The 113,510-nt window shown below is 70.6% G+C and carries 105 protein-coding genes (1 of these 105 only partly in view); 45 read left to right on the top strand and 60 right to left on the bottom strand.

Annotated features, from left to right (window positions below):
- The 5 genes from ACWIHY_RS19620 to ACWIHY_RS19600 all read left to right on the top strand — a co-directional run.
- Positions 1-173 carry the end of a GNAT family N-acetyltransferase gene (locus ACWIHY_RS19620; RefSeq protein ID WP_454376900.1) on the top strand. 301 nt of this gene lie to the left of the window's left edge, so 173 of the gene's 474 nt are visible here — the last part of the coding sequence; its start codon lies off the left edge, out of view; it ends in the stop codon at positions 171-173.
- A gap of 79 nt (positions 174-252) precedes the next feature.
- Positions 253-1,317, top strand: a complete 1,065-nt coding sequence (locus ACWIHY_RS19615; protein ID WP_454376899.1) for a hypothetical protein — start codon at positions 253-255, stop codon at positions 1,315-1,317.
- Positions 1,314-2,558 carry a sensor histidine kinase gene (locus tag ACWIHY_RS19610; RefSeq protein ID WP_454376898.1) on the top strand — a complete coding sequence of 415 codons (1,245 nt, stop codon included), beginning with the start codon at positions 1,314-1,316 and terminating at the stop codon, positions 2,556-2,558. Before ACWIHY_RS19615 ends, ACWIHY_RS19610 begins: the two co-directional genes overlap by 4 nt.
- The gene (locus ACWIHY_RS19605) at positions 2,555-3,214 is read left to right on the top strand and encodes a response regulator (protein WP_454376897.1); all 660 of its coding nucleotides are present in this window, start codon (positions 2,555-2,557) and stop codon (positions 3,212-3,214) included. Before ACWIHY_RS19610 ends, ACWIHY_RS19605 begins: the two co-directional genes overlap by 4 nt.
- A gap of 80 nt (positions 3,215-3,294) precedes the next feature.
- The gene (locus tag ACWIHY_RS19600; protein ID WP_454376896.1) at positions 3,295-4,746 is read left to right on the top strand and encodes a penicillin-binding transpeptidase domain-containing protein; all 1,452 of its coding nucleotides are present in this window, start codon (positions 3,295-3,297) and stop codon (positions 4,744-4,746) included.
- 159 nt (positions 4,747-4,905) lie between these two features.
- On the opposite strand, the gene ACWIHY_RS19595 is transcribed toward ACWIHY_RS19600, so the two are convergent.
- Positions 4,906-6,234 (bottom strand): S28 family serine protease, encoded by a 1,329-nt coding sequence (locus ACWIHY_RS19595; protein ID WP_454376895.1) that lies wholly within the window; start codon positions 6,232-6,234, stop codon positions 4,906-4,908.
- Positions 6,235-6,399: 165 nt separating this feature from the next.
- Here ACWIHY_RS19595 and ACWIHY_RS19590 point away from each other — a divergent pair, with 165 nt between their 5' ends.
- Entirely contained in the window at positions 6,400-6,897 is a 498-nt protein-coding gene (locus tag ACWIHY_RS19590; protein ID WP_454376997.1) for a SigE family RNA polymerase sigma factor, read from the top strand.
- Positions 6,898-7,497: 600 nt separating this feature from the next.
- Positions 7,498-8,772 (top strand): mannosyltransferase family protein, encoded by a 1,275-nt coding sequence (locus ACWIHY_RS19585; RefSeq protein ID WP_454376894.1) that lies wholly within the window; start codon positions 7,498-7,500, stop codon positions 8,770-8,772.
- A gap of 30 nt (positions 8,773-8,802) precedes the next feature.
- Here ACWIHY_RS19585 and ACWIHY_RS19580 read toward each other — a convergent pair whose 3' ends face one another.
- The 5 genes from ACWIHY_RS19580 to ACWIHY_RS19560 all read right to left on the bottom strand — a co-directional run bounded on the left by ACWIHY_RS19580 (position 8,803) and on the right by ACWIHY_RS19560 (position 14,565).
- Positions 8,803-9,402, bottom strand: coding sequence for a TIGR03086 family metal-binding protein (locus ACWIHY_RS19580; RefSeq protein WP_454376893.1), 600 nt, complete (start codon positions 9,400-9,402; stop codon positions 8,803-8,805).
- A gap of 129 nt (positions 9,403-9,531) precedes the next feature.
- Complete coding sequence (locus ACWIHY_RS19575) at positions 9,532-10,146, bottom strand: GNAT family N-acetyltransferase (protein ID WP_454376892.1); 615 nt, start codon at positions 10,144-10,146, stop codon at positions 9,532-9,534.
- Positions 10,143-12,206: a penicillin acylase family protein gene (locus ACWIHY_RS19570; protein ID WP_454376891.1), complete on the bottom strand. Its 2,064-nt coding sequence runs from the start codon at positions 12,204-12,206 to the stop codon at positions 10,143-10,145. The genes ACWIHY_RS19575 and ACWIHY_RS19570 overlap by 4 nt, the downstream gene beginning before the upstream one ends.
- A 209-nt stretch (positions 12,207-12,415) precedes the next feature.
- Positions 12,416-13,585 carry a hypothetical protein gene (locus ACWIHY_RS19565; protein WP_454376890.1) on the bottom strand — a complete coding sequence of 390 codons (1,170 nt, stop codon included), beginning with the start codon at positions 13,583-13,585 and terminating at the stop codon, positions 12,416-12,418.
- Complete coding sequence (locus ACWIHY_RS19560; RefSeq protein ID WP_454376889.1) at positions 13,582-14,565, bottom strand: 5-dehydro-4-deoxyglucarate dehydratase; 984 nt, start codon at positions 14,563-14,565, stop codon at positions 13,582-13,584. The genes ACWIHY_RS19565 and ACWIHY_RS19560 overlap by 4 nt, the downstream gene beginning before the upstream one ends.
- Before the next feature lie 272 nt (positions 14,566-14,837).
- Here ACWIHY_RS19560 and ACWIHY_RS19555 point away from each other — a divergent pair, with 272 nt between their 5' ends.
- Genes ACWIHY_RS19555 through ACWIHY_RS19545 form a run of 3 tightly spaced genes read left to right on the top strand, consistent with a single transcriptional unit; the run spans position 14,838 to position 17,183 of the window.
- Positions 14,838-15,647, top strand: coding sequence for an NAD-dependent epimerase/dehydratase family protein (locus tag ACWIHY_RS19555; protein ID WP_454376888.1), 810 nt, complete (start codon positions 14,838-14,840; stop codon positions 15,645-15,647).
- A 43-nt stretch (positions 15,648-15,690) separates the two neighbouring features.
- The gene (locus tag ACWIHY_RS19550; protein ID WP_454376887.1) at positions 15,691-15,909 is read left to right on the top strand and encodes a hypothetical protein; all 219 of its coding nucleotides are present in this window, start codon (positions 15,691-15,693) and stop codon (positions 15,907-15,909) included.
- A 56-nt stretch (positions 15,910-15,965) separates the two neighbouring features.
- Entirely contained in the window at positions 15,966-17,183 is a 1,218-nt protein-coding gene (locus tag ACWIHY_RS19545) for a TerD family protein (RefSeq protein WP_454376886.1), read from the top strand.
- A gap of 21 nt (positions 17,184-17,204) precedes the next feature.
- Here the strand turns inward: ACWIHY_RS19545 and ACWIHY_RS19540 are convergent, their stop codons facing one another.
- Positions 17,205-17,432 carry a hypothetical protein gene (locus ACWIHY_RS19540; protein ID WP_454376885.1) on the bottom strand — a complete coding sequence of 76 codons (228 nt, stop codon included), beginning with the start codon at positions 17,430-17,432 and terminating at the stop codon, positions 17,205-17,207.
- Positions 17,433-17,482: 50 nt separating this feature from the next.
- The gene (locus tag ACWIHY_RS19535; RefSeq protein ID WP_454376884.1) at positions 17,483-19,087 is read right to left on the bottom strand and encodes a TROVE domain-containing protein; all 1,605 of its coding nucleotides are present in this window, start codon (positions 19,085-19,087) and stop codon (positions 17,483-17,485) included.
- Positions 19,088-19,560: 473 nt separating this feature from the next.
- Here ACWIHY_RS19535 and ACWIHY_RS19530 point away from each other — a divergent pair, with 473 nt between their 5' ends.
- Complete coding sequence (locus ACWIHY_RS19530; protein ID WP_454376883.1) at positions 19,561-20,448, top strand: protein kinase domain-containing protein; 888 nt, start codon at positions 19,561-19,563, stop codon at positions 20,446-20,448.
- On the opposite strand, the gene ACWIHY_RS19525 is transcribed toward ACWIHY_RS19530, so the two are convergent.
- Positions 20,414-21,856: an alkaline phosphatase PhoX gene (locus ACWIHY_RS19525; protein WP_454376882.1), complete on the bottom strand. Its 1,443-nt coding sequence runs from the start codon at positions 21,854-21,856 to the stop codon at positions 20,414-20,416. The two genes, ACWIHY_RS19530 and ACWIHY_RS19525, sit on opposite strands and share 35 nt — an antisense overlap.
- A gap of 104 nt (positions 21,857-21,960) precedes the next feature.
- On the opposite strand from ACWIHY_RS19525, the gene ACWIHY_RS19520 reads away from it, so the two are divergent.
- Entirely contained in the window at positions 21,961-22,773 is an 813-nt protein-coding gene (locus tag ACWIHY_RS19520; RefSeq protein ID WP_454376881.1) for an SDR family NAD(P)-dependent oxidoreductase, read from the top strand.
- A 219-nt stretch (positions 22,774-22,992) separates the two neighbouring features.
- On the opposite strand, the gene ACWIHY_RS19515 is transcribed toward ACWIHY_RS19520, so the two are convergent.
- Positions 22,993-24,453, bottom strand: coding sequence for a hypothetical protein (locus ACWIHY_RS19515; protein WP_454376880.1), 1,461 nt, complete (start codon positions 24,451-24,453; stop codon positions 22,993-22,995).
- A 191-nt stretch (positions 24,454-24,644) separates the two neighbouring features.
- Between ACWIHY_RS19515 and ACWIHY_RS19510 the strand changes: the two genes are divergently transcribed.
- Positions 24,645-26,501 carry an endonuclease/exonuclease/phosphatase family protein gene (locus tag ACWIHY_RS19510; RefSeq protein ID WP_454376879.1) on the top strand — a complete coding sequence of 619 codons (1,857 nt, stop codon included), beginning with the start codon at positions 24,645-24,647 and terminating at the stop codon, positions 26,499-26,501.
- A 14-nt stretch (positions 26,502-26,515) separates the two neighbouring features.
- Here ACWIHY_RS19510 and ACWIHY_RS19505 read toward each other — a convergent pair whose 3' ends face one another.
- Positions 26,516-26,782 (bottom strand): hypothetical protein, encoded by a 267-nt coding sequence (locus tag ACWIHY_RS19505; RefSeq protein ID WP_454376878.1) that lies wholly within the window; start codon positions 26,780-26,782, stop codon positions 26,516-26,518.
- Between ACWIHY_RS19505 and ACWIHY_RS19500 the strand changes: the two genes are divergently transcribed.
- Together ACWIHY_RS19500 and ACWIHY_RS19495 are read left to right on the top strand one after the other, a co-directional pair.
- Entirely contained in the window at positions 26,775-27,197 is a 423-nt protein-coding gene (locus tag ACWIHY_RS19500) for a hypothetical protein (protein WP_454376877.1), read from the top strand. The two genes, ACWIHY_RS19505 and ACWIHY_RS19500, sit on opposite strands and share 8 nt — an antisense overlap.
- On the top strand, positions 27,194-27,643 hold the full coding sequence (locus ACWIHY_RS19495) for an N-acetyltransferase family protein (RefSeq protein ID WP_454376876.1): 450 nt from the start codon (positions 27,194-27,196) through the stop codon (positions 27,641-27,643). Before ACWIHY_RS19500 ends, ACWIHY_RS19495 begins: the two co-directional genes overlap by 4 nt.
- A 31-nt stretch (positions 27,644-27,674) precedes the next feature.
- Here ACWIHY_RS19495 and ACWIHY_RS19490 read toward each other — a convergent pair whose 3' ends face one another.
- Together ACWIHY_RS19490 and ACWIHY_RS19485 are read right to left on the bottom strand one after the other, a co-directional pair.
- Positions 27,675-28,112 carry a DUF4232 domain-containing protein gene (locus ACWIHY_RS19490; RefSeq protein ID WP_454376996.1) on the bottom strand — a complete coding sequence of 146 codons (438 nt, stop codon included), beginning with the start codon at positions 28,110-28,112 and terminating at the stop codon, positions 27,675-27,677.
- 203 nt (positions 28,113-28,315) lie between these two features.
- Positions 28,316-29,059, bottom strand: a complete 744-nt coding sequence (locus ACWIHY_RS19485; protein WP_454376875.1) for an SDR family NAD(P)-dependent oxidoreductase — start codon at positions 29,057-29,059, stop codon at positions 28,316-28,318.
- Between the two features lie 151 nt (positions 29,060-29,210).
- Between ACWIHY_RS19485 and dapA the strand changes: the two genes are divergently transcribed.
- On the top strand, positions 29,211-30,122 hold the full coding sequence (gene dapA, locus ACWIHY_RS19480; RefSeq protein ID WP_454376874.1) for a 4-hydroxy-tetrahydrodipicolinate synthase: 912 nt from the start codon (positions 29,211-29,213) through the stop codon (positions 30,120-30,122).
- On the opposite strand, the gene ACWIHY_RS19475 is transcribed toward dapA, so the two are convergent.
- From ACWIHY_RS19475 to ACWIHY_RS19465, 3 genes are all read right to left on the bottom strand, one after another.
- A complete protein-coding gene (locus tag ACWIHY_RS19475; protein ID WP_454376873.1) occupies positions 30,119-30,343 on the bottom strand; it encodes a hypothetical protein in 225 nt (74 codons plus the stop codon). The two genes, dapA and ACWIHY_RS19475, sit on opposite strands and share 4 nt — an antisense overlap.
- A gap of 282 nt (positions 30,344-30,625) precedes the next feature.
- Entirely contained in the window at positions 30,626-31,615 is a 990-nt protein-coding gene (dapD, locus tag ACWIHY_RS19470) for a 2,3,4,5-tetrahydropyridine-2,6-dicarboxylate N-succinyltransferase (protein ID WP_138898376.1), read from the bottom strand.
- A 138-nt stretch (positions 31,616-31,753) separates the two neighbouring features.
- Positions 31,754-33,046 (bottom strand): MFS transporter, encoded by a 1,293-nt coding sequence (locus ACWIHY_RS19465; protein WP_454376872.1) that lies wholly within the window; start codon positions 33,044-33,046, stop codon positions 31,754-31,756.
- 68 nt (positions 33,047-33,114) lie between these two features.
- Between ACWIHY_RS19465 and ACWIHY_RS19460 the strand changes: the two genes are divergently transcribed.
- A complete protein-coding gene (locus tag ACWIHY_RS19460) occupies positions 33,115-33,993 on the top strand; it encodes a winged helix-turn-helix transcriptional regulator (RefSeq protein ID WP_454376871.1) in 879 nt (292 codons plus the stop codon).
- Here ACWIHY_RS19460 and ACWIHY_RS19455 read toward each other — a convergent pair.
- On the bottom strand, positions 33,974-34,519 hold the full coding sequence (locus ACWIHY_RS19455; protein WP_454376870.1) for a TetR/AcrR family transcriptional regulator: 546 nt from the start codon (positions 34,517-34,519) through the stop codon (positions 33,974-33,976). The genes ACWIHY_RS19460 and ACWIHY_RS19455 overlap by 20 nt on opposite strands.
- Complete coding sequence (locus tag ACWIHY_RS19450) at positions 34,519-34,839, bottom strand: DMT family transporter (protein ID WP_454376995.1); 321 nt, start codon at positions 34,837-34,839, stop codon at positions 34,519-34,521. Before ACWIHY_RS19450 ends, ACWIHY_RS19455 begins: the two co-directional genes overlap by 1 nt.
- A gap of 134 nt (positions 34,840-34,973) precedes the next feature.
- Here ACWIHY_RS19450 and ACWIHY_RS19445 point away from each other — a divergent pair, with 134 nt between their 5' ends.
- A complete protein-coding gene (locus ACWIHY_RS19445) occupies positions 34,974-36,083 on the top strand; it encodes a DUF7847 domain-containing protein (protein ID WP_454376869.1) in 1,110 nt (369 codons plus the stop codon).
- A 99-nt stretch (positions 36,084-36,182) separates the two neighbouring features.
- On the opposite strand, the gene ACWIHY_RS19440 is transcribed toward ACWIHY_RS19445, so the two are convergent.
- The 8 genes from ACWIHY_RS19440 to ACWIHY_RS19405 all read right to left on the bottom strand — a co-directional run bounded on the left by ACWIHY_RS19440 (position 36,183) and on the right by ACWIHY_RS19405 (position 42,763).
- Positions 36,183-36,536, bottom strand: coding sequence for a metal-sulfur cluster assembly factor (locus ACWIHY_RS19440; RefSeq protein ID WP_454376868.1), 354 nt, complete (start codon positions 36,534-36,536; stop codon positions 36,183-36,185).
- The gene (gene sufU / locus ACWIHY_RS19435) at positions 36,533-36,997 is read right to left on the bottom strand and encodes a Fe-S cluster assembly sulfur transfer protein SufU (protein WP_454376867.1); all 465 of its coding nucleotides are present in this window, start codon (positions 36,995-36,997) and stop codon (positions 36,533-36,535) included. Before sufU ends, ACWIHY_RS19440 begins: the two co-directional genes overlap by 4 nt.
- A gap of 12 nt (positions 36,998-37,009) precedes the next feature.
- On the bottom strand, positions 37,010-38,266 hold the full coding sequence (locus ACWIHY_RS19430) for a cysteine desulfurase (protein ID WP_454376866.1): 1,257 nt from the start codon (positions 38,264-38,266) through the stop codon (positions 37,010-37,012).
- Positions 38,263-39,027, bottom strand: coding sequence for a Fe-S cluster assembly ATPase SufC (sufC, locus tag ACWIHY_RS19425; RefSeq protein WP_454376865.1), 765 nt, complete (start codon positions 39,025-39,027; stop codon positions 38,263-38,265). Before sufC ends, ACWIHY_RS19430 begins: the two co-directional genes overlap by 4 nt.
- A 7-nt stretch (positions 39,028-39,034) precedes the next feature.
- Positions 39,035-39,352: a bifunctional 3-phenylpropionate/cinnamic acid dioxygenase ferredoxin subunit gene (locus tag ACWIHY_RS19420; RefSeq protein WP_073720274.1), complete on the bottom strand. Its 318-nt coding sequence runs from the start codon at positions 39,350-39,352 to the stop codon at positions 39,035-39,037.
- Positions 39,352-40,530 carry a Fe-S cluster assembly protein SufD gene (sufD, locus tag ACWIHY_RS19415; protein ID WP_454376864.1) on the bottom strand — a complete coding sequence of 393 codons (1,179 nt, stop codon included), beginning with the start codon at positions 40,528-40,530 and terminating at the stop codon, positions 39,352-39,354. Before sufD ends, ACWIHY_RS19420 begins: the two co-directional genes overlap by 1 nt.
- A gap of 71 nt (positions 40,531-40,601) precedes the next feature.
- The gene (gene sufB / locus ACWIHY_RS19410; protein ID WP_069929315.1) at positions 40,602-42,023 is read right to left on the bottom strand and encodes a Fe-S cluster assembly protein SufB; all 1,422 of its coding nucleotides are present in this window, start codon (positions 42,021-42,023) and stop codon (positions 40,602-40,604) included.
- Positions 42,020-42,763 (bottom strand): helix-turn-helix transcriptional regulator, encoded by a 744-nt coding sequence (locus tag ACWIHY_RS19405; protein ID WP_454376863.1) that lies wholly within the window; start codon positions 42,761-42,763, stop codon positions 42,020-42,022. Before ACWIHY_RS19405 ends, sufB begins: the two co-directional genes overlap by 4 nt.
- Before the next feature lie 271 nt (positions 42,764-43,034).
- On the opposite strand from ACWIHY_RS19405, the gene ACWIHY_RS19400 reads away from it, so the two are divergent.
- From ACWIHY_RS19400 to ACWIHY_RS19390, 3 genes are read left to right on the top strand one after another with little or no spacing between them, the layout of a single operon-like run.
- Positions 43,035-43,961 carry an ABC transporter ATP-binding protein gene (locus tag ACWIHY_RS19400; protein ID WP_454376862.1) on the top strand — a complete coding sequence of 309 codons (927 nt, stop codon included), beginning with the start codon at positions 43,035-43,037 and terminating at the stop codon, positions 43,959-43,961.
- The gene (locus ACWIHY_RS19395) at positions 43,958-44,743 is read left to right on the top strand and encodes an ABC transporter permease (RefSeq protein ID WP_454376861.1); all 786 of its coding nucleotides are present in this window, start codon (positions 43,958-43,960) and stop codon (positions 44,741-44,743) included. Before ACWIHY_RS19400 ends, ACWIHY_RS19395 begins: the two co-directional genes overlap by 4 nt.
- A 55-nt stretch (positions 44,744-44,798) precedes the next feature.
- On the top strand, positions 44,799-45,773 hold the full coding sequence (locus ACWIHY_RS19390) for a COX15/CtaA family protein (RefSeq protein WP_454376860.1): 975 nt from the start codon (positions 44,799-44,801) through the stop codon (positions 45,771-45,773).
- 31 nt (positions 45,774-45,804) lie between these two features.
- Here ACWIHY_RS19390 and ACWIHY_RS19385 read toward each other — a convergent pair whose 3' ends face one another.
- From ACWIHY_RS19385 to ACWIHY_RS19375, 3 genes are all read right to left on the bottom strand, one after another.
- On the bottom strand, positions 45,805-46,911 hold the full coding sequence (locus ACWIHY_RS19385) for an amidohydrolase family protein (RefSeq protein ID WP_454376859.1): 1,107 nt from the start codon (positions 46,909-46,911) through the stop codon (positions 45,805-45,807).
- A gap of 64 nt (positions 46,912-46,975) precedes the next feature.
- Positions 46,976-47,335 carry a hypothetical protein gene (locus ACWIHY_RS19380; protein WP_454376858.1) on the bottom strand — a complete coding sequence of 120 codons (360 nt, stop codon included), beginning with the start codon at positions 47,333-47,335 and terminating at the stop codon, positions 46,976-46,978.
- Between the two features lie 59 nt (positions 47,336-47,394).
- Positions 47,395-48,348, bottom strand: a complete 954-nt coding sequence (locus ACWIHY_RS19375; RefSeq protein WP_454376857.1) for a heme o synthase — start codon at positions 48,346-48,348, stop codon at positions 47,395-47,397.
- 330 nt (positions 48,349-48,678) lie between these two features.
- Here ACWIHY_RS19375 and tkt point away from each other — a divergent pair, with 330 nt between their 5' ends.
- Genes tkt through pgl form a run of 5 tightly spaced genes read left to right on the top strand, consistent with a single transcriptional unit; the run spans position 48,679 to position 55,234 of the window.
- A complete protein-coding gene (gene tkt / locus ACWIHY_RS19370; RefSeq protein ID WP_454376856.1) occupies positions 48,679-50,748 on the top strand; it encodes a transketolase in 2,070 nt (689 codons plus the stop codon).
- A 36-nt stretch (positions 50,749-50,784) separates the two neighbouring features.
- The gene (gene tal / locus ACWIHY_RS19365) at positions 50,785-51,903 is read left to right on the top strand and encodes a transaldolase (protein ID WP_454376855.1); all 1,119 of its coding nucleotides are present in this window, start codon (positions 50,785-50,787) and stop codon (positions 51,901-51,903) included.
- A 3-nt stretch (positions 51,904-51,906) separates the two neighbouring features.
- Complete coding sequence (gene zwf / locus ACWIHY_RS19360; protein WP_454376854.1) at positions 51,907-53,430, top strand: glucose-6-phosphate dehydrogenase; 1,524 nt, start codon at positions 51,907-51,909, stop codon at positions 53,428-53,430.
- On the top strand, positions 53,427-54,455 hold the full coding sequence (gene opcA, locus ACWIHY_RS19355) for a glucose-6-phosphate dehydrogenase assembly protein OpcA (RefSeq protein ID WP_454376853.1): 1,029 nt from the start codon (positions 53,427-53,429) through the stop codon (positions 54,453-54,455). The genes zwf and opcA overlap by 4 nt, the downstream gene beginning before the upstream one ends.
- Positions 54,452-55,234 (top strand): 6-phosphogluconolactonase, encoded by a 783-nt coding sequence (gene pgl / locus ACWIHY_RS19350; RefSeq protein WP_454376852.1) that lies wholly within the window; start codon positions 54,452-54,454, stop codon positions 55,232-55,234. Before opcA ends, pgl begins: the two co-directional genes overlap by 4 nt.
- Before the next feature lie 70 nt (positions 55,235-55,304).
- Here pgl and ACWIHY_RS19345 read toward each other — a convergent pair whose 3' ends face one another.
- The 5 genes from ACWIHY_RS19345 to ACWIHY_RS19325 form a co-directional block, all read right to left on the bottom strand.
- Positions 55,305-56,177, bottom strand: a complete 873-nt coding sequence (locus ACWIHY_RS19345) for a carbohydrate ABC transporter permease (protein WP_454376851.1) — start codon at positions 56,175-56,177, stop codon at positions 55,305-55,307.
- Positions 56,174-57,547 carry an ABC transporter permease subunit gene (locus tag ACWIHY_RS19340; protein ID WP_454376850.1) on the bottom strand — a complete coding sequence of 458 codons (1,374 nt, stop codon included), beginning with the start codon at positions 57,545-57,547 and terminating at the stop codon, positions 56,174-56,176. The genes ACWIHY_RS19345 and ACWIHY_RS19340 overlap by 4 nt, the downstream gene beginning before the upstream one ends.
- Before the next feature lie 11 nt (positions 57,548-57,558).
- Positions 57,559-58,887 (bottom strand): ABC transporter substrate-binding protein, encoded by a 1,329-nt coding sequence (locus ACWIHY_RS19335; protein ID WP_454376849.1) that lies wholly within the window; start codon positions 58,885-58,887, stop codon positions 57,559-57,561.
- Between the two features lie 37 nt (positions 58,888-58,924).
- A complete protein-coding gene (locus tag ACWIHY_RS19330; protein WP_454376848.1) occupies positions 58,925-60,592 on the bottom strand; it encodes a glycoside hydrolase family 13 protein in 1,668 nt (555 codons plus the stop codon).
- Positions 60,593-60,787: 195 nt separating this feature from the next.
- Positions 60,788-62,065 (bottom strand): ABC transporter substrate-binding protein, encoded by a 1,278-nt coding sequence (locus ACWIHY_RS19325; protein WP_454376847.1) that lies wholly within the window; start codon positions 62,063-62,065, stop codon positions 60,788-60,790.
- A 195-nt stretch (positions 62,066-62,260) separates the two neighbouring features.
- On the opposite strand from ACWIHY_RS19325, the gene ACWIHY_RS19320 reads away from it, so the two are divergent.
- From ACWIHY_RS19320 to ACWIHY_RS19310, 3 genes are read left to right on the top strand one after another with little or no spacing between them, the layout of a single operon-like run.
- Positions 62,261-62,767, top strand: a complete 507-nt coding sequence (locus ACWIHY_RS19320; RefSeq protein ID WP_454376846.1) for a PadR family transcriptional regulator — start codon at positions 62,261-62,263, stop codon at positions 62,765-62,767.
- Complete coding sequence (locus ACWIHY_RS19315) at positions 62,764-63,552, top strand: ABC transporter ATP-binding protein (RefSeq protein WP_454376845.1); 789 nt, start codon at positions 62,764-62,766, stop codon at positions 63,550-63,552. Before ACWIHY_RS19320 ends, ACWIHY_RS19315 begins: the two co-directional genes overlap by 4 nt.
- Positions 63,553-63,557: 5 nt before the next feature.
- The gene (locus ACWIHY_RS19310) at positions 63,558-65,873 is read left to right on the top strand and encodes an FtsX-like permease family protein (RefSeq protein ID WP_454376844.1); all 2,316 of its coding nucleotides are present in this window, start codon (positions 63,558-63,560) and stop codon (positions 65,871-65,873) included.
- A gap of 162 nt (positions 65,874-66,035) precedes the next feature.
- Here the strand turns inward: ACWIHY_RS19310 and ACWIHY_RS19305 are convergent, their stop codons facing one another.
- The 14 genes from ACWIHY_RS19305 to uvrC form a co-directional block, all read right to left on the bottom strand.
- A complete protein-coding gene (locus ACWIHY_RS19305; RefSeq protein ID WP_454376843.1) occupies positions 66,036-67,586 on the bottom strand; it encodes a PH domain-containing protein in 1,551 nt (516 codons plus the stop codon).
- Positions 67,583-68,080, bottom strand: coding sequence for a PH domain-containing protein (locus ACWIHY_RS19300; protein ID WP_454376842.1), 498 nt, complete (start codon positions 68,078-68,080; stop codon positions 67,583-67,585). Before ACWIHY_RS19300 ends, ACWIHY_RS19305 begins: the two co-directional genes overlap by 4 nt.
- Before the next feature lie 23 nt (positions 68,081-68,103).
- Positions 68,104-69,780: a glucose-6-phosphate isomerase gene (gene pgi / locus ACWIHY_RS19295; protein ID WP_454376841.1), complete on the bottom strand. Its 1,677-nt coding sequence runs from the start codon at positions 69,778-69,780 to the stop codon at positions 68,104-68,106.
- A gap of 58 nt (positions 69,781-69,838) precedes the next feature.
- Positions 69,839-71,071, bottom strand: coding sequence for an MFS transporter (locus tag ACWIHY_RS19290; protein WP_454376840.1), 1,233 nt, complete (start codon positions 71,069-71,071; stop codon positions 69,839-69,841).
- A gap of 138 nt (positions 71,072-71,209) precedes the next feature.
- Positions 71,210-71,545, bottom strand: coding sequence for an RNA polymerase-binding protein RbpA (locus ACWIHY_RS19285; RefSeq protein ID WP_073790820.1), 336 nt, complete (start codon positions 71,543-71,545; stop codon positions 71,210-71,212).
- 204 nt (positions 71,546-71,749) lie between these two features.
- Complete coding sequence (gene secG, locus ACWIHY_RS19280) at positions 71,750-71,980, bottom strand: preprotein translocase subunit SecG (protein WP_454376839.1); 231 nt, start codon at positions 71,978-71,980, stop codon at positions 71,750-71,752.
- 122 nt (positions 71,981-72,102) lie between these two features.
- Positions 72,103-72,891, bottom strand: coding sequence for a triose-phosphate isomerase (gene tpiA, locus ACWIHY_RS19275; RefSeq protein WP_454376838.1), 789 nt, complete (start codon positions 72,889-72,891; stop codon positions 72,103-72,105).
- A gap of 6 nt (positions 72,892-72,897) precedes the next feature.
- Positions 72,898-74,109, bottom strand: a complete 1,212-nt coding sequence (locus ACWIHY_RS19270; RefSeq protein ID WP_454376837.1) for a phosphoglycerate kinase — start codon at positions 74,107-74,109, stop codon at positions 72,898-72,900.
- Positions 74,110-74,214: 105 nt separating this feature from the next.
- On the bottom strand, positions 74,215-75,219 hold the full coding sequence (gap, locus tag ACWIHY_RS19265) for a type I glyceraldehyde-3-phosphate dehydrogenase (protein ID WP_454376836.1): 1,005 nt from the start codon (positions 75,217-75,219) through the stop codon (positions 74,215-74,217).
- A 199-nt stretch (positions 75,220-75,418) separates the two neighbouring features.
- A complete protein-coding gene (locus ACWIHY_RS19260; protein ID WP_454376835.1) occupies positions 75,419-78,379 on the bottom strand; it encodes a M14 family zinc carboxypeptidase in 2,961 nt (986 codons plus the stop codon).
- Between the two features lie 168 nt (positions 78,380-78,547).
- On the bottom strand, positions 78,548-79,537 hold the full coding sequence (whiA, locus tag ACWIHY_RS19255) for a DNA-binding protein WhiA (RefSeq protein WP_028813910.1): 990 nt from the start codon (positions 79,535-79,537) through the stop codon (positions 78,548-78,550).
- Positions 79,528-80,562 carry a gluconeogenesis factor YvcK family protein gene (locus ACWIHY_RS19250; protein ID WP_454376834.1) on the bottom strand — a complete coding sequence of 345 codons (1,035 nt, stop codon included), beginning with the start codon at positions 80,560-80,562 and terminating at the stop codon, positions 79,528-79,530. Before ACWIHY_RS19250 ends, whiA begins: the two co-directional genes overlap by 10 nt.
- Entirely contained in the window at positions 80,559-81,521 is a 963-nt protein-coding gene (gene rapZ / locus ACWIHY_RS19245) for an RNase adapter RapZ (protein ID WP_454376833.1), read from the bottom strand. The genes ACWIHY_RS19250 and rapZ overlap by 4 nt, the downstream gene beginning before the upstream one ends.
- The gene (gene uvrC / locus ACWIHY_RS19240) at positions 81,518-83,575 is read right to left on the bottom strand and encodes an excinuclease ABC subunit UvrC (protein ID WP_454376832.1); all 2,058 of its coding nucleotides are present in this window, start codon (positions 83,573-83,575) and stop codon (positions 81,518-81,520) included. Before uvrC ends, rapZ begins: the two co-directional genes overlap by 4 nt.
- A 359-nt stretch (positions 83,576-83,934) precedes the next feature.
- Between uvrC and ACWIHY_RS19235 the strand changes: the two genes are divergently transcribed.
- Entirely contained in the window at positions 83,935-84,897 is a 963-nt protein-coding gene (locus ACWIHY_RS19235) for a hypothetical protein (RefSeq protein WP_454376831.1), read from the top strand.
- A 20-nt stretch (positions 84,898-84,917) separates the two neighbouring features.
- Here ACWIHY_RS19235 and ACWIHY_RS19230 read toward each other — a convergent pair whose 3' ends face one another.
- A complete protein-coding gene (locus tag ACWIHY_RS19230; protein WP_454376830.1) occupies positions 84,918-85,373 on the bottom strand; it encodes a Rieske (2Fe-2S) protein in 456 nt (151 codons plus the stop codon).
- Positions 85,374-85,483: 110 nt separating this feature from the next.
- Here ACWIHY_RS19230 and ACWIHY_RS19225 point away from each other — a divergent pair, with 110 nt between their 5' ends.
- The gene (locus ACWIHY_RS19225; RefSeq protein WP_454376829.1) at positions 85,484-86,401 is read left to right on the top strand and encodes a carbohydrate kinase family protein; all 918 of its coding nucleotides are present in this window, start codon (positions 85,484-85,486) and stop codon (positions 86,399-86,401) included.
- Positions 86,402-86,562: 161 nt separating this feature from the next.
- Here ACWIHY_RS19225 and uvrA read toward each other — a convergent pair whose 3' ends face one another.
- Positions 86,563-89,577, bottom strand: a complete 3,015-nt coding sequence (uvrA, locus tag ACWIHY_RS19220) for an excinuclease ABC subunit UvrA (protein WP_454376828.1) — start codon at positions 89,575-89,577, stop codon at positions 86,563-86,565.
- Between the two features lie 187 nt (positions 89,578-89,764).
- Between uvrA and ACWIHY_RS19215 the strand changes: the two genes are divergently transcribed.
- The 5 genes from ACWIHY_RS19215 (at position 89,765) to ACWIHY_RS19195 (ending at position 95,418) form a co-directional block, all read left to right on the top strand.
- A complete protein-coding gene (locus ACWIHY_RS19215) occupies positions 89,765-90,451 on the top strand; it encodes a maleylpyruvate isomerase family mycothiol-dependent enzyme (protein ID WP_454376827.1) in 687 nt (228 codons plus the stop codon).
- Between the two features lie 9 nt (positions 90,452-90,460).
- Positions 90,461-91,117, top strand: coding sequence for an MBL fold metallo-hydrolase (locus ACWIHY_RS19210; protein ID WP_454376826.1), 657 nt, complete (start codon positions 90,461-90,463; stop codon positions 91,115-91,117).
- 115 nt (positions 91,118-91,232) lie between these two features.
- Positions 91,233-92,570 (top strand): MFS transporter, encoded by a 1,338-nt coding sequence (locus tag ACWIHY_RS19205; RefSeq protein WP_454376994.1) that lies wholly within the window; start codon positions 91,233-91,235, stop codon positions 92,568-92,570.
- Positions 92,571-92,903: 333 nt separating this feature from the next.
- Complete coding sequence (locus ACWIHY_RS19200) at positions 92,904-93,197, top strand: hypothetical protein (protein ID WP_454376825.1); 294 nt, start codon at positions 92,904-92,906, stop codon at positions 93,195-93,197.
- A gap of 88 nt (positions 93,198-93,285) precedes the next feature.
- Positions 93,286-95,418, top strand: a complete 2,133-nt coding sequence (locus ACWIHY_RS19195) for a hypothetical protein (protein ID WP_454376824.1) — start codon at positions 93,286-93,288, stop codon at positions 95,416-95,418.
- A 68-nt stretch (positions 95,419-95,486) separates the two neighbouring features.
- On the opposite strand, the gene ACWIHY_RS19190 is transcribed toward ACWIHY_RS19195, so the two are convergent.
- From ACWIHY_RS19190 to ACWIHY_RS19170, 5 genes are all read right to left on the bottom strand, one after another.
- Positions 95,487-96,470: a TerC family protein gene (locus ACWIHY_RS19190; RefSeq protein ID WP_454376823.1), complete on the bottom strand. Its 984-nt coding sequence runs from the start codon at positions 96,468-96,470 to the stop codon at positions 95,487-95,489.
- Positions 96,471-96,696: 226 nt separating this feature from the next.
- Complete coding sequence (locus ACWIHY_RS19185) at positions 96,697-98,664, bottom strand: TerD family protein (protein WP_454376822.1); 1,968 nt, start codon at positions 98,662-98,664, stop codon at positions 96,697-96,699.
- Positions 98,665-98,806: 142 nt separating this feature from the next.
- Positions 98,807-99,373, bottom strand: a complete 567-nt coding sequence (locus ACWIHY_RS19180) for a TerD family protein (RefSeq protein WP_069930790.1) — start codon at positions 99,371-99,373, stop codon at positions 98,807-98,809.
- A 187-nt stretch (positions 99,374-99,560) separates the two neighbouring features.
- Positions 99,561-101,690 (bottom strand): excinuclease ABC subunit UvrB, encoded by a 2,130-nt coding sequence (gene uvrB, locus ACWIHY_RS19175; RefSeq protein WP_454376821.1) that lies wholly within the window; start codon positions 101,688-101,690, stop codon positions 99,561-99,563.
- A gap of 49 nt (positions 101,691-101,739) precedes the next feature.
- A complete protein-coding gene (locus ACWIHY_RS19170; RefSeq protein ID WP_454376820.1) occupies positions 101,740-102,540 on the bottom strand; it encodes an MHYT domain-containing protein in 801 nt (266 codons plus the stop codon).
- Positions 102,541-102,791: 251 nt separating this feature from the next.
- Between ACWIHY_RS19170 and ACWIHY_RS19165 the strand changes: the two genes are divergently transcribed.
- The 4 genes from ACWIHY_RS19165 to ACWIHY_RS19150 all read left to right on the top strand — a co-directional run bounded on the left by ACWIHY_RS19165 (position 102,792) and on the right by ACWIHY_RS19150 (position 105,873).
- A complete protein-coding gene (locus ACWIHY_RS19165; protein WP_454376819.1) occupies positions 102,792-103,673 on the top strand; it encodes a glycerophosphodiester phosphodiesterase in 882 nt (293 codons plus the stop codon).
- A gap of 41 nt (positions 103,674-103,714) precedes the next feature.
- Positions 103,715-104,272, top strand: a complete 558-nt coding sequence (locus tag ACWIHY_RS19160) for a methylated-DNA--[protein]-cysteine S-methyltransferase (RefSeq protein WP_454376818.1) — start codon at positions 103,715-103,717, stop codon at positions 104,270-104,272.
- Between the two features lie 75 nt (positions 104,273-104,347).
- A complete protein-coding gene (locus ACWIHY_RS19155) occupies positions 104,348-104,503 on the top strand; it encodes a hypothetical protein (protein ID WP_454376817.1) in 156 nt (51 codons plus the stop codon).
- Positions 104,500-105,873, top strand: coding sequence for an MFS transporter (locus ACWIHY_RS19150; protein ID WP_454376816.1), 1,374 nt, complete (start codon positions 104,500-104,502; stop codon positions 105,871-105,873). The genes ACWIHY_RS19155 and ACWIHY_RS19150 overlap by 4 nt, the downstream gene beginning before the upstream one ends.
- On the opposite strand, the gene ACWIHY_RS19145 is transcribed toward ACWIHY_RS19150, so the two are convergent.
- Entirely contained in the window at positions 105,863-106,225 is a 363-nt protein-coding gene (locus tag ACWIHY_RS19145; protein ID WP_454376815.1) for a cupin domain-containing protein, read from the bottom strand. The two genes, ACWIHY_RS19150 and ACWIHY_RS19145, sit on opposite strands and share 11 nt — an antisense overlap.
- A 121-nt stretch (positions 106,226-106,346) precedes the next feature.
- Between ACWIHY_RS19145 and ACWIHY_RS19140 the strand changes: the two genes are divergently transcribed.
- Positions 106,347-107,807 carry a WGR domain-containing protein gene (locus ACWIHY_RS19140; RefSeq protein ID WP_454376814.1) on the top strand — a complete coding sequence of 487 codons (1,461 nt, stop codon included), beginning with the start codon at positions 106,347-106,349 and terminating at the stop codon, positions 107,805-107,807.
- A 93-nt stretch (positions 107,808-107,900) separates the two neighbouring features.
- Here the strand turns inward: ACWIHY_RS19140 and ACWIHY_RS19135 are convergent, their stop codons facing one another.
- Positions 107,901-108,326, bottom strand: a complete 426-nt coding sequence (locus ACWIHY_RS19135; protein WP_454376813.1) for a VOC family protein — start codon at positions 108,324-108,326, stop codon at positions 107,901-107,903.
- A gap of 89 nt (positions 108,327-108,415) precedes the next feature.
- Between ACWIHY_RS19135 and ACWIHY_RS19130 the strand changes: the two genes are divergently transcribed.
- Together ACWIHY_RS19130 and ACWIHY_RS19125 are read left to right on the top strand one after the other, a co-directional pair.
- Complete coding sequence (locus ACWIHY_RS19130; protein WP_454376812.1) at positions 108,416-109,333, top strand: pseudouridine-5'-phosphate glycosidase; 918 nt, start codon at positions 108,416-108,418, stop codon at positions 109,331-109,333.
- Positions 109,330-110,307, top strand: coding sequence for a carbohydrate kinase family protein (locus ACWIHY_RS19125; protein WP_454376811.1), 978 nt, complete (start codon positions 109,330-109,332; stop codon positions 110,305-110,307). Before ACWIHY_RS19130 ends, ACWIHY_RS19125 begins: the two co-directional genes overlap by 4 nt.
- Positions 110,308-110,744: 437 nt before the next feature.
- Here the strand turns inward: ACWIHY_RS19125 and ACWIHY_RS19120 are convergent, their stop codons facing one another.
- Positions 110,745-111,437 (bottom strand): uridine kinase, encoded by a 693-nt coding sequence (locus tag ACWIHY_RS19120; RefSeq protein WP_454376810.1) that lies wholly within the window; start codon positions 111,435-111,437, stop codon positions 110,745-110,747.
- A gap of 7 nt (positions 111,438-111,444) precedes the next feature.
- Complete coding sequence (locus ACWIHY_RS19115; RefSeq protein WP_454376809.1) at positions 111,445-111,660, bottom strand: hypothetical protein; 216 nt, start codon at positions 111,658-111,660, stop codon at positions 111,445-111,447.
- A gap of 75 nt (positions 111,661-111,735) precedes the next feature.
- On the opposite strand from ACWIHY_RS19115, the gene ACWIHY_RS19110 reads away from it, so the two are divergent.
- Together ACWIHY_RS19110 and ACWIHY_RS19105 are read left to right on the top strand one after the other, a co-directional pair.
- The gene (locus ACWIHY_RS19110; protein ID WP_454376808.1) at positions 111,736-112,503 is read left to right on the top strand and encodes an SDR family NAD(P)-dependent oxidoreductase; all 768 of its coding nucleotides are present in this window, start codon (positions 111,736-111,738) and stop codon (positions 112,501-112,503) included.
- Positions 112,504-112,610: 107 nt separating this feature from the next.
- Complete coding sequence (locus ACWIHY_RS19105) at positions 112,611-113,060, top strand: MerR family transcriptional regulator (RefSeq protein ID WP_454376807.1); 450 nt, start codon at positions 112,611-112,613, stop codon at positions 113,058-113,060.
- Here ACWIHY_RS19105 and ACWIHY_RS19100 read toward each other — a convergent pair.
- Complete coding sequence (locus ACWIHY_RS19100; protein ID WP_454376993.1) at positions 112,991-113,464, bottom strand: cupin domain-containing protein; 474 nt, start codon at positions 113,462-113,464, stop codon at positions 112,991-112,993. The genes ACWIHY_RS19105 and ACWIHY_RS19100 overlap by 70 nt on opposite strands.
- Between the last annotated feature and the right edge of the window lie 46 nt (positions 113,465-113,510).

Raw genomic sequence — 113,510 nt, 5'->3', positions numbered from 1 at the left:
AGCTGCTCGAACTCGTCCCGGAGCGGCCGCTGTTCGCACGGGCCGCCGCGGACAACAGCGGGTCGGTGCGCGTGCTGGAGAAGTGCGGGTTCACGGTCACCGGGCACGACCGGGGGTTCGCGAACGCCCGCGGGGAGGAGATCGACGAGGTGGTCCTCACCCTCACCGGCTGAGCGTTCTCCCCCGCGCGGGGGAGGCGGTTCACCGCTGCGCGGGAGGTGCGGCGGCGGCCGGTCCGGGAGCGTGGGTGTCATGACAGAGACCACGCCCGCTTCCACGCCCCGGGGACTTCGCCCGGCCCCCGTCGGCCGCACGCGCGCCATGCTGCGCGCGGCCGCCGTCATCTCCTGCGTCCCGTACGTCGCGCTCAAGGTCGCCTGGATCGCCGGCAGCCGCATCGGAATCCCGGACGGCAGTGTGCTCCTCGACCGCCCCGGCCTGATGGCCGCCGCCAACAGCGCCACGGTGCTGATGGACGCGGCCGTCGTCGTCCTGGCCCTGCTGCTGACGCAGGACTGGGGCAGGCGCGTCCCGGCGTGGCTCCTCGCGCTGCCGATGTGGGTGGCGACAGGACTGCTGACACCGATCGTGACCGGGTTTCCGCTCCAGGTGCTGGTGAAGGTGTTCACCAGTGCCGAAAGCACACCGGCCGCCGGCGAACCGTTCCTCGCCGAATGGGTCTTCGGCGTCGTGTACACCGGCTTCATCGTCCAGGCCATCGCGCTGGGCATCCTCTTCGCCTGGTACGCACGGGACCGGTGGTGCCACTTGTGGCGGGGCACCGTCGGGGAGCTGCCCGAGTCCGCCGTCGGGCCCCGGCTGAGGGCGGCAGGCGTGGCCGGGTCCGTGCTCGCGGTGTTTGCCGCCGTACCGCACGCGATGTGGGCCGCCGGTTCGGCCACCGGGCTCAGCGAGGGCCGGGCCGAGGGGCGTACAACGGATTTCTATCTTCTTGAAGGGACTTACGTCCTGTTCGCCGCCGTCACGGTGGCCGGCGTTCTGACGCTCGCCCTGAGGCGGGGTCACGGTCTGGCGGTGCGGACGCCGCTGGCGCTCGCCTGGGTGGGCTCGGGCGCCCTCGGCTGCTGGGGCGGCTGGCTGCTCACCGCCTCCGCGATGCCCGCGGCCGATGGGGCCGATCAGGCCACCTCGCTGATGCTGCTGACCTACGCTGTCCAGGTGATCGCCGGTCTCGTCGTCCTGGCCACCGGCACCTCCTTTCTTCGGCGGCGCGGGCAGGGCGGAAGGGCAGGGGGACGGGCGGAGGGCCGGGCAGAGGGCCTGGTGCGGGGACAGATACGGGGACGCGCGGCGTGAAGCGGTTGTTCGGGGCGCGGGCCCGGCTGCGCTGGATCCATCTGATCCTCGGCGGCGCGCTGTCGATGCCGTACTTCCTCCTCGGCAGCGTCTTCGTCGGCCCGTTCATCGGCAACCGGAACGTCTTCACCTCCGCCTCCCTGCAGTTCGCCGCCTTCGGCGTCGCGCTGCCCGTCGCCGCCCTCACCGCGTTCTTCCCTTTGGTGAGGCCCCTGTCGGTGGGCGCCGTACGGGCGTTGTGCAGGGTGCCCGGCGGGAGTCTGGCCGACGGGCCCGCCCGGTCCAGGGCGGCGCGGGTACGGACCGCGGGCTGGTTCACGCTGCATCTGGGGCTCGGCGGAATCATCAGCGGCATGACGCTCGCGGTGCCGCCCCTCGCGGGCGTACTGATCGTCCTGCCCCTGGTGAACTGGCTGCGCGACACCCCGCTCGGCCTTCCCGAAGTCCTCGACCACGCGTGGGCGATGGCGCTCGCCCCGGTCGCCGGGATCGCGATGCTGGTGGCGCTGGCGGCGTGCGCGGCCCTCGCGGGTGGGCTGCTGGCCGGCTTGGCACCGGTGCTGCTCGGGCCGACCCCGGCCGACCGGCTGGCGGCGGTGGAGCGGCGTGCCGCGGATCTCGCCGTCCGCAACAGGCTGGCCCGCGAGCTGCACGACTCGGTGGGGCACGCGCTGAGCGCGGTCACCCTCCAGGCGGGCGCCGCGCGCAGGGTGCTGGACAGTGATGTGGAGTTCGTACGGGAGGCGCTGACGGCGATCGAGGAGACCACTCGGCGCACGGTGGGCGAACTGGACGCTGTGCTCGGCCTGTTGCGTCAGGGCGAGGACGCGGGCGGTGACCTGCCGGGTCCGACACTCGGCGTACTGGACGATCTGCTGGCGCGCAGCGGCGTGAAGGTCGCGTACACGCAGGACGGCGATCCGGCCGCCCGGGCCCCCGAGCCGGTGTCCCGCGAGGCGTACCGCATCGTCCAGGAAGGGCTCAGCAACGCCCTTCGGCACGGCGGCACCGCGCCGGTGTCGCTACGGATCGCCCTGAGCGGCGAGGAGTTGGAGATAGTGATGGAGAACCCGCTGGCCGGCAGGGCTCCGGTGGTACGCCCCGGGGGTGGCCGGGGCCTGCCCGGCATAGCCGAGCGGGCCACCCTGCTCGGCGGCCACGCCGCAGCGGGACCGCACGGCGACGTGTGGCGGCTCACGGCCCGGCTGCCCGTCGGCGGCGGCGCCCGAGGAGAGCGATGAACGCGCCGGTCAGGGTCGTGCTCGCCGACGACGAGCGCATGGTCCGCACCGCGCTGGGTGTCATCCTCGACGCCGAGCCCGACCTCGAGGTCGTGGGTGAGGCGTCGACCGGAGCGGAGGCCGTGTCGGTGGTGCGCGAGCTGCGGCCCGACGTGGTGCTGATGGACGTACGCATGCCGGAGATCGACGGCATCCGTGCCACTGAGCAGATCCTCGGGGGCATGGAAGCGCCCCCGCGCATCGTCGTCGTCACCACCTTCGAGAACGACTCCTACGTGTACGACGCGCTGCATGCCGGCGCGGCCGGGTTCCTGCTCAAGCGCGCTGCCGCCGAGGATCTGGTCCAGGCGGTGCGGCTGGTCGCGCGCAGCGACTCGCTGCTCTTCCCGGCGGCCGTGCGCGGCCTGGCCGCCGAGCACGCCAGGCGCCGGCCCGCCGCGCCGCCGCCCTGGGCCGCGCGGCTGACCGAGCGAGAGGCAGAGGTGCTGCGGCTGATGACGACGGGCCTGACGAACGCGGAGATAGCGGACCGGCTGCGGGTCGGCCCGGCGACGGCCAAGAGCCACGTGGCGGCCGTGCTGGCGAAGACGGGGGCCCGCGACCGTACACAGGCGGTGATCGCGGCGTACGAGTCGGGCTTCATCACACCGCGCTGAGCGGCCCCGGAGATGAGGATTCTATGAGAAACGCGACATAGGGGAACCTGACCGGCCGCCCCGCTCGTCTCCCGTACGGGATGAACAAAACGATCAGGCACGCCTCGGTCTTCTGCCTGCTGATGGTGCTCGCCCTGCTGGTGCGCATCACCTGGGTGCAGGCGTACGAAGGCCAGGCCCTCGCGGACGACAAGCACAACCGGCGGAACGTCATCGCGCAGTACGCGCAGCCGCTCGGGAACATCATCGTGGCCGGTTCGCCGGTCACCGGATCGAAGAAGACGGAGGGGAGCGATCTCGAGTACAAGCGGACCTACACGGACGGCGAGCTCTACTCGGCCGTCACCGGCTACAGCTCGCAGGCGTACGGAGCCACCCAGCTCGAAGGCATCTACAGCAACGTCCTCGACGGGACCGACACCCGGCTGAAGAACCCGGCCGACCTGGTCATGGGCAAGCAGAGCGACCCCGGTGACGTCGTGACGACCATCGACCCCGCCGTGCAGAAGGCCGCGTACAAGGCGCTGGGCGACAAGAAGGGCGCGGCCGTCGCGATCGACCCGAAGACCGGCCGGATCCTGGGCATGGTGTCGACACCTTCGTACGATCCGTCGGAGATCAGCGGCACCACGGACGGCGACGCCTGGCAGCGGCTGATGGGCGACAAGGACAAGCCGATGGTCAACCGGGCGCTGCGGCAGCCGCTGCCGCCGGGCTCGACATTCAAGCTGGTGGTGGCCGCCGCCGCGCTGGAGGACGGGCGCTACGGGTCGGTCGACGAGCGGACGGACAGCCCGAACCCGTACACGCTGCCCGGCACCCGGACCGTCCTCAAGAACGAGAACGCGTCCGCGCCCTGCGAGGACGCGACGCTGCGCACCGCGCTGAAGTACTCGTGCAACAACGTCTTCGCGAAGCTGGCCGTCGACCTCGGTCAGGACAAGGTGAAGGCGATGGCGGAGAAGTTCGGCTTCAACACCGCGAAGCTCGACGTGCCGGTGCGGGCCTCGCAGAGCGTGTACCCGCACGGCATGGACAAGGCGCAGACGGCGCTGACAGGCATCGGCCAGTTCGACGTGACGGCGACGCCGGTCCAGATGGCCATGGTCTCGGCGGCCCTCGCCAACGGCGGTGAGCTGGCCTCCCCGCACATGGTCTCCAAGGTGACGGACGGCGACGGCGACACCCTGGAGGATCTCGGGAACGGCGGCGGCGAGCGGGTCGTCTCGTCGTCCACCGCCGAGCAGCTGCGGAGCGCCATGGTCACGGTAGTCGAGGAGGGCACGGGAACGAACGCCCGCATCGGCGGCGCCGAGGTGGGCGGTAAGACGGGCACAGCACAGCACGGCGTCGACAACAGCGAGACGCCGTTCGCCTGGTTCACGTCGTACGCGAAGGACAGGTCGACCGGCAAGGAGGTGGCGGTCGCGGTCGTCGTCGAGGACTCCGGCGCGGCACGCTCGGAGGTCAGCGGCAACGGCCTGGCGGCCCCCATCGCCGAGCGGACGATGAGGGCGGCGCTCAGCCGCTGACGCGCGGACCCGGGGCGCCGGGCCGGCTGTTCCTTCCACCGGCCCGGCGCGCCCACCGCCCGACGGCCCACCTTCCCGGCGCGCCCACCGCCCGACGGCCCACCTTCCCGGCGCGCCCACCGCCCGACGACTACTCACCTGCGCCTACATGCCCTGCGACTACTGCCCTGCCCACCGCTTCACCGTGGCCTCGGCCCGGGCCCGCTCGTCCGGCGTCAGCTTGGAGATGAGCGCGCCGTGGTTGGTGTCCGGCGCGACGTAGAGATGCGAGTCGTGCTTGCTGGGCTTGAACTGCTCTGCGCTCCACGGGTCGTTCTGCCCGTACACGAACATCATCCGCTCGCCCCGGGTGGCCACCCAGCGGTCGACGTCCTTGATGATCCGGCCGTTGTAGGAGGTGCGCATGTCGGCGGGCAGCACCGAGTTGGGCTGGTAGATGTCCGGGTAGTTGCGGACATCGCGCAGGTGCTTGAACCTCAGGTCCGCCCAGCCGAGCTGGGAGGCCGCCTGCCGGTAGTACGGGCCGCTGCCCTCGGCCCCGTTGCCCTGGTCCGAGTAGATGCTCAGGCCGTGGTCGAGCGACCACTTGTACAGCTCGTCGTCGGTCGCCTTCCTGGCGTCGGGGACCGACGGGCAGTCGGTGTACGTGCCGCTCTGCCAGAAGTTCCACACCTGGTCGAGCACCGAGAACTCGAAGGCGCGGTCGGCCGAGCCGAGGTACTCGAAGGTGAGGCCCTGCTCCTTGGACGTGGCCTCGAAGCGCGGCAGCATCGCGTCGCGCCGTACGAGCATTTCGCGCTGTACGGCGTCCAGGGCAGTCCGGCACTCGGGCGTGCCGACCGTCCTGAAGAAGTTCTCGTAGACGTTGTCGTCGCGGTTGTTCGCGTCGTTCGGAGCGACGTACGCGACGACCGCGTCCAGGTCGCCTGGGTAGAAGCGCTCGTGGTAGACCTGCGTCATTCCGCCCTTGCTCGCGCCGGTCCCGAGCCACTTCGCCCGGTAAATGCTCTTGAGCGCCTGGACGATGGCGTGCTCGTCGCTCGCCTGCTGCCAGACGTTCAGGTCGTCCCAGTCGACGTCGGCGGGGCGCGAGGTGTTGAAGTAACGGTGCTCCACACTGACCTGGTTCGCGCCGAGCAGCGCGGTGATCTCGCGGGTCCCGGAGGACAGCCCGTAACCGCCGGTGTAGTGCACGACGGGCGCCGTCTCGGCCTTGTGCCAGAGCGTGAATCTCTGCTGGAAGGTCCCACTGCCGGGCTCGCGGTGGTCGACGGGCTGGGCCAGCGTCAGCGTGTAGAGGGGGAATCCGCCCTTGTCGGCCACCGAAACGACCGTCAGTCCGGGGATGCGCTCCAGCTTTTCGCGGATGTCGGCCGACGGAACCGATGCGGCGGAACGGGAACCGGCGACGGCGGGTGAACCGGCCAGCAGACCGGACGCCGCTATGAGGCCGGCACAGAGCAGGGAAGGCAGGACCTTGGTGCGCACGCTGAAGTCCCCTCGGTCGGAGATGATGCGATGGATGCGACGCGCCGCATGGTATGCGCTTTCGTACTGTGATCGGCCTCACTCCGGATCTTTGACTTCCGTGTCAACCGGATGCGGGCTCCCGGGCGTATGCCCGATGAGACCGAAGAGATCCAGGAGTGGTCGTTGACCGTCGAGGAGTTTGAAGAGTTCTACGCACATACGGCGTCCCGTCTCATCGGGCAGCTGTACGTGATGCTCGGCGACCTGCACGAGGCCCAGGACGTCGTGCAGGAGGCCTTCGTCCGGGGCTGGAGCCGGCGGCGGCAGCTCGACGGCGGCGGCGAACCCGAGGCGTGGATCCGCACGGTGGCCTGGCGGCTGGCGGTGAGCAGATGGCGTGTGCACCGGCGCTCGGCGGACGCCTGGCAGCGGCGCGGCGGCCCGCCGTCCGACCCGGGACCAGGCCCCGAGCAGGTCGCGCTGGTATCAGCACTGCGCGAACTCCCGCCCAAACAGCGGCGGACGGTGACCCTGCATTACTTGTGCGACCTGACGGTCGTCCAGATCGCCGCCGAGACGGGCCTGTCCACCGGCACGGTCAAGACGCATTTGGCCCGGGGCCGGGCCGCGCTCTCCCACCTTCTGCAGGATCCGCGCGCTGAGGAGGCCTACGGTGCCTGAGTCCCCCGACCCTTTGAGCAACGTGTTCAAGAACGCGGCCGCCGCCGGGCAGGACCGCGCGCGGCCCGTGCCCGCCGCCGTGATCTCCGAGCGCGGCAGCCGGCGCCACCGGCGCCGCCTGGCCGCCGTGGCCGCCACCGCGTGTTTCGCCCTCGCCGGTTCCACTGCCGCGGCGGTGACGGCACTGCTGCCGGGCGACGTCCCCGGCAGCACCGTCCCCGCTTCCACCCCGTCCGGTCTTCCGTCCGGCCCTCCGTCCGGTCTCCCTTCGGAGTTGCCGTCTTCCTCCCCCCTCCCCTCCTCGTCGTCGTCCCTTTCGCGCACCACTCCCCCGGCGACTTCGGAGCCCCCGGAAGCGCCGTCCGGGACATCGACAGGGACACCGTCGGGAACACCGACGGAATCACCGACCGGGGAAACGTCCGACAGCCCGTCACATACGGCGTCGGGCGCCCGCTGAGCCCGCCGCCCGGGGACTGACCCTCACCGGGCCGCGCTGACCACCCCTCCCCTCCCCTGCCCGCCGCATCGCCGTATCGCCGCAGGGCGATCCCGCATGCCCCGATGCCCCGACCCCGATGCCCGCACCAGGAGTACGACATGGCCACCGCCACCCCGCTGCGGCCCCCAGCACAGCCCGCCCGCACTCCCATACGGGGAGAATCCACAGCCACCGACCCCACGGCCGCGTCCGGGCTCCGGCGCCTGCGTCGGCGCCTGCCAGGGCCGGGGAACGGGATCGCGCTCGGGCCCGACGACCGCAACGTCCTGCTGCTGTACGTGCTCACCCGGGCCGGCATCTGGACCACCGCCTACTGCGCGCGGTGGCTGTTTCCCGAGGACCGCAAGACCAGGGACGCCGGGACGACGCTGTCTTCGTGGGGCCAGTGGGACTGGTGGCACTACCTGCACATAGCGCAGGAAGGTTACTTCCCCGGCGGGGCGGGACCATGGAAGGACGACTGGGACAACAGGGAGGCGTTCTTCCCCGGCTTCCCGCTCGTCCTGCGCGCCGTGCACGTCGTGATCCCCGACTGGACGGTCGCCGGTCTGCTGATCTCCTTCGTCTCGGGCGCCGTGGCCGTCCTGGCACTCGCCCGGACGGCCCGCCTCCATCTGCCCGCCGGCGACGGCGTCCTCGGACAGCGGACCGTGCTGTTCTTCCTGCTCTCTCCGTGCGCGGTGTTCCTGGCCGCCGGCTACACCGAGTCGCTCTTCCTCGCCCTGGCCCTGCCCGCCTGGCTCGCCGCCCGTCGCCACAACTGGCCACTCGCGGGCATTCTGGCCTGCCTGGCCACCGGCGTCCGGGTCAGCGGGCTGTTCCTCGCGGCGGCGATCGCGGTCCACTTCGTCGCCGCGACAGACCTCCGCAAGCAGTGGCGTTCGATTCCGTGGATCGCGCTGCCCGGGCTCCCGGCCGTCCTCTACACCTGGTTCCTGCACACGCACACCGGCGACTGGATGGCCTGGAGCCACGCCCAGGAGCGCGGCTGGTACCGCGACTTCCACGCCCCCTGGGAGGCGTGGCATCACACCTGGAAGGCCGCCTTCGCCCACACGCAGTCCACCGGTTACGCCGTCATGTTCCAGGCCGAACTCGTGACCATGGCCGTCGGCCTGCTCCTGCTCGGCGTCCTGATGAGACGGCGCAGCTGGCCGGAGGCCGCGTACATCGGGCTCAGCCTGTGGGCGCTCGGCACCTCGTACTGGTACACCTCCATCCCGCGCGCCACGCTCCTGTGGTGGCCGATGTGGGTGCTCCTGGCCGCGTGGAGCCTGCGCCGGCCCTGGGTGCGGAGCGCGTACGTGTGTGTCGTCACGCCCCTGTCGACCGTCCTCACCATCACCTTCCTCTCGGGCCGCTGGGCCGGCTGACCGCCGCCACGAGCGTCCGCGCGTCGAAGGTCAAGCCGACCAGGACGGACTGCGGCCCGCGCGCCCGACGACCCGGTCGAGGAGCGGCGCGTCCTGCGGTACGTCGACAGGCGCTCCGAAGATCCCGTCGTCGCCCGGGGAGTCGCCGGTCGGCTCCAGCAGCTCGTACGACGACTGAAGGGCGGCGACGTCGGGTGCGTACGGCTGGCCGGTGGCACGGGCCAGGTCCCACCCGTGCACGACGATCTCGTTCAGGGCGACCCGCCCCGCGACCTCCCCGGGCAGCGTGACGCCACCCGCCCGGGTCATGCCCTGCCAGGCCTCCGGCCTGCGCCAGACCGCCACGAGCTCGTCGAGCTGGCGTGGAAGGCGGGTGCGCCAGTCGTCGTCGAGTACGGGCATGCCGACGCCGGGAGCGGTGTCCGTCGTCGGCCCCAGCCGCTTGCCCGCCGCGTCGCGGAAGGCGGCGGTGAGGCCGACGAGGTGGGCCAGGAGGTGGTGTACGGCGTACTTCTCGCAGGGTGTGGGGGCGGAGAGCTGATCGTCCTTGACCCCTTCGAGCAGGTGGGCGACCTGGCGGGCGGCCGGTTCGAAGTCGAGGATGCCGGGCGTGGGGTCATGGGCGGTCATGGCGCTGCCTCCGGTGAGCGGACGATGCCTGCGCAGTGATGACCGCCGGCCGCCGGGGAACTCATCGGTGTGCCGGGGGCATCTTTTCGGCTCTTCCCTACGTGTACCCGTCGCCCGCCCCGGACCCCTTCACGCCGCGCGGGACGCCTCGTAGGCCGCGCGGGTGAGGAAGACCAGCCGGGCCCGCTTCTCCGGGAGGAAGACCTCCGGGAGATCGATCTCCGGCATCACGATCTCCGGCCCCAGCTCGAACCCCACCCCCTCCAGCCGCGCCACCGCCTTGACGTTGAGCGCGTCCGGCTCCGCCACGAGGCGCTCAACGCCCGGGTCCGCGAACACGAAGCCCGTCGCCGCCGCCAGGACGTTCGCGGTGAAGCCGCGCTGCGGCGCCGCGCCGCCGGCAGGGCCGACGAAGATGTGCACCCCGAAGTCCCCCGGCCGTACGTCGTAGCACTCGCTGACCCGGTCGGCCTCGGGGTCGTACGTCTGGAAGAGCGCGACGGGGACGCCGTCCCGCAGGACCAGGTACCCGTGGTGCGTGGTGAGCGAGTCCAGGTGCGCGTAGATCTCCTCGACCTGTTCGCGCGTCGCCTCGCCCATGCCCCAGAACCGGGCCCGCTCCTCGGTGACCCAGCCGTGCAGCAGCCCGGCGTCGCGCGCCGGATCCACCGGGACGAGGCGGACCGTCCCGAAGCCGTCGATCTCCTGCTCGTACACGGGCTCGGCGGTGAGGGGCGTGGTCATCGGGACTCCTTGGTCAGACGGTTCCAGTCAGTGGTGACGGGTACGAGTTCGCCCCGCAGCCACAAGGGCAGTTGGTCGTGGTGGTGCGTGTCGCCCGGGACGCCGGACGCGCCGAGCGGCACCACCCAGAGGCTGTCCTCGCGTCGCGTGAGGTCCCAGACGTAGCGGGCGGCCGGCCCCCGCGCGCAGCGGTCGGTCACACCGGGGACGCTCGAGGTGGACAGCACGCAGTCGTGGTCCCCGGCCACCCCCGGCCACCCGCCGGGCGGCACCGAGGGCAGCGCCTGCCACGGCGCGAGGCGGTGTACGTCGCCCCAGGCGGCCGGCTCCGTGTCGGTCGCGGCGACGGCCTCGACGGCCGCCGCGACGATGCCGGGTCTGTCGATGCCGGGCAGCAGACCGGTCGTCAGCAGGGTCTCCAGCGCGAAGCCGACGCGCGAGGTGAGGGCCAGCCAGGGCAGGAAGATCCCGGGGTACGCCGGGTCCGCCACCGGCTCGGTCAGTGCGGCCAGGTCCGGGTGGGCCGCGATCCGCCGCACCACCTCCGTCCGTACCGCGGCGTACACCGTGGCGTCGGTGCTGCCGGCCTCCATCCGGCGGTCCCATGCCAGGAGCCGCTCCCGCAGCCGCGCGCCCCGCGCGCTGAGTCCTCGCAGGCCCACGACCATTTCGAGCAGCGGCCGGGCGGACGCGAGGTACGTGTCGGTGTGGATGCCCGCCATGCCGTCGGCGGTCCACGCCTTCGATCCGCCGAGCAGCTGCCCGATGCGGTCGGCCCGGTACGGCGGCGCGAACTCGACGCCGAGCGGCGCGGCAAGGCCCCGCTGGTTCGCCATCACCGCAACGCCGTCGACGTCGGCGCGGGGCAGCGGCAGGTCCTCACCGCGCCAGGCGTACGCCGCCTCCCAGGCCGGTACGACGCGCAGCCCGTTGTCGCGGTGGCGCAGCGGCACCCGGCCCGCCACCCGGTGCAGCAGCCCGCCCTCGGTGTCGGCGGCCTGTACGACGTTGACGGGCTCGACCCACCGCTCGAACGCCCGGTCCACATCGGCGACGGTGCGCGCCCTCAGCAGCGCGGGCAGCGCCGCGAAGCCGAGGTCCTCGTACACGCGCGTCGGGCAGCGCAGGCTGACCGTCAGGGCTTCGCCCGGGCCGCCGATGACGACCGGGCCCCGCTCCGTCTCGACGACCTCGGTCTCGACCGGGTCGCCGCCGGCCACCTCGATGGTCTCGGTGTGGGCGATGGCGGGCCGCCAGCCGTCCGGGCCGAGGGCCTCCACACCGGCGCCGTCGGAGGTGCGCCGCAGTCGCTCACGGTAGAGGTCCTGGTAGTCGGCCATGGCGTTGGTGATGGCCCACGCCACGGTGGAGGCGTGGCCGAAGTGGGCGATGCCGGGGATGCCGGGGACGGCGAGGCCGACGACGTCGAACTCGGGGCACGCGAGGCGTACTTGCTGGTAGACGCCCGGGTCTTCGATGAACCGGTGCGGGTCTCCCGCGATCAGCGGAGCACCGCCGGCGGTGCGCTCGCCGCTGACGAGCCAGCCGTTGCTGCCGGAGGTGCCGGGGCCGTCGGTGGCGAACAGGGTGATCGCCTCGTCGCCGAGTCTGCGGGCGACCTCGTCGCGCCACAGCTTGGTGGGGAAGCCGGCGAACAGGATGTGGGTGGACAGCCAGATGCCGAGCGGCGTCCACGGCTCCCACTTCCCCGGGGCCAGTCCGGTGGCGGCGAACTCGGGCGCGCGGAGCGCCCCTTCGGGGAACCCGGCGTTGACCCCGTCGACGTAACGCGTGATCCACGTGGCGGTGTCCGCGTCGAGCGCGCGGAAGCAGCGCCGGGCGGTGTCGTCGAGCCGGGACCGGCGCGCGAACACGTCCCAGGCGACGGCGTCGGGGCCGAGAAAGGCGGCGGTGGTGCCCTGCGAGCGGTGCCGCTCGACCTCGATCTGCCAGGCGCGGTCGGTGGCGGCGTTGCGGCCCTGCGCGAAGGCGAGCTCGTGCGCGGTGCCGGCGCGGAGATGGGGAATTCCCCAGGCGTCCCGGAAGACCTCGGTGCTCACGTTGTTCCCCATCTGATTCCGCTGGTTTCAGTCACGTAGTTTTAGGTAAGGCTGGCCTAACTTAATCGACACGTTGGCCGGAAACCAACCCGGGTGCCGGGTGCCGGTGGTCCAGGAAGGTGGTCCAGGAACCGCTCCGGAGCGCCGCGAGCCCGGATACGGCGTCAGCGGATCCCGCGCCCCCACCTCGGATGCCCCGCCGACCGCCTCTACCGCAGGGCGGCGCGTACGAGCCTGAGGTCGGCGTCGGAAGCCAGTCCGGCGTGGTACAGCCGCAGCTCGTCCGCGCCGAGCGCCGCCGCGCGGGCGGCGTCGTCGGCGAGCGTGGCGGGGCTTCCGCCCATGCCGGAGACGACGCCGAGGTTGGCGGCGACGACGGTGGCGGCGCCGGGACCGCTGTGCTCCACGAACGGCGCGAGCAGCTCCGGGCCGCCGGCGCACGGCACCACCACACCGTCCGCGACCCCGAGGATGTGCCGGGGATCGACACCGGCGTTCGCCCCGCAGTGGTACGCCGACGGATCGGCGTGCAGCAGCACCTGGAACCCGGGGGGCGCGTCGGCCCGTACCGCGGCGACGGCCGCTTCCTGGAGCGTACGGGCGGTGCGGGTGCGCCACGCGAGGGTCGCGGCGGCGGGTGCGGCGCCGATCAGCTTCTCGACCGCCTGCCATCCGGCGTCGGACGATCCGGCGTCCCAGGCGGGGCCGAGGGCGTGGCGTACGGACCCCCGCAGCTCCCCCGCGTCCAGACCGTGTTCGCCGTACCCGGTCCGGCAGTCCGGGCAGAAACAGAGCGACATCAGGTACTGCGCCGCGTCCCCGAACGCCACCCCCGCGGTCTTGTCGTGCGCGTGCAGGTGGGCCAGGCCGTACCACCCGCAGGACTCCAGCTCGGTGCCGTGCGCGCCGGGGCGTACGGCCGCCTCCGCCGCGAGGCCGGTGAGGTAGCCGCGCACGGCGGGCTGGGCGATGCAGGGCGCCCAGGGGTAGCGGTCGCCGTACGCGTTGACGACGGAGGTGTCCGGACGGTCGGCACCGAGGCGGGAGTTGTGGGCGAGGACGACCCAGGAACGGACGTCGAGCCCGGCCGCCGCGAGCGCTTCGGCCGCCTCGCCGTACGGGTCGGCGGTGGGCGCCCAGCTCCCGGCGGCGTACGGCCGCAGGCTCCTCCCCGACCAGCGGTCCTCGTCGACGGGGTAGAGCACGGCGGCGTGTTCGGCGGTGACGACGCGGTGGCGGGGGTGGCGCGGGGTGAGGGCCCGGGTCGCGTGGTAGGCGGAGGCGAGGGTGACCTGCTGGACGCCGAGGTCAGCGATGCGGGCGGCGGCGTCCGGGTCGCCGACGACGTCCCACGGGTAGAGGAAAACGGCGGCCTTCACGCCTGCGCGCCGTCGCCGTTGCCGCCGTTGCCGCTCTCGGTGCCTCCGGCGCCGGCGCCGATCAGGGCCCGGCCGTGCTCGACGAGCTCGGCCAGCATCTTGACGTGCGCGGGGTCCGGTTCGCTCAGCGGCGGCCGCACTTCGCCGACGTCCGGGCCGGTGAGACGCACGCCCGCCTTGACGAGCGAGACGGCGTATCCGCGGCCCAGGTTGCGCAGTTCGACGAGCGGGCCGTAGAAGCCGTCGAGCAGGCGGTTTACCGTGTCGTCGTCGCCGGAGTTCAGGGCCCGGTGGAAGGCGAGCGCGATGTCGGGCGCGAAGCAGAAGACGGCCGAGGAGTAGAGGGTGACGCCGATGCCCCGGTAGGCGAGCCCGGTGAGTTCTGCGGTGGGCAGGCCGTTGAAGTAGAGGAAGGGGTGTTCCGGCAGTTCGCGGCGTACGGCGCCGATGATGCGCTGCATCAGGTCGAGGTCGCCGTGACCGTCCTTGAGTCCGATGATGCCGGGCACGCGCGCGAGTCCGACGACCGTTTCGGGGGTGAAGACGGCGTTGTCGCGCTGGTAGACGATGACGTCCAGGGAAGTCGCGGCGGCCAGTTCGGTGTAGTGGCGCAGCAGCCCCGCCTGGTCGGCGACGACGAGGTACGGGGGCATGGCGAGCAGCCCGTCGGCGCCCGCTTCCTCGGCTGCCTTCGCGAACCGGACGGCGAGCGCGGTGCCGTATCCGGCTCCGGCGACGACGGGGACCCGGCCGGCCGCCTCTTCCACGGCGGCGGCGACGCAGGTGCGGAATTCCTCCGGCGTCAGGGCGTGGAATTCTCCGGTGCCGCAGCAGGCGAACACGGCTGCGGCGCCGGCCTCGATGCCGCGCCGTACATGTGCGCGGAAAGCGTCGACGTCGAGGCCGCCGTCCGGCCCGTACGCGGTGACGGGAAAGAAGAGCAGGCCGTCGAGTCGGCCGGCGAGCGGGGCTGAGGTCACGGGCGCTCCCTGTGCGTGCACAATTATGATCCGCGTCTATATCCCTGAACGCCGCCACGCTAAAGCAGCCACTAGGGGACGGTCAAGACAAGAAACACCAATGCCGGAGCGGATCCGGCGCCTCCGCGCGACACTTGACGGGGTTCGCCACCACTCCCTAACTTGTCCACGCATGTGAATGCAGTCCATGGATGCGACTATGGCGCTGTTGCCCCTTGCGGCCCATGCCGACCATCGCGTACCCGCGTACCGCGCCACGAGGAGACCTGCCGATGCCCGCACCCCGCACCGTCCTGCTGACCGGCGCCGCAGGAGGTCTCGGCACCCTGATGCGCGGCCTCCTTCCGGCGTACGGCTACGCGCTGCGCCTCTTCGACGCCACGCCCATAGAAGGCGAACCGGACGCGGTGACCGCCGATCTGGCGGACAAGGGGGCGCTGCGCGAGGCCGTGCGCGGCGTCGACGCGGTGATCCATCTCGCGGGCATCTCGCTGGAGGCGCCGTTCGAGAAGATCGTGCGCTCCAACATCGAGGGGACGTACAACCTCTACGAGGCGGCCCGCGAGGAGGGCGTCGGCCGGATCGTCTTCGCCTCGTCCAACCACGCGGTCGGCTTCACCCCGGTCCCGGCGGAGGGGGCACCGCTCATCCCCGTCGAGACCCCGCACCGCCCCGACACGTTCTACGGCCTCTCCAAGGCCTTCGGCGAGGACCTGGCGCAGCTCTACTGGGACCTGCACGGCGTCGAGACCGTGTCGGTGCGGATCGGCTCCTGCTTCATGGAGCCCAGCTCGGTGCGGATGCTGTCGATCTGGCTCAGCCCGGGGGACGGCGCCCGCCTCTTCCACGCCGCGCTCACCGCTGAGAACGTGGGCCACCGTGTCGTCTACGGATCCTCCGCCAACACACGCCTGTGGTGGGACCTGGAGTCCGCCCGGGCCATCGGGTACGAGCCCCGGGACGACTCCGAGCAGTACGCGCAGAAGCTCATCGCGGACCAGGGCGAACTCGACCCGGCCAACCCGGACCACGCGAACCTGGGCGGTCCGTTCTGCACCAGTCCGCCGCTGTGGCCCCACTGAAAATCACGCGACTCGGCGAGCGGACAGCGGGCATCATGCCCGCATGCCACGCCCTCATGGATTCAGCTACGAGCCGTTCGGCGACGGCGAAGTCGTGATCACGCACCAGGGTCGCACCGCCGGCCGCCTGCGGGGAGCCCGCGCGGAAAAGTTCCTGGCCGAGGTCGCGGCGGGGGACGGACAGCTCGTCATGGCCCGCTGGACAGGGGCGTACAAGCACGGCAACGAGCGGGCCGCGAGGAATCACCCGCGCAACAGGTGACAGTAAACGGGTGACGGTAAGGGAACGGCAAAGGCGTGCCGGTCGTTAGCTTTGGCATGACCGCAATGACGCCTGGCTCGAACATTCCGCTTCCCACCGCCCGCGTGGCCGTGGACGTTGCCGCCCCGGTGCGGCTCGACGTATCGGGCCTGCTGCTCACCGCTGACGGCAAGGTCCGCTCGGACGACGATTTCATCTTCTACAACCAGCCGGCCGGGCCGGGTGTCACCTACCGCTCCGGCGGCGGCACCGCCCCGGACGCGATCGTGGTGGACACCTCGGCGGTACCGCCGGGCATCGAGAAGATCGTGGTCACGGCGAGCCCCGACGCCGCGGGCCAGACCTTCCAGGGCATCGAGCCCACCGCCACCGTGCGGGGCGCCGACGACGGCGCCGCGTTCGCTACGTTCACACCCCCGCAGCTCGGCTCCGAGACGGCGCTGGTGATCGTGGAGATCTACCTCCGCAACGGCGCGTGGAAGGTGCGCGCGGTCGGCCAGGGGTACGCCAACGGGCTCGCCGGCATCGCCACGGACTTCGGCGTCTCGGTGGAGGAGCCCGCCGCTCCGGCCGCTCCCGCGGCCGCTCAGGCCCCCATGGCGCCTTCCGCGCCTCCGGTGGCCGACCCGCGGGCCGCGGCCGCCCCCGCGGCTCCTGCGGCCCCCGCCGCCCCGCCCGCGGCGCCTGCCGCGAGCGGGAAGATCAACCTCGACAAGGGCCGGGTCAGTCTCCAGAAGAACCAGACGGTCTCACTGGTCAAGGGCGGCCGGCCGCTGCTGTCCCAGGTCAGGATGGGGCTTGGCTGGGAGCCGGCGTTCCGGGGCAAGGACATCGACCTCGACGCGTCCGTCATCGCGTACGACGGGAACCGCAAGCACCTCGACAGCTGCTACTTCGGCAAGCTGTCGATCCTGAACGGCGCGGTCAAGCACTCCGGTGACAATCTCACCGGTGAGGGAGCGGGCGACGACGAGGCGATCACCGTCGACCTCGGCCGCATCCCCCCGGAGGCGACGGGCCTCGTGTTCACGGTGAACTCCTTCACGGGACAGAAGTTCACCGAGGTGGCGAAGGCCTACTGCCGACTGCTGGACGCGGCGACCGGTGAGGAACTGGTCCGCTTCGACCTGACGGGCGCCGAGCCGCAGACGGGGGTCATGATGGCAAAGCTGATCAAGCAGTTCTCTGGAGAATGGGAAATGACCGCGATGGGCGACTTCGTGAAGAGTCGCACCGTTCGCGGCATGGTCAAGCCGGCAGCCCAGGCCCTCTAGCGCTCGCGCGCCGGAGGGGATCTAGAGCTTGGTCAGCTTGGTGAAGGGGCTCAGGATGCGGCCTTGCCGCCCTGCGAAGTCGATGAGAACCGCTGCATCTCCTTCGACTGCGATGATCCTCCCGAGTCCGAACTGATCATGGGAAACCCGGTCGCCCACCTCGAAAACCTCGATCGGGGGGGCGTCCGCGGCGGGGACGTTGAAGGGACTGGACGGCAGGTAGCGCCGGGCTCCGGCTGACTTTGTCATTAGTTGAGAGTATGCGCCCCGCGAGGCCGCCACGCCATGCCCGTCCATGATCACTTCACCCAGGGCCAGTCGGCGGCCCTCCCGGCCTCCAGCAGCGGCACCATGCGGAAGGCCGCATCCGTAAGGCCGCCGAAGGTGTGCCGACCAGGTGTTCCGGACGGAGCGTGACCGGCCCGGTACCCGGCGAGATTCCAGGTGTAGACCGGAATGTTCGCCGGAATCAGCCCGGCCGGGCCGCCCCGGACTCCGGGCGCGGCCTGCTCGTCAGTGACGATGAGCACGCGGTCGTGCTTGCGGTAGTGACGGCGCACGGCCTCGGCGGTGTTGGTGCCGCCGAGGTCGCCGAAGCGCTCCAGGACCTTCAGCACCGACTCGCCCCTGCGGTACGCAACGGACGCGCTGGATGTGCCGAATTCGACCAGATCGGCGTCGGCGGCCCGCATCGCCACCGCCGCGCCGAAAACCGCCGCCGCGTCCGCCCGGTTCAGCTCGGAACGGTCCGAGAGCGGCGACCAGAACATCGACCCCGAGCGGTCGACCAGGACCAGCGTCCGGCCGCCCAGCGCGGGCACGTTGGCCAGCGAGTGCCCGAGCGCCCGCTCCAGCGGGTAGGCCCAGCGCAGCGACGGCGCGTGCTGGTACGCGGCGAGGTAGCGGAACGGGAACTGCCGCGCCTTCGCCACGGCTTCGGGATCGGAGATCCTCGCCGCGACCCGGGCCGCGACCTCGTCCGAGACCCCGGCCTGGTCGAAGTTCCGCAGATTGCGCAGCAGCGCCATCACGCCCATCGACGGGATGACGGCCTCCCAGGCGGCGGCGTCCATCGGCCCCTGCAGCCAGCCCGCGAGCGCCTCCCAGGTCATGCCCGCCGCCGCGAGCCGCTCCGCCCCGCCGGGAGCGGTGACAACGCCGCGCCTCTCGGCGGCCGGGACGTCCATCAGCACCCGGTGGGCGGTCAGCGTCCGGCTCGACGCGGGCGGAACGGCGGTCTCCGGGTGGTGCCGGCGATCGAGGGCGTACTGGAACAGCTCTCCCTGCCACGGCGCCTTCGCGGGGTCCGGGCCCGCGTGCACGAGGTTCAGGACGTCGCCGAAGCGAAAGCCCTTGGAATCCGTGTCGTACTTCAGCAGCGACCTGTCGTTGTAAAGACGGCGGACGGCGTCAGCGATGCCGCGCTTTACGGGCTTCGGCACATTTCGCCCGTACACCGAGGTCCAGTACGCGAGCAGCTCGCCGGGCTCGTCGGCGCGGCGCAGGACGGACGCGACGACCTGCCGGTTCGTCGGGCCCTCGGGGTCGGCGGCGCGGCCGTCGGCGGACGCGTCGAGGCGCGCCTTGACGTACTCGGCGGCGCCCACGATCGACGCGGTACGCAGGTTGCCCTCGCCGCGCAGCCAGCCGAGCAGACCGGCGGTCCACGCCGGGTCCTGGACGGCGAGCGTACGTACGAGCGCGGCGAACCGGTCGTCCCTGGCCTCGCCGGTCTCGTAAAAGGTCTGCTGCGAAACGAAATTGGCGACGGCGAGCAGGAAAAGCTCGGACCGGGCGTCGCGCAGGTGCCCCCGGCCGCCTTCGTGGGTAGGGATGACCTGCCCGGTCGACTTCACGGGCGAGGTGGCCCGGGACGCTTTCTTCCGGGCATTGAAACGAGACATCTGAATTCCCCCGAATTCATGGGGGAAGCGCAGCTGAAATGGGGTGCCCGAGGTCGTTCGAGAAGTCGGCGACGGACTAGACAGCTGCTCTATCCGCTGAGCTACACCGACCCGAAGTCGATGACGGGATTCGAACCCGCGACCCGCTGTTCCGAAGAAGTAACCGTTGCCTGCGCACCGGGCACCCCATTTGCTGAGCCTCCCGAGATCGAATGTGGCAGCGGCGTAATTTCATGGAAGGAAGTAGCCGCGGCCTGCGCACCGGGACGCGTGCATGACTTTAGGAGAGCAAGCTCCTTTTACGCCACGGGTTTTTAGCGGAACCGCGCGGGAGGCGCGAGGCACGAGGAAGCGCGAGGAAGCGTCGCAAGGGCAGGGAGTGCCACACGAAACAGGTGCTGTGTACGCGTCGCAGCTGACGTCCGGGACACTGGTTCACGATCACGATCGCGTACGACCGGAGGGACCACGGCATGGCCGAGCGCGCGGAGTACCGCACCATCTCGCTGATCGGTGAGGGCGGTACGGGGCGTGTGCACCTGGCACGGGACCCCGCCGGGCGGCTGGTCGCGCTCAAGACCGTCCACGAGCGGCTGACCGCCGCCCCCCGGTTCCGTGAGCGCTTCCGCCGCGAGGCAGCCGCCGCCCTCCGCGTCCGCGGGCCGTTCACCGCGACGGTGTTCGACGCGGGCACGGAGGACGAGCAGCCCTGGCTGGCGGCCGAGCTCTGCGTGGGGCCGCCGCTCGTGGAGGCCATCACCACGGCGGGCCCACTGGGCCCGGCGGACCTCGGTACGTTCGGCTCGGCGATCGCCGTGGCCCTGTCGGCGATCCACGGCGCGGGCCCCGCTCTCCTGGATCTCAAGCCGGCCCACGTCCTGATCACCCATCGCGGCCCGAAGATCATCGACTTCGGCACCGTCGGCCGCTCCGCCGGGCTCGACCCCGCCGGCTCGGGCTTCCTCGGCTTCGTCGCTCCCGAGGAGCTGACGCCGGGCAGCCGGGCGGACACGCCCGCCGATGTGTTCGCGCTGGGGGCGCTCCTCGCGCTCTCCAGCACGGGACGCAATCCGTTCGGGTCGGGCAGCGCCGAGCAGGTGACCGAGCGGACCCTGCACGACGGCCCCGACCTCGTCGGCGTGCCGGGAGCCGAATGGCCCGGCTTCCTCGCCGCCTGCCTGGCCACCGCCCCAGCCGACCGGCCGAGCATGCCCGAGGCCCTCGCCTGGTGCGCGGAGCGCGCCGCCCCCGTGCCGTGGTGGGAGCAGGAGCCGGTGGCCGACCTGATCCGCGAGCACGAGGGCGAGCTGGCCGAACTCCTCGCGGTCAGCGGGGGCGACGGCGGCGCCACGGACCAGTGATGGCGATCATGAGCCCCGGGTCCTGGATGTTGGCGTAGAGGGTCTTTCCGTCGGGTGAGAAGACGACCCCGGTGAACTCGCTGAACTCCGGCTCGGTCTCGGTCCCCGTGTTGAGCTCGTTGCGGGCGATGGGGTACGTACGGCCGCTCTCGGTGGCGCCGAAGAGGTGCTGGCCCCCCTCGCCGTCCTCCGCGACGACCAGGCCGCCGTACGGGGAAACGGTGATGTTGTCCGGGCCGTCGAACTGCCCGCCCGTACCGAGCAGCACCTTGAGCGTGAGCGTGCGGCGCCTCGGGTCGTAGAACCACACCTGGCCGTCGTGCGGCTCGCCGGGGCTCTCGTCACGGGCGTACGACGAGACGATGTACGCGCCGCCGTCGGCCCACCACATGCCTTCGAGCTTGCGGGCCCGCGTAATGTCCCCGTCGTCGAACTGTTCGCGCACCGGGACCGTCCTGCCGTCCCGGTCGGGTACGTCGATCCAGTCGACGCCGTAGACCGTGCCGATGCGCGTGGCGCGCGACAGGTCGTCGACGAACCGGCCGCCGGAGTCGAAGCACTTGGTGGCCTGCAGCGTGCCCGCGTCGTCGGCGAGCTTGCGGAGCTGGCCCCGGCCGTGCTTGAAGCCGTGCGGCGGGACCCAGCGGAAGAGCAGTCCGTTGGGCTCCGAGTCGTCCTCGGTGAGGTACGCGTGGCCGCGCTTCGGGTCGATGACGACGGCCTCGTGGTCGAAGCGGCCGAACGCCTTGATCGGCTCGGGGTTCCGGTTGGCGCGCCGGTCGTAGGGGTCGACCTCGAAGACGTAGCCGTGGTCCTTGGTCATGCCGTTCTCGCCGGCCCGGTCGGAGTTCTCCTCACAGGTCAGCCAGGTGCCCCAACTGGTGCTGCCACCCGCGCAGTTGGTGGAGGTCCCCGCGATGCCGACCCATTCGGCGACCTCGCCGCCCCGGTGCACCTCGACCACCGTGCAGCCGCCGGACGCGGCCGGGTCGTACACCAGGCCCTCGGTGAGCGGCACGGGGTGCTTCCACTTGGAGCGCACGCCCTTGAGCTCATGGTTGTTGACGAGGAGCGTCGTGCCGCGCGGGCCCTCGAACGCGGCGGTGCCGTCGTGGTTGGACGGGGTGTACTCGCCGGACTCGAGCTTCGTGACACCGGAGTGGGTGATGATCCGGTACGAGAAACCCGCCGGCAGGGCCAGGACGCCCTCGGGGTCGGGGACGAGCGGCCCGTAGCCGGGGCCGTGGCCGCCCTTCCGGGCCTCGTCGCCCGCACCGCCGGCCTCCGCCGGGTCGTCGGCGGCGAGGGCTCCCGGAGCGGTGGCGAGCGCGCCGACGCTGCCGACGAGCGCGACCGAGGCGCCGGTGAGCGCGGAGCGTCTGGCGAAGTCCCTGCGGGTGATCGTCATGCGTACCTCCTGAGGCCCGTGAGGGGCACGTGTTTTCGGGCTCAGGCTCGCGCGCGCGTATAAACGGGGGCTGAACACTGCCCGTCGTACGAGAGGCCACCGTCATGCACCTGCCCCCGCACCCGGCGCCGCGACAGCCACAACAGCCGCCCCGGCTGCCGTCCTCCGGCCGTCGCGTTCTCGTCAGTGGCGCGTCGCGCGGTCTCGGGCGCGCCGTCGCCCACGCCTTCGCGGCGGGCGGCGACCGCGTCGCGGTGCACTACGGCTCACGGCGCGAGGACGCCCTGCGGACGCTGGAAGGCCTGCCCGGTACGGGCCATGTCCTCGCCGGCGGCGACCTGTCCGACCCGGCGGGCGCGGCCTCCGTCGCGGACCTGGCGGCGGAGGGGCTCGGCGGGATCGACGTTCTGGTGAACAACGCGGCCGTCAACGAGCGCCACCCGTTGGCCGAGACGCCGTACGACGAGTGGGCGGCCGCGTGGCAGCGTCATGTGTCGGTCAACCTGCTCGCCACGGCCAACCTCAGCCATCTCGCGGCCCGCCGCATGATCGACCAGGGCACGGGCGGCCGGATCGTCAACATCGGCTCGCGCGGCGCGTTCCGCGGGGAACCGGATCACCCGGCGTACGGGGCGACGAAGGCCGCGGTGCACGCGCTCGGCCAGTCGCTGACGGTCTCCCTCGCGCCGTACGGCATCGGGGTGGCGTCCGTCGCGCCCGGATTCTTCGACACCGAGCGTGTGGCGCACCGGCTGAGCGGGGCGGAGGGCGAGGCGATCCGGGCACAGAGCCCGTTCGGACGGGTGGCGACGGCGGAGGAGATCGCGGGCGCGGTGATGTGGCTCGCGTCGCCGGGGGCGGAGTGGTCTTCGGGGGCGGTGCTGGACCTCAACGGGGCTTCATACCTGCGGACTTGAGTCGGGTGGGGCGGGGTGCGTGGGCGGGCGGGCCGTGCGGGTGCGGGTTGCCTGCGGCGCTGTCCCCTGCCCGCCCCTTCCCGAAACGGGGTTCCGCCCGGGCCCCGCTCCTCACATGCCGGAGGGGCTGGAAAGTGGCCCGGCTCCGGCCCGTCCGGCGTTTGAGGACGCGCCCGCAGAGCCACGCACCCTCACGCGCCTCCGTCCCGCCCGCGCCCCTCAACCCCCGCTGCGCGAACGCGCCTTGAACGCGGCCTTACGGGCTTCCTTCGCCGCCTTCTTGTCCGGGTGCAGCCGCCCCATCGCCTCCAGGACATCCGCCGTGGCCGGGTGGTCCACCCGCCACGCCGCGTCGAAGAAGCCGCTGTGCCGGCCGGTCAGCCCCGCGACCAGGCCCTGGAGTTCGTCGGGTTCGCCGCCCGCGTCGAGCTGCGCCGCGATGGTGTCGATCGCGAGCCAGAAGATCATCGGTTCGGGCGGCGACGGCACGTCCGACGCGCCGTGCTCGGCGAGCCAGACCCGCGCCAGACCGCCCAGTTCCGCGTCGTCGAGCACTTCGCGCACCGCGTCCTCCGCCTCCGGGCCGACCAGCGACAGAGCCTGCTGGCTGCGGAGCCTGCGCAGCGGCGCACCGCCGTCCGTGCCCCGCGCGGACGCGAGCAACTCCCGTGCTGCGACAGCTGGTTCGCGCCGGGCGAGCCACAGCTGCGTCTCGGCACCCGCGGACGCCTCGGGGAAGTACGCGATGCCGTCGAGCAGCGCCTCCGCGCCCTGGTCCGCGAGGTCGCCGACCGCCGGCGCGTCGACGCCCGCTTCGAGCATGCGGGCCCTGACCCCGAACAGGCCGAGCGGGGTCAGTCCGACCATTCCGTACCGCGTCACGTCCTCGTCGTCGGCCGGCGGCTCGGGCTCCGCACCCTCCTCCGCCATCAGCGCCTCGTCGACCGGCTGGTAGGCGACGAGCCCGATCGGCTCCAGCACCCGGAACTGGTCGTCGAGCCGCATCATCGCGTCCGACACCTGTTCCAGTACGTCGTCGGTGGGCTCGCCCATGTCGTCCGGCACGATCATCGAGGCCGCCAGCGCCGGCAGCGGCACGGGGCCCTCCGCCGCGCCCCCCTCGGAGACGGTCAGCAGGTACAGGTTGCCGAGTACGCCCTCGAGGAACTGGGCTTCCGCCTCCGGTTCCCACTCCAGGGCGTCGAAGTCGACCTGCCCGTCGTCGTCGATGACATCGGCGAGGTCGTCCAGGACGGGCGCGGTGGCGTCGGCGAAGACGGCGTCGAAGGCCTCGAGCCAGATGGCGAGTACGTCCTGGGGGCTTCCCGAGGTGAGCAGCGCCAGGTTCTCGCCCACCGTGACCGTACCGGCGGCTTCGGCGTCACCCTCCACGCCCTGCTCGGCGTCCGCCACCTCGACCAGCCCCGCGTCGACGGCGAGGCGCCAGGCCTCGCTCGCCTCGGCCGCGCCGTCCTCGTCGGCGGTGAGCCCGAGGTGCCCGGCGGCCTCGGGCAGCTGCTCGTCGACGAGTTCACCGCCCGCGCCGACCCGGGTCGCGGGCCCGGCCCAGCGGGCGAGGCGCGCGGCGCGCGCGAGCAGCGGCGAGGTGAGCGCCTCCCGTGCCAGCTCGGCGTCGGAGTGGAGCCGCACCGGCGGCAGGGACGGGCGGTCACCGGACATCTGGGGGGTCTCCTTGGCGCATACGGGTCGGGCGGCCCCCAGCGTAGACGCATTTGACCCCATGCCACCGGGTTCATGTACCCGTCAGGACCCGTACACCCGGCGACCCTTGACAACCCACCGCCGTACACAAGAGATTGACGCGCGTAGAACTTGCTCCACCCCTCATCCATCGCACTCGGAGCCACGAGATGACTGCCCGTTCCTCCCTCTCAAGATCCGCCGCCGTCGCGGCCGTCGTAGCCACCGCGCTGGCCGGCGGACTGCTGGCGAGCTCCTCGTCCGCGTCCGCCACCGACACCGTCTCGTCCGCGACCGCCGAGACGCGGATCCACGACATTCAGGGCACCACCCGGATATCCCCGCTCGTGGGACAGCAGGTCAGCGACGTGTCCGGCATCGTCACAGGTGTGCGGACGTACGGCTCGAAGGGCTTCTGGTTCCAGGACCCGCAGGCCGACGCCGACGACGCCACCAGCGAGGGCATATTCGTCTTCACCAGTTCCGCGCCGACCGTCGCCGTCGGCGACGCCGTCAAGGTGTCCGGCACGGTCGGCGAGTACATCCCCGGCGGTACGGCCTCCGGCAACCAGTCCCTCACCCAGATCGCCAAGCCGGCGGTGACCGTGGTCTCCTCGGGCAACGCACTGCCCGCGCCGGTCACCGTCTCGGCGAAGTCCGTTCCCTCGGTCTACGCCCCCGAGGGGGACCCGGCAGCGGGCGGCAGCATCAACGCGCTGGCGCTGAAGCCGTCGGCGTACGCCCTCGACTACTACGAGTCGCTCGAGGGCAGCAACATCCGCATCGGCTCGTCACGCGTGGTCGGCGCGACCGACCCGTACGCGGAGCTGTGGGTCACGGTGAAGCCCCACGAGAACGACAGCCGGCGCGGCGGCGCGGTCTACGGCTCGTACACCTCGCAGAACACCGGCCGGCTCCAGATCCAGCAGCTGGCGCCGATCTCCCAGCAGCCGTTCCCGAAGGCGAACGTCGGGGATGTGCTCTCGGGTACGACCGAAGGCCCCCTGGACTTCAACCAGTTCGGCGGCTACACGCTGACGGCCCGCACGCTCGGCACGGTCACCGACCGCGGCCTGGAGCGCGAGTCGACCCGGCCGCAGCGCCGCGGCGAGCTGGCGGTGGCGACGTACAACGTCGAGAACCTGGACCCGAGCGACCCGCAGGACAAGTTCGACGCGCTGGCCGCGGCGGTCGTGGACAACCTCGCCTCGCCCGACATCCTCGCCCTGGAGGAGATCCAGGACGACAACGGCGCGAAGAACGACGGCACGGTCTCCGCCGAGGAGACGCTGAAGAAGTTCACTGCCGCGATCACCGCGGCCGGCGGCCCGTCGTACGCCTGGCGCACGATCGACCCGGTCAACAACCAGGACGGCGGCGAGCCCGGCGGCAACATCCGCCAGGTCTTCCTCTTCAACCCCGAGCGGGTCTCCTTCACCGACCGCGCGGGCGGCGACGCCACCACGACGACCGGTGTCGTACGGGAGAAGGGCCGCGCGGCCCTGACCCTCTCCCCCGGCCGGATCGACCCGGCCAACGCGGCCTGGGAGAGCAGCCGCAAGCCGCTGGCCGGTGAGTTCACCTTCCGCGGCCGTACGGTCTTCGTCATCGCCAACCACTTCGGCTCGAAGGGCGGTGACGAGGGACTGCCGTCGCACCACCAGCCGCCGGTGCGCAAGTCGGAGGTCAAGCGGCTGGAGCAGGCGCAGGCGGTCAACACCTTCGTCAAGGACATCCTCAAGGCGCAGCGCAACGCGGACGTACTGGTCCTCGGTGACATCAACGACTTCGAGTTCTCGGCGACGACGAAGGCCCTGACGGCGGACGGCGCCCTCTACCCGGCGGTCAAGTCCCTGCCCCGTTCCGAGCGCTACTCGTACGTCTTCCAGGGCAACAGCCAGGTCCTGGACCAGATCCTGACGAGCCCGTCGATCGACAGGTTCAGCTACGACAGCGTGCACATCAACGCGGAGTTCGCCGAGCAGAACAGCGACCACGACCCCCAGGTCATCCGCTTCCGCCCGTAGTCTCCGGGTGCTCCCTACACGCCCGCGCTCAGGCTGAGCGCGGGCGTGTAGCGCTCCACCCGGCCGCCGGTCACACCCGGGCAGCCGTGGACCTTCTGCCACTGCGGCGTCGCCGCGCCCACCCCGCCGGTCCCGCCCAGCGCCTCCATGTGCGCCTCGGCGCCCTCCCACTCCGCGTAGTTGAGCACGCGCGTCCCGTCCGTACCGACGTGGAAGTGCCCGGCGATTCCGCCGGGGTGCAGGCCGGGGTCCGTTTCCAGCGCCTCGAAGACGGTGTCCACCCAGTCCCCGCTGCCGGGCGGTGTCCGGCCCGTCGAATTCGACGTCGACGATCACGACGCATCCCGGCTCGCGCTCCCGCCCGCCGGGCGCGGGCTCCGTGCTGCGGTAGAGCGCGCCCCGGTGTACACGCTGTACGAGAGCGGCCCGACGTCGGGCCACGGCCGGCTCTGCCACGCCCTGGCGACGGCCTCCACCGTGGCCCTCTGCCGCTCGGGTGTACCGACCCGCCAGGTACTGACCATGACGACTCCGGCGTCCGGACGGTCCATCGTGGGACGGGTGTTGACCTGCGCGCTGCGTACGGACATGGCGGCATCTCCCCCGCTCGGCGCGCCGGTGCGACGCGCTCTCGTGCTCACCGTCCTCGAACCCGAAGCTCGGTCGAGGTCAGGCGTGTCAGAATCCTGGTCGTGATCTTCCGTACCGCGACCCGCCACGACCTCCCCGCGATACTCGCCCTCCTCGCCGACGAGGAGACGGTCGTCGACCCGGCGTCGGTCGTCGTCGACGCGGCGTACGAGCGGGCTTTCGAAGCGATCGACAGGGACAGCCGCAACGAGATGCTGGTGCTGACCGACGAGAGCGGCGCCACCGTGCTGGGCTGCCTCCAGGCGACGTACATCCCGGGTCTCGGCAAGCACGGCGCCGAGCGGGCCCTCATCGAGGCGGTACGGGTCAGGGCGGACCGGCGCGGTGCGGGGCTCGGGCGGGAGCTGATCGAGCAGGCCGTGGAGCGGGCCCGCGAGCGTGGCTGCGCGCTGGTCCAGCTGACGAGCAACAAGCGGCGCGCCGAGGCGCACCGCTTCTACGCGTCGCTGGGATTCGCGCGCAGCCACGACGGGTTCAAGCTCGCGCTCTGAGCCGGTCGGGGTCGGTCGGTATCGGCCGGGATCAGTCGGTGGGAGCCGCCTGCCAGGCGGTCAGGGTGAGTTCGTCCACCGTGCGGACATCGCTGCCCTCCAGCGGGAACTTCCGCGCCTTCTCGCCGGCGGCCGGGGCGATCTCAAGGGCGGACGCCTGCTGCAGTCGTCCGCCCTTGGGGTTGCTCGTCCAGGAAAGGAGAGACCGCACGCTCTCGCCGGGGTCGAGGATCACCGAAGTGGGGCCTTTGTCGGTGCCCATGTAGGAGGAACCACGCTTCACCCAGACGTCGAGTACCTTGCCGTCGGTGCCCAGTGCCTGGACGCTCGGGTAGCCGAAGACCTGGTAGGGATCCTTGCCGCAATTGGTCAGCGTGAGTCCGACGGCCCGGTGGCCGAGGGCCGCCTGCACCTCGCCCATGGACACTTCCGGCGCGCCGGACGAGCAGCCGGCCGGCCGGGGCTCCACCGAGGGGGAACCGGAGGCCGGCGGGCCAGGGGCAGCCGTGGCGCTCCGCGTCCGCACCGGTTTCGCCGTGGGTGTCGGCGTCGCTTCCCCCTCACCGTCAGGTACGAGGAATGCGCATCCGGACAGCGCCAGTGCCCCCGCGACCGCCCACACTGCTCCACCGGCTCTGCGCTTTCCCACGTTCCCACTCCCCCGTGCAGCTGTCACAGCAAGTGTCCGCCACCGTCGACGAGGAGCACCTCGCCGGTGATGTACGCGGCGCGGGTCAGGTCGTGGACCGCCTCCGCGATGTCCTCGGGCCTGCCGACCCGGCCCAGCGGCACCGCCCCCGCCACCTCCTCCATCGCCTTGTCCGCCCCGTCGAGCCCGTCGAACCACGAGGTGTCGATCATGCCGGGCGCGACGGCGTTGACCCGTACCCGCGGCCCGAGGGTCTTGGCCAGCAGCTTCGTCATGTGGTTCACGGCCGCCTTGCTGACGGAGTACGGGATGGAGCTGCCGCCCGGCCGCACGCCCGCCTGCGAGGACACGTTGACCACGCAGCCCAGGCCGTCCGGGGCCGCCCGCAGATGCGGGGCCGCCGCCGCGATCGTCTGCCAGACACCGATGACGTTGACGTCGAAGATGTCGCGCCAGACGTCGGGGCTCGCGGCTTCGAGGTCGTCGTGCGGGATGAATCGGGTCGTACCCGCGCTGTTGACCAGGATGTCGAGGCGTCCGTACGCCGCGACCGCCTCCGCCACCAGCCGCTTCGCGTCGTCCTCGACCGCCACGTTCGCCTGGACGTAGCGTGCCCCGGGCAGTTCGCCGGCCAATGCCTGCCCCGCCTCCACCGAGTGGGCGGAATTGACGATCACCCGGACTCCGGCGGCGGCGAGCCGGCGGGCCACCGCCGCACCGATCCCCGAGGACGAGCCCGTCACCAGTGCCACACGCTGTTCGCTCATCGAGCAGTACCTCCCCTTGACACGGCCTGCCGCGCCCCCGGCGATCATGCCAGACGGCCACCGGCCACCCCAGGACATTTCAGCGTTGCTTGCCACTCAAGCCAAGAAAATCTAAGTGGACCTTCACTGTCCGAGGGCCGAGACTTCCCGTATGACTTCCCGGACGACCGCGTCAGGCGGCCCCTTCGGCCGCGCCCTGTGCGCCATGATCACGCCCTTCACCTCCTCCGGGGCACTGGACATCGACGGCGCCCAGTCGCTCGCCGACCGCCTGGTGTCCGAAGGCGGCTGCGAGGGCCTCGTGCTGAACGGCACCACCGGCGAGTCCCCGACCACCACCGACGCCGAGAAGAGCGCGCTCGTACGGGCCGTGTCCGAAGCGGTCGGTGACCGGGCAGCGGTCCTGTCGGGCGTCGGGAGCGCCGACACCCGGCACACGGTCGAGCTCGCGCGGGAAGCCGAACGGGCCGGCGCGGACGGTCTGTTGGTGGTCACGCCGTATTACAGCCGACCGCCGCAGGACGCCGTGGAAGCGCACTTCCGACGGGTCGCGGACGCGGTCGGCGTCCCGCTGATGCTGTACGACATCCCCGGCCGCACCGGCACCCGCATCGAGGTGGAGACCATGCTGCGCCTCGCCGGGCATCCACGGATCACGGCGGTCAAGGACTGCGCGTACGACCTGCTGGGCAGCGCCACCGTGATCTCGCGGACGGATCTCGCCTACTACTCGGGCTGTGAGGAACTGAACCTGCCGCTCTACGCCGTGGGCGGCGCCGGCTATGTGAGTACGGTCGCCAACGCCGCACCCGGCGCCATGCGGGCCGTCGTCGACGCGTACGACGCGGGCGACACCGCCGGCGCGGCCCTGGCGCACCGGCGCGCGCTGCCCCTGATCACACTGTCCATGGCGTCGGGCCTGCCCGGCACGGTCACCACGAAGGGGCTGCTCGGCGCGCTCGGACTGCCCGCCGGCCCGGTCCGGGAACCGCTGCGGCCCGCCGGCCGTACGACGGTCGACGGGCTGCTGGAGGCTTACGAGGCACTGACCCGGGAGGACTAGCCCGAGACGGCGATCCTGCCGAGGATCGCGGTGTGCTCCAGGACGTCCTCCATCGGGTCGTCGATCTGACCCACGGAGAACAGCATCACGCGGGGGGCGTTGTGCGAGTTGTTGTGCGTCTCGTCGGCGTGCGCCGCCCCGGCGGGCAGCCCCACCGCCATGAGAAGCGCACCGCATCCGGTGATCCATCGGGCCAGCGCCCGTACCTGCTGTGCTGTCATGCCGTCCCTCGCCCTGATTCGTTGTCCGATGTGCCGACCCGCTTATCCACCTGCCTATCCACCCGAACGGCCCAGAAGTCACGCAAGGTCATCCGTGTGAGTGCGGATCAGAGGGGCCAATCGTTCTTGATGATCGCGAGGTCTTCCGGGTCGGCGTAGACATTGGTGCGCTTCATGGACAGGTACCGAACTCAGCCGTGTACCAGGTTGCTGTAGGTGCGTGATGAACTGAGCGCCCTTCTACGGCCCCGGGGCCGTGGAAGGGCGCTCAGTCGTACGTGATCAGTTGTGGCTGTGGAGGATCTCGTTGAGGCCGCCCCAGACCGCGTTGTTCGGGCGGGCCTCGACGGTGCCCGTGACCGAGTTGCGGCGGAAGAGGATGTTGCTGGCGCCGGAGAGCTCGCGGGCCTTGACGATCTGGCCGTCGGGCATCGTGACGCGGGTGCCCGCCGTGACGTACAGGCCCGCCTCGACGACGCACTCGTCGCCGAGCGCGATGCCGACGCCCGCCTCGGCGCCGACCAGGCAGCGCTCGCCGATGACGATGCGGACGTTGCCGCCGCCGGAGAGGGTGCCCATGGTGGACGCGCCGCCGCCGATGTCGGAGCCGTCGCCGACGACGACGCCTGCGGAGATGCGGCCCTCGACCATGGAGGTGCCGAGCGTGCCGGCGTTGAAGTTCACGAAGCCCTCGTGCATCACCGTGGTGCCCTCGGCGAGGTGCGCGCCGAGGCGGACGCGGTCGGCGTCGGCGATACGGACGCCCTTGGGCGCGACGTAGTCCGTCATGCGCGGGAACTTGTCGACCGAGGTCACCTGGAGGTGCAGACCCTCCGCACGGGCGTTCAGCCGCACCGTCTCCAGCTGGTCGACGGCGACCGGGCCGAGCGAGGTCCACGCGACGTTGGCGAGGAGGCCGAAGACGCCGTCCAGGTTCTGACCGTGCGGCTGGACCAGGCGGTGCGAGAGGAGGTGCAGGCGCAGGTACGCGTCGTGGGCGTCCAGCGGCTTGTCGTCGAGCGAGGCGATGACCGTACGGACGGCGACGACCTCGACACCGCGGCGGGCGTCGGGGCCGAGGGCCTTCGGCGCGGAGGCGCCGAGCAGCTCGGCGGCGCGCTCGGCGGTGAGGCGCTCGGTACCGGCGGGGCCCGGCTCGGCGACGAGCTCGGGGGCGGGGAACCAGGTGTCGAGGACGGTGCCGTCCGCGGCGAGGGTGGCGAGGCCGGCGGCGACGGCGCCGGTGGTGCGAGTAGCAGTCGTATCGGTCATGCCCGAACGCTAACCGGCTTCGGCGTGTCGAGGCGAACCGGTCCCGGATGCCGGGCGCCGGTCCCCCGGGGCGCCCGGCCACGGCGGAGGCGGCGGCCCGTCCGCCGTGTCCGGCCGACCCGTCCCTCCGTGCAGTTCTCAGTCGTCGCGGGCTCGGTCGTCGGCCGGGCTCGGAGCTCCTGTCCGGGCCGGCAGGTGCCGTCGGCCGTCCGGCCGGGGAGCGACTCTGTCCCGCACCGCCGCACGGCCGAACCGTCCCGCCGTGAGCACCGCCGCGCCCGCCGCCACCGCCAGCGCCGCGCTCAGCGGCCAGAGGAGGCCGGGCGCCGATTCGTACAAGGCCCCGCCCAGCGGCGGGGCGAGGATGACGCCGCTGACCGAGACGCCGGCGTACAGACTCTGGAAGCGGCCCTGCGCGTGCGCGGGCGCATGGTCGGCGACGTAGGCCGTGGCCGGGGTCTTGTACAGGATCTCGCCCGCCGTGAGCAGCAGCATCATCACCACGGCCACGGCGATCGAGGCCCCGAGCGTCAGCACGCTGTACCCCAGACCGACCAGGACCAGGCCGAGGCCCACGATCGTCAGGGGCGCACGCCGGCGCAGGACGACGGCCGCCGGGAGTTCCAGGCAGAGGATGACGGCGCCGTTGATCGCGATCAGCCAGCCGTACGCGCGGGTGTCCATGCCATGGTCGCCGAGGAAGACCGGCACGGTGGAGAACATCTGCCGGTAGACGATGTCGGCGAAGAAGATCGACACAAGGAGCACGAGGACGGGAGGGCGGGCCCGCAGTTCCCGCCACACACCCGTCGCGGCGGGCGCCGGGCCGCCCTGCGCCGCCCGCGACGCCGCCCGCCCCGCCGCCGGCGCCACCGGCGCCGGAAGGATCAGCGCGGCGTACAGCGCGAAGAGAAGCGTGCCGATACCGTCCGCGACGAAGATCACGGTGTACGAGAACTCCGCCGAGATCAGGGCGCCGACCGGCGCGCCGACGGTGAAGCCCGCGTTCCCGGCCACCCGCATCACGGCGAAGCCCTGGCGGCGTGAGCCGTCGGGTACGGACACCGCGATGAGCACGGAGTTCGCGGCGCGCACGGCGCCCTGCGCGTACTGGGCCAGCGGCAGCGCGGCGTAGAGCAGTACGTCCGGCAGGGCCGGCAACGCCACCAGCCCCGCGCCCGCGAGCACGGAGGCGCTCAGCAGCGTGCGCCGGTGGCCGAAGCGGTCTCCGAACCAGCCTCCGGTGAAGTTCCCGGCGACCAGGCCGAGACCCCCGATGCCGCTGATGACACCCGCCTGCGCGACGGCCAGGCCGCGCTCGTCCGTCAGATAGACGAAGAGGTAGATGAAGGTGAAGGCGACGGCGCTGTTGAAGAGGATGCCGAATGCCAGTTGCCACACGGCCTTCGGTACGTCCCGAAGTGACCCCAACGTGCCCGCCCCCTGCATGGATGGAGAGTGAGTTTCTTTTGGGAACGGACTATGCCAGCATGAGGGCCATGGCACAACGCACGAGCCTGGGCGACGCCGACTGCGCCATCGCGCAGGCCCTCGACGTCGTCGGCGACTGGTGGACCCTGCTGATCGTGCGCGACGCGGCCCGGGGCGTGCACCGCTTCGACGCGCTCCAGGCGGAGACCGGCATGTCCCGCAAGGTGCTCGCCGAGCGGCTGCGGCTGCTCGTCGACGCGGACGTACTGACGCGCGAGCCGTACCAGGACCGGCCCGTCCGGTACGAGTACCGCCTGACCCGCCGCGGCCGCGCCCTGCTGCCCGTCCTGATCTCCCTCCAGGACTGGGGCGACGCCTGGCTGCTCGGAGACGGGGAGACGACGGCGACAGCGGCGGAGGCCTCGCGGGAGGCCGAGCGCGTGCACGGACTCCTCGGCACGCGTCTGCCGGAGCTTCAGCTCCTCGACCTGAACGGCGATCTCCGCGACCCGGTCGCGGACACGCCGTACACGGTCCTGTACTGCTTCCCGAGCGCCTACGCCCGCCCCGGGGCCTATCCGCCCGGCTGGGCCGAGATCCCCGGCGCGCGGGGCTGCACGCTCGAAGCCTGCACCTACCGCGACCAGTTGGCCGAGTTCACCGCGGCGGGGGCGAGCGTGCACGGTGTTTCCGTCCAGCGCCCCGACGAGCAGCGGGCGTTCGCCGACGAGGAGCGGCTGCGCTTCCCGCTCCTGTCCGACGCGGACCTGACCCTGGCGGCCGCGCTGCGCCTGCCGACGTTCCGCGCGGCGGGCGTGAGCCGGCTGAAGCGGCTGACGCTCGTGGTGGGGCGCGACCGTACGGTCCGTCAGGTCCTCTACCCGGTCACGGACATCGCGGCGAGCGTCGAGACGGCGCTGGCCACCATCAGGTCCGCGGGCCGATGACGCGCGCCAGCATCTCCCGCGCGTATGCCGCGTCGTAAGGCGCCCCGGTCAGCAGCACCTGGAGGCAGATGCCGTCCATCAGCGCGAGCAGCGCCCGCGCGGTGACCGGATCCGTGCGCCGCGCCAGCTGCTCGGCCAGGCCCCCGCACCACTCGGCGGCCACGGGACGCAGGGCCGGCCGGCGCAGCGCGGCCAGGTAGAGCTCGTACTCCAGCTCCACTCCGGTACGGTCCCCGGACAGCCACTCCCCCAGCAACGCGGCCAGTTCGTCCGCCAGATCGGTACACGGGTCCTCGAACGTGCCGCGCGCCCTCACCGCCTCGGCGAAGCCTTCGCCCGCCTGCCGCAGCGCGGCGACCATCAGCTCGTCGAGGGTCTTGAAGTGGTACGTCGTCGAGCCGAGCGGCACGTCGGCCTCGGCCGCGACGGACCGGTGACTCAGACCGGCGAGGCCTTCGCGCCCGACCACACGTATCGCGGCGTCGATGATGCGCTGCCGGCGCTCGGGGTCATAACGGCGGGCCATCAGTGCGCGCCGCCGAGGTTGAGCAGGACGACGCCGACGATGACGAGGCCGATCCCCACCAGCTTGACGGCGTTCGCCGACTCTCCGAGGAAGAACATGCCGATGGCGGCGACGGCCGCGGTGCCGACGCCCGCCCAGATCGCGTAGGCGGTGCCGACCGACATGGACTTGAGGGTCTGCGCGAGCAGGGTGAAGGCAAGGAGGTAACCGGCGGCCGTTCCCAGCGAGGGCCACAACTTGGTGAATCCGTCGCTGTACTTCATGGCCGTGGTCCCGGCCACCTCCGCCGCGATCGCCGCGGCCAGCATTACGTAGGGCAGGGACATGCGTACGACAGTACACATCGATGTGGACAACCGTACACATCTCCGCGCGCCCCACTCCGTTACGCCGGCCGACAAGCACCGGATACTTTGGAGCGCCCGGTCAGGGCCTGAAACCTAACGGAGTGAAAGTGGCGCACGATTCGGGATGGAACGGCCCCCACGACGGCGGGACGTACGCAGGACCTCCGCCGCCCCCGCCACCCGGCTGGGGCGGCGGCTGGATGCCGCCCCCTCCCCCGCCGCCCAAGCCGGGCGTGATCCCGCTGGCCCCGCTCTCGCTCGGGGACATCCTCGGCGGCTCCATGACCACCATGGGCCGTTACTGGAAGCAAGTCTTCGGCATAGCCGTGCTGATGTACGGCGGCGCCCTACTGGTGACGCTCGCGGCCATGGCGGTCGCCTACTCCGCGACGAGCGACACCCTGGAGAAGGTCTTCGACGCCGGGGAGTACGACGACTCCTTCGGCTCGGACGTCGCCGCGCCGCTGATCATCGCGTTCTCCCTGGTGTGCGTCGTCGCCGTGGCGGCCATGGTGATCGCCAACGCGGCCATCATGGCCACGTGCCCCGCCGTCCTCCAGGACGCGGTACTCGGCCGCCGTACGACGCTCGGCACGGTGTGGCGGCGCGCCCGGGCACGAGTGCCCGCCGTGATCGGGGCGATGCTGCTGCCCTCGCTCGCCGCGGTGCTCGTCATGGGCATCTTCATAGCCAGTTACGTCATGCTGATCGTGGCGCTCGTCTCTCAGGACGCCTCTCCGGGGTGGGCCGTCCTGGGCTTCGTGGTGATGCTGGCGTGCATACCCGTGGCCGTCTGGATCTGGGTGATGTTCAGCCTTGCGCCGGCCGCCGTGGTCTTCGAGTCGCAGGGGCCCGTCGCCGCTCTGCGCCGTTCGGCCCGGCTGGTGAAGGGCTCCTGGTGGCGGATCTTCGGCATCAGCATGCTGGCCTGGCTCATGGCCATGATCGCTGGATACATCATCCAGTTCCCGTTCACGATCATCGGCATGATGTCGAGCATGCCGGGCATGGCCCAGGCGGGACCCGATCCCGACGTCGGTGAGACCCTCACCGCGATGGGCCTCTACATGGGATTCATCATGCTGGGCAGCATCATCAGCCAGATCATCGCCACCACCTTCCCCCAGGTGGTGACCGGCCTGCTGTACGTCGACCAGCGCATCCGCAAGGAGAACCTGGCCCCGGCGCTCGCCGAGGCGGCTGCGGCCCCGCACTGACACCGGCGCCGACACGGACAGCGGCACATCAAGCACGCGCACACAGCGAGAGGCCCCCGGCAATGTGCCGGGGGCCTCTCGCTGTGCCGTTTGTCGGTCTCACACGTTGAAGCCGAGCGCACGGAGCTGCTCGCGGCCATCGTCCGTGATCTTGTCCGGGCCCCACGGCGGCATCCAGACCCAGTTGATCTTCAGCTCGTTGACGATACCCTCGGTCGCCGACTTCGCCTGGTCCTCGATGACGTCGGTCAGCGGGCAGGCCGCGGACGTCAGCGTCATGTCAAGGGTGGCGATGTTGGAGTCGTCGACGTGGATGCCGTAGATCAGGCCGAGGTTGACGACGTCGATGCCCAGCTCGGGGTCGACGACGTCGTACAGAGCCTCGCGGACCTCCTCCTCGGAGGCAGGCTTGGTCGTGACGCTCTCGGTGGGTGTCACAGCGTTCTCGCTCATGCGGTCTTCCTCTCGGCGCCGTCGCCCAGTGCCTGGGCCGTCGCGTCCTTCCATGCCATCCAGCTCAGCAGAGCACACTTCACGCGGGCGGGGTACTTCGAGACACCGGCGAACGCGACCGCGTCCTCCAGCACCTCCTCCATCGCGTCGTCCGGCTCGATCTGGCCCTTGGACTGCATCAGGTCCAGGAAGGTCGCCTGGATCTTCTGCGCCTCGGCCAGTTCCTTGCCCACCAGCAGATCGTTCAGCACGGAGGCGCTGGCCTGGCTGATGGAGCAGCCCTGGCCCTCGTACGAGACGTCGGTGATGGTCGCACCGTCGTACTTCACGCGCAGCGTGATCTCGTCGCCGCACGTCGGGTTGACGTGGTGCACCTCTGCGTCGCCGTCCCGCAAGCCCCGCCCGTGCGGGTGCTTGTAGTGATCCAGGATGACTTCCTGGTACATCGAATCAAGCTTCACGATCCCCAGCCCTTAACCGAAGAAGTTCCGGACGTGCTCCAGGCCCTCGACCAGTGCGTCAACCTCGGCCGGCGTGGAGTACAGATAGAACGACGCTCGCGTGGTCGCAGGAATTCCGTACCGCAGGCAGACAGGCCGCGCGCAGTGGTGGCCGACCCGGACGGCGATGCCCAGCTCGTCGAGCACCTGGCCCACGTCGTGCGGGTGGATGTCACCGAGCACGAACGAGATCGTCGCCCCGCGGTCCTCGGCCGTCGTCGGGCCGATTATCCGCAGGCCCTCGACCTCCGAGAGGCGCTTGACGGCGTACTCGGTGATCGCGTGCTCGTGCGCGGCGATCTTGTCCATGCCGATCGCGGTGAGGTAGTCCACGGCCGCGCCGAGGCCGACGGCCTGGGCGATCGGGGGCGTACCCGCCTCGAACTTGTGCGGAGCCGGGGCGTACGTCGACGAGCTCATCGACACGGTCTCGATCATCTCGCCGCCGCCGAGGAACGGCGGAAGGTCCTCCAGCAGCTCCTGGCGTCCCCAGAGCACACCGATGCCGGTCGGGCCGACCATCTTGTGTCCGGTGAAGGCCACGAAGTCGGCCTGGAGCGCCTGTACGTCGAGCACCATGTGCGGCGCCGCCTGCGAGGCGTCGATGCACACCAGCGCGCCGACCTCCTGCGCGCGGCGGATGATCGCCTCGACCGGGTTGATCGTGCCCATGATGTTCGAGACCAGCGTGAAGGAGACGATCTTCGTCTTCTCGGTGATGATCTCGTCGATGTTCGACAGGTCGAGACGGCCGTCGTCGGTGATGCCGAACCACTTCAGCTTCGCGCCGGTGCGCTGCGAGAGCAGCTGCCACGGCACGATGTTGGAGTGGTGCTCCATCTCCGTGATGACGATCTCGGTCTCGGCGTCCACGCGGTAGGGCTCGTCGGCCCAGCCCAGCATGTTCGCCACGAGGTTGAGCGACTCGGAGGCGTTCTTCGTGAAGATGACCTCGTCGCGGCTCGGCGCGTTGATGAAGGCGGCGACCTTGTCGCGAGCGCCCTCGTACAGCGCCGTGGCCTCCTCGGCGAGCACGTGAACGCCACGGTGGACGTTGGCGTTGCTCTGCTCGTAGTACGCGTTCAGCGCGTCGAGGACCTGGCGCGGCTTCTGCGAAGTCGCCGCGTTGTCCAGGTAAACGATCTTCTTCCCGTCGTGGACCACACGATCCAGCAGGGGGAAGTCCTTGCGGATCGCCTCGGTGTCGAGAAGGCCCGGCAGCTGTGTCACGCGGTTACGCCACCCTTCGTGTACTCCTCGTAGCCCTCGGCCTCGAGCTTGTCGGCAAGCTCCGGGCCGCCGGACGCGACGATCTTGCCCTTGGCGAAGACGTGCACGAAGTCCGGCTTGATGTAGCGCAGGATGCGCGTGTAGTGCGTGATCAGCAGCGTGCCGACCTCGCCGCTCGCGTGGACGCGGTTGACGCCCTCGGAGACCTGGCGCAGGGCGTCGACGTCGAGGCCGGAGTCGGTCTCGTCGAGGATCGCGATCTTCGGCTTGAGGAGCTCGAGCTGAAGGATCTCGTGGCGCTTCTTCTCACCGCCGGAGAAGCCCTCGTTGACGTTGCGCTCGGCGAAGGCCGGGTCCATCTGGAGGGTCTCCATGGCCGTCTTGACCTCCTTCACCCACGTGCGCAGCTTGGGGGCCTCGCCGCGGATCGCCGTCGCCGACGTACGCAGGAAGTTGGAGACCGAGACGCCGGGGACCTCGACCGGGTACTGCATGGCGAGGAACATGCCGGCGCGGGCGCGCTCGTCGACGGACATCTCGAGGACGTCCTCGCCGTCGAGGGTGACGGTGCCGCTGGTGATCGTGTACTTGGGGTGACCGGCGATCGAGTACGCGAGGGTGGACTTGCCGGAGCCGTTGGGGCCCATGATGGCGTGGGTCTCGCCCTGCTTCACGGTCAGGTCGACGCCCTTGAGGATCTCCTTGGTGGAGTTGTCGGCCTCGACGGAAACGTGCAGGTCGCGGATTTCAAGCGTTGCCATGGGTGTCTCAGGACTCCTGTGTGACGGAGACGAGCACATCGTCCCCTTCGATCTTGACGGGGTATACGGGGACGGGGCGCGTCGCGGGAAGGCCGGAGGGCTTGCCCGTGCGGAGGTCGAAGCTCGAGCCGTGCAGCCAGCACTCGATCATGCAGTCCTCCACCTCGCCCTCCGAGAGGGAGACGTTCGCGTGCGAGCAGATGTCGTTGATCGCGAACACCTCGCCCTCGGTGCGGACGACGGACACCGGTGTGCCGTCGAGCTCCACCCGTTTCGGGGTGTCGTCCTCCAGCTCACTCAGCGCACAGGCTTTGACGAAGGCCATCAGACGGACGCCTCCAGCTCCGTGTCGATCTTGGCGAGGAGGCGTTCCTCGACGTCGGGCAGACCGATCTGCTGGACGAGCTCCGCGAAGAAGCCACGGACCACGAGGCGACGGGCCTCGTCGGCCGGGATACCGCGCGACATGAGGTAGAAGAGCTGCTCGTCGTCGAAGCGGCCGGTGGCCGAGGCGTGGCCGGCGCCGGCGATCTCGCCGGTCTCGATCTCCAGGTTCGGCACCGAGTCGACCCGCGCGCCGTCCGTGAGAACGAGGTTGCGGTTCATCTCGTACGTGTCCGTACCTTCGGCGGCGGCCTGGATCAGCACGTCGCCGATCCATACGGCGTGCGCGCCGTCGCCCTGGAGCGCGCCCTTGTAGGCGACGTTCGACTTGCAGTGCGGAGTGTTGTGGTCGACCAGGAGGCGGTGCTCCTGGTGCTGGCCCGCGTCGGTGAAGTACAGGCCGAAGAGCTCGGCCTCGCCGCCGGTTCCCGCGTACTGGACCAGCGGGCTGAGGCGTACCAGGTCGCCGCCGAAGGTCACCACGACCGACTTGAAGGAGGCGTCGCGGCCGATCCGCGCGTTGTGCTGGGAGACGTGCACGGCCGTGTCGTCCCAGTCCTGCACGGAGACGACGGTCAGCTTCGCGCCGTCGCCTACGACGAAGTCGACGTTGGCGGCGAGCACGGCGTCACCGGTGTGGTCGATGACGACGACGGCCTCGGCGAAGGCGCCCAGCTCGACGACCTGGTGGCCGTAGGCGGTGCCGCCCTCGCCGTGCACGGCGATCCGGATGGGCTCGGTCAGTACGGCTTCCTTGGGAACCGAGACGACCGAGGCCTTCTCGAAGGAGCTGTACGCCTGGGCGGCGACGCGGTCCATCGGGGTGCCGGCCGTGCCGAGCCGCGCGTCGGTGCGGTCCACCGTCTCGACGGTGACGCCCTCGGGGGCGGTCACCTCGACGGTGAGCACGCCGCCGGCCTCGGCGGTGCCGTCGTGCAGCCCGCGCAGGCGCTCCAGCGGAGTGAAGCGCCACTCCTCCTCGCGGCCGTGCGGCACCGGGAAGTCCGCCACGTCGAAGGACGGCGGGGCGCTCGTGCGCGTGGCGACGGTGGACTCGGCGGCCACCGCGATGGAACCGGCGGTCGTGGAGCCCACCGGAATGTTCTGAGCCTCAGCCATGGCTGTCGTAGTGCTCTCTCTCTGGGTCAGAAGAATCTGTCGCTGCGGGGCGGGTCGGAGGCCTTGCGGCCTTAACCGACCGAGCCCTCCATCTGCAGCTCGATCAGCCGGTTGAGCTCCAGGGCGTACTCCATCGGCAGCTCCTTGGCGATCGGCTCGACGAAGCCGCGCACGATCATCGCCATGGCCTCGAACTCGGTCATGCCGCGGCTCATGAGGTAGAAGAGCTGGTCCTCGGAGACCTTGGAGACGGTCGCCTCGTGGCCCATGGACACGTCGTCCTCGCGCACGTCGACGTACGGGTACGTGTCCGAGCGGGAGATCGTGTCGACGAGCAGCGCGTCGCAGAGCACGTTGGACTTCGAGCCCGCGGCGCCCTCGCCGATCTCGACGAGCCCGCGGTAGGAGGTGCGGCCGCCGCCTCGCGCCACCGACTTGGAGACGATGTTGGAGGAGGTGTTCGGCGCCATGTGCACCATCTTGGAGCCGGCGTCCTGGTGCTGGCCCTCGCCCGCGAAGGCGATCGAAAGGGTCTCGCCCTTCGCGTGCTCGCCCATCAGGTAGACGGCCGGGTACTTCATCGTCACCTTGGAGCCGATGTTGCCGTCGACCCACTCCATGGTCGCGCCCTCGTACGCCACGGCGCGCTTGGTGACCAGGTTGTAGACGTTGTTCGACCAGTTCTGGATGGTCGTGTAGCGGCAGCGGCCGCCCTTCTTCACGATGATCTCCACGACGGCGCTGTGCAGCGAGTCGGAGGAGTAGATCGGGGCGGTGCAGCCCTCGACATAGTGAACGTAGGCGTCCTCGTCGACGATGATCAGCGTCCGCTCGAACTGGCCCATGTTCTCCGTGTTGATACGGAAGTAGGCCTGGAGCGGGATGTCGACGTGCACACCCTTGGGGACGTAGATGAACGAGCCGCCGGACCACACGGCCGAGTTCAGCGACGCGAACTTGTTGTCGCCGACCGGGATGACGGTGCCGAAGTACTCCTGGAAGAGCTCCGGGTGCTCCTTCAGCGCCGTGTCCGTGTCGAGGAAGATGACGCCCTGCTCCTCCAGGTCCTCACGGATCTGGTGGTAGACGACCTCGGACTCGTACTGGGCCGCGACACCGGCGACGAGGCGCTGCTTCTCCGCCTCGGGGATGCCGAGCTTGTCGTACGTGTTCTTGATGTCCTCGGGCAGGTCCTCCCAGGACTCCGCCTGCTTCTCAGTGGAGCGCACGAAGTACTTGATGTTGTCGAAGTCGATCCCCGACAGGTCGGCGCCCCAGCTCGGCATGGGCTTCTTGCCGAACAGCTTGAGGCCCTTCAGCCGCAGCTTCAGCATCCACTCAGGCTCGTTCTTCTTGGCTGAGATGTCGCGGACGACCTCCTCGGAGAGGCCGCGCTTGGCCGTGGCGCCTGCCGTGTCGGAGTCGGCCCAGCCGAATTCGTACGTACCCAGGCCCTCGAGTTCGGGGTGGGCAGTCTCCGTGGGGAGAGTCATGCGGGGTTCCTCCCGGCCGTACTTGCAGAAGATGCTGAATGTGTCGTCTGTGATGCTGTGCTGCTGCGCGGAATGAACGTCGTGCACACCCCGTCGCCGTGGGCGATGGTGGCCAGACGCTGCACATGCGTCCCCAGCAGCTCGGAGAAGAACTCCGTCTCCGCCTCGCACAGCTGCGGATACTGCTCGGCGACATGGGCGACCGGGCAGTGGTGCTGGCAGAGCTGCTCTCCGACCGGTGCGTTACGCGCCGTAGCAGCGTACCCGTCGGCCGACAAGGCCCTGGCAAGCGCCTCGGTGCGGTCCTCTGGGGCAGCCGCCTCGACCGCCTCGCGGTACGCCCCGGACAGGGCGGCGAACCGTGCGCGCGCGAACGCGGTGACGGCCGCCTCGCCCTTCTCGCCGCCGCCGGCCGCCTGGGAGATCCAGTGCAGGGCGTCGGCAGCGAGCTTGTCGTAGGACTGGTCGAAGGCGTCCCTGCCGCAGTCGGTGAGCGCGAAGACCTTTGCGGGCCTGCCCCGGGTCCTGGCCCCGTACACGCGCTGCTCGCGGGGCTCGACCACGTTCTCGGCGACGAGCGAATCGAGGTGTCGGCGGACGGCGGCCTGGGTGAGACCGAGGCGCTTCGCGAGATCGGCGGCGGTGGACGGGCCGTGGTCCAGGACTGACCGCGCGATCCGGTTGCGCGTCGAGCGCTCACCGGTCGCGAGCTCCTCCTGGGGAGGCTCGGTCGAACTCACACCGTATTTCACAACGCCATTGTTGCGTAATTCCTCAGAGCGTGACAACCCGCGTCCCGATCAAGCCCCGGTGGGCTGCATCACTTAGGCACACCTAACTTGACCTGCGGAAATGATCAGGAGCGCCTTGGCGGACGCGCCGCAACCGACGGCGGGCGTGAGGCGAACAGAACGGACTTTTCGGTCACTTCGTAGGGGCTGACCAGGGGCTTTCTGCCGTTGACCGGAGCCCCCGGCCTCCGCCGCCGCCGCCCTCCCTAGACTTCCTCGCATGAGAAGCGAGCCCGTCGTCCAGGTCACAGGACTGGTCAAACGGTACGGAACCAAGACCGCCGTCGACGGCCTGGACCTGGAGGTCCGTTCGGGTGCGGTCACCGCCGTCCTCGGTCCCAACGGGGCCGGCAAGACCACCACGATCGAGACGTGCGAGGGCTACCGCAGGCCGGACGCCGGCACCGTACGCGTCCTCAACCTCGACCCGGTCGCCGACGCGGCGGAGCTCCGCCCCAGGGTCGGGGTGATGCTCCAGTCGGGCGGCGTGTACTCGGGGGCCAGGGCCGACGAGATGCTGCGCCATGTAGCGAAACTCCACGCCCACCCGCTGGACGTCGACGCCCTCATCGAGCGCCTCGGGCTCGGCAGCTGCGGCCGTACGACGTACCGGCGGCTCTCCGGCGGCCAGCAGCAGCGGCTCGCGCTGGCGATGGCCGTGGTCGGCCGTCCCGAGCTGGTCTTCCTGGACGAACCGACCGCGGGCCTCGACCCGCAGGCCCGCCGGTCCACCTGGGACCTCATGCGCGAGCTCCGTACGGACGGCGTCACCGTCGTCCTCACCACCCACTTCATGGACGAGGCCGAGCAGCTCGCCGATGACGTGGCGATCATCGACGGGGGCCGGGTCATCGCCCAGGGCAGCCCCGAGGAGCTGTGCCGCGGCGGCGCCGAGAACACCCTGCGCTTCACCGGGCGCCCCGGCCTCGACATCGCGTCGCTGCTCAAGGCGCTGCCCGTGGACACCCTGGCGGCGGAGCTGACGCCGGGGACGTACCGGATCACCGGCAAGGTCGACCCTCAGCTGCTGGCCACCGTGACCTCCTGGTGCGCCCAGCACGGCGTGATGCCGGACGGCATCTCCGTCGAGCGGCACTCATTGGAGGACGTCTTTCTCGAGCTGACCGGTAAGGACCTCCGTTCATGAGCATCGGTACGTACACCCCCCGGCCGGGAGCGGCCCCGCTGCCCCGGATGATCGCGGCGCAGACCGCCTTCGAGACGAAGATGCTGCTGCGCAACGGTGAGCAGCTGCTGCTGACCGTGATCATCCCGGCGCTGCTGCTGGTGCTGTTCTCGGCGGTCGACATCGTCGCTGTGCCTGTGGAGACCGCGGGGGGCGAGGGCAGGTCGGTGGACTTCCTTGCGCCCGGCATCCTCGCGCTGGCCGTCATGTCCACGGCTTTCACCGGGCAGGCCATCGCGACCGGCTTCGAGCGCCGGTACGGCGTACTGAAGCTGCTCGGCACCTCTCCGCTGCCCCGCTGGGCGCTGATGACGGCGAAGACGCTTGCGGTGCTGGTCACCGAGGTGCTCCAGGTCGTGCTGCTGACGGTGATCGCGTTCGGCCTCGGCTGGTCCCCGCACGGCAGCCCGTTCGCCGTGGCTCTCCTCCTCGTCCTCGGTACGGCGGCCTTCTCCGGCCTCGGCCTGCTGATGGCCGGCACGCTCAGGGCCGAGGCGACGCTGGCCGCCGCCAACCTGGTCTTCCTGCTGCTCCTCGTGGGCGGCGGCGTGATCGTGCCGCTCGACAAGTTCCCGGACGCGGTGCAGTCGGTCCTCGGTCTGCTGCCGATCTCGGCCCTCTCGGACGGCCTGCGCGACGTACTCCAGCACGGCGCGGCCATCCCGTGGGGCAACGTCGGGATCCTGGCCGCGTGGGCGGTACTGGGTCTGGGCGCGGCTGCCCGTTTCTTCCGCTGGGAGTAAGGAACGCCCGTTTCGGGACCCCCCTCGTGAATTCCTGCACAAGCCCCGTCCTACGATGGTTCCCGTGTTGACCCCCCTCGCCCTCATCGCGCGGCGCTGGACGCCCACCCCCCGTACGCTCCGGCGCGCCGCGCTCTCCGCCGTCGTGATGACCGTCTTCATCATCGTCACCGGCGGCGCGGTCCGGCTGACCGGCTCCGGCCTCGGCTGCGACACCTGGCCCAAGTGCACCGACGACAGCCTCTTCGCGACGCCCGAACAGGGCATCCACGGCGCGATCGAGTTCGGCAACCGCATGCTGACGTACGTCCTGTCGGCCGCGGTCGGCTGGGCGATCGTCGCGGCGCGGTCCACGAAGCCGTGGCGGCGCGGTCTCACCCGCCTCGCCTGGGCCCAGTTCTGGCTCGTGATGGGCAACGCCGTCCTCGGCGGCATCACGGTCTGGGCAGGCCTCAACCCCTGGACCGTCGCGGGCCACTTCCTCCTCGCCAACGCCCTGCTCACGGTCGCCCTGATCACCTGGCAGCGCACGCGCGAGGGCGACACCGCACCCCGCCCGCGCGTCCCGCGTCCCGTCCGCAAGCTGTCCTGGGCTGTCGTCATCACCTCGGGGCTGCTGATCGCCCTGGGCACGGCGGTGACCGGCTCCGGCAAGCACGCGGGTGACAGCAGCGACGTACCGCGCATGCCCTGGGACTGGGCCGACACGGCTCACCTTCACGCCGCGGCCGCCTGGGTCGTCTGCGCGCTGGCCATCGCCATGTGGCTGGTCCTGCGCGTGGTGGACGCCCCGGACGACACCCGGGCCCGCGCCCGCGATCTGCTGATCGTCCTGCTCGCACAGGGCGGCATCGGTTACGTCCAGTTCTTCACCGGGGTCCCCGAGATCCTGGTCGGCGCCCACATGCTCGGCTCGTCCCTGATGTGGATCGCGGTGCTGCGTCTGGCCCTGAGCCTGCGCGAGCGCCCGCTCGAAGCCGCCGCTTCCGTGCCCGTACGGCCCGGCTCGGCGGTCTCCGCCACCGTCTGAGCGACCGCGAGCCGGTCAGGCGCTCAGTCGGTCAGGTCAGTCCGTAGACGCGGCGGGCATTGCCCGCCGCGATCATCCCGGCGACGCGTTCGGCGTCCACCCGCGACCACGCGCCGTCGCCGACCCACCCGCCGAGCACCCTGCCCAGCGCCTCGCGGAACAGCCGCGCGCCGACGACATGCAACTCCGGCAGTCCGCGCGCGCCGCTGGAGAAGAGCAGCTTGCCGAAGGGCGCGAGCTCAAGGATCTCCGCGAGTACGGCCGCCGCCCGCGCCCCGGTGTGCGCGAGCGCGGGGCCGAGGTCGGCGTACACATGCGGGAAGACGCTCGCCAGATGGGCGGCGTGACGGTGGTACGGATAGCCGTGCAGCAGCACCAGATCGGTGCCGAGGCCCGCGGTCGCGGCGGCGAAGTCGGTGAGCAGCACCGGGTCGGTACGGTCGATGCGCAGACCGGGGCCCGCCGTCCCGGCCTGGAGCTGCAGCGGCAGCCCGGAGGCGACGGCGATCCACAGCAGGTGGCGCAGCACCACCGGATCGGTGAGGGTGCCGCCGGCCCGGCGTCCGCCCAGCCAACGCCCCACCGCCCCGCGCACCTCGCCGGGGCCCGGCGGGTGCGGCGCGAGGGCGAGGCCGTGCCGTACTCCTGCCACTGAGGTGAAGGCCACGGCGGATCCCGCCGCGCTGTGCACGGCTTCGGCGAGATTGGCGAGAAAACTGTCGACGGTGCCCGAGGTGTCTGCGACCTGCTCGGCGAGGAGTTCCAGTCGCACGATCTCGCGGGCCTGGGCCGCGCCGGCCGCGGCGATCTCCACGGGTCCGGTGAGATCGCCAGGCAGCCCGGTGTCCACCAGGTAGGTGGAGATCCCGCTGCCTCTGAGCAGTCGTCTGCCGGTCTCCAGTACGCCCAGTTCCCTGCGGCGCGCGAGGTAGCGCGCGGGCGGGCAGTGCGGTTCGAGGCCGAGCAGCGGCGGACACCAGCGGCGTACGGCGAAGCCGGTCTGGGTGTCGAAGAACGTGGTGCCGGGCGCGGGTGGCGCGGGGGTCCTGCCGAGGTAGGTCTCGAAGGTGCCGAGGCCCAGCTCCGTACGGAGCACTCCGTGGCAGTACTGGTCCACCAGGGAAGGCGTTTCGATCATCCGGGGCTCCTGTGGTGGACGTACTTCCACAGGCTCTAACGGGTGACCCCCGCGTCAGGTGTTGCTAGGCGGGCGGCTGAGCGCTCGGCGCCGGTGTGTCGGCCGGGCCGTTGGAGGGGCCGCCGACCTGGATACCGGCCATCCGGCTCCACTCGTACGGTCCCGTGCGCACCTTGGCCGCGAAGTCGCCGTCGAAGGACTCGTGGAGGGTGATCCCGGCCTTCTCGGCCGCGCTCTGCGCGACGGCGTGCGTCGGGGCCACGAGATCGCCCCAGCCGCCGTCCTCGCCGACGAGGACGATGCGGGTGCCCATCTGGCCCAGGTACGCGAGCTGTCCCTCGGCGCCGCCGTGCTGCTTGGCGAAGGCGGTGATCTCCTTGGCGAGCTTCGCCACCTTGCGCTCTGCCTGCTTCGTGTCTGCCATACCCCGATGCTACCGACGGGTAGATCGGGGGTCTACAGCAGTCCGCGCGGCGCGGGTCACTAGCGCAGGAAGGGGTCCACCGCGACCGCGACGAAGAGGAGCGAGACATAGGTGATGGACCAGTGGAACAGTCGCATCTCCTTCAGCTTGGCGCCGGTGACACCGGCCTTCGCGCGGGACTGGAGCCCGTGCGCCTCCTTGAGCCACCAGCCGCCGGCCACGAGGGCGACCGTGGTGTAGAACCAGCCGGTGTAGCCCAGCGGGGTCAGCAGCAGCGAGACCGCGACCATCACCCAGCTGTAGGCGACGATCTGGCGGGCCACGACCGTGTTCGTCGCGATGACGGGAAGCATCGGGACGCCCACGCGGGCGTAGTCCTCCTTCACCTTCATCGACAGCGGCCAGTAGTGCGGCGGCGTCCAGAAGAAGATGACCATGAAGAGGATGACGGCGGCCCAGGACATCGAGTTCGTGACGGCCGACCAGCCGATGAGGACCGGCAGACAGCCCGCGATGCCGCCCCAGACGATGTTCTGCGCGGTGCGCCGCTTGAGGATCATCGTGTAGACGACGACGTAGAAGAGGAGCGCTCCGAGTGCCAGCGCGGCGGACAGCCAGTTGACCAGGAGTCCGAACCAGAGCGTGGAGATCACGGCCAGGCTGATGCCGAAGACCAGGCATTCGGCGGGGCTGACCATGCCGGTCACGAGCGGCCGCTGCGACGTGCGGTCCATCAGCGCGTCGATGTCACGGTCGATGTACATGTTCAGCGCGTTGGCGCCGCCGGCCGACAGGTAGCCGCCGAGGCAGGTCACCAGGACCAGCCACAGGTCGGGCACACCCTGCTCCGCCAGGAACATCACCGGGACGGTGGTGATCAGCAGCAGTTCGATGATCCGAGGCTTGGTCAGTGCCACGAACGCTTTGACCCGGGCTCCGAACGGCCGATGGCCCCCCGGGCTGGGAGTCAAGGCGACCCCTGCGGGTCGGGACTCGACGGCCGTCACGCACACCCCTGACAGAGAAATTCCAGCAAGCTCCGGGCGTGAAGGCCCGGTAAAGACTTGCGCGTACCACGCCACTCTAGACGTTGCCCAGACGTCGATCTCCGCCGGGGTGGGGTCGTGTTGAGCACCGCCGCGACGGGGTCCGTACCTAGGAAGGTGAACGCCAGGAGGCGAACTCCCGCACCCGCCCGCACGCTGGGCTGTGTCGGCTTTTGTCCAAGGCCGTCCACGCTCTGGACTCGAAAAGACGGGTGTTCTCGCGGGGGTAGGCTCGACTACGCCCGGTGCGCTACCAGTCGCCGGGATTCGACATGTGGAGAGGAGCCCTGACTCAGGGTGAGCACCAAGCCGACCACCACAGATCTCGAGTGGACCGAATTGGACCAGCGGGCTGTCGATACCGTCCGCGTCCTGGCCATGGATTCCGTACAGAAGGTCGGCAACGGCCACCCTGGTACGGCCATGAGCCTCGCCCCGGCCGCGTATGTGCTGTTCCAGAAGCTGATGCGTCACGACCCCAGTGACGCGAACTGGACCGGCCGCGACCGTTTCGTCCTCTCTCCCGGTCACTCCAGCCTGACGCTCTACATCCAGCTCTACATGGCCGGCTACGGCCTCGAGCTGGACGACCTGAAGGCGTTCCGGACCTGGGGCAGCCTGACGCCGGGTCACCCCGAGCACGGCCACACGACCGGCGTGGAGACGACGACGGGCCCGCTGGGCCAGGGCATCGCCAACGCCGTGGGCATGGCGATGGCCGCCCGCTACGAGCGCGGTCTGTTCGACCCGGAGGCCGCCGAGGGCGCCTCCCCGTTCGACCACACCATCTGGGCCATCGTCTCCGACGGCGACCTGGAGGAGGGCATCTCGGCCGAGGCGTCCTCGCTCGCGGGCCACCAGAAGCTCGGCAGCATCGTCGCTCTGTACGACGACAACCACATCTCGATCGAGGGCGACACCGAGACCGCCTTCTCCGAGGACGTGCTGAAGCGGTACGAGGCGTACGGCTGGCACGTGCAGCGCGTCGAGCAGAACGCCAACGGCGACTTCGACGTCAAGGCGCTGTACGCGGCACTGAAGGCGGCGCAGGACGAGACCGAGCGCCCGTCGATCATCGCGGCGCGCACGATCATCGCCTGGCCCGCCCCGAACGCCCAGGGCACCGAGGCCTCGCACGGCTCGGCGCTGGGCGAGGTGGAGATCGCGGCCACCAAGAGCGTGCTGGGCTTCGACCCCGAGCAGCACTTCCAGGTCGACGACGACGTCTTCACGCACGTCCGCAAGGCGGGCGAGCGCGGGCGTGAGGCGCACGCCGCCTGGGACAAGCAGTTCCAGGAGTGGCGCAACGCCAACAGCGAGCGCGCCGCCACGTTCGACCGCATCGCCGCGGGCGAGCTGCCCGAGGGCTGGGAGAAGTCGCTTCCCGTCTTCGAGCCGGGCAAGGCCGTCGCGACCCGTGCCGCTTCCGGCAAGGTCCTCCAGGCGCTCGGCGCGGTCATCCCCGAGCTGTGGGGCGGCTCCGCCGACCTCGCCGGCTCGAACAACACGACGATCGACAAGACGTCGTCGTTCCTGCCCGTCGGCAACCCGCTGCCCGAGGCCGACCCGTACGGCCGTACGGTCCACTTCGGCATCCGCGAGCACGCCATGGGCTCGACGATGAACGGCATCGCGCTGCACGGCAACACGCGCATCTACGGCGGCACCTTCCTGGTGTTCTCCGACTACATGCGCCCCGCCGTCCGCCTCGCCGCGCTGATGAAGCTGCCCGTGACGTACGTCTGGACGCACGACTCCATCGGTCTGGGCGAGGACGGCCCGACGCACCAGCCGGTCGAGCACATGGCCGCGCTGCGCGCCATCCCCGGCCTGAACATGGTCCGCCCGGCCGACGCCAACGAGACGGCGATCGCCTGGCGCGAGATCCTCCGCCGCCACGACGCTCCGCACGGCCTGGCGCTGACCCGCCAGGGTGTGCCGACGTACGAGGCCAACGAGGACGCCGCGCGTGGCGGTTACGTGCTCGCCGAGGCCGAGGGCGGTCAGCCGCAGGTCGTGCTGATCGGCACCGGCTCCGAGGTCCAGCTCGCCGTCGAGGCGCGCGAGCAGCTCCAGGCGGCCGGTATTCCGACCCGCGTGGTGTCCATGCCCTCGATCGAGTGGTTCGAGGAGCAGGACCAGGGGTACCGCGACAGCGTGCTGCCGCCGTCCGTCAAGGCCCGTGTCGCGGTCGAGGCGGGCATTGCCCTGACCTGGTACCGGTACGTCGGTGAGGCCGGCCGCATCGTCTCGCTGGAGCACTTCGGCGCTTCCGCGGACGCCAAGGTGCTCTTCCGGGAGTTCGGTTTCACCGCGGACGCGGTCACCGCAGCGGCCCGGGAATCCCTGGCCGCCGCAGCGCGCTGACGCCGGTATATACGACAAGTAGGAGATGCAACTCTCATGACAGACGCACTCAAGCGCCTCTCCGACGAAGGCGTCGCGATCTGGCTTGACGACCTTTCGCGCCAGCGGATCACCTCCGGCAACCTCGCCGAGCTGATCGACCAGCAGCACGTCGTGGGCGTCACGACCAACCCTTCGATCTTCCAGAAGGCGATCTCGGAGGGCCACGGATACGACCAGCAGCTCGGCGACCTCGCCGCCCGCGAGGTCACCGTCGAAGAAGCCATCCGCATGATCACGACGGCTGACGTGAGGGACGCCGCCGACATCCTGCGGCCGGTCTTCGACGCGACCGGCGGCCAGGACGGCCGGGTGTCGATCGAGGTCGACCCCCGCCTGGCGCACAACACCAGGGCGACGACGGCCGAGGCCCGCCAGCTCGCCTGGCTGGTGGACCGTCCGAACACCCTGATCAAGATCCCGGCCACCAGGGCGGGTCTCCCGGCGATCACCGAGACCATCGGTCTCGGCATCAGCGTCAACGTGACGCTGATCTTCTCGCTGGAGCGCTACCGCGAGGTCATGGACGCCTACCTGGCCGGTCTGGAGAAGGCGAAGGCCGCGGGCCTGGACCTTTCCAAGATCCACTCGGTGGCGTCGTTCTTCGTGTCCCGCGTGGACAGCGAGATCGACAAGCGTCTCGACGTCATCGGCACGGACGAGGCCAAGGCCCTCAAGGGCAAGGCCGCGCTGGCCAACGCCCGGCTGGCGTACCAGGCGTACGAAGAGGTCTTCTCCTCGGACCGCTGGGCCGCCCTGGACAAGGCCAACGCCAACAAGCAGCGTCCGCTGTGGGCCTCGACCGGCGTCAAGGACCCGTCGTACAAGGACACCCTGTACGTCGACGACCTCGTCGCCCCCGGCACGGTGAACACCATGCCCGAGGCCACGCTGGAGGCGACCGCCGACCACGGACAGATCACGGGCAACACGATCGCCGGTACGTACGAGCAGGCGCGCGCCGAGCTCGACGCCGTCGAGAAGCTCGGGATCTCGTACGACGACGTGGTGCAGCTGCTCGAGGACGAGGGCGTCGACAAGTTCGAGGCGTCCTGGAACGACCTGCTCAAGTCGACCGAGGCGGAGCTCAAGCGCCTCGCCCCTTCGGAGGCCTAAAAATTGTCCAGCAGCAATCCGCTGCGTGACGCTCAGGACCGACGGCTCCCGCGTATCGCGGGGCCGTCGGGCCTGGTCATCTTTGGCGTCACGGGCGATTTGTCACGTAAAAAGTTGATGCCTGCCGTCTACGACCTGGCCAATCGCGGCCTGCTGCCGCCGGGCTTCTCGCTCATCGGCTTCGCCCGACGCGACTGGGAGAACGAGGACTTCGCCCAGGTCGTCCACGACGCCGTCAAGGAGCACGCCCGCACGCCCTTCCGCGAGGAGGTCTGGCAGCAGCTCATCCAGGGCATGCGTTTCGTCCAGGGCGACTTCGACGACGACAACGCGTTCGAGACACTGAAGTCGACGATCGCGGAGCTCGACAAGGCGCAGGGCACCGGCGGCAACTTCGCCTTCTACCTGTCCGTGCCCCCGAAGTTCTTCCCCCAGGTCGTCCAGCAGCTCAAGAAGCACGGGCTGGCCGACCAGAAGGAAGGCTCGTGGCGGCGCGCCGTCATCGAGAAGCCCTTCGGGCACGACCTGGCCTCCGCGCAGGAGCTCAACCGGATCGTCCACGAGGTCTTCCCGGCCAACGAGGTTTTCCGGATCGACCACTATCTGGGGAAGGAGACGGTCCAGAACATCATGGCGCTGCGCTTCGCCAACCAGATGTTCGAGCCGCTCTGGAACCGGTCGTACGTCGACCATGTGCAGATCACGATGGCCGAGGACATCGGCATCGGCGGCCGCGCCGGCTACTACGACGGCATCGGCGCCGCCCGCGACGTCATCCAGAACCACCTTCTCCAGCTGCTCGCGCTGACCGCCATGGAGGAGCCCGCCTCCTTCGAGGCGGACGCGCTGGTCGCCGAGAAGACCAAGGTGCTGGGCGCCGTCAGACTTCCGAAGGACCTGGGCCTGGAGACCGTCCGCGGGCAGTACGCGGCGGGCTGGCAGGGCGGCCAGAAGGCCGTCGGCTACCTCCAGGAAGACGGGATCGACCCCAAGTCGAAGACCGACACCTACGCCGCGGTCAAGCTGGAGATCGACAACCGCCGCTGGGCGGGCGTCCCCTTCTATCTCCGTACCGGCAAGCGCCTGGGCCGCCGCGTCACCGAGATCGCGGTCGTCTTCCAGCGCGCCCCGCACTCCCCCTTCGACCACACGGCCACGGAAGAGCTGGGGCAGAACGCCCTGGTCATCCGCGTCCAGCCGGACGAGGGTGTCACGGTCCGCTTCGGCTCCAAGGTGCCGGGCACCTCGATGGAGGTGCGGGACGTGTCGATGGACTTCGCGTACGGCGAGTCCTTCACCGAGTCCAGCCCCGAGGCGTACGAGCGTCTGATCCTGGACGTTCTGCTCGGCGACGCCAACCTCTTCCCGCGTCTCGAAGAGGTCGAACAGTCCTGGCGCATCCTCGACCCGATCGAGGAGTACTGGGACAGCCACGGCAAGCCCGCGCAGTACCAGGCCGGTACCTGGGGCCCGGTCGAGGCGGACGAAATGCTCGCACGAGACGGACGGAGCTGGCGTCGGCCATGAAAATCGACCTGACGGACACCACGTCCAGCAAGATCAACAAGGCTCTGGTCCAGGGCCGCCGCGCCATCGGCACCCCGGCCGTGGGCATGGTCCTGACGCTGGTCATCGTCACCGACGAGGAGAACGCGTACGACGCGCTCAGGGCGGCCAACGAGGCCTCCCGCGAGCACCCTTCGCGCACCCTGGTCGTCATCAAGCGGGTCTCGCGTTCGCCGCGCGACCGTTCCAAGGCACGCCTCGACGCGGAGGTGCGCGTCGGAGCGGACGCGGGAACGGGCGAAACGGTAGTACTGCGGCTGTACGGCGAGGTCATCAACCACGCCCAGTCGGTGGTGCTGCCGCTGCTGCTGCCCGACGCTCCCGTGGTGGTGTGGTGGGCGGTCCACGCGCCGCTCGACCCGGCGAACGACCCGCTCGGCGCGCTGGCGCAGCGCCGTGTCACGGACACGTACGCCGCCGAGCACCCGGTGCAGGAGCTGACGTCGCGCGCCGAGGCGTACACGCCGGGCGACACCGATCTGGCCTGGACGCGCATCACGCCGTGGCGCTCGATGCTCGCGGCCGCGCTGGACCAGGTGGAGTGCGAGGTCACCTCGGTCGAGGTGGAGGGCGAGGAGTTCAACCCGAGCGTCGAACTGCTCGGGATGTGGCTCGCCGACCGGCTGGGCGTACCGGTGAAGCGTGCCGTGTCGTCCGGTCCGGGCCTCACGGGCGTGCAGATGGAGACCAACTGCGGGCCGATCAGGCTGGGCCGGTCGGACGGTTCCCTGGCGTCGCTGTCCATCGAGGGGCAGCCGGACCGCGCGGTGGCGCTCAAGCGGCGGGAGACCGCCGAGCTGATCGCCGAGGAACTGCGCAGGCTGGACCCGGACGACACGTACGCCTCGGCGCTGAAATTCGGTGTCGAGCGGCTCGGGGAGCAGGGCGGGAAGGACAAGGCGCAGCCGGAGACGGACAAGCCTGCGGCCGCTCCGGCGAAGAAGGCGGCTTCCGGCCCGGCTTCGAAGAAGGCGGCGTCGAAGTGAGAGCACCTCAGCTTGTCGTCCACCACGACAAGGAACTGATGGCTCAGGCCGCGGCGGCCCGGCTGATCACCAAGCTCGTGGACGCGCAGGCCACCCGCGGCTCGGCCTCCGTCGTCCTGACGGGCGGCCGCAACGGCAACGGCCTGCTGGCCGCGCTGGCCTCGTCCCCCGCGCGGGACGCGGTCGACTGGGCACATCTGGACCTGTGGTGGGGCGACGAGCGCTTCCTCCCCGAGGGGGACCCCGAGCGCAACTACACCCAGGCGCGCGAGGCGCTGCTCGACGCGGTGCCGCTGGACCCGGCCCGGGTGCACGCGATGCCGGCTTCGGACGGGAAGTTCGGCGACGACGCGGACGCGGCAGCGGCCGGGTACGCCGAGGAACTGGCCTCGGCGGCAGGGTCCGAGGACCACGGCCCGGTGCCGACGTTCGATGTGCTGATGCTCGGCGTGGGTCCTGACACCCATGTCGCTTCACTGTTCCCGGAGCTGCCGGCCGTTCGCGAGACGGAGCGCACGGTGGTGGGCGTCCACGGCGCGCCCAAGCCCCCGCCCACCCGCATCACCCTCACGCTGCCCGCGATCCGTGCGGCGCGTGAGGTGTGGCTCCTGGCGGCCGGCGAGGACAAGGCGAACGCCGCGGCCATGGCCCTGTCGGGCGCCGGGGAGATCCAGGCTCCCGCCGCCGGAGCGTACGGCCGCCGCCGCACGCTGTGGCTGCTGGACGACGCGGCGGCCTCCCGGCTTCCGCGCGCGCTGTACCCTCCGGCTTCGCCCTGACGGGGAGTCACTGCCCATGACGAAGGCCCGGACCGCCTCACGGCGGCCGGGCCTTCGTCATGTCGCGCGGTTACTTGACGGAGCCCGCCATGACGCCCTGGACGAAATGGCGCTGGAAGGCGAAGAAGACGGCCACCGGCACGACCAGGGAGAGGAACGCGCCGGGCGCCAGCACATCGATGTTGCTGCCGAACTGCCGTATCTGGGACTGGAGTGCCACCGTGAGCGGCTGCGAGGCGCTGTCCGCGAAGAGCAGGGCGACCAGCATGTCGTTCCAGACCCACAGGAACTGGAAGATGGCCAGGCTGGCGAGGGCGGGACGCCCCACGGGCAGCACCAGCTGCGCGAAGATCCGCCACTCGCTCCCGCCGTCCATCCGCGCCGCCTCCAGCATCTCGCGCGGGATCTCCGCGAAGTAGTTGCGCAGCAGGAAGATGGCGAACGGCAGCCCGTACGCGACGTGGAACAGCACGACGCCAGGGATGGTCCCGAAGAGCCCGAGCTGTCCGAACAGCTTGGCGACCGGCAGCAGACCGACCTGGACCGGCACCACGAGCAGCGCCACGACCACCAGGAAGAGCGCGTCACGGCCGGGGAACTCCAGCCAGGCGAAGGCGTACGCGGCCAGCGCGGAGAGTACGACGACCAGCGTGGTGGCGGGCACCGAGATCAGCACGGTGTTCCAGAACGCCTGCGTGATGCCCGTATCGGCCAGCAGCGTGCTGTAGTTGTCGAACGAGAGCTGTCCCGGGCCGGTCAGCGCGGTCCACCAGCCGCTGCCCGCGTTGTCCCGCTCGGAGCGCAGCGAGGACAGGAAGAGCCCGGCCAGCGGTGTGATCCAGATCAGCCCCACGACGACCAGCACCGCCTGGACGACTCCGCTGCTGAGTCTGCGGGTCAGCCGCGCGGGCCAGGCCTGGCGCTTGTCAGTGACGACACTCATGACTGACTCCTGCGGAAGCGGCGGACGTTGAAGAGCATGGCGGGCACGACGAGCGCCAGCAGGAGCACACCGAGCGCGCTGCCGAGCCCCTGGTCCTGGCCGCCGCCGAAGGACACCAGCCACATCTGGGTGGCCAGTACGGTGGCCTCCTCCTGCACCGGTCCCGGCGCGATGATGTAGACGAGGTCGAAGACCTTCATCACGTTGATCACGAGGGTCACGAAGACCACGGTCAGCACCGGGGCGAGCAGCGGCACGGTGATCCTGCGGAAGATCTGCCACTCGTTCGCGCCGTCCATCCGGGCCGCCTCCAGGGTCTCCCGGGGCAGGGCGGAGAGCCCGGCGCCGATGAGCACCATCGCGAAGCCGGTCCAGATCCAGAGGTACGCGCCGATGATGGCCGGCGTCACCAGGGCGGGGCCCAGCCAGGAGATGCCCTCGTACGGCGGAGCGAAGTTCTGTGCGGGCAGCCGTACTTCGTACGAACCCGCTGCCAGGTCCGGGAAGCGGAACGAGCCGTCCGACGCGGTCGTGGCCCGCGCGGCCACCTTGTCGCCCTGCACCGCCTCGACCGTCATCCGCGGCAGTCCGCGCTCCTTCGGGTCGACCTTCCCCTGCTCGCCGCCCCCGCCGGGGGTGAAGTCGAGGTAGACGACACCACGCACCTCGTCCGGCGCAGCTTCGGCCGTCGCCGCGCGCCCGGCGGGTACGGCCCCAGCGGGCAGCTCGTCCGGTCGTACGCCGACCAGTCCGAGGGTGACGGTGTCCCCCGGACGCGTCTCGTCGGTCGTACGGAAGGAACCGTCACCTGCCTTCGCGAGCCCCTGGCCGTCGCGTGCGCGGGCAGTGGGGTAGGAGGAGGCGTCCTGGAACGTGTCGTGTACGCCCACCGCCACCGCGTTGAGCACACCCCGGTCGGGGTCCTCCTCGTACGCGAGCCGGAAGATGATGCCCGCGGCGAGAAAGGAGACCGCCATGGGCAGGAAGAGCAGCAGCTTGAAGGCGGTGGCCCAGCGGACCTTCTCGGTGAGTACGGCGAGGATCAGCCCGAGTCCGGTCAGCAGCGTGGGCGCGATGACCACCCACAGGGTGCTGTTGCGGATGGCCTTGAGCGTGGCCGGGTCGCGGAACATCTCGGTGTAGTTGTCGCCGCCGACGAAGCGGGTGCCCGTGGCGTCGAAGAAGCTGCGTCCTACGGAGAACAGCATCGGGTAGACGACCAGTACGCCGAGCAGCAGCAGGGCGGGGAGGGCGAACACCGCGGCGACGAACCACCGGCGCCTGGTGGCGCTGCGCCGGGGACCGGCGGGCGGCGGACCGGCTGGTGACGGGCGGGCGGTGGCCGGCGAGGGGCTGGTGAGGGCGGTCATGGCTGTCGCCCTCAGTTCTTGAAGGCCTTGGCCGCCGCGGCTTCGAGCGCGGCCGCGGTGCCCTTCGGGTCGGAGGGGTCGCGCAGGAAGTCCTGGAGGATCTTCCACTCGCCCATGCCCTTGGTGCCGCCGAAGGCCGCGGGGGCCTGGTCGGACATGTCGAAGCGGACAGTGTCACCGGCGTCGACGAGCGACTTCGCGATGCTGCGCGCGGTGTCGTCGCCGTACGCGGAGGGGTCCACCTTCTTGTTGGGCGAGAGGAAACCGCCCTCGGCTGCCCAGACTTCGGCGGCCTCGGGGGTGGCGAGGTAGTCCATGAGGGCCATGGCGGCCTTGCGGTTGCGGCCGTCCTTCAGGACCACCGCCGCGTCTCCGCCGCTGACCACCGGCGCCTTGCCGCCGTCCACGGCCGGGAAGGGGAAGAAGGTCGCGTCCTCGCCGACCTTCCGGCCGTGCTCCTCCTTGGCTATGGAGCCGACGAAGTCGCCCTCGAAGACCATCGCGGCCTCGGGGTCGGCGCCGAAGACCTGCCCGACGGAGCTGGGGAAGTCGGTGCTCAGCGCGCCCGGCCGGCCGCCCGCGACGAGGTCCTTGCCGGAGAACAGCTCGCCCAGGGTGGTGAGCGCCTTGACGACGCTCGCGTCGGTCCATGGCAGCTTGTGGGAGGCGAGCCGGTCGTACTTCTCGGGTCCCGCCTGGGAGAGGTAGATGTTCTCGAACCAGTCGGTGAGCGTCCAGCCGTCCTCTCCGGCGACCGCGAAGGCCGGCAGTCCGGAGTCGGCGACGGTCGCGGAGCTCTTCAGCAGCTCGGCGTACGTCTTCGGCGGCTTGACGCCGGCCTGGTCGAGAGCGTCCGGGCTGTACCAGACCGTCGACTTGTGGGCGGCCTTGAAGTAGAGGCCGTAGAACTGGCCGTCGACGGTGCCGTAGTTCTTCCAGACCGGGGCGAAGTTTCCGGTGACCGTCTGCTCGGTCTTCTTGCCGAGCGGCTGGAGCCATCCCTTCCGGGCGAACTGCTTCAGTACGCCGACCTGAGGCACCATCACCACGTCGGGGGCGTTGCCGCCCTCGATCTTGCTGCCGACGACGGTGGAGACGTTGTCGCCGGTGGAGATGAACTCGACCTTGGCGCCGGTCTTCTCGGAGAAGGCGTCGAGCACCTTGCGGAAGTTCTTCTGTTCCGTGCCGGACCAGACACCGGCGACGGCCACCTTGCTGCCGTCGAGGTTCTGGCCGCCGCTGCCGGCGGGGGCGACATCACCGCCACCGCACGCGGTGGCGCCGAGGGCGAGGGCGAGCGCCGAGGAGCAGGCTGCCACAGTCCGTCGCTTCAGTCTCATCATGGCTGTTCCTTCCAAAGGGGTGGAAAGGGAGGGGTCACAGGGTGGTGCTGTCGCTGATCCACCAGGCGGCGGTGGAGCCGGGCAGGACCCCGTTGACGCAGGGGCCGCTGGCCAGGAGCGGGGTGCCGGCGACCGGGGCGGGTACGGGGCCGGTGCCGAAGTTGACCGCGCACACCAGGCCGTCGCCCCTGACGAAGGCGAGCACCTGGGGCGGGCTCTCCAGCCAGCGCAGGCCGCCCTCGCCCAACTGCGGCAGCCCGCGCCGCAGTTGCAGTCCGTCGCGGTAGAGGTGCCAGAACGACCGGGTGTCGGCCAGCGCCCGGTCCGTGGCGTGCTCGGCGAACCACTCCGGCTGCGGCAGCCAGGGCCTGGCTCCCTCCGCGCCCGAGGTGAAGCCGAACGGGGAGGCGTGCCCGGACCACGGGAGCGGGACCCGGCATCCGTCACGGATGCGCTTGCGGCTGCCCGTACGGCGGAATATGGGGTCGGTGAGGACATCGTCGGGCAGGTCCACGACCTCGGGCAGCCCCAGCTCCTCGCCCTGGTAGATGTACGCCGATCCGGGCAGCGCCATCATCAACAGCGCGGCGGCCCGGGCGCGCGCCGAGCCGAGGCCGCTGCCATCGGCGGCGGACTCGCCGTAGCGGGTGACGGTGCGTACCTGGTCGTGGTTGTTGAGGACCCAGGTGACGGTGGAACCGGTGCCGGCGATGTCCTGCATCGCGCCGGAGATGATCTTCTGGAACGCGTCGGCGTCCCAGGGGGCGCCGAGCAGGTCGAAGAAGAACGCCTGGTGCAGCTCGTCGGGGCGTACGTACAGCGCGTGTTCGCGCGGCGTGGGCACGGAGACCTCGCCCACCAGCAGCCGGTCCCTGCCGTCCTTCGCCGCGTACTCCTCGCAGAGCCCGCGCCAGTGGCGCCACACGTCGTGCACCTCGGGCTGGTTCCACGCGAGCGGGTTGACGGAGTCACGGGTCCGCTCGTCGGCCTCGGGGTCCGGGGAGTCGGGGAGGTCGGGGTGCTTGAAGAGCCCCGCCGCCACGTCGATGCGGAAGCCGTCGACACCCCGGTCCAGCCAGAAGCGCAGTACGTGCTCGAAGTGGGCGCCGACCTCGGGGTTGCGCCAGTTCAGGTCGGGCTGCTCGGGGGTGAACATGTGGAGGTACCACTGGCCGGGCGTGCCGTCCTCCTCCGTGATCCGCGACCAGGCGGGGCCCCCGAACATCGCGCGCCAGTTGTTGGGCGGCTCGTCGCCGTCCGCTCCCCTGCCGTCGGCGAAGTGGAAGCGGGCGCGGGCCGCGCTGCCGGGGGCGGCGGCCAGTGCCTCGCGGAACCAGACGTGCTCGCTGGAGCAGTGGTTGGGGACGATGTCCAGCAGGACCTTGACGCCGAGCCGCCGGGCGGCGGTCACCAGCAGGTCGAACTCGGCGAGGTCTCCGAAGACCGGGTCGACGTCGCAGTAGTCGGCGACGTCGTAGCCGTGGTCGTGCTGCGGCGAGGGGTAGAACGGGCTCAGCCAGATGCCGTCGACGCCGAGCTTCTTGAGGTACGGCAGCCCCGCCCGTACGCCGGCCAGGTCACCGATGCCGTCGCCGGTGCTGTCCAGGAAGCTGCGGACATACACCTGGTAGATCACCGCATCCCGCCACCAGTGGTGCGCGATGCGAAGGGGGAGGCCGTTGTCGGCCGGGGCAGTGAGCATCACCCGTTGACCTGTTCCTACTTGTGCGTGCGGGAGCGCCCAGAGCGGCCTCCCGTTATGGATGCATGTTAAGTAGGTGTGACGAGAGAGTGTCAACGATGAGACAGAAAGCTGCCCGGAGTTGTACGTTTATGTCCAAGAAATCGAGACGGCTCAGATACCTAACATGTAACTAGATGAGTGGTGGAAGGGCTCTCAGCCTCGGCGGGCCACGGCCCGCAGCTCCCGCGCCAGCCGGTCCACGGCCTGCTCCGGGGTCTGGCGCAGCGCCAAGGCGTCGTACGCCACCGCCTGCACCGCCAGGCTCACCTGGTCGTAGCGCGGGCTCTTGGGCCGGGGTTCGGCCGCGAGCACGCTCCGGCGCAGCGTCGGCAGGTACGGGTACGCGCGGACGAGCTGCGGATCGGCGTACAGGGCGGCCCGTACCGGCGGCAGCGAGCCCTCGGTGAGCACCTTGCGCTGCACGGGTTCGCTGGTCAGGTACGCCATGAGCGCGGCGGCCGACTCCTGGTGCCGGGAGTGGGCGTTGACCGCGAGATTGGAGCCGCCCAGCACGCTCGCACCCGGGCCGTCGGGCCCCGGCAGCGGCGTCACGCCGAACTTCCCGGCGACGTCGGAGTCCTTGCCGCCGGCCGCGGAGTGGACGTACGGCCAGTTGCGCAGGAAGAGGAGCCGGCCGTCCTGGAAGGCCTGCCGCGACTCCTCCTCCTTGAAGCGCAGCGACTCCTGCGGAATCCAGCCGTCCCGCACTCCCCGGGCGAGGAAGCCCAGCCCGGCACGGGCGGCGGCCGAGTCCACGGTGACCCGCTCGCCCTCGTCACGCAGGAACGATCCGCCTGCCGAATGCACCGCCTCGGTGACATTGACGGCAAGCCCCTCGTACGGCAGGAACTGCCCGGCGTACCCGCCGATTCCGTACTTCGGGGCGATCGCCCGCGCCTGCCGCTCCAGATCCGCCCAGGTGCGCGGCGGCCGTTCGCCCTCGCGCCGCAGGAGGTCCTTGCGGTAGTAGAGCAGCCCGGCATTCGTGACATAAGGGACGGCATACAGCCGCCCGTCGAAGGTCGCCGTGTCCACCACCGGGGGCAGGAAGGTGTCGAGCGGGAAACGGTCGCGCTCGACCGGGGCGATCCAGCCCGCGGCCGCGAACTCCGAGGTCCAGGCGACGTCGATGTTGAGCACGTCGAACCGGCCGCTGCCGGCGCGCAGTTCGGTGATCATCTGCGCCCGCGTCTCGTCGGCCGAGTCCGGCAACTCGACGAGGGTGACCTTTTCGTCCGGATGCGTACGGTTCCATCCGTCCAGCAGCGGACCGAGGTAGCCGGTGAGATCGCCGGCCGTGGCCAGCGTCATGGGCCCGCGTCCGTCCCGGTCTCCCGGCGGCCCTTCGGCGCGCGCGCCGCCACCCGCGTAACCGGCCGTGATCACGGCGACGGCCAGAAGACCCCTACCGGCGGCTCGTATCCACCGCATAGGTTCGCTCCTTGTGCACCGGCGTCATTCGTCCTCGAGTGGCGTCAGGGGCCATGTATACCCGTTAGGCATGGGCGATACTAGAGCCCGACGCATCACACCAGGGCGATACGGGCCACACTCCGACGGCGGTCGGGCCCGGCCCACGACGAGCAGGTACGCGAGACGTACGGAACGGGGAGGAGGAGAGCACGCGTGCGCCTGCCCCTTCTCGCCCTCCTCGCCCGGGGGCCCGCCCACGGATACGAGCTGAAGCAGGGGCTTGAGCAACTGCTGGGTGCCGCGTACCCTCAGCCGAACGTCGGCCAGATCTATGTGACTCTCGGCCGGCTCGAGAAGTCCGGCCTGATCGAGGGCGAGGAAATCGCCCAGTCGAACCGGCCCAACAAGAAGATCTACCGGCTGACCGATGCCGGGCGGGAAGCTCTGCATGTCTGGTTCGAGGACCCGACCGACGAGCCGCGCGTACGGGACGAGTTCTTCATGAAGCTCGCCCTCGCACCGGCGTCCGGCATGGCCGACCAGATCACTCTGATCAACAAACAGCGGCGTCAGTACCTCAACACCCTGCGGGATCTGTCGAAACTCGCCGCGGCCGAAGACCGGGACAACCGGATCTCCCAGTTGCTGATCGAGGGCGCGATGCTGCACCTGCAGGCCGACCTCGACTGGCTGGAACGCTGTCAGGAGGAGCTGGAATGAGCGACGAAGCACTTCCCGTCGCGGCTTCCGGCACGCCCTCCGGCACGCCCCCCGTCGTGCCTCCCCTGCTGCGCGCCGAAGGACTCGTCAAGACCTACCGCGGCGAAGGCGCCCACGCCGTGCGCGGCGTCGATCTCACGATCCGCCCCGGCGAGTTCGTCGCGGTCACCGGCCCGTCGGGCGCGGGGAAGTCCACCCTGCTGCATCTGCTCGGAGGACTCCAGCGACCGGACAGCGGCAGCATCTGGCTGGACGGCGCGCGCGTCGACTCCTGCAGCGAGGCTCGCTGGGCCGTACTGCGCCGCCGCCGTATCGGCGTGGTCTTCCAGTTCTTCAACCTCGTGTCGAACCTGACGGTCGCCGACAACATCGAGCTGCCGGCGCTGCTCGCCGGGAGCAACGCGCGTCAGGCCCGTACCGAGCGCGAGAAGCTGCTGACCGAGCTGGGCCTCGAAGGCAAGGAGCGCAGCCTGCCGGGCGAGCTGTCCGGCGGCGAACAGCAGCGCGTGGCCCTGGCGCGCGCCCTGGTCAACCACCCCGGTCTGCTGCTGGCCGACGAGCCCACCGGCAGTCTGGACAGCAAGGGCACGCGCGAGGTGATGCGGCTGCTGTCCCGCTTCCACCAGCGCGGCCAGGCCATCCTGCTGGTCACCCACGACCACCGGCTGGCCAGCGCGGCGGACCGGGTCATCAGCTTCTTCGACGGACGCGTGGCCGACGACGCCGCACTCGGCTCCGGGACCACCGGCCGCGGCGTTTCGAGCGTCCTCGAGCTGAAGGACTGACAGCGGTGCGGGCCACCCTGCGCTGGGCTCACGCGGATCTGCGCACGCACCGCGGCGAGGCGCTCTTCATCGTTCTCGCAACCGCCGGGATCATGGTCTCGCTGCTGCTGGCCGGCGCGCTCCTCAGTTACGCCGCCAACCCCTGGCAGCGGGTGTTCAACGAGTCCCGCGGCGCGCATGTGTGGATCCACACCAGTCCGTCCGCCGAAACGGCGGGACTGGCCCGGCTCGACGGTGTCGAGGCGCTCTCCGGTCCGTACCGGACAGCCCGTACGACCGTACGGTCGCAGGGCGCCGAGGCCGCCGTCGAACTGCGCGGCGCCGCCCCGGACCGCTCGGAGACGGGCCGCCCCCTGATCACGGCCGGGCGCTGGCTCGACGCGGGCGCGGCCGGCGGCATCGTGCTGGAGAGCAGCCTGGCGCGCGCCCTGTGGGCGGGACCCGGGGACAGCCTGTCGGTGCCCGGCGCCGACGGGGCGTCCGTACGTCGGCTCACCGTCCTCGGCGTGGCCGACAGCGCCGAGTCGCCGTACCGGCCGGGAGACCGGCCCGGCACCGGCTGGGTGCTGCCCGGCGAACCCGCGCTCACCGGCGCGCCGGACGAGCGCACCGGGCAGGTCGTCGGCGTGCGGCTCGATCACCCCGCCGACACGGACTTCGCCGTACAGCGGGCGGTCACCTCACTCGGCGCCGACGAGGTCACCGAGGTGTCGAACTGGCATCAGGCCCGCGCCGAGGCACAGAGCGACAGCCGGCTGCTCGGCCTGCTCCTGGGCGTCTTCGGGCTGGGCGCCCTGCTGGCGGCCGCGCTGGCGGTCACCGGCGCGATCAGCACCAGGGTGCGCGGCCATCTGCGGGACATCGCCGTCCTGAAGGCCATCGGCTTCACTCCCGGGCAGGTGGTACGCGTCTTCCTGGCCCAGCACCTCGCGTTCGCGGTGTGCGGTGTCGTTCTGGGAACGGCGCTCGTGGAGACGCTGGGCGCCCGGACACCGGGTCGGATCGGCGAAGCGGTCGGGGTGTGGCAGGACCTCCCGGGCCACACCGCCGTACTGGTCGCCCTGCCCCTCTCCACCGTCCTTTTCATCGGTGCGGCCACCGGGCTCGCCGCGTGGCGGGCGGGGCGCGTACCGCCCGTACCGGCGCTGCGGGCCGCCGCTCCCCTGGGGGGCCGGATGCCGGCGGTGGCGCGGGGCGCGCTCGGGCTGAGGGTCGCGCCCGCGCTGGTGCTCGGCTGGCACAACGCGTTCGGCCGCCGGGCCCGCTCACTGTCCTCCATCGCCCGGCTGGCCCTGCCGGTCCTGCTGATCACGGTCGCGCTGGGCGCCTGGTCCACGCTGGACAGCTTCCAGAACCGGGCGGGGCCCAGCGGTCCGGCCGGGGAGCTGACCGCTCGGGCCGCGGACGGCCTGAAGGACCGCGAGGTACGGACCGTGTTGGACGCGCACCCGCAGGTGGCCGCCGTCCACCCGGGCGTGGAGGTCGCGGCGCTCGTTCCCGGCCAGACGGGCACGATAGCCCTGCGCGGCCTCGGCGCCCGGGAGCACCCGTACCCCTTCGCACCGGCCGAGGGCCGCGCGCCGCAAGGACCCGACGAGGCGGTGGCGGGCCAGGGGCTGCTCGATCATCTGGACATCGAGGTCGGCGACTGGGTGCGGATGACGGTCGGCGGCCGTCCGCAGATACTGCACATCGTCGGGCGCGTGATCGAGCCGGAGAACGCGGGCCGCGTCGTCACCACCGACCTGGACACGCTCCGCGAGCGCGATCCGATCCTGGAACCGGCCTTCTATCAGCTGCGCCTGCGCCCGGACGCCCATGCCGGCTCGGTGGGCACCGAACTGGCGGCCGCCCTCGACGGCCGGCTGGAGGTCGGCAGAGCCACGGGCCCGGCCGACGGACTGGCGCCCGCCCGCGGGCTGGTCATGGGCCTGGTCGCGGTACTGGCTCTGATCGGCCTGACGGAACTGCTGACCATGATCGGTGCGAGCGTGCGCGAGCGCGAGCGGGATCTGCTCGCGCTGAAGGCGATGGGCCTGACCCCGCGCCAGGTCACGTCGGTGATCGTGACGTCCGCAGCCCTCACGGCACTGGCCGCCGCGACAGCGGGTACGGCGCTGGGCGTAGTGGTCGGCGGCAGCCTGATCGACGCGCAGGGCCGGTCGAGCGGCATCGGCGCGGGCATCGCCCAGGCCCCACACGCGCTCGTCCTGCTGGGAGTCGTGGCGGCCGCGGTCCTGGGAGCGGTCGCAGCCTCCGCCCTGCCCGCCACCCGGGCAACGCACCGCCGCCCGACAGACACGCTGAGCACGGCAGCCTGAACAGCAGCCGCCCAGCATCCCCTCTGCCTCGACGTACCGAGCCCACCCACCAAACCCGTCCGGCGTCTGCGGACCGTGGTCCGGGGCAGCGCCCCGGTCCGAGAAGGGGCGGGGGGAAGGCCCCGCGCAGCGGCACCCCGCGAGCACCGCACCCGCGCCCCGCTACTCCCCCCGCTCAAGAAACGGCGCCAGCAACCCCGGCACCGCCTCCTCCGCGAAGCCCAGCCCCTCGCTCTCGGCAGCGTCGTACACCGAGTAGGCGCCTTCCCCGGCCGCAGTGGTCGCGGTGAGGGTGACCAGCCCGGCCCGGCGCTGGAACACGGACTGCTTGACCGTCCACCCGATCACCCCGCCGCGCTGCAACGCCACCGTCGTACGCCGCACCGTCCCCGACCGCGCCACCAGATAGTCACCGCACACCCCGTGCCCCAGACTCCGGTACGCGTCCCGCCCCAAGCCCAACGCCACCGGCAGCAGCACCACCCCGCACACCCCGGCGACGTACAGCAGAACGTCGGTCAGCAGCGCCCCGAGGAAAGCGAGGACGAGCACCGTGAGCAACACCGCCCCCACCGCCCACCGAAGCCGCCGTGCGCGGGCGGCCGGCGGATGCGTCGTGAGGCGGGCCGTACTTGTCGGCGAGGCGGCCTCGCGCAGAACGTAGGCCGCCACCTCCTCCGCCGTGGCCCGGGGCGCGACCGGAAGCAGTGTCTTGTGATCGGCGTGCCGGCTGTCCTCGTCCGATGCCAGTCCGGTGGCGACCGCGTCCAACCGCGCCGCTCCCAGCGTCCGTACGCCGAGCGGCTCGACCAGCTCCACACCGCGCAGCCTGCGCTCCTCGATGGAGATCGACCGCGTGGTGAACAGGCCACGGCGGACCCGCAGCGTGCCCCCCGGCTCCCGCTCCAGCCGGTAGTTCCACCACATCTCGACCCACAGGCCGAGCGCCCCCACCACGCCCGCCGCGCACGCCCCCACGACGAGCACCACGACGGTCCACAGGACCGGCGTGTCCCGGAACCGGTCCCGCACCCAGGCGATCAACTCCCCCTGCACACCGAACCATTCACTGACCTGCATCAGTCCGCCCGCCGCCGCCCCACCGAGCGCCGGGGCGACGAAGGACACCGGCGCGTACCGGATCCAGGCGGGGTCCAGGACCGCCAGTTCGCCCTCGTGCCGGCTGCCGGGCCCTGCGGTGACCGGTCCGCGGTCCAGCAGTTCCCGGCGCAGCCGTTCGCCCTCTTCGCGCGTGACGGGGTCGAGTTCGAGGGTGGACTCGCCGCCACCGGTGTTCTCGCCCGTACCTATGCGGACCTTCACCAGCCCGAGGACCCGCAGCAGCACGCTCGCCGTCAGGTCGACGCTGCGGATGCGCTCGCGTGCCAGTGAGCGGCGCTTGACCAGCAGCAGGCCCGTGTGGAGTTCGGCGCGGTCGGCGCCTATGCGGTAGCGCGTCCTGCGCCACCGCACGTAGTCGAACGCCGTGCCGCCCGCGACCAGCAGCACGGCCGCGGACAGCACCCAGGCGAACGCCTGCCCCACCGGCCGGCCGCCCGCGAGCCCGATGAAGGCGGGCGCCCCCGCGCCCGCCGCGATGCCCGCCATGACCAGCGCGGCGACCAGGACGGTGCGCGGGGCGAGCCGCAGCCAGCCGTCGTCTCCCGCGGGCGGTCCGCCCTCGTCCCCCGAGCCGCTCCCCAGGGCACTCACGTCGCGTCCCCGGGCGTGTCCCGCGTGATCCGGGTCAGCCGCTCGGCGAGCTCCGAGGCGAGTTCGTGGTCGAGCCCCTCGATCTTCACCGCGCCCTTGGAGGACGCGGTGGTGACGATGACCGTGGCGAGCCGGTACGCCTGCTCCAGCGGCCCTCGTACGGTGTCCACGGTCTGGATCCTCGACATCGGAGCGATCCGCCACTCCTGCCGGAAGAAGCCGGTACGGACGTACACCGCGTCGTCCGTGACCTCCCAGCGGTGCACCCGGAACCACCACAGGGGCAGGAACACCGTGACGGCCGCGCCGGACACCGCGACCACGGCCGAGGCGGCCAGCAGCCACGGCCGTGCGGGCGCGAGGAGCGCGCCCAGCACGGCCAGTACGGCCACCGGCACCACGGTCAGCAGCAGGCACTGGCTCCGCCACCAGCCGATGACCCGCCGGTCGAGCGTGTTGTTCGGCGGCCTGAGCCGCACGGTCCCCCCGGTCATCGGCCTGCCTCCCCGTCCGGCGGTCAGCGACCGCGCAGCGTGCGGTACCTGGCGGCGAGTGCCGCCGTCGAGCTGTCCAGCTGCTCGCCGCCCCCCGCCGCGGTAGCGGCTGATGTCACCGTCCCGGTCAGCACCGGCTCGATCTTCTTCGCGAGCACCTTGCCGAGCTCGACGCCCCACTGGTCGAACGAGTCAATGTTCCAGACGGCTCCCTGGACGAACACCTTGTGCTCGTACAGCGCGATCAGCTGCCCCAGCACCGACGGCGTCAACTCGTCCGCGAGGATCGTCGTCGTCGGGTGGTTGCCGCGGAACGTCTTGTGCGGCACCAGCTCCTCGGCGACCCCTTCCGCCCGCACTTCGTCGGGCGTCTTGCCGAAGGCAAGCGCCTGCGTCTGGGCGAAGAAGTTCGCCATGAGCAGGTCGTGCTGGGCCTTCAGACCCGGCAGGAGGTCGGCGACCGGCCTGGCGAAGCCGATGAAGTCCGCCGGGATCATCTTGGTGCCCTGGTGCAGCAACTGGTAGTACGCGTGCTGCCCGTTGGTGCCCGGCGTGCCCCACACCACGGGCCCCGTCTGCCAGTCGACCGGGTTGCCCTCGCGGTCCACGGACTTGCCGTTGGACTCCATGTCCAGCTGCTGGAGGTACGCCGTGAACTTCGACAAGTAGTGGCTGTACGGGAGGACCGCGTGCGCCTGCGCGTCGAAGAACGCCCCGTACCAGAGGCCCAGGAGTCCGAGCAGCAGCGGCGCGTTCTCCTCGGCGGGCGCGGTGCGGAAGTGCTCGTCGACGAGGTGGAAGCCGTCGAGCATCTCGCGGAAGCGGTCCGGACCGATGGCGATCGTCAGAGACAGACCGATGGCCGAGTCCATCGAGTATCGCCCGCCGACCCAGTCCCAGAACTCGAACATGTTGGCCGTGTCGATGCCGAAGCCGGCGACCTTCTCCGCGTTGGTGGACAGTGCCACGAAGTGCTTCGCGACGGCGTCGCTGTCCGCCCGCAGGTTCGTCAGCAGCCAGTCGCGCGCCGATGTGGCGTTGGTGATGGTCTCGATCGTGGTGAAGGTCTTGGACGCGATGATGAACAGCGTCTCGGCCGCGTCCAGGTCCCGTACGGCCTCGTGCAGATCGGCGCCGTCGACGTTCGACACGAAACGGACCGTGAGGTCGCGGTCGGTGAAGGAGCGCAGCGCCTCGTACGCCATGGCGGGCCCGAGGTCCGAGCCTCCGATGCCGACGTTGACGATGTTCTTGATGCGCTTGCCGGTGTGGCCGGTCCACTCCCCGGACCTGATCCGGTCGGCGAACGCGGCCATCTTGTCGAGCACCTCGTGCACGGCCGGGACGATGTTCTCTCCGTCGACCTCGACCACGGCGTCACGCGGGGCGCGCAGTGCGGTGTGCAGCACCGCGCGGTCCTCGGTGGTGTTGATCTTCTCGCCGCGGAACATCGCGTCCCGCAGCTCCGCGACCCCGGCGGCACCGGCCAGTTCGCGCAGCAGCCCCAGTGTCTCGTCCGTCACCAGGTGCTTGGAGTAGTCGAGATGGAGGTCGCCCACCTCGAGCGTGTACCCGGTGCCTCGCTCCGGATCGGCGGCGAACAGTTCTCGCAGATGCGTCCGGCCGAGCTGCTCGCGGTGCTTCGCGAGAGCGGCCCACTCGGGCGTCTGGTTGAGCCTGGTACGGCTTTCTGCGTTCATCCGGACATCAGTCCACTTCTTCTCGTACCTGCGTGCAATGCCCCCTGGCAGCTCCAACCTAATTGATCAGAGCGGCCAGCGATGCTATGGCCGCCGCGAAGAGCGCCGCCGCCAGCAGGGCCGGTGTGTTCAGTCCCCAGGTCGCCGCTGCCGCGCCGCCCAGCAGCGCGCCGAGCGGTGCGCCGGCGGTCGCGAGCGTACGGAAGGCCGAACCGATCCTTCCCCGCATGGCTTCGGGGCTGCGCTCCTGCATCAGCGTCACCTGATGGGTGTTCCACACCAGCCCCATGAGTCCGAACAGCGCCATCGCCATGACGGTTACCCACAACTCCCGGACCAGTCCCATCGCCGTCAGGCAGCCGATCTGCACGACTCCGGCGGCGAACACACTGTTCACCCGGCCGATCCGCGCGGAGAGCCGGCCGGCCAGCAGCCCGCCCGCCACACTGCCCACGCCGTACGCCGTGATGGCCGCCGCGTAACCGCCCTGCCCGCCGTCGAGCCAGCCGGTGACATGGAGAACCAGGGTGGCGATGAGCGCGGCCATGCCGATGTTGCACAGCGTGGTGGCGACGCAGAGCCCACGCAGTACGCGGTCCCGCCACAGCGCCCGCAGCCCCTGCGCGATGTCGCCGCGCAGCGTGCTGCCGGCTGGTCTCGGCGGCCGCGGGGTGGCCTCGACCCGCAGGGAGGCGATCAGCACCGCTCCGAGGGCGTACGTCGCGGCGTCCGCGGCGTACGGCACGGCCGCTCCCGCCAGCAGCAGCAGCGGCACCAGCGGGGCGGCCAGGAAGCCGCCCGCGATCTGCTGCCCGGTCAGCAGCCGGGCGTTGGCACTGCCCAGCGCGGCCTTGGGCACTACCGAGGGCAGCAGGGCCGTAGCCGCGTTGTCGAAGAGTGTCTGGAGCGTGGTGAGCGCGAAGGCGAGGGCGATGAGCAGCGCCATCGAGGCGTGACCGAGGGCGACCGCCATCGCGAAGGCGGCCATCAGGGCGGCCCGCACCAGATCCACGGCCCACATCGCCCGCCGCTGGTCCACCCGGTCGGCGATCGCCCCTCCCAGCAGCCCGAACAGCAGCCACGGCAGATAGCCGCACGCCGTCACCAGCGCCACCAACACGGGGTCGGACGTCAGCGAGGCGGCCAGCAGCGGCATCGCGGCCGTGCGCAGCGAGTCGCCGAACTTCGAGACGACAGCCGCCGTCCACAGCCGGCCGAACCCCCCGCGCCAGGCCGGAGTCCGTACCTCCGTCGCAGCTGGTTTCGCCGCCGCGGCCTCGCTCGTCGTCACAACTCCCCCTTCCGGTCCTGTGTTTCAAGAACCGTAGAGGGCACCACTGACAATCTGCCCGGGGGTGCCGGTGAAAGGGGAAGGCCGGCGAAAGGGGTCCGGCCGGACACCCGAAGGCGTCCGGCCGGACCGCAATTCCTAGATTTCGCCCCGCAGTTTCGCGAGCGCCTCGGCGAGAATCGCCTCGCCGTCCGCGTCGCTGCGCCGTTCCCGTACGTACGCCAGGTGCGTTTTGTACGGTTCGGTGCGCGGCGGAGCCGGCGGATTGTCCCGGTCCTGTCCGGCCGGGAACCCGCAGCGCGGGCAGTCCCAGTTGTCCGGGACCTGAGCGTCACTGGCGAAGCTCGGCTGCGTCTCGTGCCCGTTCGAGCACCAGAAGGAGATGCGGAGACGGGGCGCGGACTCGCCGCGCTCAGCCTCACCCATCGGCCCCGCTCCGACCCGGCTTCCCCGGATCGCGTTGCCACTTGCCACGGTCGTAACTCCCTGCGTGATGGTGCTGCACTGCATCAATCAGCGGCTACCGCCGCGGAGTCGTCGAACAGCTCAGCTGCGAGCGCCCCAGTCTACGGAGGGCCCAACGCGCGTCCAGTGGCCGGAGTTGCACCCCCGCCCCGCGAACGCGAGCCGCCGGGCTCCATGATAGGCCGCGTACCCGCCTCAGTACCGGACGACGGGTCAGCTGTCCAGCTTCATCAGCAACGCAAGAACGACAATGCAGGCAAACCACAACAGACCGATTACCACCGTGATGCGGTCGAGGTTGCGCTCGGCGACCGAGGACCCACCGACGGAGGACTGCATGCCGCCACCGAACATGTCGGAGAGACCGCCGCCCTTCCCCTTGTGCATCAGAACCAGCAGCATCAGCAGCAGGCTGAAGACGATCAGGGCGATCGAGAACCCCATAACCACGGCTGGACCAACTTCCTCGGACTTCGGACTTCGGAGACGGACAACGGGGGCCGGACGGCTGCTGCGCAGCCACCACGGCCCCCGCCAGGGTACGACGGATCGGCCCTACGGCCTACTCACTGGTCGCGGAACCGGACGATCTTGACGAACTCGTCTGCGTCCAGCGCCGCGCCGCCCACCAGGGCACCGTCGACATCCGGCTGCGCCATGATCGCGGCGACGTTCCCGGACTTGACCGAGCCGCCGTACTGGATGCGGACCTTGTCGGCCAGCTCCTGCGAGTACAGCTCCGCGAGACGCCCGCGGATCGCCCCGCAGACCTCCTGCGCGTCCTCGGGGGTGGCGACCTCGCCGGTGCCGATGGCCCACACCGGCTCGTACGCGATCACGATGGACTCGGCCTGCTCGGCCGGGACGTCCTTCAGGCCGCCGTCGAGCTGCGCGAGCGTGTGGGCGACCTGGTTGCCCGCCTTGCGGATCTCCAGGCCCTCGCCTACGCACAGGATCGGGGTCAGGCCGTGCTCGTACGCGGCCTTCACCTTGGCGTTGCAGAGCTCGTCGCTCTCGTTGTGGTACTGCCGGCGCTCGGAGTGTCCGACGGCGACGTACGTGCACTTGAGCTTGGCGAGCATCGCGCCGGAGATCTCACCGGTGTACGCGCCGGAGTCGTGCGCCGAGATGTCCTGGGCGCCGTACTTGATCTTGAGCTTGTCGCCGTCCACCAGCGTCTGCACGGACCGCAGGTCCGTGAACGGGGGCAGGACCGCGACCTCGACGAAGTCGTAGTCCTTGTCGGCGAGAGCGAAGGAGAGCTTCTGGACGTGCGCGATGGCCTCGAGGTGGTTGAGGTTCATCTTCCAGTTGCCCGCCATCAGCGGGGTGCGCTCTTGGGTGGGAGCAGTCATTGAGGGTCAGTCCTCCAGTGCGGCGAGGCCGGGAAGCGTCTTGCCCTCGAGGTATTCGAGGCTGGCGCCGCCACCGGTCGAGATGTGGCCGAATGCGTTCTCGTCGAAGCCCAGGATGCGGACGGCGGCGGCGGAATCGCCACCACCGACCACCGTGAAGGCCGGGCTGCCGACGAGGGCCTGGGCAACCGCCTTGGTGCCCTCGGCGTAGTCGGGGTGCTCGAAGACGCCCATCGGACCGTTCCAGAAGACGGTGGCCGCGTCGGCGAGCTTCGATGCGTACAGCTTGCGGGTCTCGGGACCGATGTCCAGACCCTCCTGGTCGGCCGGGATGGCGTCCGCGGCGACCGTCGTGGGGTTGGCCGGAGCCTTCGTCTTGAGGTCGGGGAAGTCCGCCGAGACCAGGACGTCGACGGGGAGCACGAACTCCACGCCCTTTTCCTTGGCGCGCTTCAGGTAGTCCAGGACCGTCGGGACCTGGTCCTCCTGGAGCAGCGAGATGCCGACCTCGTGGCCCTGGGCCTTGAGGAAGGTGTACGCCATGCCGCCGCCGACCAGGATGCGGTCGGCCTTTTCCAGCAGGTGGTCGATCACGCCGAGCTTGTCGGAGACCTTGGCGCCGCCGAGGACCACGACGTACGGCCGCTCGACGTTTTCGGTGAGCTTCTTCAGGACGCCGACCTCGGTGGCGATGAGGCCGCCCGCGACGTGCGGAAGGCGGGCCGGGAGGTCGAAGACCGACGCGTGCTTGCGGTGCACGGCGCCGAAGCCGTCGCCGACGTACACGTCGGCGAGCTGCGCCAGCTGGTCCGCGAAGGCGCCGCGCTCGGCATCGTCCTTCGAGGTCTCGCCGGCGTTGAAGCGGAGGTTCTCGATGACGGCGACCTCGCCGTCGGAGAGGCCCGCGACCACGGCCTGGGCGGACTCGCCGACCGTGTCGGTCGCGAAGGCGACCTCGGTCTTGAGGAGTTCACCGAGGCGCGTGGCGGCCGGGGCCAGCGAGAAGGCCGGGTCCGGGGCGCCCTTCGGGCGGCCCAGGTGCGAGGCCACGACGACCCGGGCGCCCGCGGCGGCGAGCTTCTCGATCGTCGGCTGGACGGCGCGGATACGGCCGTCGTCGGTGATGGTGGCGCCTTCGAGCGGCACGTTGAGGTCGGCGCGGACGAATACCCGCTTGCCCGCGACCCCGTCGGCGAGAAGTTCGTCGATCGTCTTCATCTGTTACTGGACTCCTTGGGAGACAAGACACGCGACAAGGCCCGGGCAGCGCCGCGTTGCGCTGCCCGAGCCCTGTCACTCACATCGAGGTGCCTGCCGTACGGATCAGAGCTGGCTGCCGACGAAGACCGTGAGGTCGACGAGGCGGTTCGAGTAGCCCCACTCGTTGTCGTACCAGCCGATGACCTTGACCTGGTTGCCCTCGGCCATGGTCAGCGACGAGTCGAACGTGCAGGAAGCGGGCTCGTTGACGATGTCGGAGGACACGATCGGGTCGGCCGTGTACTCGACGATTCCCTTGAGCTCGCCCTCGGCAGCCTTCTGGAAGGCCGCGTTGATCTCGTCCTTGGTGACCTCGCGCTCCAGCGTGATGACCAGGTCGGTGACCGAGCCGGTCGGGACCGGGACGCGCATCGCGATGCCGTCGAGCTTGCCCTTGAGCTGCGGGAGGACCAGTGCGGTGGCCTTGGCGGCACCCGTGGTGGTCGGGATGATGTTCTCCGCGGCGGCGCGGGCGCGACGCAGGTCGGAGTGCGGGAAGTCCAGGATGCGCTGGTCGTTGGTGTACGCGTGCACCGTCGTCATCAGGCCCTTGACGATGCCGAAGTTCTCGTCGAGAACCTTGGCCATCGGCGCCACACAGTTGGTGGTGCAGGAGGCGTTGGAGATCACGTGGTGGTTGGCGGCGTCGTACTTGTCCTGGTTGACGCCCATCACGATGGTGATGTCCTCGTTTTTGGCCGGGGCCGAGATGAGGACCTTCTTCGCACCACCGGCGAGGTGCTTCTCGGCATCCGCCTTCTTGGTGAAGATGCCGGTGGACTCGATCACGATGTCGACGCCCAGGTCGCCCCACGGAATGTCCGCCGGGTTGCGCTCGGACAGGACCTTGATGGTGTGGTCGTCGACGGTGATGGTGTCCGCCGTGTGCGACACCTCGGCCTTGAGGCGGCCGAGAATGGTGTCGTACTTCAGAAGGTGTGCCGTGGTCGCAGTGTCACCCAGGTCGTTGACAGCCACGATCTCGATGTCCGCACCCTGCTCCAGCAGCGCCCGGAAGTAGTTGCGCCCGATGCGGCCGAAGCCGTTGATGCCTACGCGGATCGTCACGAAACCGATCTCCTCGTTGGTACGCCGGGTTTCGACGCCGGCGAGATGTATGGGATGTCCCCGACCGCTTCCGACCCTACCTCTCCGGGGGGCCGGGGGTGACATCGAGCGGGCCCGGAAACGGCCCGGCGGTCCGTACTCCCCAGTAGGGAATGCGGGCCGCCGAGCCCTCCGTCCCGGTGGCCGGGACCTGCGGGTGTCAGTCGTCGAGGACGCCGAGCACCCGGCCGAGCAGTTCCGCGCGCTGGACCGCGTCGGGCACCTGCTCCAGGCCGAAGCCGAGGAGCACGGTGTTCCGGGTCGTGATCGCGCCGTAGGGGACGAAGAGCTCCCCGGCACGGGCCCAGTCGCCCGCCACGGCCGGGCTGCCCGCCGGTGCGCCGGGCGCCGTCCAGGTGCCGAGAGAGGTCTCGAAGCCCTCCGTCTCCTTCTCGGCGCCGCCCACGACGAGCCGGGCGTCGTCCGCGAAGACACCGCGGCCGCCGGAGCCCGGGTCGGTGATGCTGCTGAGCGAGAGCTCGACCTTCTTGCCCGCGTAGGCACTGAGGTCGAAGGAGACCTGCTTCCAGCCGCCGGAGGATCCGGTGAAGCTGTTCCAGGCGCCGGAGGTACCAGTGGCCCTGCAGGCGTCGGACTCCTGGGTCAGGTAGTGCCTCAGGAACGGGTGACCGTTGAGGAAGTAACCCTGCTCGCACTCCGCCGGGACGGTACTGGTGGTGCCGCCGCCCGCCTCGGGCAGAGTCGTCCAGTCCTCCGCACCCGCGGTGTGCGCCTCCAGGACGGCGTGGTCGTAGCCGCTCTCGGTGTTCCAGTTCAGGGCCAGACGAAGCTCCGGCTTGTCGGCGGCGCCGACCCCGGTGAGGTCGAAGGTCCTGGTGAGCCGCTTCCAGTCGTTGTCCTCGTGGGTCGCGGCGGCCATGCCCTGACCCGCGTAGGGGGCGTACGGGTTGGCGGCGCCGGTGAAGCGGCCCGCCTGCTCGCTGGTGAACTGGGGGAACTGCGCGGGCGGCAGAACCGAGGAGGTGGAGATGTACGCTCCCGGGGCGTCCAGCGGGTTGCCGGGCGCGCCGGCCAGCGGACTGCCCGTACCGGCCATCGGGCCGAGACCGGAGAACGCGGTGGCTCCCACGGCAGTGGTCCGTCCGTAGGCACCGAGGTAGTACTGGCTGAAGTCGTTGGTCGAGGCCCGGCCGACCACCGCGTTGCCGCCCGTCAGCTCACCGGCCTCGAGGAGCTTGCCGCCTTCGTTCAGGAAGGCGCGCAGGGCGAGCTGGGTCGGGCCGGTGGGCGCCTTGGCGCCGGTGTAGTGCACAGCCGTGCCGAAGTGGGACAGCACGCCGAGCGGGTGCGGGGCGCCCTGGGTGGCGACGTCCCACACGGCGGCCTTGTGTCCGGTGGTCGCGAGCGTGTCGACGTACGTCTGCGTGTGCTGCGCGGGGGCTCCCTCCTCGGCGATCACCAGGACGTCAGCCTTGGGACGGTCGGCGAGGGTGTACGTGAAGTGCTCGCTGGAGACGGGCTTGCCGGACTTGGCGCGCCCGGTGAACCAGACCTCGACCTTGTCGCCGACGTCGCCGTCCCGGACCTTCGCGCGGTACTCGTCGAAGTGGAGATTGTCCTCGCCGCCGTAGGTCTCGCCGCCCTTCCAGGGGCGCAGCTCCTGGTCGTGTACGCGACCGCCGTTGACGCGGTACCTGAGCTCCTTGTCGCGCACCGACTTACGGGCGGTGACGGCGATCTCCTGGTCCTTCCACCGGGCGTACGACGTCGTGAAGGGGTCGACGGTGAAGTCGGGTGCCTCCATGCCGACGGACGAGGACGGCTTGTCGGGGTGCGCGGCGGTCTCCGCGACGGAGAGCGCGAAGGGGATGTTCTTGGCGAACTCCGCCTGGATCAGCTTCTCGTCGTCGGGGAAGTTGAATCCGGACTGGCAGTCCTCGGGCTTCCACCGGTCGTCGGGGTCGATGTTCGACGCCGTCTGGCAGGTGGTCATCTCGGGGGTGAACATCATCGTGCCGTTGACGTTGGCCGCGTGTCCGTCGGCCTCGCCGTTGGTGGTGTAGAGCTCCGAGGAGACCTGCGGGTAGTACCCGGGAACGGCCGGCTTTTCGGGTGTTCCCGCGAGCGCCTTGTAGAGCACGTCGTCGGGGGTGGGCGTGGCGACCTGCCAGCCGACTCCGTAGAGGATCAGTTCGGCGGCGGAGTGGTAGTTGATGCCGTACTCGAAACCGATGCGCTTCTGGAAGCGGTCGAGCACCCGGGTCTCGGGCTCGGACATGGAGGACGCGCCGCGGTAGGTGGCGCTGGCGGGGTTCGGCGAGGAACCCTCGTTGTCGTAGCCCCACTTGTAGGCGAAGTTACGGTTGAGGTCGACGCCGTCGCTGGCGGTGTACTTGCCGTCGGCGTCGATGTCGCGCATGTTCTTGCGCCAGAGGCGGTCGCCTGCCGCGTCGTGGGTCCAGTCGTAGCCGTCCGGGTTGGCGGAGAGCACGAACCACAGTTCGGTGGAGTCCACGATCTTCGTGATGCGGCGGTCCTTGCCGTACTGGTCCAGGTAGTGGTGCATCAGCCGCCGGGTCATCTCCGGGGTGATCCACTCACGGGCGTGCTGGTTGGACATGTACAGCACGGAGGGCTTGGCGCCGTCCTTGGTCTTCTTGGCGCCCTTGGTGAGCTTGACGGCGAGGATGTCCTTGCCCTGGAGGGTCTTGCCCAGGGAGACGACCTTGGTGAGGCCGGGGTGCGCCTGCCCCGTCCTGACGATCTCCTCCTGGAGATTGCCCTTGCCGCTGTACGGGCGGTAGACGCCGTCCCCGGCGGCGGCGAGGCGGGACTCCGTCTTCGCCGACACCTTGCGCTCAGTGAGGTTCCTGACGCCCTTGGCGGCCAGGTCCTCGGCCTGGGCGTCGGTAAGGAAGAGCTCGACGCGCGCCGTACCCTTCTCCGGAGCCCGCTCGCCCATCTCGTGGGCGTCCTGGCCGGCCGCCAGGAGCAGGGGTATCTGCTCCTTCGTGACGTCCGCGTTGAACACCTTGACGGCGTCGGCGCCCGCGTCGGCTCCGCCCGCGCGCGCCCCCTCGGCCTGGGCGGCCGGTGCCGCCGTCACGCCGCCGATCAGCAATGCGCCCGCTGCGAGGATCGATCTCGCTCTGCGTCTCATGAGCCCCCCTTGCTGTTGCCTGCCACGTAAGTGAACAGACGACAGGCTCATGACAGTTCATGGTCATGTCAATAGCGCCTCCCGGGTACACGAAACCGCCGCCGGTGCCCTTGAGGGACACCGGCGGCGGCCGGCCGTGCGAAGACGAGCCGGATGCGAGCGGACCGATCAGCCGACCAGGCCGTCGGCCATCTCCTCGGTGATCGTGGACTCCGTGCCGGGGATGCCCAGGTCCTGGGCCCGCTTGTCCGCCATGGCCAGCAGGCGGCGGATACGGCCCGCCACGGCGTCCTTCGTGAGCGGCGGGTCGGCCAGCGCGCCCAGCTCCTCCAGGGAGGCCTGCTTGTGGTCCATGCGCAGCCGCCCGGCGGCGGCGAGGTGCTCGGGCACTTCCTCGCCGAGGATCTCCAGCGCACGCCCCACCCGGGCACCCGCGGCGACGGCGGCACGCGCCGAGCGGCGCAGGTTGGCGTCGTCGAAGTTGGCCAGCCGGTTGGCGGTGGCGCGGACCTCGCGGCGCATCCGCCGCTCCTCCCAGGCCAGCACCGACTCGTGCGCGCCGAGGCGCGTCAACAGGGCTCCGATCGCGTCCCCGTCCCGTACGACGACACGGTCCACGCCGCGCACCTCGCGCGCCTTGGCGCCGATGGAGAGCCGGCGGGCGGCGCCGACGAGGGCCAGGGCGGCCTCGGGGCCGGGGCAGGTGACCTCCAGCGAGGACGAACGGCCCGGCTCGGTGAGCGAGCCGTGCGCGAGGAACGCGCCCCGCCAGGCGGCCTCGGCGTCGCAGGTGGCGCCGGACACGACCTGCGGGGGCAGACCGCGGATCGGACGGCCGCGGCCGTCGACCAGCCCGGTCTGGCGTGCGAGCTGATCACCGCCCGCCACCACCCGTACGAGGTAGCGGGAGCCGCGTCGCAGCCCGCTCGGGGCCATCACCACCAGTTCCGAGTGGTGACCGAAGATCTCCAGGATGTCCTTCTTGAGCCTGCGGGCCGCGAAGCTCACGTCCAGCTCCGCCTCGATCACAATCCGGCCGCTCACCAGGTGCAGCCCGCCCGCGAATCGAAGAATCGCCGAGACCTCCGCCTTCCTGCAGCAGGTCCGGGTGACGGGAAGCCGGGAGATTTCGTCCTTCACCGCTGCCGTCATCGCCATGGGCCGATCCTTCCATGCATCCGAAAAATACGGTCGTACGCGGCGGCCAACAGCTCCGGGTCGTGCTTCGGGGAGCCGTCGGGCGCGGCGACCGGCGCCAGCTCGACTGCGGCCCCGAGCCGCTTGGCGGCATCGGCGAGGGACTCGCGATCGGGCACGGCAGCCTCGTCGGCCAACACCACGTCCAGGGCGAGTTTAGGGGCGTGTCGTCCCAAAACCTCCAAATGACGCTGCGGAGAGAACCCATCGGTTTCTCCGGGTTGCGGCGCGAGGTTGAGCGACAGGACCCGGCGGGCCTTCGTCTCGATGAGCGCGTCGAGCAGCTCGGGCACCAGAAGGTGCGGAATCACCGACGAGAACCAGGAGCCGGGACCGAGCACCACCCAGTCCGCGTCGAGCACGGCGGCGACGGCCTCCGGGACGGCCGGCGGGCCCTGGGGGACGAGGTGCACGGACTGCACCTCGCCGGGGGTGAGCGCTACGGTGGCCTGGCCGCGCACCGTGTCCACGTCGTCGGGCCGCAGAGGGTCGTGCCCCCGCACGAGCGCCTGGAGCTCCAGCGGTACGGCGGACATGGGCAGCACCCGGCCGTGCGCGCCGAGGAGCCTGCCGACCAGGTCCAGTGCCTGGACGTGGTCGCCGAGCTGCTCCCACAGGGCGACGATCAGCAGGTTTCCTACGGCGTGGTCGTGCAGGTCGCCCCGGCTGGAGAAGCGGTGCTGGATGACGCGCGACCAGGTCTGGCCCCAGTCGTCGTCCCCGCACAGCGCGGCGAGAGCCTTGCGCAGGTCACCCGGCGGCAGTACGCCGAGCTCGTCGCGCAGGCGCCCGCTGGAGCCGCCGTCGTCGGCGACGGTGACCACGGCGGTCAAATCGCCGGTGATGCGGCGGAGCGCTGTGAGCGACGCCGACAGTCCCATGCCGCCGCCGAGGGCGACGACCTTGGGCTGGGCGCCGCGCTTGCGCTGCGGCCGCGCGGCGTCACTGCCACGCAGCCGCCGCAGGCGGAAGTTGCGTCCGGTCACTCGCGCCCCATGTCCCGGTGGACGAGGACGGTTTCCACACCCTCGGAGGACAGGCGCGCGGCCAGCTTCTCCGACATGGCGACGCTGCGGTGCTTGCCACCCGTACAGCCGACGGCGATGGTGACATAGCGCTTGCCCTCACGGCGGTAGCCGGCCGCGATGAGCTGGAGCAGCTCGGTGTACTGGTCGAGGAACTCCTTGGCGCCCGGCTGGTTGAAGACATACCCGGAGACCTCTTCGTTGAGGCCGGTGAAGGGGCGCAGCTCCGGGACCCAGTGGGGGTTCGGCAGGAAGCGGCAGTCCACCACGAGGTCGGCGTCGACCGGCAGGCCGTACTTGTAGCCGAACGACATGACCGTGGCACGCAGCTGCGGCTCGTCGTCGCCCGCGAACTGGGCGTCCATCTTGGCGCGCAGCTCGTGGACGTTGAGGCTGGACGTGTCGATGACCAGGTCGGCGTCGCCGCGCAGCTCGCGCAGCAGGTCGCGCTCGGCCGCGATGCCGTCGGTGATCCGGCCGTCGCCCTGCAGCGGGTGGGGGCGGCGTACGGATTCGAAACGGCGTACCAGGGCGTCGTCCGAGGACTCGAGGAAGACAATCCGCCGGGTGACCTCCTTGGCGTCGAGGTCCGCCAGGGACTCGCGGAGGTTGTCGAAGAAGCGCCGGCCGCGGACATCCACGACGACGGCGATACGCGCGACGTTGCCCTGCGAACGGGCACCGAGCTCCACCATGGTGGGGATCAGCGCGGGCGGCAGGTTGTCGACGACGAACCAGCCGAGGTCTTCGAGGCACTTCGCGGCGGTGCTGCGGCCGGCTCCCGACATGCCCGAGATGATCACCAGCTCCGGGATGGCCGGCTCGGCCGCGTCGCCGTTGTGCCCGTTGTGCCCGGTCTCGCCGGTGTCCCCGGTCGTGCCCGTACTCACGTGTGCTCCGTCTCCGTCGTGCTCATTCATGCGTGCTGCCCCCGTTCCGGCGGGGAGAGCGCGGGTGCTGCCGCAGTGTCCACGGTGTCCGCGTCATCCTCGTCGTATTCAATGATCTCTCCTGTCGCCGTGTTCACGGCGGGTGCGGCCGGCGCCGCCTGTGCGAGGAACGCGGCGACGGTCTCGGCCGTCTTGCGGCCTATCCCCGGAACCTCGCAGATCTGATCGATTGTGGCGGACCGGAGCTTCTTCACCGAACCGAAATGCTTGATCAGGGCGTGCTTGCGTGTCTCGCCGAGGCCGGGAACCTCGTCGAGCGGGCCCGCCCTGAAGCGCTTGGCGCGCTTCGTCCGCTGGTAGCGGATGGCGAAGTCGTGAGCCGTGTCACGGACCCGCTGAAGGAGGTAGAGCCCCTCGCTGCTGCGGGGCAGGACGACCGGGTCGTCCTCGCCGGGCACCCAGACCTCCTCGAGGCGCTTGGCCAGACCGCAGACGGCGACGTCGTCGATGCCGAGCTCGTCGAGGGCGCGCTGGGCGGCCGCCACCTGGGGCTGTCCGCCGTCGACGACGACGAGCTGCGGCGGGTACGCGAAACGCCTGGGCCTGCCGTCGTCCTCCACGGCCGGATCCGGCTCGGCGGGTACCTCCGCGGCGCCGTTCCCCTCGATCCACTCCCCCGTCTTCTCCTTCTCCTGGAGATAGCGCCGGAAGCGGCGGGTGAGCACCTCATGCATGGACCGGACGTCGTCCTGGCCCTCGAAGGTCTTGATCTGGAAGCGGCGGTACTCGCTCTTGCGCGGCAGGCCGTCCTCGAAGACGACCATGGAGGCCACCACGTCGTCGCCCTGGAGGTGGGAGATGTCGAAGCACTCGATGCGCAGCGGTGCGGAGTCCAGTCCGAGGGCTTCCGCGATCTCCTCCAGGGCGCGGGAGCGGGTGGTCAGGTCGGACGCGCGCTTGGTCTTGTGCAGGACGAGGGCCTGCTGGGCGTTGCGCTGGACCGTCGCCATGAGGTCCTTCTTGTCGCCGCGCTGCGGGATGCGCAGCGAGACGTTGGAGCCGCGTCGGCCGGCGAGCCACTGGGACACGGCGGGGGCGTCCTCGGGCATGGCCGGGACGAGGACCTCCTTGGGCACCGCGTCGCCCTGCTCCTCGCCGTACAGCTGCTGGAGCGCGTGCTCGACGAGGCCCGCCGTGTCGACGGCCTCGACCTTGTCGGTGACCCAGCCGCGCTGCCCCCGGACCCGTCCGCCGCGTACGTGGAAGATCTGCACGGCGGCTTCGAGCTCGTCCTCGGCGACGGCGATCAGGTCGGCGTCGGTGGCGTCGTTGAACACCACCGCGTTCTTCTCCAGGGCGCGGCGCAGCGCCCCTATGTCGTCGCGCAGGCGGGCGGCCCGCTCGTACTCCATGTCCTCTGCGGCCTGGTGCATCTCCTGCTCGATGCGCCTGAGGTACTGGCCCGTGCGGCCGGCCATGAAGTCGCAGAACTCTTCAGCGAGTTCGCGGTGCTCCTCGGGGGTGACGCGGCCCACACAGGGCGCGGAACACTTGCCGATGTAGCCGAGGAGGCAGGGGCGGCCCGTCCTGGCGGCGTTCTTGAAGACGCCGGCCGAGCACGTGCGTACGGGGAAGACGCGGAGCATCAGGTCGACGGTCTCGCGGATCGCCCAGGCGTGACCGTACGGGCCGAAGTAGCGCACGCCCTTCTTCTTGGGGCCGCGCATGACCTGGACCCGGGGGAACTCTTCGTTCAGCGTCACGGCCAGGGACGGATAGCTCTTGTCGTCCCGGTACTTGACGTTGAAGCGGGGGTCGTACTCCTTGATCCAGGAGTACTCCAGCTGGAGCGCCTCCACCTCGGTGGAGACGACCGTCCACTCGACGGACGCGGCCGTGGTGACCATGGTGCGGGTGCGCGGGTGGAGATTGGCCAGGTCCTGGAAGTAGGAGGACAGGCGCGGGCGCAGGCTCTTCGCCTTCCCGACGTAGATCACCCGGCGGTGCTCGTCGCGGAATTTGTAGACCCCCGGCGAGTCGGGGATCTGTCCCGGCTTGGGGCGGTAGCTGGAGGGGTCTGCCATGCCTCACACCCTACTTGCGGGCAGTGACAGCGCGGGGGCGACCGGGGCGCGCGGGGGTGGGAGGTGCGCGGGGCGACCAGGGCGCGCGGGGGCGGCCGGGGGTGGGAGGTGCGCGTGGGCCTCCCACCCCCTCGTCGCTGGCCGCGGTGAAAGGGGAGGAGCGTGTCCGGACGCCTTTGTGGAGCATCAAGGTGTTGTCGGGGGCAGGTCGACACGCTTCAATGCGGGTGGCACGGCGCCGTGAACGGTGTGGCCGGGGAGTGAACGTTTTCCCGCTCCGCCCACCTGGCCACCGGCCCCCTCCGGCGCACCGTCGCGCCGGTTCCGTAGTGAGTGAACGTTTCGCTGGAGGATTCCCGATGCCGCAGATCACGGAGAAGGGGGCGGCAGGTCCGGGAGGTGCTGTGGAGGCCGACCTGGAGCAGGCACTGCACGCTGGCCCGTTCCACCTTGCCCTGCGTGCCGCGCTCGCCGCGCGCGGGCTGCCGTTGCAACGCGTCCAGCACCATCTGGCCGGCCGCGGGATCAAGGTCGGCGTCACGAGCCTCAGTTACTGGCAGCAGGGCGCGCGGCGCCCGCAGCGCCCCGAGTCGCTGCGCGCCGTACGCGCGCTGGAGGAGCTGTTGCGGCTGCCCGGCGACTCGCTGATCCGGCTGCTCGGCCCCGTGGGCGTGCGCAGCGAGGTCGAGCGCCCCGCCGCGCGCTCCTATCGCGCCCTCGTCGGGGTTTCCGACGCGCTGAAGGGGCTCCTCACCGAGCTGGAGTTCCCGGCGGACGGCGGGCTGCACACAGTGGGCCACCACGAGCGCGTACGGATCGGGGCGGGGCGGGAGCTGATCGGCCGCGACTCGCAGCACGTCGTACGGGCCCACCGCGACGGCATCGACCGCTACCTGGCCATCCACCACGGAGACCCCGGCTGCGACCCGACGCGGGTGGTGGTGCGGGCGCGGGAGAACTGCCGGACGGGACGTGTGCGCTGGGACACCGAGTCGGGGGTCCTCGTGGCCGAGCTGCTCTTCGACGCGCGGCTGCGGGCCGGGGAGACGTATCTCTTCGGTTACGCCGTCGAGGACGGTACCGGCGGCCCCAGCAGCGAGTACGTGCGCGGCTTCAGCTTCACCGGAGGGCAGTACGTGCTCCAGGTGCGCTTCGACGAGCAGGCGCTGCCCGTGCGGTGCCGGCGCTTCACGCAGACCTCGGCGGGCGCGTCGCGCGGCGCCCGCAAGGAGCTCACGCTGAGCGGGCGGCACGGGACCGTGCACCTGGTGGAGCAGGGGGTGCGGGCCGGGATTCTGGGGATCGACTGGGACTGGGAGTAGAAGCGCCGCCCGGCGGCGGGTCAGGCGTCAGGGCCGGCCTTCGTGCCCGTGCCCGTGCCCGTGCCCGTGACGAGCTTGCCGCCCTCGACGGTGACCGGGATCGCGGGCAGCGGCACGGTCGCCGGGCCCTGGAGCACCTCACCGGTCGTCACGTCGAAACGGCTGCCGTGGCAGGGGCAGTTGCCCTCGCCCTTCTCGACCTTGTCCAGGACGCAGCCCGCGTGGGTGCACTGCGCGCTGAACGCCTTGTACTTCCCCTCGGCCTGGCAGCTGACGATGATCCGCTGCTCGCGGTAGAGCTTGGCACCGCCGACCGGGACCTCGTCGGCCGCGCCCAGGTTCACGGGCGTGGAGGGCAGCGGCTTGGCGTGGCCGAGCTTCGACTCGGTGGAGCAGGCCGCCACACCCAGTCCGGCCGCGCCTGCGAGGACGGCGCCCTTCAGCACGGCGCGGCGGGGGGCTGACTGGCCGGACATGCGGTCTCCACTGGTCAGGGGGTCGGGTGACAGACCCGACGATACCGGCGGACATCGGCGGCTCTCGCGGGGGCTGTCCCCTCGGGCGGCGATGGGTTACGTTCGGGCCCGTGATCGTCGTCGCCGGAGAGTCCCTGATCGACCTGGTGCCGCATGAGACGGGCGCGCTGGCGCCCCTGTCGCCGCGGCCCGGCGGCGGGCCGTACAACACCGCCGTGGCCCTGGGGCGGCTGGGCTCCGCCGTCTCGTTCTGCTCCCGGGTCTCGACGGACGGCTTCGGTGAGGCTCTGGTCGACGGGCTGCGGGCGGCCGGAGTGGACACCTCGCTCGTGCAGCGCGGTCCGGAGCCGACGACGCTGGCGGTGGCGGCGCTGGGCGCGGACGGATCGGCCGGTTACGGCTTCTACGCGGAGGGCAGCGCGGACCGCCTCTTCGAGCTTCCGGCCGCGGCTCTGCCCCCGGATGTACGGGCGCTGGCCCTCGGCACCTGTTCGCTGGTGCTGGAACCCGGGGCGAGTGCGTACGAGGCGCTGTTGCGGCGTGAGGCGGAGCGCGGCCTGTTCACCCTGCTCGACCCGAACATCAGGGCCGGTCTGATCCCGGACCCCGACGCCTACCGCGCCCGCTTCCGGAGCTGGCTGCCGTACGTCTCGCTGCTGAAGGTGTCGCAGGAGGACGCGCAGTGGCTGGGCGGATCGGTGGAGGAGTGGCTCGCGACCGGACCCGGGGCGGTGGTGCTGACGCGGGGCACGGACGGCATGACGGTACGGACGCGGGGCGGCGGGGTGGACGTGAGCGTCCCGACGGTACGGGTGGAGGTGGCCGACACGATCGGCGCGGGCGACACGGTGAACGCGGCTCTCCTGCACCGGCTGTCGGCGCATGGGGCGCTCGCGGCGGAGAAGGTGGCGGCGCTGGACACCGCCGCCTGGACCGACACCCTGACCTTCGCGGCGCACGCCGCCGCGATCACCTGCTCACGCCCGGGCGCGAACCCGCCGTACGCGAAGGAGCTGGCGACGCGATAGGGCCGACGTAACCGGCGGGCCTTCCCTTTTGGACGCCGGGCCTTCCCCTGGCCCCGCCCTTCCGGGAAGAGGGTGCAAGCCCCGGAAGGGACAACCCTCCACCCATGCCGACGGCCCCTCACCCGGGGCACGGGTGAGGGGCCGTCCAGCGAACACGCGCGTCACGCCTTGCGGGAGCGGGCCGCCTTTGCCGGGGCAGTCGTGCCGGGAGCCTTCTTCGCCGTAGCCGTCTTGGCCGTCGCGGTCTTCCTGGCGGGAGCCGACTTCGCCGCCGCCACCGCCTTCTTCGCCGGCGCCTTCTTCGCGGGCTTCTTCACCGGGGTCGCGTCACTCACCCGGTCGCCCAGGATGTCGCGGAGGAACTTGCCCGTGTGGCTCGTCGGTACGGCGGCCACCTGCTCGGGCGTGCCCTCGGCGACGACGAGGCCACCGCCGTTGCCACCCTCGGGACCCATGTCGATCACCCAGTCCGCCGTCTTGATGACGTCCATGTTGTGCTCGATGACGATCACGGAGTTGCCCTTGTCGACCAGCCCGGACAGCACCTTGATGAGCTTCGAGATGTCCTCGAAGTGCAGACCCGTGGTCGGCTCGTCCAGGACGTACACCGTGCGCCCCGTGGACCGCTTCTGGAGCTCGGAGGCGAGCTTCACGCGCTGCGCCTCACCACCCGACAGCGTCGGCGCGGACTGACCGAGCCGGACGTACCCGAGACCCACCTCGGTGAGCGTCCGCAGGTGACGGGCGATCGTCGGGACGGCCTCGAAGAAGTCCAGCGCCTCCTCGATCGGCATGTCCAGCACCTCGGCGATGGACTTGCCCTTGTAGTGCACCTCCAGGGTCTCCCGGTTGTAACGCGCCCCGTGGCAGACCTCGCACGGGACGTACACGTCCGGCAGGAAGTTCATCTCGATCTTGATCGTGCCGTCGCCCGAGCAGTTCTCGCAGCGGCCGCCCTTGACGTTGAAGGAGAAGCGGCCCGGCAGATAGCCGCGCACCTTCGCCTCCATCGTCTCCGCGAACAGCTTGCGCACGTTGTCGAAGACACCTGTGTACGTCGCCGGGTTGGACCGGGGCGTACGGCCGATCGGCGACTGGTCGACGTGGACGACCTTGTCGACGAGGTTGTCGCCCTCCACGCGCGTGTGGCGCCCCGGCACCGTACGGGCGCCGTTCAGTTCACGCGCCAGGTGCGTGTAAAGGATGTCGTTCACCAGCGTCGACTTTCCCGATCCGGAGACGCCGGTGACGGCGGTCAGGACCCCGAGCGGGAAGGACACGGCGATGTCGCGCAGGTTGTTCTCGCGGGCGCCGTGGACCGTGAGCTGCCGCGTCGGGTCCGCGGGGCGGCGGATGTCCGGCATAGCGATGGACCGCTTGCCGGCCAGGTACTGACCGGTGACGGACGCCTTGTTGTCCAGCAGCTGCTTGAGAGAGCCGCTGTGGACGACCTTGCCGCCGTGCTCGCCCGCGCCCGGGCCGATGTCGACGATCCAGTCGGCCACCTTGATCGTGTCCTCGTCGTGCTCGACGACGATCAGGGTGTTGCCCATGTCGCGCAGCCGGACCAGCGTCTCGATGAGGCGGTGGTTGTCGCGCTGGTGCAGGCCGATGGACGGCTCGTCCAGGACGTACAGCACACCGACGAGGCCGGAGCCGATCTGGGTGGCGAGCCGGATGCGCTGCGCCTCGCCGCCGGACAGCGTGCCGGCCGCCCGGTTGAGCGACAGGTAGTCGAGGCCCACGTCGACCAAGAACCTCAGCCGCTCGTTGACCTCCTTGAGCACACGCTCGGCGATCTTCTTGTCACGGGCGTTCAGCGTCAGCCGGCCCAGGAAGTCCGCGCAGTCGCTGATCGACATCGCGGCGACCTCGGCGATGGACTTCTCCATGACCGTGACGGCGAGGACCAGCGGCTTCAGGCGTGTGCCGTTGCACGTCGGGCAGTGCACCTCGCGCATGTAGCCCTCGAAGCGCTCCCTGCTGGAGTCGCTCTCTGCCTCGGAGTGCCGCCGCTTGACGAAGGGCACCGCGCCCTCGAAGGACGTGGTGTACGCCCGCTCACGGCCGTACCTGTTCCGGTAGCGGACCTCGATCTGGGTCTTGTGGCCGTGCAGCAGCGCCTTCTTGGCACGCTGCGGCAGCCCCGCCCAGGGGATGTCCGTACGGAACCCGAGAGCGTCGGAGAGCGCGCCGACGAGGCGCGCGAAGTAGTCCTTGGTGTGCCCGTGGGACCAGGGGTTGATCGCGCCCTCGTCGAGGGACTTGTCCTCGTCCGGGACTATCAGCTCCGGGTCGACCTCCATGCGCGTGCCGATGCCGGTGCAGTCCGGGCAGGCGCCGAAGGGCGAGTTGAAGGAGAAGGACCGGGGCTCCAGCTCCTCGAACGACAGGTCGTCGTAGGTGCAGTAGAGGTGCTCGGAGTACATCCGCTCGCGGTCGGGGTCGTCCTCGGGGAGGTCGACGAAGTCGAGGATGACCATGCCGCCTGCGAGCCCGAGAGCGGTTTCCACCGAGTCGGTGAGCCGGCGCTTGGCGCTCTCCTTCACCGTGAGGCGGTCGATGACCACCTCGATGGTGTGCTTCTCCTGCTTCTTGAGCTTGGGCGGCTCGCTGAGCTGGATGGTCTCGCCGTCCACCCGGGCGCGGCTGTAGCCCTTGGTCTGGAGGTCGGCGAAGAGGTCGACGAACTCGCCCTTGCGCTCGCGCACCAGCGGCGACAGCACCTGGAAGCGGCTGCCCTCGGGCAGCTCGAGCACCTTGTCGACGATGGCCTGCGGCGACTGGCGCGAGATCGGGCGGCCGCACTCGGGACAGTGCGGCTTGCCGATACGGGCGAACAGCAGGCGGAGGTAGTCGTAGACCTCCGTGATCGTGCCGACCGTCGAGCGCGGGTTGCGCGAGGTCGACTTCTGGTCGATGGACACCGCGGGCGACAGGCCCTCGATGAAGTCCACGTCGGGCTTGTCCATCTGGCCCAGGAACTGACGGGCGTAGGAGGAGAGCGACTCGACGTACCGGCGCTGCCCCTCGGCGAAGATCGTGTCGAACGCGAGGGAGGACTTGCCCGACCCCGAGAGCCCGGTGAACACGATGAGGGAGTCACGCGGGAGGTCGAGCGAGACGTTCTTGAGGTTGTGCTCGCGAGCGCCACGAACGATGAGACGGTCGGCCACGCCGGTCCGCACCTTTCTTGAGAGAGGCAGAGAGGACTGAGCCCCCCGGTTCTCAGACTATGGGGGTAACCACAGCGATGTTGTAAGGATTCCTGATGCCTCCGACGAGCGTATAGCACGCGCATTCGAATTACGGCCTCGCCTGAACGGCTTCACCCGATCGTGTGACCGGACTATCGTCGGCGCCATGAACGATCACGTGCGCGACCTGGCCTCTGTACGCGAAGCAACCGACCGGCTCCTCGCCGCGACCGGCAAACTGGACAACGCCGGCGTGACGCAACCGTCACGGCTGCCCGGCTGGACCCGCGGCCACGTACTGGCTCACCTGGCCCGCAACGCGGACGCTCTGCTCAACGTCCTGGCAGCCCGGCCCATGTACGAGAGCGCCGAAGCGCGCGACGCCGACATCGAGCGCGACGCCCCGCGCCCGCTCGCCGTACAGCTGGAGGACCTGCGCGACAGCGCGGCCCGCTTCGACACGGCGGCCGCCGCTCCCGCCGACTGGTCCCGCACGGTCGCCCTGCGCAACGGCGTCACCGACTCGGCCTCGCGCATCCCCTTCCGCCGCCTCGTCGAGGTCGAGCTGCACCACGTCGACCTGGGCATCGGGTACGAGCTGGAGGACCTGCCGGAGGAGTTCACGGGCCGCGAGATCGAGTTCCTCGCGGAGCGCTTCACGGGGAGCCCCGGCGTCCCGGCGACCGTGCTGACGGCCGCCGACGGACGGCAGTGGCGTACGGGAAGCGTCGACGGTGATCCCGTGAACGTCGGCGGCAGCGCCGCCGACCTGCTGGGGTGGCTCGCGGGCCGCCGCGACGGGGCAGGGCTCGACACCGCAGGCGCCCCGCTGCCCGCCCTGCCGCCGCTATAGGCTGATCCCATGACGTACAGCGGAGCGGTGAAGGTCGGCGGTCCTGCGAACGTGCACGAGCTCACGGACCTGATGATCTCCAAGGTCGCCGTCGGGTCCATGAACAACAACGCGTATCTGCTGCGCTGCCGTGACACCGGAGAACAGCTGCTGATCGACGCGGCCGCCGAGCCGCACACCCTCCTGCGGCTGATCGGTGACGACGGCATCGCGTCCGTCGTCACCACCCACCGCCACGGCGACCACTGGCAGGCCCTCGCCGACGTCGTGGCGGCGACGGGCCCGCGTACGTACGCGGGCCGGTACGACGCGGAGGGCATCCCCGTCCCCACCGACGTCCTGCTGGACGACGGCGACACCGTCCGGGTCGGACGCGTCGAACTCACCGCCCGCCACCTCGTCGGCCACACGCCGGGTTCCGTCGCGCTGGTCTACGACGACCCGCACGGGCACCCGCACGTCTTCACCGGGGACTGCCTCTTCCCGGGAGGGGTGGGCAACACGTGGAAGGATCCGGAGGCCTTCGCGAGCCTCATCGGTGACGTGGAGGAGAAGCTCTTCGGCCGGCTCCCCGACGAGACATGGGTCTATCCCGGGCACGGCAACGACACCACACTCGGGAACGAGCGTCCGCACCTGCCCGAGTGGCGCGAACGCGGCTGGTAGAGCGCCGGACCAGGAGCCCGCGGCGCACCTTCCGGTACGACTGCTTCCGAGCGCCCCGTAACCGGAGTTCCGCTCGGGTAGTTGTGGCCGCATGCGCGAAGAACGACCTCCCTCCATGCTCCGCCTGGCCACCGCGTCGCTCGCCGGAACAGCCATCGAGTTCTACGACTTCTTTGTCTACGGAACAGCCGCCGCGCTCGTTCTCGGGCCCCTCTTCTTCCCCACGTTTTCGCCGCTCGCGGGAACGCTCGCAGCGTTCGGCACCTTCGCAGTCGGTTTCATTTCACGACCGCTCGGGTCTGTCGTATTCGGACACATCGGTGACCGCTACGGGCGCCGTCCTGTCCTGTTCGCCTCACTGTTGCTCACTGGAATCGCGACCGTCGCCGTCGGCTGCGTACCGACGTACGGGTCGATCGGAGTGGCGGCGCCCGCGCTCCTTCTGGTGCTGCGTTTTCTGCAGGGACTGGGGCTCGGCGGTGAGTGGGGCGGTGCGGTACTGCTGACCGCCGAACACGCCCCCGCGAACCGGCGCGGACTGTGGGCGAGTTTCCCGCAGATCGGCCCCCCGGTCGGCTTCCTCCTCGCCAACGGCGTCATGCTCGCCCTTTCGGCGTCGCTGACCGACGCCCAGTTCGCGGCCTGGGGCTGGCGTGTGCCGTTCTGGGCGGCGGGACTGCTCGCCGCGGCCGGGCTCCTGCTGCGTACGTCGCTGGCGGAGACCCCGCAGTTCAAGCAGCTCGCCGAGACCGACGAGCGGGCGGGCGTCCCCCTCGTCGAGGTCGTACGCGACCACTGGCGGCTCGTCCTGCTCACGGCCGGTGCGCTCGCCGTCGGATACGCCGTCTTCTACGCCGTGACGACCTGGTCCCTCGCATACGCGACGGAGCAACTCGGCGTCAGCCGTACGGTGATGCTCGCCTGCATCATGGCGGCCGTGGCGGTGACGGGCGTGGTCACTCCCTTCGCGGCGATGCTCGGCGACCGTTACGGGCGCAGGCCTCTGTGCCTGGTGGGATGCGCGGCGGCGGCGCTGTCGATGTTCCCGATGGTCGGGCTGCTGCAGACCGCCGAGCCCCTGCTGATGTTCCTCGGCTTCCTGGGAGCGCTGCTCTCGTTCATCACCATGTTCGCGGTGATCGCCGCCTATCTCCCCGAGCTGTACGAGCCGAGGGTGCGCTGCACCGGCGCGGCGGTCGGCTACAACCTGGCCGGGGTGCTCGGAGGCGCGCTGACCCCGGTGGTCGCGACGGCCGTTGCGCACGGCGAGGGCCCACCGTGGGGTGTCGCCCTGTATCTGACCGCCATCGCGCTGCTGAGCCTGGGCTGCTTCGCGCTGCTGCCGGAGACGGCAGGCGTGCCCCGAGAACGTCGGCATCAGAGTTCGCCGTCGCCTGAGGTTTTCCCTCCTTACACGCCGCACAGCGAATCGTCAAAAAATAGCATCAGTTGACCGAAGTCGAGATCCCGACGAGCGGGATGCTGTATCTGTATGAGCGGAGCGCGCCCAGTGCCGGGCCGAACTCCCGCGCCCTGTACCGGAAGTCGCCGGGAGGGTCGTTCTCCCATGCGTCCCGCCGCGCTGCGGCCGAACGCCGAGAATCGCGGAAGGGATGAACGGCGGGCGGTCTTTGTCCGGCAATACCGCCGATCAGGCGGACCGTACGGCCATCGACGGCAACCGACCTCTTGCCCTGTACGTGGTCATCAGCCCCTCCCCGGTACCTGTCCGGTACCGGCGGATGAGTCGGCCAGAACACCGACCACTCGCAATGAGGAAAGCTCCATGTCCAACACCTCTGACAGTCGCCATTCCGCGCCCGGCGGGCCAGGATGGTTAGCTGCGCCCACCGGGTACGTCATCACTCCGCAGGAGTTCCATGCCGAGATTCGGTCACTGCGGGAAGGGCAGGCCTCGCTGGCCGCGAAGCTCGACGTAACGCGGGACATCTCAGAGCGGGTGCAAGATCATGAGAACCGCCTCCGGGCGCTGGAGAGTCGACGCTGGCCGCTCCCTGTAGTCGTCGCGCTCTGTGCCGTGTTGGCAGCCGTCGCGGCCTTCCTGGCCCTTCAGAAGTAGCCGCGGGCCCGGTTCGGCGCGAAGGTCTCGTGCCGAACCGGGCCTCGCCGCCTGGCAACAGCCCCGCAGCCCGGAACTGGAGCTCATCATGACCACCCCACCCTCCGAGCCCTTTCCCACCCCGGCGCCCACCGAGTGGCAGACCAAATGGGTCGAAGCAGTTCTGGCCACTCCTCACGTCAACGCGCCCCGTGCCGCATTGGAACAGATCGCGCCGTTCATCGTCCGCCCCAAGGACGCGATGACCAACCCCGAAGAGGAGCCTGACGGAGTCCGGCGCCTGAGGCCGGGACACTACCGTTGGGTCCCGACCGACGCCGGACGCGTACTCGTCGCCACGGTACGGATGCATGGCGTCGGCGGCGTCGTGTGGGAGCACAACGAGCGGATCAGCTCCGCGTGGCGGTCCTTGGCGAACCCGGCGCAGGCTGAGGCGGAGCGGCCCATCTCCCGCGTCAAGTCGTGGACCCGGCTTACCGAAGCCGGATCCGAGAAGACATTCGCCGCTCTGGAAAGCACGGCTCTCTCCCGGGAACGCCTGGTGGAAACGGTGGACCAGGCAGTCAATGCGCTGACGAACCGCGACACGATGCGCACCTACGACCTGCGAGAGGATCTTGTACTGAACGGCCAGGTGGAGCCGTGCATGTACGTGCCTCAGCACATCGCGCTGGAGAAGGCCCCACCAGAGCTGCCGGACGGCACGCCTCGCTATCCCGCGTCGTACTGGGGTTGGATGGCTGTTCGCGGCAATAACCGGACGAAGTACCGGCAGGAACTGTTCGGCGTATCGTCGGCCGAAGTGCTCACCGGGGTCCCGTTCACGAAACTGGGGCAGGACGACACCACGGACATCTCGGTCAACCCCAGCTTCTGGCTGGCTCGCTTCTCGGAACACCTGAACGACGAATATGCCGCGGCCGAGAAGGGCGGCGATACGGACAGCCGCGCCCACCGAACCATGGCGATCGCGTCCGTGGAGGCCCACTTGGTCGTCGGTTGCGACACCCCGGAGCGCCTCTTCCGCATCGTTCAGGGCAGCAACCGGCGTGACCATGTGCACCCACCACTGGAGTTCGGGCCCAATGACCGCGGACGGGCCCTGGGACGCGGTGTACTGGGCGCATACACGGCGAAGAACCTGCTCGACGACAAAGTCGCGGATGTGCTCGCCGGACTGGCACCAGTCACCGATCTGCCGGAGGTCCCGGCACATGCCACCGTCTCCGAGCTCCGAGACATTCGGTCGATGCGGTTGCTGACGGAGTTGTTCCCCCCGCCGGCCGAAGTCGCCAAGCGCAGGCAGATCCGGGTGGCCCTCGGTGAGCCGGCGCCGTCCCAGCTCAGCCTGAAGGATGTCAACCGGCGGGTCCGTGCCTGGTCCGCGCTGACCTCGGAGTCATATCCGAACCCCTGGAACCCCCGTGTCGCGGAGGTCTTTCCCCGCGCCACCGGACGGGAGGGAATCTCGCTGTCGGCCCGGCCCGTGAAGGATCTACTCGAATCGGCCGAGTCCGACCACGAGGCGTTTGAGGAACTGCTCGCCTACCGCGCGCCTCACTGGCTCGCGGCCTTCAACATCATCGACGCCGACCGTGGCTCCATCGCGGGGCAGAAGGTGGACGATGACGGGGCCCAGGCCGAAAAGGTCCGCCGCAGCGTGACGAACAGTATTCATGCCATGCGGATGAACCCCGTGATGGCGGTCGGCTTGCTGCGAGAGCTCGCCAAGGCGATGGACGAAGAAGACCGGGAGCCACGTCAGATTGACACATCTGGGGCGCCGACCGAGAAGCGGGCGACGCGGGCCTGGTTCAACCGAACGTTCCCCAAGGAGTCCGGCACTCGTCCACGCGGGTACAACACGGGGCAACGCAGCGGCTCCGAAGAGGACGTGGACGAGACTCTGCAGCTCGGCACGGACGCGACGCCGACCCTGACCATCGTGGACCCGGCCGCGCCGACCGAGGCCGTCACTGAAACAGACATGCAGGTGCTGCACCGCCTGAAAAAGGATCTGGAAAACCAAGTGACGGCTATAGCCGATGCCGTATCCGATCTCCCCCTGCACCTCAAGGCAGTGGAGGAGCGGGGCAGCGCCGCCGGCTTGGAGAACGCGCTGGAAAGCACGGAGGCAGACGAGCTCTCGAACAGGGTCTCGCACATTCTGCGCGCCCTGCGGAAGGTACCCGAGGCAGTACTGGACCTCGGGCCCATGTAAGCAGGGCACCGAACACGAAGCCGGCCGGAGCTGAGCAGCTCCGGCCGGCCTCAAACGTGTGATGGTGCTCAGGCGTCGATGCTCTCCTCATGAGCGGCCTGCGCGCGCTGTGCCGTCTTCTTGTTGGCGATCAGGCTGGTGATCGTGGTGATGATCAGCACCCCGCAGATGACCGTCAGCGAGAAGGGGATGGAGATCTCGGGGACGTGCACCCCGGACTCGTGCAGGGCGTGCAGCACCAGCTTGACGCCGATGAAGCCCAGGATGACCGACAGGCCGTAACTCAGGTGGACCAGCTTCTTGAGCAGTCCGCCGATGAGGAAGTACAGCTGCCGCAGACCCATGAGGGCGAAGGCGTTGGCGGTGAAGACGATGTACGGGTCCTGCGTGAGGCCGAAGATCGCCGGGATCGAGTCCAGCGCGAACAGCACGTCGGTCGTGCCGATGGCGAGCATGACGACCATCAGCGGCGTCAGGACGCGCTTGCCGTTGTTCTTGATGAAGAGCTTGGTGCCGTGGTACCTGTCGGCGACGCCGAAGCGGCTCTCGATCGACTTGAGGAGACGGTTCTCCTCGAACGCCTCTTCCTCCTCGTCGGCCCGCGCCTCCTGGATGAGCTTCCAGGCGGTGTAGATCAGGAACGCGCCGAAGATGTAGAAGACCCACGAGAAGTTGGCGATGACCGCGGCGCCGGCTGCGATGAAAATCGCGCGGAGCACCAGGGCGATCAGCACACCGACCAGCAGCACGCGCTGCTGGAGGTGGGACGGCACCGAGAACTTCGCCATGATCAGGACGAAGACGAAGAGGTTGTCCACACTGAGCGACTTCTCGGTGATGAAGCCGGCGAAGAACTCTCCGGATGCCTGTGTGGTGCCGAAGACCAGGAGCCCGAGGCCGAAGAGCACCGCCAGGGCGATCCAGACGACCGTCCAGATTCCGGCTTCCTTGATCGACACATCGTGCGGCTTGCGCCCGATGAGGAAGTCGACTGCGATGAGGGCGATCAGACCAAGAATGGTCAGCGCCCAAAGGGTCATTGAAACGTCCACTGCGCCTCCGGCAGATAGCTACGGCAACTCACTCAGCGTCGTCGCTGCCGGAGGTCTCTTCCACCAGGGCGCGTTCACTCGCGCCGCAGGCCGACGCCCCGGGACCGATGGCGGTCCGTATTGACGGGTACGTCGCAGCCGGGAGTACTCCCCTCCGCTCTACGAAGGGTACAGGAACACCCAAGAGAAGGTAAAGGGATGGGTAAAGTACCGCCAAAAGCACCGTTCAGCGGGGCAGTGACCGCCTCGCTGCCGCCACCTGAGCGAGCACCTGCCGCAGGACCTGACTGCCCGGCGGCGGCAGCGGCGGCTCGTACGTCCATGTATGGCCGACCCACGGGTCGATCAGGTGATCGTCGGGCACCGGCGTCACGCGCAGCATCGCCCGCCACAGTGGATCGAGCACCGGACCGTACGCGCTCGCGTCCTCGCGGTCCGCGACCATCATCAGATGGACGCCGACCGACGGGCCCTCGTCGGCCAGGTAGCGGAGCTGCGTGACGGCGCGGTCGTCGAAACCGTGCGGAAAGTCGTTCACGATCAGCAGTTGCTCCGCCGTGTCCAGGTCCGGCGGGAGCGAGTCCGTCACCCCGCCGCGGACCGCCATCTGCACCAGTTCCACCCGCTGGGTGAGCTTGGCCAGCACGGCCGCCACGCCCTGGGCGCCGGTCGCGGGCGGTGCGTCGAGCACGCCGGTCTCGGTCAGCGGGGCCAGTGCGGGCGCGCCGGTGCCGGCCGGGTCGATGACATGGACGGTGAACTCGCCCGCGGGGTAGACCGCCAGCAGCCGTGCGGCGTGCGCCGCGGCGGTCTCCATCGCCGCCCTGCGCAGCTGGTCGGACTCCATCATCAGCGCGGCCTCGGATCCGGAACGGCCGCTGTCGATCCACAGACCGCGCTCCAGCGGCAGTCGCACCAGCATGGGAATGCGCAGGTCCGGGCGTTCGGGCAGGTGCAGGTCGCCGACGCGCAGGGCCATCGGGATCTCCATGGGGACCCGGTATCCGTGCCAGACCGGGTTGTCCCAGGAAGCGACGGCGGGCGGCAGGGCGGGCTCGACGACACCGGTCTCGGCGGCGAGCTGGGTCAGGTCGCGCTCCAGCACCTCGCGGGCCTGGCCGACGAGCTGGTCGTGCTTGGCCTGGGCCGTCGCGCGGGCGGTGTCGCCCGCGGTGCCGATCCTGCTGCGCGGGTCGGAGAGGGCCTTGTCGAGCTCCCGGTCCATCCGGGACTCGGCGAAGTCGACGGCGCTGCGGTACGCCGCGGTGGTGCGGGCCAGGTCTTCGAACATGCCCCACACCTGGTTGTAGAGCCGCTCCTCCATGGACCAGCCGGTCGCGTCACCGGCGATGGGCTGCGGGTACCGGCCCGGCGGCGCGGGCGGCGCGGTGGGCGGCGGGGGCGGCGGCGCGGTGTTCTGACGGCGCGGATGCGCGTAGTCGATGGGGCCGCCCTGGGCAGCCTGCGGGGCGCCGCCTTCCGGGCCGCCCGACGACGGTGTGGGCACGGGTGGCGCGGTGGCCGGAGGAGGCGGTACGTCGGTCTGCGCGTCGCGGCCGCCGCTGGTCGCGTGGGACGTCGCACGCCGCGCCCGGTCGTCGTCCTCCTGGCCCCGGGGCGGGGGCGGCGAGACGGAGCGGGCCATTCCGCTGCTGACCGCGTCCTGGATGGTGATGGCGAGTTCGTGGGCCTGCGCGAGCCCCTGGTCGCCGAGCATCTCGGCGAGGCCGCCGGCGTACCCCTGGCCGACTGCGCGCACCTTCCAGATGCCCTGCCTGCGGTAGAGCTCCAGGGCCACCACGGCGGACTCGCTGTCCAGCCCGGTCACGGTGTAATTGACGACTTCCGAGCCGTCCAGTCCGGTGACGGACACGAAGGGGGCCGCGACGGCGCCGAACCGGGCCGGGCCGCCCACGCCCATGGGAAGGGCGAGCAGGACGTTCACCCGGTGCACGGTCTCCGGCAGGGCCTCGAGGTCCACGGCGAGCCGGTGGTCGGCCGCGGCCTGCTTGGACACTTCGAGCCCGGGGAGGTTCGGTGAGCCGGGGTGCGCGACCCACTCGGTGCCGCGTACCGTGCCGTGCTCGTCGCCCAGGGTGGCACCTGCCACGACCGGCTTGCCGGCCGACACCCGGATCTCCAAACGGGCCTGGGGCAAGGGGTGGTTCTGTCCCCGGACCAGCTCGGCCGTCATCGCCTGTCTCCCCCGCGTCGTGTAGTCGACGGCCACAGCGGTGGCCGGTGGTGGCATGTGTGGCGTGTCTGTGTGAAGTGCATGTGGTGCAGCTCCCGGCGGCACGATGCCTCCGGGAGCTGCGTACTACGGCGGTCGCCTGCTACAGGTGCGGCAGGATCGACGGCATCAGGTCCTGGAAGGTACGGCCGTTGGCAGGGGTGCCGATGGCCGTCATCTGCCAGCCGGCGCCCGCGCGGTGCACCTTGGCCATGATCTGCGCGGTGTACTGGCCGCCGCCGTCCAGCGTGTAGCGGGCCATCTCCTGGCCGTTGGTCTCGTCGACGATGCGGCAGAACGCGTTCTGCACTTCCTGGAACGTCTGGCCGGTGAAGGAGTTCACCGTGAAGACGATCTGGTCGATGTGCACCGGCACGCGCTGGAGGTCGACGAGGATCGCCTCGTCGTCCCCGCCCTGACCGGCGCCGCCGACGAGGTTGTCACCGGTGTGCTTCACGGAGCCGTCGTCGCTCACGAGGTGGCGGAAGAAGACGACGTCGACCGGCTGCTTGTCCGCGAAGAGGACCGCCGAGGCGTCGAGGTCGACCTCCCGGGTGCGCGAGCCGAACAGACCGCGCCGCGGCGCCGCCTGCCAGCCGAGCCCCATCCGGACGGCGGTCAGCGTGCCGCCGCCCTTCTTCTCCAGGCTGATGGCCTGACCCTTGGTCAGATTGACGCCAGGTCCCCCGGGCGCGCTGCCCTTGGATACATCCACCACGCGCTGTCCCCTCTCATCGCTTACGCCGCGGCCCGCCCGTGTGCGTGCGGCTGCTCAGAACCCTACGCAGTCACGCCCGGGCCGCCACAGCCGCGGCCTACTTTGTGTCGGTCTTGCAACACACCAGGTGCCCGGCCCGTCAGGCCTGCCCCGCCTCCCTCATCTGCCGCAGTTCCTTCTTCAGCTCGCCCACCTCGTCGCGCAGGCGTGCGGCCACTTCGAACTGCAGCTCGGCGGCCGCGCCGCGCATCTGCTCCGTCATCTCTTCGATGAGTGCGGCCAGTTCGGCGGCGGGGCGGTCGGTGAGGACATCGCCCTTCTTGCCCGCCCTGGCGCCCTTGGCCGCCTTGGCACCGAGCACGGGCACCGGCGCCTTGGCACCCTTGCCCTCCTTGGCCTGCCGGAAGCCGGAGCCGAGGAGCTGCTCGGTGTCGACCTGCTCGCGCGCGATCGAGGCCACGATGTCGTTGATCTTCTTGCGCAGCGGCTGGGGATCGACCCCGTGCGCCGTGTTGTACGCGATCTGCTTCTCCCGGCGCCGGTTGGTCTCGTCGATGGCCTTCTCCATCGCCGGGGTGATCTTGTCGGCGTACATGTGGACCTGACCGGAGACGTTGCGCGCCGCGCGGCCGATGGTCTGGATCAGGGAGGTGCCCGAGCGCAGGAAGCCCTGCTTGTCGGCGTCGAGGATGGCCACCAGGGAGACCTCGGGCAGGTCGAGGCCCTCGCGCAGCAGGTTGATGCCGACCAGGACGTCGTACTCACCGGACCGCAGCTCGCGCAGCAGCTCGACGCGGCGCAGTGTGTCGACGTCGCTGTGCAGATAGCGGACCTGGATGCCCAGTTCGAGGAAGTACTCCGTGAGGTCCTCGGACATCTTCTTGGTGAGGGTGGTGACCAGGACACGCTCGTCGCGCTCGGTGCGCTTCCTGATCTCGTGCACCAGGTCGTCGATCTGGCCCTCGGTGGGCTTGACGACGACCTCGGGGTCGATGAGGCCGGTGGGGCGGATGATCTGCTCCACGAAGCCGTCGGAGCGCGAGAGTTCGTACGTACCGGGGGTGGCGGAGAGGTAGACCGCCTGACCCACGCGCTGCTGGAACTCCTCCCACTTCAGGGGGCGGTTGTCCAGCGCGGACGGCAGCCGGAAGCCGTGGTCGACGAGCGTCCGCTTGCGGGACGCGTCGCCCTCGTACATCGCGCCGATCTGCGGCACCGTGACGTGCGACTCGTCGATGACCAGGAGGAAGTCCTCGGGGAAGTAGTCGAGGAGAGTGTGCGGCGCGGTGCCGGGGGCGCGGTCGTCCATGTGCATCGAGTAGTTCTCGATGCCGGAGCAGCTGCCGATCTGGCGCATCATCTCGAGGTCGTAGGTGGTGCGCATGCGCAGACGCTGGGCCTCCAGCATCTTGCCCTGCTTCTCCATCTCCGCGAGCCGGCCCTCCAGCTCCTTCTCGATGCCCCTGACCGCCTTCTCCATGCGCTCGGGACCGGCGACGTAGTGGCTGGCAGGGAAGACGTAGAGCTGCTGGTCCTCGCTGATGATCTCGCCGGTGAGCGGGTGGAGCGTGGACAGCGCCTCGATCTCGTCACCGAACATCTCGATGCGCACGGCAAGTTCTTCGTACACCGGGAAGATTTCGATCGTGTCGCCGCGGACCCGGAAGGTCCCGCGGGCGAACGCCACGTCGTTGCGGGTGTACTGGATGTCGACGAAACGGCGCAGCAGCTGGTCGCGGTCGGTTTCCTCGCCCACCTTCAGCGGCACCATGCGGTCCACGTACTCCTGCGGCGTACCGAGGCCGTAGATGCAGGAGACGGAGGCGACCACGACGACGTCGCGGCGGGTGAGCAGCGAGTTCGTCGCGGAGTGGCGCAGCCGCTCGACCTCCTCGTTGATCGAGGAGTCCTTCTCGATGTACGTGTCCGACTGCGGGACGTACGCCTCGGGCTGGTAGTAGTCGTAGTACGAGACGAAGTACTCGACGGCGTTGTTCGGCAGGAGCTCGCGGAACTCGTTCGCCAGCTGGGCCGCGAGGGTCTTGTTCGGCGCCATGACGAGCGTGGGGCGCTGGAGCTTCTCGATCATCCAGGCGGTGGTCGCCGACTTGCCGGTGCCGGTCGCGCCGAGCAGGACGACATCCTTTTCACCTGCGCGAATACGCTGCTCCAGCTCGGCGATGGCTGCCGGCTGGTCGCCGCTGGGCTGGTAGGAACTGACGACCTCGAAGGGCGCCACCGTACGTTCGATGCTTGAAACGGGCCGCATGCCTCAACCGTACGACCCGGCACTGACACTCACGTGGTGATCGCGCCGGTCACCGGCGACGTGAGGCTTCCGCGGCCGGGCGCGGGACGCCGGGGCCGGCCGGCCGTTGCCGGTCGGCCCGGCTCGTGATCAGCAGTGGATCGAACATCACGACCACACCCGCCAGGACGAGGAAGATCACCGGACCGATCAGCATCGGCGCCAGGACCAGGGTGGACGGCCCGCCTCCGGCGGAACCCGCGGATCCGTGGAGATGGACGCTGAGCGCCGCCATGCCGGTGTAGTGCATGCCGCTCACCGCGACGCCCATGACCAGGCTCGCGCCCACGCTCGGCAGGAATCCGCGAACCGACACGGCCGCCCAGAGCGCCACGGTCGCGGCGACCACCGCGATCACCACGGAGAGGGCGACGGTGAGCGTGTCGTACTGGAGCTGACCGCGCAGCCTCATTCCGGCCATGCCGAGGTAGTGCATGGAGGCGATCCCCAGGCCGGTGATCGTGCCGCCCGTTACCAGGGCCATTGGTGTGACTCCATGGTGTCCGACGATGAAGACGCCGATGCCGACCATGAGGATGGCGACGCCCAGACTGGCGTACGTCAGGGTCGTGTCGTAACCGACCGGTGTCTCCTCCACCGCGAAGCCCATCATCGCGATGAAGTGCATGGTCCAGATTCCCGACCCGATGGCCGTCGCACCGAGCGCGAGCCAGCCGGTCTTCCGGCTGTGCTCGTGCATGAGCGCTCTCGCGGTGCAGCGCAGTCCCAGCGCGCCGCCGAGACAGGCCATGAGGTACGCCACCACCGGGGTGACCAGGCCGTAACTGAATCCGTCGACAGTGCCCTGCATGCGCTTTGTGTGCCCTTCAACTTCCGTCGCCAGGGGGAGGCCCACTGGTGGTGAGGAGGCCTGTTTCGGGCGAGAGTAGGCCGAGCCGGGTGATCAGTACACGTTTTCCCTGCAATTCGGTGACGTGGAAATTGACACGTGACGCGGCCCGGTCGGTTTCGTTCACTTCGTGGCCATCCTTCGCCTGTCCGTCGTTGACCCTTTGCTGTCACTCTCGGACCGTCCGTGATCGCTCCATGCGAGGAGTACTTGTGTACGCACGCACCGCCTCGGCCACGGCCGCCGCGCTCCTGGGCGCCGCCGCGCTGCTCCTGCCCACCTCGGCCACCCAGGCAGCCGGTCCCGTCGGCACCGACGACGCGCCCGCCGTCATCGCCCACCGTGGCGCGTCCGCATACGCTCCCGAGAACACGCTGGCGGCGATCGACCTCGCCGACCGGATGGGCTCCGACTGGGTGGAGAACGACGTCCAGCGCACCAAGGACGGCGAACTGGTCGTCGTCCACGACGACAGCCTCGCCAGGACCACGAACGTGGAGCAGGTCTACCCCGGCCGGTCGCCATGGAAGATCAAGGACTTCACCGCGGCGGAGATCGCCACGCTGGACGCGGGCAGCTGGTTCGCCCCCCGGTTCGCGGGGGCGCGCGTGCCGACCCTGAAGCAGTACGTGAACCGGGTCGAGCGCAACCACCAGAAGCTGCTCCTGGAGATCAAGAAGCCCGAGCTCTACCCGGGCATCGAGAGGGACACCCTGCGCGTGTTGCGTCAGGAGGGCTGGCTGAACCGCCACCACGTCAAGCACAGGCTCGTCATCCAGAGCTTCGGCGCGGACAGCGTGAAGGCCGTGCACAAGCAGCGGCCCGACCTCAAAACAGGCTTCCTCGGGACGCCCCCGGTCGCCGACCTGGCGAAGTACGCGCGGTTCACGGACCAGATCAATCCGACGCACACCTCGCTCACCGCCGACTACGTCGCGGCGGTCCACAAGCTGAAGGGCGTGCACGGCAAGCAGCTCCGGGTCAACACCTGGACGGTGAACACGGCGGCGGCCGCGGCGCGGGTGAACGGCTTCGGCGTGGACGGGATCATCACCAACAACCCCGACATCGTCCGGGACGCCGTCGACGACTGACGCCCGGACCGTTGTCAGTGGCGCGTCGTACGGTGGTGCGCATGGACAGCGTCGGGCAGGTCGTGGAGTGGACGGTCATCGGCAGCGGCGACAGCGGCATCGGGCCGCTGCTCGTCGCCGCCACCGACGCGGGCCTGGTGTGCGTGGTCTTCCATGCCCGTCCCGCGGTCCGGGAGAAGGCGCTCGCCCAGCTGCGGACGCGGCTGGGCGCCGAGGTGAGCGAGGCCGTACCCGGCTCCGCGCGGCTGGCCGAGCCCATACGGCAGTTCGCGGCGTACTTCGCCGGTGATCTGCGCGATTTCACTCTGCCGCTGGACTGGTCTCTCAGCTCCGGATTCAACCGGCAGGTCCTGCGCGAGCTGGCGGCCGGCGTTCCGTACGGCACGGTCGTCGGTTACGGCGATCTGGCGCGGCGGGTCGGACAGCCCGGCGCGGCGCAGGCGGTCGGTGCCGCCATGGGGTCGAATCCGCTGCCCGTGGTGGTGCCGTGCCACCGGGTGGTGGAGAGCGACGGCGGGCTCGGCGGGTTCGGCGGCGGTCTGGAGGCCAAGCGGGCACTGCTGGCGCTCGAAGGGGTGCTGCCGCACCCGCTGTTCTGAGCACCGCCCGGGCCGGACGGCTATGGGCGGGCATTCTAGGTTTCGCACGTCCGTAAGGACTGGCACACTGCGGCGGTGACTACCACCCCTGCTGCGCGCGAGCCGCGACCCTGCTGCATCGGTGACCGTCGGCCCGTCGGTGCGAGCCTGCCGACGTACGACGACGCCCTGGTACCGCTGGATGCGGCGCCTGTCCTGCCCTGCGACCGGGCAGGGGCGTACAGGCTGTGACGGCGACCGGCAAGGCAGCTGCGGCAGCGGGCGTTCCCGGCCCCGACGCGCTGCGCGCCCTCCAGCGGCGCACCTCCGTCGTGCTCGTCGTGAGCCAGATCCTCGGCGGGCTCGGCGTGCCCATCGGCATCGCCCTCGCGCCCGTGCTGGCGGTCGAAGTAAGCGGCACCGAGGCCGTGTCGGGGCTGGCACCGACCGCCTCCGTCGCCGGCACGGCCCTGCTGTCGATCCCTCTGGCCTCCCTGATGACCTCGCGCGGCCGGCGTCCGGGACTCGTCCTCGCGTACCTGATCGGCGCGCTCGGCGCGGCACTCGTGGTCGTCGCCGCCGTCATCGGGAGCTTCCCGCTGCTGCTGCTCGGCATGGCCGGATTCGGTGCCGCCTCCTCGGCCAACCTCCAGGCGCGGTTCGCCGCGGCCGATCTGGCCGAGCCCGACCGGCGCGCCCGGGCCATCTCCACGGTCGTGTGGGCCACGACGATCGGCGCCGTGTTCGGTCCCAACATCGCCGCCCCGGCGGGCCGGGCCTTCACCGGCACCTCCATACCCGAGACGGCGGGCCCGTTCCTGTGGGCTGCCGGGATCTTCCTCGTCACCGGGCTGATCGTCGCCGTACTCCTGCGACCGGACCCGCTGCTGACCGCCCGGGCGCTCGCGCCGGCGGAGTCCCAGTCGGCGCGGAGCCGCTCGCTGCGTGCCGGAATCGCGGCGGTGGCCGCGTCGTCGCGGGCACGGCTCGCCCTGGTGACGGTGGCCGTCAGTCACACGGTCATGGTCTCGATCATGGTCATGACCCCCGTCGACCTCGGCCACCACGGCGCCGATCTCGAGCTGGTCGGGCTTGTCATCAGCGGTCACATCGCCGGCATGTACGCCTTCTCTCCGGTCATGGGCTGGCTGTCCGACCGGGTCGGCCGCCTCGCGGTCATCGGCCTGGCGGCCGGTCTGCTCTGCCTCGCCGCCCTGCTGGCGGGCACGGCGGGCCCCAGCCACGCCCAGACCGCCGCCGGCCTCTTCGTACTCGGCCTCGGCTGGTCCGCAGGCCTCGTGTCGGGCTCGGCCCTGCTCACCGATTCAGTGCCGCAGCCGGCCCGCGCCGCGGTCCAGGGCCTCTCGGACCTGACCATGAACTCGGCGGCGGGCATCGGCGGAGCTGCCGCCGGGCTGATCGTCTCGCAGGCGGGCTACGGCTGGCTCAACGCGATCGGCGCCTGCCTGCTGTTGCCCATGGCCGCTCTCGCCCTGCTGACCGCCCGCGGCCGCCCTGCCGGATCGACAGGCCCCGCAGCTCCCACCGGTCCCACCGGTCCCGCCTCTCCTGCCGATCCTGCGGCTCCCGCCGACGCCACCGAGGAGGCCGCTAAAGGCTGATGTGGTAGGCCTTGCGCAGCGTCTCGTGCACGGTCCAGGTCGTACGGTCCCCCTCGCGCAGCACACACGCGTCACCGGGGCCGATCTCCAGGGTGTCGCCGCCCTCCACGTCGACCGTGGCGCGCCCGCTGACCACCACGAAGAGTTCGTTGGCCTCGGTGTCCGTGACCACGCCGGGCGTGATCTGCCAGATCCCCCGCAGCTGCTTGCCGTCGGGGGACTCCCACAGCACCTTGCCCGACACCACCGGTTCTCCGGACACGATCTGGTCGGGGTCGAGCGGCTCCGGCTCCAGGTCGGCGTCCGGGATGTGCACGGAGAAGGAGGCGGGAACTTGATCCATTGTCGTCATGGCGCGTCACCTTAGCGGGGGCGGCCGGAGGGCTTCGCCGAGGGGCGTTGTCAGTGGTGACCTCTACTTTGGGATCAGTGGAGACCGGCCACCGCGGCCGGTCCTTGGGGAGGGGTGTGCCATGTCCGCTGGCGGGGCGCGGGGAACGCGGGAGACGACGTATCTGGAGCTCTCCCAGGACGACGGCAGTGCGCACAAGTTCTACGAAGTGACCGTCGACGGGCCGACCGTAGCCGTGCGGTACGGGCGGATCGGCGCGGACGGCCAGCGGCAGACCTCGTCCTTCCCGAACGCGGAGAAGGCGAAGGCAGCGGCCGCGAAGAAGATCGGCGAGAAGGTGCGCAAGGGGTACGCGCCGGCTGTCCAGGGACAGCGGGCGGCGCGATCGGTGACCCGGCGCGAGGTGACCTCGGCACCGTCGACGGCCCGCGCGACGGCTCCGGTGCTGTGGCGCTTCCGTACGGGCGCGACGGCCCTCGGCATCCACATCGAGGAGCACCGCTGCTGGGTGGGCAATCAGAACGGTGACGTCTACACCCTGGGGCACGACGGTGAGGTGCTCGCCAGATACCGACTGCCGGAGGGTGTGAAGTGCCTGGTCGCGGACGACTTCTGGATCTACGCGGGCTGTGACGACGGCAGGGTGTACGACCTGTCCTCCAAGCTGCCGTTCGCCGCTTACGAGATCGCCGAGGACGTCGACATCTTCTGGCTGGACATCCACGAGGGCGTACTGAATGTCGCGGACCGCAACGGCGGGCTGACCGTCATCGACCACGAGGACGAGTTCCAGTGGTCGCGCCGCTCGACCGGCGGCAGTGCCTGGATGGTGCGGGCCGACGAGGAGGCGGTCTACCACGGCCACACGCGCGGAGTGACGGCTTACGCGACCGACGGCAGTGGGGAGTTGTGGCACACCGCCACCACGGGGAACGTGCTGTTCGGCTGGCAGGAGGACACCGCCGTGTACGCGGGCACGGGCCGGCGCGTCGTCGAGCGGCTGTCCAAGGCGACGGGCCGGATCGAGGCGACGTACCGGTGTGACGCGTCGGTGTACTCGTGCGCCACCTCCCCCGGCGGCCGTTATGTCTTCGCCGGCGACTCGTCCTCGTCCGTGTACTGCTTCGACGCGGACGGCACCCGGCTGTGGAAGCTCCGCACGGGCAGCGGCTCGGCGCTGTCCATGCAGTACCGCGACGAGAAGCTGTACATCGTCACCACCGACGGCTCGCTGGCCTGTATCGACGCGAGCGAGGCGGCGATCTCGGCGGCCCAGTCCGGTTCGGTGCCGGTCGCCCTCGACATCAAGCAGGCGGCGGCGCTGCCCACTTATGAGCCGACGGCGACCGTCGCCACGGTCAGCTCGGTGCCCTCGCCGGGCTCCGGGGTGGTCGTCGAATGCGTGCAGGCGGCGGGCGGCCGACTGCGGGTGCACGTGGTGTCCGACGGCTACGAGCCCAGCTGGAACGTCCAGTTCCCGCGCGCGATACGTCAGGTGGGCGCCCGCTATGTCGTGGACGCGCTGCACAGCTCGCAGGGTGGCTTCTACCGGGTGCGGGGCGAGATAAAGCGGCTGGTCTAGGTCATTGCACCGCTCGTCGTTCGCCGGGCGTCGTTCGCCGCGCATGGTCCGCCGCGCGTCGTTCGCCAAGCGTCCTTCGCCGCGCGTCGCTCGTCATGCGTCGTAGTGGCGGGCCTCGATGATGTTGCCGTCGGGGTCACGGAAATAGAAGGAGCGGGGGGCGGCGCCCCGCGCCCCGAAGCTGTTGTGGGAGTACGGCGAGACGGCGACGCCGCTCTCCTCCAGCCGGCCGTGCAGGGCCTCGAAGGCCTGCTTGTCCATGGCCAGGCAGATGTGGTTGACGGGGTGACCGGCCGTGCCCTCTGCGCCCGGGATGGCGTTCATGGAACCGGCCATGGTGAGCGGGGCGAGGTCGAGGAGGGATCCGGGGGACACGCGCACGGAGGGGAAGGGCGCTTTGCCCTCCGCGAACTCGGGAGCGCGTACGCCGGTCAGCCCGACGGTCTTCTCGTAGAACTCCACCGAGGCGAGGGGGTCGTTCACCCACAGCACGACGTGATCGAGATGTGTCTCTGTCATCCACACAGGCTGCGGCGTGATCGTCTCCGGACACAAGGGGCGCGCCGTATGACGTTTGAGTGCCCGGCCGACGCGCCAGGAATGGGGGCATGCCTGACACCGCACTGCAGATGTCCGGGGAGGTCCGGGAGGCGCTGGAGCTGCGCCGTCCCGTCGTAGCTCTCGAATCGACAATCATCGCGCACGGTCTGCCGCGCCCACGCAATCTGCGGGTCGCGGAGGAGCTGGAGGAGGTGGTACGTACCGTCGGAGCCGTTCCCGCCACCATCGCCGTCCTGGACGGACGGGCCCATATCGGCCTGGACAAGGCCCAGTTGGAGCGGATCGCGAACGACGACTCGGTGCGCAAACTGGGTCACCGAGATCTCGCGCCGGCGCTCGCGACGGGGGCGAGCGGGGCGACGACCGTGTCGGCGACGGCGTTCCTGGCCGCCCGGGCCGGCCTGCGCGTCTTCGCCACCGGCGGGCTGGGCGGCGTACACCGGGAGTGGACCGAGACGCAGGACGAGTCTGCGGATCTGGGGCTGCTGGCGCGGACGCGGATCGCGGTGGTGTGCGCGGGGGTCAAGTCGATCCTCGACGTTCCGGCGACGCTGCAGCGGCTGGAGACGCTCGGGGTCGGGGTCCTCGGGTACGGCACGGGGCACTTCCCGGGGTTCTACCTGCGCAGTTCGGGGGAGACCGTCGACTGGACCGTGCGGACGCCCGGTGAGGTGGCGGCGGTGATGCGTGCCCAGGACGCGCTGGGCGGGCCGGAAGCGGCGCTGCTCGTCGCCAACCCCGTACCGGAGGCCGAGCAGCTCGACCCGGCGCTGCACGACCGGGTGCTGGCCGAGGCGCTGGAGGCGTGCAGGGAGCGGGGGATCGCGGGCCAGGGGGTTACGCCGTTCCTGCTGGACTACCTGGCGCGGGAGACGGGAGGGGCATCGTTGGAGGCCAACTTGGCGGCGGTGCGGGGCAACGTACGACTGGCGGCGCAGATCGCGTCCGCGTGGACGCGGGCATGAGCGAGGACACGGGAGGAAGAGCGGGAAGGGGCGCGCGTGAGGGGTCGCGTGGGGCTGCGTACGACGGCGGGAACGGCGGCTCGGGCGGCGCGCTGCTGGTGGTGGGCGATGTGGTCACCGATGTCGTGGCCCGCCATCGCACGCCACTGGCGCGGGCGACCGACACGGCGGCGGAGATCAGAACGCTGCCGGGCGGGGCGGGCGCCAATGTGGCGTGCTGGGCGGCGTACACGGGGCTGGCGGATGTACGGCTCCTGGCGCGCGTGGGTACGGACGCGGGTGCCTGGCACGAGGAACAGCTGCGGAGTGCGGGCGTGCGTCCGCAGGTCGTGCTCGACCGGGAGGCGGCGACGGCGACCGTGATCTCCCTGGTCGACGGGGCCGCCGAGCGTACGTTCCTGACCGACAGCGGGGCCGCCCTGCGCCTCTCCCCCGGCGACTGGTCCGCGTCCCTGCTGGACGGCGTCGGCCACCTTCATCTCTCCGGGTATCTCTTCTTCGCCGATACGAGCCGGGAGACGGCCCGCCTGGCACTGCGGGCAGCCCGGGAGTGGGCGGTGACGGTAAGCGTGGATCCGGCGTCGGCGGGGTTCATCGCGGAACTGGGCGTGGACCGTTTCCTGGAGGCCGTGGCGGGGGCGGATGTACTGCTGCCCAACGAGGACGAGGCCCGGCTGCTCACCGGGCTGCCGGATGCGGGGGACGCCGCGGTGAAGCTGAGCCGTCACTTTCCGCTGGTCGCGACCACGTTGGGCGCGGGTGGAGCGCTGCTCGCCGCCGGTGGCGGTGTACGCGAGCGTGTCGCGGCCGCGCCGGTGAAGGCGGTGGACACGACGGGTGCGGGTGACGCGTTCGCGGGCGCGTTCCTCGCGGCACGCCTCACCGGTGCGGACGACGCGCGGGCCTTGGCGGTGGGGTGCGGGGCGGGGGCGCGTGCGGTGACGCGCGTGGGCGGGAGACCGCCCCTGCTGTGACGGGCAGTGGACGCGTCGTAGCAGGGGCGTCGGGGCAACGCCGTACCGCTCTGTACGTACCGCTGTACGTACCGCTGTACGTACCGCTGTACGTACCGCTGCTGTACGTACCGTGAGGTGCGTGGGCGGAACCGCCCGCGCCCCTGCCGTGACGGCCACCGGTGCGTGCCGTTACGTGCGTGGGCGGAAGTCGCTCCTGCCGTGTTGGTAGCCGGGGCGTCGGGTCAACGGGGTGCCGCAGGCGCATGCCGTTACAAGCGTGGGCAGGGGCCGCCCCTGCCCTGACGGGCCGCCCCTCCGTCGTAGCCGGGGCGTCGGGCGCGGTGTCGCGCCGGGGCGTGTCCTCGGATGCCGAAGGGACGGGCACTCGGTCTGGTCCGGCGGAGCAGCGTTCGACACCCTGCGGTGAGCGCCCCGGCACGTCCCCTCCTGGCACCTCACCGGCGAGGCAGTGGCCCGGAAGGGGCCTGGCCCCGCAGTCCTGTCCACGCCGGGTGGCGCGGGTCGTCGGCCCGTACGAGGGCGTCGGCCGATGCCCCCGGCCTGACCTCCCGCTCGTAACGGGCAAAGGCAGGGAGCGTCCACTTCGCCCCTGCTTCCGTTCTGCGCTCCAACGCCGGCGGGGACAGACGCACGTGCACCGTCAGGTCGAACGGGAACGCGTGCCGCAGGAGCATCGGGCCGTGCAGCAGCAACAGGCCGCCGGGCGGGAGCTGGACGTACGGACTGCGCGTCGCCCGGTCGGTGGCCAGGTCCCACAAGTCGGGCAGCACGCGCCCGGTGCCGCCGGGCTCCAGCGGCCCGAAGACCTCGCGCCACAGCGCGCCGGTGTCGAACCAGCCGTCGTAGTACGAGTCGGGGTCCTCCTTGCCGAACTCGTAGCGCAAGGACGCGGGCCGCAGGAATCCCTGCGTACCGACGACCAGGACCGTTCGGCCGCGCAGCCTCAGCGCTTCGGCGAGCCGCTCCGCGACCTCACCGGTGCGGGCGGCAGGCGCGCCGTCGACAGCCACCTTGAGCCACGCCGGCGGCTGAGACGGCGGCTGTCCGCCGGCCTCCGCGGTGAAGCCGGCCAGGTGGTCGGCGAGGGCGTCGGTGAGCCGTTCCCAGGTGATCGCTTCGAACCGCACAGTCACCTCATGAGGTCAGGCCGGGCGACCCCGGTTCCGACCGGCCGGCGAGCGCCACACCGCGCTCCGCGATCACGTCCTGGCAGGCACGCAGCCCGGGCCTCGGCGTGACGCCTGAGGAGCGGATGGCGAAGACGGCCTGGACCGTCCGCCCCTGGACGACCAATTCGTCCACATTGTCGCGTACGGCGGCGGGCAGCGCGGCCCAGAGATCGGAAGTCATGGGACCGACCCTAGCCGCACGCCGTCAGCAGCCGGTTTGACCCTGTCACTGGCGTCAGGGTTCAACCATGGCCGCATGAACGCCGCGAAGCAGCAAAGTCACCGGCAGTACGTCGTCATCGTCACCGGCGCGGGTACGGGCATCGGCCGCGCCACCGCCCGGACGTTCGCCGCCGCGGGCGCCGACGTCGTCGCGGTGGGCCGCAGGCCGGGGCCGCTCGCCGAGACTTCGGAGGCACACCAGGGCATCCGCCCGCTGGTCGCGGACATCACGGCCGACGGCGCCGCCGAGGAGATCGTACGTACGGCTGTCGAGGAGTACGGGCGGCTGGACGTACTCGTCAACAACGCCGGCATCGTGAGCGGCGGATCACTCGACACGCTCTCGCGCGAGACGGCGGAGGCGCAGCTCGCGACGAACCTCGTGGCCCCCGCGCTGCTCGCCCGGGCCGCGCTGCCCGCACTGGCAGCTTCGGGAAGCGGCGTGATCGTGAACGTCAGCACATCGGTCGGCCAGCGTGCCTGGCCCGGCAACTCCCTGTACGCCGCGTCGAAGGCCGCACTCGAACTCCTCACCCGCAGCTGGGCGGTGGAGCTGGCACCGCGCGGCATCCGCGTCGTAGCCGTGGCGCCCGGGGCGGTCGGCACCCCGATCGGCGAGCACCAGGGCCTGCCCCCTGCGCGCCGGGCCGCCGTACGGGAATGGCAGGTGGCGCACACTCCGCTGGGGCGGATCGGGCGCCCGGAGGAGGTGGCGTGGGCGATCGCGCAACTGGCTTCGCCGGGCGCGTCGTTCGTGACGGGGGTGGTACTGCCCGTGGACGGCGGGGCGGTGGTGGCGTGATACGACTGCCACCGGGCGGCCGAGGAGACGATCCGAGGCTGCTGAGATCGGTGAGACCAGTGAGGTCTGTGAGGTCTGTGAGGTCGGTCGGAACGGAGGCGAGGTCCATGCGTATCGGCGAACTGGCACGGGCGACGGGCACGACCGCCCGCGCCCTGCGCCACTATGAGCAGGAGGGCCTGATCTCCTCCCGCCGGGCCGCCAACGGCTACCGCGAGTACGACGAGGAAGTGGCGGTCGTACGCGTACGCAACATCCGCCACCTCCTCGAAGCCGGTCTCACGCTGGAGGACGTCCGCGCCTTCCGGCCGTGCCTGGACGGCGATGTGGCCGCCGCGCCGCCGTCCAGCGGCGGTCTGCGGATCGCGCTGGACCGCCTGGCCGTACTCGACGCGCGGATCGCGGCACAGACCGAGGCCCGGAACAGGCTGGCGGCGGCACTGCACCGGGCGACGGGCGACGACGCGCCCGTCGCCGCCTCCCCCGTCTACTCCCCCGCCGCACACGCCGGTGCGTCGGCGTCGATGGAGAGCGGGCTGCCCGCGGGCAGCATGTAGGTCACGTACAGCACGACCGGCTCGCTCCCGAGGTTGCGCCCGATGTGCCGGTGCTTGGCTCCGGACGGTTCGATAAAGGACTGGCCGGCGCTCGTCGTCTCGACGGAGCAGTCGTCGAGCGTCCGCGACAGGGTGCCCTTCTGTACGACGGCGATGAGCTGCCCGGGGTGGTGGTGCCACCCGGTCGAGCCGCCCGGGGCGATGGTGATGGTGCGTACGACCACATCGGTGACGCCTTTCGCCGTCACCTTCATGGTCCCGTTGGAGGTGCCGGTGGCGAGCACCGTGCCGCTCACTCCGTTGCCGGGCGTCGCGAGCGCGGCGGACGGCACCATGCCGAGCGCCGCCACGCAGCCGCCGAGGACCATGCCCTTGCGCCGCCACCCCCGCTCACCGGTCCGCATGAACTGCAACAACCCCAAGAATCCCATTGGACCCCCTCCAACTCCC

The sequence above is a fragment of the Streptomyces sp. NPDC055287 genome, from assembly GCF_053646035.1.
This window is presented reverse-complemented; position numbering and strand designations above follow the sequence as displayed.

Coding starts and splice junctions, on each gene's coding strand:
- ACWIHY_RS19615 (WP_454376899.1), top strand. CDS start 253: ATGACAGAGACCACGCCCGCTTCCACGCCCCGGGGACTTCGCCCGGCC.
- ACWIHY_RS19605 (WP_454376897.1), top strand. CDS start 2,555: ATGAACGCGCCGGTCAGGGTCGTGCTCGCCGACGACGAGCGCATGGTC.
- ACWIHY_RS19600 (WP_454376896.1), top strand. CDS start 3,295: ATGAACAAAACGATCAGGCACGCCTCGGTCTTCTGCCTGCTGATGGTG.
- ACWIHY_RS19585 (WP_454376894.1), top strand. CDS start 7,498: ATGGCCACCGCCACCCCGCTGCGGCCCCCAGCACAGCCCGCCCGCACT.
- ACWIHY_RS19580 (WP_454376893.1), bottom strand. CDS start 9,402: ATGACCGCCCATGACCCCACGCCCGGCATCCTCGACTTCGAACCGGCC.
- ACWIHY_RS19575 (WP_454376892.1), bottom strand. CDS start 10,146: ATGACCACGCCCCTCACCGCCGAGCCCGTGTACGAGCAGGAGATCGAC.
- ACWIHY_RS19555 (WP_454376888.1), top strand. CDS start 14,838: ATGCCCGCACCCCGCACCGTCCTGCTGACCGGCGCCGCAGGAGGTCTC.
- ACWIHY_RS19550 (WP_454376887.1), top strand. CDS start 15,691: ATGCCACGCCCTCATGGATTCAGCTACGAGCCGTTCGGCGACGGCGAA.
- ACWIHY_RS19545 (WP_454376886.1), top strand. CDS start 15,966: ATGACCGCAATGACGCCTGGCTCGAACATTCCGCTTCCCACCGCCCGC.
- ACWIHY_RS19540 (WP_454376885.1), bottom strand. CDS start 17,432: ATGACAAAGTCAGCCGGAGCCCGGCGCTACCTGCCGTCCAGTCCCTTC.
- ACWIHY_RS19535 (WP_454376884.1), bottom strand. CDS start 19,087: ATGTCTCGTTTCAATGCCCGGAAGAAAGCGTCCCGGGCCACCTCGCCC.
- ACWIHY_RS19530 (WP_454376883.1), top strand. CDS start 19,561: ATGGCCGAGCGCGCGGAGTACCGCACCATCTCGCTGATCGGTGAGGGC.
- ACWIHY_RS19525 (WP_454376882.1), bottom strand. CDS start 21,856: ATGACGATCACCCGCAGGGACTTCGCCAGACGCTCCGCGCTCACCGGC.
- ACWIHY_RS19520 (WP_454376881.1), top strand. CDS start 21,961: ATGCACCTGCCCCCGCACCCGGCGCCGCGACAGCCACAACAGCCGCCC.
- ACWIHY_RS19515 (WP_454376880.1), bottom strand. CDS start 24,453: ATGTCCGGTGACCGCCCGTCCCTGCCGCCGGTGCGGCTCCACTCCGAC.
- ACWIHY_RS19510 (WP_454376879.1), top strand. CDS start 24,645: ATGACTGCCCGTTCCTCCCTCTCAAGATCCGCCGCCGTCGCGGCCGTC.
- ACWIHY_RS19485 (WP_454376875.1), bottom strand. CDS start 29,059: ATGAGCGAACAGCGTGTGGCACTGGTGACGGGCTCGTCCTCGGGGATC.
- dapA (WP_454376874.1), top strand. CDS start 29,211: ATGACTTCCCGGACGACCGCGTCAGGCGGCCCCTTCGGCCGCGCCCTG.
- ACWIHY_RS19475 (WP_454376873.1), bottom strand. CDS start 30,343: ATGACAGCACAGCAGGTACGGGCGCTGGCCCGATGGATCACCGGATGC.
- dapD (WP_138898376.1), bottom strand. CDS start 31,615: ATGACCGATACGACTGCTACTCGCACCACCGGCGCCGTCGCCGCCGGC.
- ACWIHY_RS19460 (WP_454376871.1), top strand. CDS start 33,115: ATGGCACAACGCACGAGCCTGGGCGACGCCGACTGCGCCATCGCGCAG.
- ACWIHY_RS19455 (WP_454376870.1), bottom strand. CDS start 34,519: ATGGCCCGCCGTTATGACCCCGAGCGCCGGCAGCGCATCATCGACGCC.
- ACWIHY_RS19440 (WP_454376868.1), bottom strand. CDS start 36,536: ATGAGCGAGAACGCTGTGACACCCACCGAGAGCGTCACGACCAAGCCT.
- sufC (WP_454376865.1), bottom strand. CDS start 39,027: ATGGCAACGCTTGAAATCCGCGACCTGCACGTTTCCGTCGAGGCCGAC.
- ACWIHY_RS19420 (WP_073720274.1), bottom strand. CDS start 39,352: ATGGCCTTCGTCAAAGCCTGTGCGCTGAGTGAGCTGGAGGACGACACC.
- sufD (WP_454376864.1), bottom strand. CDS start 40,530: ATGGCTGAGGCTCAGAACATTCCGGTGGGCTCCACGACCGCCGGTTCC.
- sufB (WP_069929315.1), bottom strand. CDS start 42,023: ATGACTCTCCCCACGGAGACTGCCCACCCCGAACTCGAGGGCCTGGGT.
- ACWIHY_RS19400 (WP_454376862.1), top strand. CDS start 43,035: ATGAGAAGCGAGCCCGTCGTCCAGGTCACAGGACTGGTCAAACGGTAC.
- ACWIHY_RS19395 (WP_454376861.1), top strand. CDS start 43,958: ATGAGCATCGGTACGTACACCCCCCGGCCGGGAGCGGCCCCGCTGCCC.
- ACWIHY_RS19390 (WP_454376860.1), top strand. CDS start 44,799: ATGGTTCCCGTGTTGACCCCCCTCGCCCTCATCGCGCGGCGCTGGACG.
- ACWIHY_RS19385 (WP_454376859.1), bottom strand. CDS start 46,911: ATGATCGAAACGCCTTCCCTGGTGGACCAGTACTGCCACGGAGTGCTC.
- ACWIHY_RS19380 (WP_454376858.1), bottom strand. CDS start 47,335: ATGGCAGACACGAAGCAGGCAGAGCGCAAGGTGGCGAAGCTCGCCAAG.
- tal (WP_454376855.1), top strand. CDS start 50,785: ATGACAGACGCACTCAAGCGCCTCTCCGACGAAGGCGTCGCGATCTGG.
- opcA (WP_454376853.1), top strand. CDS start 53,427: ATGAAAATCGACCTGACGGACACCACGTCCAGCAAGATCAACAAGGCT.
- ACWIHY_RS19345 (WP_454376851.1), bottom strand. CDS start 56,177: ATGAGTGTCGTCACTGACAAGCGCCAGGCCTGGCCCGCGCGGCTGACC.
- ACWIHY_RS19340 (WP_454376850.1), bottom strand. CDS start 57,547: ATGACCGCCCTCACCAGCCCCTCGCCGGCCACCGCCCGCCCGTCACCA.
- ACWIHY_RS19335 (WP_454376849.1), bottom strand. CDS start 58,887: ATGAGACTGAAGCGACGGACTGTGGCAGCCTGCTCCTCGGCGCTCGCC.
- ACWIHY_RS19330 (WP_454376848.1), bottom strand. CDS start 60,592: ATGCTCACTGCCCCGGCCGACAACGGCCTCCCCCTTCGCATCGCGCAC.
- ACWIHY_RS19325 (WP_454376847.1), bottom strand. CDS start 62,065: ATGCGGTGGATACGAGCCGCCGGTAGGGGTCTTCTGGCCGTCGCCGTG.
- ACWIHY_RS19315 (WP_454376845.1), top strand. CDS start 62,764: ATGAGCGACGAAGCACTTCCCGTCGCGGCTTCCGGCACGCCCTCCGGC.
- ACWIHY_RS19300 (WP_454376842.1), bottom strand. CDS start 68,080: ATGACCGGGGGGACCGTGCGGCTCAGGCCGCCGAACAACACGCTCGAC.
- pgi (WP_454376841.1), bottom strand. CDS start 69,780: ATGAACGCAGAAAGCCGTACCAGGCTCAACCAGACGCCCGAGTGGGCC.
- secG (WP_454376839.1), bottom strand. CDS start 71,980: ATGGGGTTCTCGATCGCCCTGATCGTCTTCAGCCTGCTGCTGATGCTG.
- tpiA (WP_454376838.1), bottom strand. CDS start 72,891: ATGACTGCTCCCACCCAAGAGCGCACCCCGCTGATGGCGGGCAACTGG.
- ACWIHY_RS19270 (WP_454376837.1), bottom strand. CDS start 74,109: ATGAAGACGATCGACGAACTTCTCGCCGACGGGGTCGCGGGCAAGCGG.
- ACWIHY_RS19260 (WP_454376835.1), bottom strand. CDS start 78,379: ATGAGACGCAGAGCGAGATCGATCCTCGCAGCGGGCGCATTGCTGATC.
- whiA (WP_028813910.1), bottom strand. CDS start 79,537: ATGGCGATGACGGCAGCGGTGAAGGACGAAATCTCCCGGCTTCCCGTC.
- rapZ (WP_454376833.1), bottom strand. CDS start 81,521: ATGAATGAGCACGACGGAGACGGAGCACACGTGAGTACGGGCACGACC.
- uvrC (WP_454376832.1), bottom strand. CDS start 83,575: ATGGCAGACCCCTCCAGCTACCGCCCCAAGCCGGGACAGATCCCCGAC.
- ACWIHY_RS19235 (WP_454376831.1), top strand. CDS start 83,935: ATGCCGCAGATCACGGAGAAGGGGGCGGCAGGTCCGGGAGGTGCTGTG.
- ACWIHY_RS19230 (WP_454376830.1), bottom strand. CDS start 85,373: ATGTCCGGCCAGTCAGCCCCCCGCCGCGCCGTGCTGAAGGGCGCCGTC.
- ACWIHY_RS19215 (WP_454376827.1), top strand. CDS start 89,765: ATGAACGATCACGTGCGCGACCTGGCCTCTGTACGCGAAGCAACCGAC.
- ACWIHY_RS19210 (WP_454376826.1), top strand. CDS start 90,461: ATGACGTACAGCGGAGCGGTGAAGGTCGGCGGTCCTGCGAACGTGCAC.
- ACWIHY_RS19205 (WP_454376994.1), top strand. CDS start 91,233: ATGCTCCGCCTGGCCACCGCGTCGCTCGCCGGAACAGCCATCGAGTTC.
- ACWIHY_RS19200 (WP_454376825.1), top strand. CDS start 92,904: ATGTCCAACACCTCTGACAGTCGCCATTCCGCGCCCGGCGGGCCAGGA.
- ACWIHY_RS19195 (WP_454376824.1), top strand. CDS start 93,286: ATGACCACCCCACCCTCCGAGCCCTTTCCCACCCCGGCGCCCACCGAG.
- ACWIHY_RS19185 (WP_454376822.1), bottom strand. CDS start 98,664: ATGACGGCCGAGCTGGTCCGGGGACAGAACCACCCCTTGCCCCAGGCC.
- uvrB (WP_454376821.1), bottom strand. CDS start 101,690: ATGCGGCCCGTTTCAAGCATCGAACGTACGGTGGCGCCCTTCGAGGTC.
- ACWIHY_RS19170 (WP_454376820.1), bottom strand. CDS start 102,540: ATGCAGGGCACTGTCGACGGATTCAGTTACGGCCTGGTCACCCCGGTG.
- ACWIHY_RS19160 (WP_454376818.1), top strand. CDS start 103,715: ATGGACAGCGTCGGGCAGGTCGTGGAGTGGACGGTCATCGGCAGCGGC.
- ACWIHY_RS19145 (WP_454376815.1), bottom strand. CDS start 106,225: ATGACGACAATGGATCAAGTTCCCGCCTCCTTCTCCGTGCACATCCCG.
- ACWIHY_RS19140 (WP_454376814.1), top strand. CDS start 106,347: ATGTCCGCTGGCGGGGCGCGGGGAACGCGGGAGACGACGTATCTGGAG.
- ACWIHY_RS19135 (WP_454376813.1), bottom strand. CDS start 108,326: ATGACAGAGACACATCTCGATCACGTCGTGCTGTGGGTGAACGACCCC.
- ACWIHY_RS19130 (WP_454376812.1), top strand. CDS start 108,416: ATGCCTGACACCGCACTGCAGATGTCCGGGGAGGTCCGGGAGGCGCTG.
- ACWIHY_RS19125 (WP_454376811.1), top strand. CDS start 109,330: ATGAGCGAGGACACGGGAGGAAGAGCGGGAAGGGGCGCGCGTGAGGGG.
- ACWIHY_RS19115 (WP_454376809.1), bottom strand. CDS start 111,660: ATGACTTCCGATCTCTGGGCCGCGCTGCCCGCCGCCGTACGCGACAAT.
- ACWIHY_RS19110 (WP_454376808.1), top strand. CDS start 111,736: ATGAACGCCGCGAAGCAGCAAAGTCACCGGCAGTACGTCGTCATCGTC.
- ACWIHY_RS19105 (WP_454376807.1), top strand. CDS start 112,611: ATGCGTATCGGCGAACTGGCACGGGCGACGGGCACGACCGCCCGCGCC.
- ACWIHY_RS19100 (WP_454376993.1), bottom strand. CDS start 113,464: ATGCGGACCGGTGAGCGGGGGTGGCGGCGCAAGGGCATGGTCCTCGGC.